General features: G+C 36.8%; 86 protein-coding genes and 2 tRNA genes (2 of these 88 cut by a window edge). 34 read left to right on the forward strand and 54 right to left on the reverse strand.

Annotated elements, in window-relative coordinates:
* A protein-coding gene (locus DCC35_RS12230) for a dipeptidyl-peptidase 3 family protein (protein WP_137091072.1) crosses the window boundary here: on the forward strand, positions 1 to 1,049 show its 3' portion. It extends 601 nt beyond the left edge of the window; the window shows 1,049 of its 1,650 coding nt (coding positions 602–1,650); the start codon falls outside the window, past its left edge; its stop codon occupies positions 1,047 to 1,049.
* Positions 1,050 to 2,474: 1,425 nt separating this feature from the next.
* Here the strand turns inward: DCC35_RS12230 and DCC35_RS12235 are convergent.
* The 7 genes from DCC35_RS12235 to DCC35_RS12260 all read right to left on the reverse strand — a co-directional run bounded on the left by DCC35_RS12235 (position 2,475) and on the right by DCC35_RS12260 (position 9,267).
* Positions 2,475 to 2,876, reverse strand: a complete 402-nt coding sequence (locus DCC35_RS12235; RefSeq protein ID WP_137091073.1) for a hypothetical protein — start codon at positions 2,874 to 2,876, stop codon at positions 2,475 to 2,477.
* Positions 2,876 to 4,051: an RHS repeat domain-containing protein gene (locus DCC35_RS12240; RefSeq protein ID WP_217495827.1), complete on the reverse strand. Its 1,176-nt coding sequence runs from the start codon at positions 4,049 to 4,051 to the stop codon at positions 2,876 to 2,878. The genes DCC35_RS12235 and DCC35_RS12240 overlap by 1 nt, the downstream gene beginning before the upstream one ends.
* A gap of 652 nt (positions 4,052 to 4,703) precedes the next feature.
* A complete protein-coding gene (locus tag DCC35_RS12245) occupies positions 4,704 to 5,204 on the reverse strand; it encodes a hypothetical protein (RefSeq protein ID WP_137091075.1) in 501 nt (166 codons plus the stop codon).
* A 270-nt stretch (positions 5,205 to 5,474) separates the two neighbouring features.
* Positions 5,475 to 6,380 carry an RHS repeat-associated core domain-containing protein gene (locus tag DCC35_RS20940; protein ID WP_217495828.1) on the reverse strand — a complete coding sequence of 302 codons (906 nt, stop codon included), beginning with the start codon at positions 6,378 to 6,380 and terminating at the stop codon, positions 5,475 to 5,477.
* A gap of 135 nt (positions 6,381 to 6,515) precedes the next feature.
* Positions 6,516 to 8,327: an RHS repeat domain-containing protein gene (locus DCC35_RS20945; RefSeq protein ID WP_217495829.1), complete on the reverse strand. Its 1,812-nt coding sequence runs from the start codon at positions 8,325 to 8,327 to the stop codon at positions 6,516 to 6,518.
* Between the two features lie 758 nt (positions 8,328 to 9,085).
* A tRNA-Pro gene (locus DCC35_RS12255) sits at positions 9,086 to 9,160 on the reverse strand.
* 20 nt (positions 9,161 to 9,180) lie between these two features.
* Positions 9,181 to 9,267: transfer RNA gene (locus tag DCC35_RS12260), tRNA-Ser, on the reverse strand.
* A 208-nt stretch (positions 9,268 to 9,475) separates the two neighbouring features.
* Here DCC35_RS12260 and DCC35_RS12265 point away from each other — a divergent pair.
* The 8 genes from DCC35_RS12265 to DCC35_RS12300 all read left to right on the forward strand — a co-directional run bounded on the left by DCC35_RS12265 (position 9,476) and on the right by DCC35_RS12300 (position 17,169).
* A complete protein-coding gene (locus DCC35_RS12265; protein ID WP_137091076.1) occupies positions 9,476 to 10,447 on the forward strand; it encodes a vWA domain-containing protein in 972 nt (323 codons plus the stop codon).
* The gene (locus DCC35_RS12270; protein ID WP_137091077.1) at positions 10,444 to 11,316 is read left to right on the forward strand and encodes a tetratricopeptide repeat protein; all 873 of its coding nucleotides are present in this window, start codon (positions 10,444 to 10,446) and stop codon (positions 11,314 to 11,316) included. Before DCC35_RS12265 ends, DCC35_RS12270 begins: the two co-directional genes overlap by 4 nt.
* A 155-nt stretch (positions 11,317 to 11,471) precedes the next feature.
* Positions 11,472 to 12,650: an acetyl-CoA C-acyltransferase gene (locus DCC35_RS12275; RefSeq protein WP_137091078.1), complete on the forward strand. Its 1,179-nt coding sequence runs from the start codon at positions 11,472 to 11,474 to the stop codon at positions 12,648 to 12,650.
* A 77-nt stretch (positions 12,651 to 12,727) separates the two neighbouring features.
* Positions 12,728 to 14,026 carry a toxin-antitoxin system YwqK family antitoxin gene (locus DCC35_RS12280; RefSeq protein WP_137091079.1) on the forward strand — a complete coding sequence of 433 codons (1,299 nt, stop codon included), beginning with the start codon at positions 12,728 to 12,730 and terminating at the stop codon, positions 14,024 to 14,026.
* Between the two features lie 56 nt (positions 14,027 to 14,082).
* Entirely contained in the window at positions 14,083 to 15,027 is a 945-nt protein-coding gene (locus tag DCC35_RS12285; protein ID WP_137091080.1) for a phosphoribosylaminoimidazolesuccinocarboxamide synthase, read from the forward strand.
* The gene (locus DCC35_RS12290; protein ID WP_137091081.1) at positions 15,024 to 15,410 is read left to right on the forward strand and encodes an STAS domain-containing protein; all 387 of its coding nucleotides are present in this window, start codon (positions 15,024 to 15,026) and stop codon (positions 15,408 to 15,410) included. Before DCC35_RS12285 ends, DCC35_RS12290 begins: the two co-directional genes overlap by 4 nt.
* 38 nt (positions 15,411 to 15,448) lie before the next feature.
* Complete coding sequence (locus DCC35_RS12295; protein ID WP_137091082.1) at positions 15,449 to 16,366, forward strand: ribonuclease Z; 918 nt, start codon at positions 15,449 to 15,451, stop codon at positions 16,364 to 16,366.
* Positions 16,367 to 16,371: 5 nt separating this feature from the next.
* Positions 16,372 to 17,169: a queuosine precursor transporter gene (locus DCC35_RS12300; RefSeq protein ID WP_137091083.1), complete on the forward strand. Its 798-nt coding sequence runs from the start codon at positions 16,372 to 16,374 to the stop codon at positions 17,167 to 17,169.
* 1 nt (position 17,170) lies between these two features.
* Here DCC35_RS12300 and DCC35_RS12305 read toward each other — a convergent pair whose 3' ends face one another.
* Positions 17,171 to 18,235, reverse strand: a complete 1,065-nt coding sequence (locus tag DCC35_RS12305; RefSeq protein WP_137091084.1) for a coiled-coil domain-containing protein — start codon at positions 18,233 to 18,235, stop codon at positions 17,171 to 17,173.
* A gap of 117 nt (positions 18,236 to 18,352) precedes the next feature.
* Here DCC35_RS12305 and DCC35_RS12310 point away from each other — a divergent pair, with 117 nt between their 5' ends.
* From DCC35_RS12310 to DCC35_RS12330, 5 genes are all read left to right on the forward strand, one after another.
* A complete protein-coding gene (locus DCC35_RS12310) occupies positions 18,353 to 19,168 on the forward strand; it encodes an N-formylglutamate amidohydrolase (RefSeq protein WP_137091085.1) in 816 nt (271 codons plus the stop codon).
* Positions 19,169 to 19,179: 11 nt separating this feature from the next.
* Positions 19,180 to 20,544 carry a formimidoylglutamate deiminase gene (hutF, locus tag DCC35_RS12315; RefSeq protein ID WP_137091086.1) on the forward strand — a complete coding sequence of 455 codons (1,365 nt, stop codon included), beginning with the start codon at positions 19,180 to 19,182 and terminating at the stop codon, positions 20,542 to 20,544.
* Between the two features lie 82 nt (positions 20,545 to 20,626).
* Entirely contained in the window at positions 20,627 to 22,492 is a 1,866-nt protein-coding gene (locus tag DCC35_RS12320) for an MASE1 domain-containing protein (protein WP_137091087.1), read from the forward strand.
* A 71-nt stretch (positions 22,493 to 22,563) separates the two neighbouring features.
* Positions 22,564 to 22,953: an IS1 family transposase gene (locus DCC35_RS12325; RefSeq protein WP_137091088.1), complete on the forward strand. Its 390-nt coding sequence runs from the start codon at positions 22,564 to 22,566 to the stop codon at positions 22,951 to 22,953.
* 65 nt (positions 22,954 to 23,018) lie between these two features.
* On the forward strand, positions 23,019 to 24,578 hold the full coding sequence (locus DCC35_RS12330; RefSeq protein WP_137091089.1) for an OmpA family protein: 1,560 nt from the start codon (positions 23,019 to 23,021) through the stop codon (positions 24,576 to 24,578).
* A gap of 92 nt (positions 24,579 to 24,670) precedes the next feature.
* Here DCC35_RS12330 and DCC35_RS12335 read toward each other — a convergent pair whose 3' ends face one another.
* The 3 genes from DCC35_RS12335 to DCC35_RS12345 all read right to left on the reverse strand — a co-directional run bounded on the left by DCC35_RS12335 (position 24,671) and on the right by DCC35_RS12345 (position 27,068).
* Positions 24,671 to 26,050: an OmpA family protein gene (locus DCC35_RS12335; RefSeq protein ID WP_137091090.1), complete on the reverse strand. Its 1,380-nt coding sequence runs from the start codon at positions 26,048 to 26,050 to the stop codon at positions 24,671 to 24,673.
* Positions 26,029 to 26,292: a PD40 domain-containing protein gene (locus DCC35_RS12340; RefSeq protein ID WP_137091091.1), complete on the reverse strand. Its 264-nt coding sequence runs from the start codon at positions 26,290 to 26,292 to the stop codon at positions 26,029 to 26,031. Before DCC35_RS12340 ends, DCC35_RS12335 begins: the two co-directional genes overlap by 22 nt.
* A gap of 182 nt (positions 26,293 to 26,474) precedes the next feature.
* Positions 26,475 to 27,068 carry a DNA-3-methyladenine glycosylase gene (locus DCC35_RS12345; protein WP_137091092.1) on the reverse strand — a complete coding sequence of 198 codons (594 nt, stop codon included), beginning with the start codon at positions 27,066 to 27,068 and terminating at the stop codon, positions 26,475 to 26,477.
* A 66-nt stretch (positions 27,069 to 27,134) separates the two neighbouring features.
* Between DCC35_RS12345 and DCC35_RS12350 the strand changes: the two genes are divergently transcribed.
* On the forward strand, positions 27,135 to 28,013 hold the full coding sequence (locus tag DCC35_RS12350) for a DUF2911 domain-containing protein (protein ID WP_137091093.1): 879 nt from the start codon (positions 27,135 to 27,137) through the stop codon (positions 28,011 to 28,013).
* Positions 28,014 to 28,061: 48 nt separating this feature from the next.
* Here DCC35_RS12350 and DCC35_RS12355 read toward each other — a convergent pair whose 3' ends face one another.
* The 4 genes from DCC35_RS12355 to lhgO form a co-directional block, all read right to left on the reverse strand.
* Positions 28,062 to 29,765 carry a sodium:solute symporter gene (locus DCC35_RS12355; protein ID WP_137091094.1) on the reverse strand — a complete coding sequence of 568 codons (1,704 nt, stop codon included), beginning with the start codon at positions 29,763 to 29,765 and terminating at the stop codon, positions 28,062 to 28,064.
* Positions 29,766 to 30,011: 246 nt separating this feature from the next.
* Positions 30,012 to 31,880 carry a transglutaminase domain-containing protein gene (locus DCC35_RS12360; RefSeq protein WP_137091095.1) on the reverse strand — a complete coding sequence of 623 codons (1,869 nt, stop codon included), beginning with the start codon at positions 31,878 to 31,880 and terminating at the stop codon, positions 30,012 to 30,014.
* A 13-nt stretch (positions 31,881 to 31,893) separates the two neighbouring features.
* Complete coding sequence (locus tag DCC35_RS12365; RefSeq protein WP_137091096.1) at positions 31,894 to 33,852, reverse strand: hypothetical protein; 1,959 nt, start codon at positions 33,850 to 33,852, stop codon at positions 31,894 to 31,896.
* A gap of 210 nt (positions 33,853 to 34,062) precedes the next feature.
* Positions 34,063 to 35,265: an L-2-hydroxyglutarate oxidase gene (gene lhgO / locus DCC35_RS12370; protein WP_137091097.1), complete on the reverse strand. Its 1,203-nt coding sequence runs from the start codon at positions 35,263 to 35,265 to the stop codon at positions 34,063 to 34,065.
* A 96-nt stretch (positions 35,266 to 35,361) separates the two neighbouring features.
* Here lhgO and DCC35_RS12375 point away from each other — a divergent pair, with 96 nt between their 5' ends.
* On the forward strand, positions 35,362 to 35,763 hold the full coding sequence (locus DCC35_RS12375) for a hypothetical protein (protein WP_137091098.1): 402 nt from the start codon (positions 35,362 to 35,364) through the stop codon (positions 35,761 to 35,763).
* On the opposite strand, the gene DCC35_RS12380 is transcribed toward DCC35_RS12375, so the two are convergent.
* On the reverse strand, positions 35,760 to 37,220 hold the full coding sequence (locus tag DCC35_RS12380; RefSeq protein ID WP_137091099.1) for a M20/M25/M40 family metallo-hydrolase: 1,461 nt from the start codon (positions 37,218 to 37,220) through the stop codon (positions 35,760 to 35,762). The two genes, DCC35_RS12375 and DCC35_RS12380, sit on opposite strands and share 4 nt — an antisense overlap.
* Positions 37,221 to 37,295: 75 nt before the next feature.
* On the opposite strand from DCC35_RS12380, the gene DCC35_RS12385 reads away from it, so the two are divergent.
* Positions 37,296 to 39,806: a PIG-L family deacetylase gene (locus DCC35_RS12385; RefSeq protein WP_137091100.1), complete on the forward strand. Its 2,511-nt coding sequence runs from the start codon at positions 37,296 to 37,298 to the stop codon at positions 39,804 to 39,806.
* Between the two features lie 31 nt (positions 39,807 to 39,837).
* On the opposite strand, the gene DCC35_RS12390 is transcribed toward DCC35_RS12385, so the two are convergent.
* Positions 39,838 to 41,199, reverse strand: a complete 1,362-nt coding sequence (locus DCC35_RS12390; RefSeq protein WP_137091101.1) for a GAF domain-containing protein — start codon at positions 41,197 to 41,199, stop codon at positions 39,838 to 39,840.
* A gap of 86 nt (positions 41,200 to 41,285) precedes the next feature.
* On the opposite strand from DCC35_RS12390, the gene DCC35_RS12395 reads away from it, so the two are divergent.
* On the forward strand, positions 41,286 to 42,779 hold the full coding sequence (locus tag DCC35_RS12395; RefSeq protein ID WP_137091102.1) for a sodium-dependent transporter: 1,494 nt from the start codon (positions 41,286 to 41,288) through the stop codon (positions 42,777 to 42,779).
* A gap of 210 nt (positions 42,780 to 42,989) precedes the next feature.
* Here DCC35_RS12395 and DCC35_RS12400 read toward each other — a convergent pair whose 3' ends face one another.
* Together DCC35_RS12400 and DCC35_RS12405 are read right to left on the reverse strand one after the other, a co-directional pair.
* Positions 42,990 to 43,598 carry a 2OG-Fe(II) oxygenase gene (locus tag DCC35_RS12400; RefSeq protein WP_137091103.1) on the reverse strand — a complete coding sequence of 203 codons (609 nt, stop codon included), beginning with the start codon at positions 43,596 to 43,598 and terminating at the stop codon, positions 42,990 to 42,992.
* Between the two features lie 27 nt (positions 43,599 to 43,625).
* Positions 43,626 to 44,009 carry a hypothetical protein gene (locus DCC35_RS12405; protein WP_137091104.1) on the reverse strand — a complete coding sequence of 128 codons (384 nt, stop codon included), beginning with the start codon at positions 44,007 to 44,009 and terminating at the stop codon, positions 43,626 to 43,628.
* A gap of 124 nt (positions 44,010 to 44,133) precedes the next feature.
* Between DCC35_RS12405 and DCC35_RS12410 the strand changes: the two genes are divergently transcribed.
* Both DCC35_RS12410 and DCC35_RS12415 read left to right on the forward strand, forming a co-directional pair.
* The gene (locus tag DCC35_RS12410; RefSeq protein WP_137091105.1) at positions 44,134 to 44,643 is read left to right on the forward strand and encodes a tellurite resistance TerB family protein; all 510 of its coding nucleotides are present in this window, start codon (positions 44,134 to 44,136) and stop codon (positions 44,641 to 44,643) included.
* The gene (locus DCC35_RS12415; RefSeq protein ID WP_175402811.1) at positions 44,640 to 45,395 is read left to right on the forward strand and encodes a sulfite exporter TauE/SafE family protein; all 756 of its coding nucleotides are present in this window, start codon (positions 44,640 to 44,642) and stop codon (positions 45,393 to 45,395) included. Before DCC35_RS12410 ends, DCC35_RS12415 begins: the two co-directional genes overlap by 4 nt.
* Here DCC35_RS12415 and trmB read toward each other — a convergent pair.
* The 9 genes from trmB to DCC35_RS12455 form a co-directional block, all read right to left on the reverse strand.
* Entirely contained in the window at positions 45,392 to 46,051 is a 660-nt protein-coding gene (trmB, locus tag DCC35_RS12420) for a tRNA (guanosine(46)-N7)-methyltransferase TrmB (RefSeq protein ID WP_137092647.1), read from the reverse strand. The genes DCC35_RS12415 and trmB overlap by 4 nt on opposite strands.
* The gene (locus DCC35_RS12425) at positions 46,038 to 47,279 is read right to left on the reverse strand and encodes a bifunctional folylpolyglutamate synthase/dihydrofolate synthase (protein ID WP_137091107.1); all 1,242 of its coding nucleotides are present in this window, start codon (positions 47,277 to 47,279) and stop codon (positions 46,038 to 46,040) included. The genes trmB and DCC35_RS12425 overlap by 14 nt, the downstream gene beginning before the upstream one ends.
* 34 nt (positions 47,280 to 47,313) lie before the next feature.
* Complete coding sequence (locus tag DCC35_RS12430; RefSeq protein ID WP_137091108.1) at positions 47,314 to 48,180, reverse strand: hypothetical protein; 867 nt, start codon at positions 48,178 to 48,180, stop codon at positions 47,314 to 47,316.
* 2 nt (positions 48,181 to 48,182) lie between these two features.
* On the reverse strand, positions 48,183 to 48,578 hold the full coding sequence (locus DCC35_RS12435; protein ID WP_137091109.1) for an ExbD/TolR family protein: 396 nt from the start codon (positions 48,576 to 48,578) through the stop codon (positions 48,183 to 48,185).
* 2 nt (positions 48,579 to 48,580) lie between these two features.
* A complete protein-coding gene (locus tag DCC35_RS12440) occupies positions 48,581 to 49,270 on the reverse strand; it encodes a MotA/TolQ/ExbB proton channel family protein (protein WP_137091110.1) in 690 nt (229 codons plus the stop codon).
* Positions 49,271 to 49,277: 7 nt separating this feature from the next.
* Positions 49,278 to 49,709, reverse strand: a complete 432-nt coding sequence (locus DCC35_RS12445) for an SPOR domain-containing protein (RefSeq protein ID WP_137091111.1) — start codon at positions 49,707 to 49,709, stop codon at positions 49,278 to 49,280.
* Positions 49,710 to 49,765: 56 nt separating this feature from the next.
* Positions 49,766 to 49,933: a hypothetical protein gene (locus DCC35_RS20710; protein WP_175402812.1), complete on the reverse strand. Its 168-nt coding sequence runs from the start codon at positions 49,931 to 49,933 to the stop codon at positions 49,766 to 49,768.
* Between the two features lie 125 nt (positions 49,934 to 50,058).
* Complete coding sequence (locus DCC35_RS12450; RefSeq protein ID WP_137091112.1) at positions 50,059 to 51,738, reverse strand: TonB-dependent receptor; 1,680 nt, start codon at positions 51,736 to 51,738, stop codon at positions 50,059 to 50,061.
* Positions 51,739 to 51,745: 7 nt separating this feature from the next.
* Positions 51,746 to 54,796, reverse strand: a complete 3,051-nt coding sequence (locus DCC35_RS12455; RefSeq protein ID WP_137091113.1) for a tetratricopeptide repeat protein — start codon at positions 54,794 to 54,796, stop codon at positions 51,746 to 51,748.
* A gap of 213 nt (positions 54,797 to 55,009) precedes the next feature.
* On the opposite strand from DCC35_RS12455, the gene DCC35_RS12460 reads away from it, so the two are divergent.
* Both DCC35_RS12460 and DCC35_RS12465 read left to right on the forward strand, forming a co-directional pair.
* Entirely contained in the window at positions 55,010 to 57,049 is a 2,040-nt protein-coding gene (locus DCC35_RS12460) for a PAS domain-containing hybrid sensor histidine kinase/response regulator (protein WP_137091114.1), read from the forward strand.
* Positions 57,049 to 57,396, forward strand: a complete 348-nt coding sequence (locus DCC35_RS12465; RefSeq protein WP_246070243.1) for a response regulator — start codon at positions 57,049 to 57,051, stop codon at positions 57,394 to 57,396. The genes DCC35_RS12460 and DCC35_RS12465 overlap by 1 nt, the downstream gene beginning before the upstream one ends.
* Before the next feature lie 12 nt (positions 57,397 to 57,408).
* Here DCC35_RS12465 and holA read toward each other — a convergent pair whose 3' ends face one another.
* From holA to DCC35_RS12490, 5 genes are all read right to left on the reverse strand, one after another.
* Positions 57,409 to 58,431: a DNA polymerase III subunit delta gene (holA, locus tag DCC35_RS12470; RefSeq protein WP_137091116.1), complete on the reverse strand. Its 1,023-nt coding sequence runs from the start codon at positions 58,429 to 58,431 to the stop codon at positions 57,409 to 57,411.
* Positions 58,391 to 59,113, reverse strand: coding sequence for a SanA/YdcF family protein (locus DCC35_RS12475; protein WP_137091117.1), 723 nt, complete (start codon positions 59,111 to 59,113; stop codon positions 58,391 to 58,393). The genes holA and DCC35_RS12475 overlap by 41 nt, the downstream gene beginning before the upstream one ends.
* Before the next feature lie 668 nt (positions 59,114 to 59,781).
* Positions 59,782 to 60,939, reverse strand: coding sequence for an acyl-CoA dehydrogenase family protein (locus DCC35_RS12480; protein ID WP_137091118.1), 1,158 nt, complete (start codon positions 60,937 to 60,939; stop codon positions 59,782 to 59,784).
* Between the two features lie 60 nt (positions 60,940 to 60,999).
* Positions 61,000 to 62,187 (reverse strand): exonuclease domain-containing protein, encoded by a 1,188-nt coding sequence (locus tag DCC35_RS12485; protein WP_175402813.1) that lies wholly within the window; start codon positions 62,185 to 62,187, stop codon positions 61,000 to 61,002.
* A complete protein-coding gene (locus DCC35_RS12490; protein WP_137091120.1) occupies positions 62,123 to 62,365 on the reverse strand; it encodes a 3'-5' exonuclease in 243 nt (80 codons plus the stop codon). The genes DCC35_RS12485 and DCC35_RS12490 overlap by 65 nt, the downstream gene beginning before the upstream one ends.
* A 128-nt stretch (positions 62,366 to 62,493) precedes the next feature.
* Between DCC35_RS12490 and DCC35_RS12495 the strand changes: the two genes are divergently transcribed.
* The 6 genes from DCC35_RS12495 (at position 62,494) to DCC35_RS12520 (ending at position 69,256) form a co-directional block, all read left to right on the forward strand.
* Entirely contained in the window at positions 62,494 to 64,272 is a 1,779-nt protein-coding gene (locus DCC35_RS12495; protein ID WP_137091121.1) for a fasciclin domain-containing protein, read from the forward strand.
* Positions 64,273 to 64,348: 76 nt separating this feature from the next.
* Entirely contained in the window at positions 64,349 to 65,404 is a 1,056-nt protein-coding gene (locus tag DCC35_RS12500; RefSeq protein WP_137091122.1) for a sensor histidine kinase, read from the forward strand.
* Positions 65,379 to 66,143 carry a LytR/AlgR family response regulator transcription factor gene (locus tag DCC35_RS12505; RefSeq protein WP_137091123.1) on the forward strand — a complete coding sequence of 255 codons (765 nt, stop codon included), beginning with the start codon at positions 65,379 to 65,381 and terminating at the stop codon, positions 66,141 to 66,143. Before DCC35_RS12500 ends, DCC35_RS12505 begins: the two co-directional genes overlap by 26 nt.
* Positions 66,144 to 66,264: 121 nt before the next feature.
* A complete protein-coding gene (locus DCC35_RS12510) occupies positions 66,265 to 66,534 on the forward strand; it encodes a hypothetical protein (RefSeq protein WP_137091124.1) in 270 nt (89 codons plus the stop codon).
* Entirely contained in the window at positions 66,512 to 67,165 is a 654-nt protein-coding gene (gene nth, locus DCC35_RS12515; RefSeq protein WP_137091125.1) for an endonuclease III, read from the forward strand. The genes DCC35_RS12510 and nth overlap by 23 nt, the downstream gene beginning before the upstream one ends.
* A 57-nt stretch (positions 67,166 to 67,222) precedes the next feature.
* Entirely contained in the window at positions 67,223 to 69,256 is a 2,034-nt protein-coding gene (locus DCC35_RS12520) for a sensor histidine kinase (RefSeq protein ID WP_137091126.1), read from the forward strand.
* Positions 69,257 to 69,267: 11 nt separating this feature from the next.
* On the opposite strand, the gene DCC35_RS12525 is transcribed toward DCC35_RS12520, so the two are convergent.
* From DCC35_RS12525 to DCC35_RS12575, 11 genes are all read right to left on the reverse strand, one after another.
* Positions 69,268 to 72,483 carry a sensor histidine kinase gene (locus DCC35_RS12525; protein ID WP_137091127.1) on the reverse strand — a complete coding sequence of 1,072 codons (3,216 nt, stop codon included), beginning with the start codon at positions 72,481 to 72,483 and terminating at the stop codon, positions 69,268 to 69,270.
* A 165-nt stretch (positions 72,484 to 72,648) separates the two neighbouring features.
* Positions 72,649 to 72,855 carry a hypothetical protein gene (locus DCC35_RS12530; protein WP_137091128.1) on the reverse strand — a complete coding sequence of 69 codons (207 nt, stop codon included), beginning with the start codon at positions 72,853 to 72,855 and terminating at the stop codon, positions 72,649 to 72,651.
* Positions 72,856 to 72,859: 4 nt separating this feature from the next.
* A complete protein-coding gene (locus tag DCC35_RS12535) occupies positions 72,860 to 73,573 on the reverse strand; it encodes a hypothetical protein (RefSeq protein WP_137091129.1) in 714 nt (237 codons plus the stop codon).
* The gene (locus DCC35_RS12540; RefSeq protein ID WP_137091130.1) at positions 73,570 to 74,553 is read right to left on the reverse strand and encodes a hypothetical protein; all 984 of its coding nucleotides are present in this window, start codon (positions 74,551 to 74,553) and stop codon (positions 73,570 to 73,572) included. The genes DCC35_RS12535 and DCC35_RS12540 overlap by 4 nt, the downstream gene beginning before the upstream one ends.
* Positions 74,550 to 76,721 carry a DUF4175 family protein gene (locus tag DCC35_RS12545; protein WP_137091131.1) on the reverse strand — a complete coding sequence of 724 codons (2,172 nt, stop codon included), beginning with the start codon at positions 76,719 to 76,721 and terminating at the stop codon, positions 74,550 to 74,552. The genes DCC35_RS12540 and DCC35_RS12545 overlap by 4 nt, the downstream gene beginning before the upstream one ends.
* Positions 76,721 to 77,872, reverse strand: a complete 1,152-nt coding sequence (locus tag DCC35_RS12550) for a BatA domain-containing protein (RefSeq protein WP_137091132.1) — start codon at positions 77,870 to 77,872, stop codon at positions 76,721 to 76,723. Before DCC35_RS12550 ends, DCC35_RS12545 begins: the two co-directional genes overlap by 1 nt.
* Positions 77,869 to 78,735, reverse strand: a complete 867-nt coding sequence (locus tag DCC35_RS12555) for a DUF58 domain-containing protein (protein ID WP_137091133.1) — start codon at positions 78,733 to 78,735, stop codon at positions 77,869 to 77,871. The genes DCC35_RS12550 and DCC35_RS12555 overlap by 4 nt, the downstream gene beginning before the upstream one ends.
* On the reverse strand, positions 78,729 to 79,721 hold the full coding sequence (locus DCC35_RS12560; RefSeq protein WP_137091134.1) for an AAA family ATPase: 993 nt from the start codon (positions 79,719 to 79,721) through the stop codon (positions 78,729 to 78,731). The genes DCC35_RS12555 and DCC35_RS12560 overlap by 7 nt, the downstream gene beginning before the upstream one ends.
* Positions 79,722 to 79,723: 2 nt before the next feature.
* The gene (locus DCC35_RS12565; RefSeq protein ID WP_137091135.1) at positions 79,724 to 80,344 is read right to left on the reverse strand and encodes a DUF4159 domain-containing protein; all 621 of its coding nucleotides are present in this window, start codon (positions 80,342 to 80,344) and stop codon (positions 79,724 to 79,726) included.
* Positions 80,345 to 80,405: 61 nt separating this feature from the next.
* Positions 80,406 to 81,722, reverse strand: coding sequence for a TldD/PmbA family protein (locus tag DCC35_RS12570; protein ID WP_137091136.1), 1,317 nt, complete (start codon positions 81,720 to 81,722; stop codon positions 80,406 to 80,408).
* 17 nt (positions 81,723 to 81,739) lie between these two features.
* Complete coding sequence (locus DCC35_RS12575; RefSeq protein WP_137091137.1) at positions 81,740 to 83,383, reverse strand: TldD/PmbA family protein; 1,644 nt, start codon at positions 83,381 to 83,383, stop codon at positions 81,740 to 81,742.
* Positions 83,384 to 83,482: 99 nt separating this feature from the next.
* Here DCC35_RS12575 and dinB point away from each other — a divergent pair, with 99 nt between their 5' ends.
* Positions 83,483 to 84,580: a DNA polymerase IV gene (gene dinB / locus DCC35_RS12580; RefSeq protein WP_137091138.1), complete on the forward strand. Its 1,098-nt coding sequence runs from the start codon at positions 83,483 to 83,485 to the stop codon at positions 84,578 to 84,580.
* On the opposite strand, the gene DCC35_RS12585 is transcribed toward dinB, so the two are convergent.
* From DCC35_RS12585 to DCC35_RS12620, 7 genes are all read right to left on the reverse strand, one after another.
* Entirely contained in the window at positions 84,577 to 85,488 is a 912-nt protein-coding gene (locus DCC35_RS12585; RefSeq protein WP_137091139.1) for an AEC family transporter, read from the reverse strand. The two genes, dinB and DCC35_RS12585, sit on opposite strands and share 4 nt — an antisense overlap.
* A 54-nt stretch (positions 85,489 to 85,542) precedes the next feature.
* Entirely contained in the window at positions 85,543 to 86,010 is a 468-nt protein-coding gene (locus DCC35_RS12590) for a hypothetical protein (RefSeq protein WP_137091140.1), read from the reverse strand.
* Entirely contained in the window at positions 85,994 to 86,551 is a 558-nt protein-coding gene (locus DCC35_RS12595) for a DinB family protein (RefSeq protein WP_137091141.1), read from the reverse strand. The genes DCC35_RS12590 and DCC35_RS12595 overlap by 17 nt, the downstream gene beginning before the upstream one ends.
* Before the next feature lie 92 nt (positions 86,552 to 86,643).
* Positions 86,644 to 92,991 carry a T9SS type A sorting domain-containing protein gene (locus DCC35_RS12600; RefSeq protein WP_137091142.1) on the reverse strand — a complete coding sequence of 2,116 codons (6,348 nt, stop codon included), beginning with the start codon at positions 92,989 to 92,991 and terminating at the stop codon, positions 86,644 to 86,646.
* 694 nt (positions 92,992 to 93,685) lie between these two features.
* Positions 93,686 to 94,441 (reverse strand): PorP/SprF family type IX secretion system membrane protein, encoded by a 756-nt coding sequence (locus DCC35_RS12610; protein ID WP_137091143.1) that lies wholly within the window; start codon positions 94,439 to 94,441, stop codon positions 93,686 to 93,688.
* Between the two features lie 14 nt (positions 94,442 to 94,455).
* Positions 94,456 to 99,924, reverse strand: coding sequence for a gliding motility-associated C-terminal domain-containing protein (locus DCC35_RS12615; RefSeq protein ID WP_137091144.1), 5,469 nt, complete (start codon positions 99,922 to 99,924; stop codon positions 94,456 to 94,458).
* Complete coding sequence (locus tag DCC35_RS12620; protein WP_137091145.1) at positions 99,915 to 101,888, reverse strand: FG-GAP repeat domain-containing protein; 1,974 nt, start codon at positions 101,886 to 101,888, stop codon at positions 99,915 to 99,917. Before DCC35_RS12620 ends, DCC35_RS12615 begins: the two co-directional genes overlap by 10 nt.
* Positions 101,889 to 101,988: 100 nt before the next feature.
* On the opposite strand from DCC35_RS12620, the gene DCC35_RS12625 reads away from it, so the two are divergent.
* The 5 genes from DCC35_RS12625 to acnA all read left to right on the forward strand — a co-directional run bounded on the left by DCC35_RS12625 (position 101,989) and on the right by acnA (position 110,618).
* Positions 101,989 to 102,762: an outer membrane beta-barrel protein gene (locus tag DCC35_RS12625; RefSeq protein WP_137091146.1), complete on the forward strand. Its 774-nt coding sequence runs from the start codon at positions 101,989 to 101,991 to the stop codon at positions 102,760 to 102,762.
* Positions 102,763 to 102,805: 43 nt separating this feature from the next.
* Entirely contained in the window at positions 102,806 to 103,600 is a 795-nt protein-coding gene (locus tag DCC35_RS12630) for a DUF4382 domain-containing protein (protein ID WP_175402815.1), read from the forward strand.
* 125 nt (positions 103,601 to 103,725) lie between these two features.
* Positions 103,726 to 104,502, forward strand: a complete 777-nt coding sequence (locus tag DCC35_RS12635; RefSeq protein ID WP_137091148.1) for a DUF4382 domain-containing protein — start codon at positions 103,726 to 103,728, stop codon at positions 104,500 to 104,502.
* Between the two features lie 189 nt (positions 104,503 to 104,691).
* Complete coding sequence (locus DCC35_RS12640) at positions 104,692 to 107,721, forward strand: T9SS type A sorting domain-containing protein (protein ID WP_137091149.1); 3,030 nt, start codon at positions 104,692 to 104,694, stop codon at positions 107,719 to 107,721.
* A 119-nt stretch (positions 107,722 to 107,840) separates the two neighbouring features.
* Positions 107,841 to 110,618, forward strand: a complete 2,778-nt coding sequence (gene acnA / locus DCC35_RS12645) for an aconitate hydratase AcnA (RefSeq protein WP_137091150.1) — start codon at positions 107,841 to 107,843, stop codon at positions 110,616 to 110,618.
* 465 nt (positions 110,619 to 111,083) lie between these two features.
* Here acnA and DCC35_RS12650 read toward each other — a convergent pair whose 3' ends face one another.
* The 3 genes from DCC35_RS12650 to DCC35_RS12660 all read right to left on the reverse strand — a co-directional run.
* The gene (locus DCC35_RS12650) at positions 111,084 to 111,611 is read right to left on the reverse strand and encodes an REP-associated tyrosine transposase (RefSeq protein ID WP_137091151.1); all 528 of its coding nucleotides are present in this window, start codon (positions 111,609 to 111,611) and stop codon (positions 111,084 to 111,086) included.
* Between the two features lie 517 nt (positions 111,612 to 112,128).
* The gene (locus DCC35_RS12655; RefSeq protein WP_137091152.1) at positions 112,129 to 114,246 is read right to left on the reverse strand and encodes a glycoside hydrolase family 97 protein; all 2,118 of its coding nucleotides are present in this window, start codon (positions 114,244 to 114,246) and stop codon (positions 112,129 to 112,131) included.
* Between the two features lie 97 nt (positions 114,247 to 114,343).
* Positions 114,344 to 115,343: the 3' end of a S8 family peptidase gene (locus DCC35_RS12660; protein ID WP_246070244.1), read on the reverse strand. Its footprint extends 1,334 nt past the window's final position; 1,000 of the gene's 2,334 nt are visible here — the last part of the coding sequence; its start codon lies beyond the right edge, outside the window; it ends in the stop codon at positions 114,344 to 114,346.

Raw genomic sequence — 115,343 nt, forward strand, 5'->3', positions numbered from 1 at the left:
CATTACGTGCTGAAGCACTTTTAGATGATAATTACCTGGAGTCAGACATGGCCTGGATGGATATGAAGGATAATACAATCGATGTTGTTATCGGTCCTATTGAAAATTATGAAGATAAACTTTACAACTATCGCTCTGCACACGAAGCATACATCTTAATAAAAGATAAAAAGTGGAGTGAAAGATTAGAAAAGTTCGCTTCATTTTTACCTGAATTACAAGAAGGATTACCGGTTGCTGATGAATATAAAAAAGAAATGCCGGGTACCTCATCTCAGCTAAATGCTTATGATGTCATATATTATGCTGGAGATTGTAATGCAGGAAGTAAGACTATTGCGATTAACCTGCCAAATGATGAGCGTGTTCAATTAAAGAAAGGGTCAAGGCGTTTACAGCTTAAAAATGCAATGAAAGCTAAGTTTGATAAGATCTTAGTGCCAATTTCTGAAGAGCTGGTAAGTGAGGATCAGAGAAAACACATTACTTTCGATGCGTTTTTTGCGAATACTATGTTTCATGAAGTTGCACATGGATTAGGCATTAAGAATACCATCGACGGAAAAGGCACAGTGAGAGCAGCACTGAAAGAAAAGGGTTCAGCTATAGAAGAAGGAAAAGCAGATATTCTTGGCTTATACATGGTGACAAAGTTGCATGAAAAGGGAGAGATCGAAGGAGAATTAATGGACTACTATGTTACCTTCATGGCAGGAATATTTCGATCTGTAAGATTCGGTGCATCAAGTGCGCATGGCCAGGCGAATATGATTCGATTTAATTACTTCCAGGAAATGGATGCGTTTAATTACGATGAAGAAACCGGTCAATACTCGGTGAACTTCGAGAATTTCCAGAAAGCAATGAATTCACTTTCAGAAAAGATATTAACTCTTCAGGGTGATGGTGATTATGAAGGAGTCACAGTTCTTTTTGAAGAAAAAGGAAGCATAAGTCCTGAATTACAAGACGCATTGGATAAAGTAACAGAAGCTGGGATACCAGTGGATATCAGATTCAACCAGGGAACAGATGTTCTGGGTATTTAGAGCGTAAAATTATTATTGAAAAGCCAGCATATTCATTTATGCTGGCTTTTTTTATCAAATGCCAAGAATAAAGATGTTCTTGTTCCCATTTATTTTAATTCGGATCACAGATCCTATGATAACTGTTCCACATTACAAATGTCGAATAGCTTCTTTCTCTTATGAAGCTGCTTTAAAAAATGAAAATCACCGATATATAGATGCTCTTCAGAATTTGCAATCCTGAAGCCTTATTGCTGGATTTGCTATACGGTTTTAGGTTATCATATAAAGATAACTTCCGATGCCCTGGTTCGTGTCTCCACGAAACAGATTAAACATTAATAAATTCTGCTCCCTGGTTCAAGCGTCGCGCTTGGACCGTTTATATAAATTGGCAGGATTACCTTCGGTGATCCTGGTTTTTGGGTCGGTGCTAATGAAAACCCATCCCGCTATCGCGATATATTTTTTTTTGCTTGTACTGCCCAATTTCAAGCGAGCTTGACTCATATAATCTTGCATCATCTTTAACCAACTGCCCCTGGTTCAAGCGTCGCCCTTGGACCGTTTATAATGATAAATTAGCAGGATTACCTGGCGGTGATCCTGATTTTTGGGTCGGTGCTAATGAAAACCCACCCCCTATCGGGGGCTAGTTTTGTTGTTTATGCCAGTCAAGATCAAGCAAGCTTGGTATCATATAATATTGATCCATCATAATCTACTGCCCCTGGTTCAAGCGTCGCGCTTGGACCATTTATAATGATAAATTGGCAGGATTACCTAACGGTGATCCTGAGTTTTGGGGCGGTGCTAATGAAAACCTTATCGCTATCGCGATATTTTTTTTTGCTTGTACTTTCCAATTTCAAGCAAGCTTGGCATTTCTCCGATGACGCCCTGGTTCGTGTCTCCACGAAACAGATTAAACATTAATAAATTCTGCTCCCTGGTTCAAGCGTCTCGCTTGGACCGTATTATTGATTTACATGTAGATGATCTTTGGAAAATATAATTTCATTTTGATAAAGTATTCCTATCATCCCTCCATCCTATTAATCCTAGTTCAGACAAATATCAGGATTACCTTCGGTGATCCTGAAATTGGGTCGGTGCTAATGAAAACCCATCCCGCTATCGCGGAATTGTTTTGTTGTTTTAAGCACAAGCTCAAGTAAAACTTGGCTTGATCTTAAAACAACAAAACCCAGCACTTTTGTGCTGGGTTTTCATTGTCGGGGTGGCAGGATTTTAACCCTACCCTTAAACCCGTTTATTTTCAATGACTTACGAACTATTTGAAATATTAACTCACCGAATTACTCACTTATAATTTGATGTTTTTTGATAAAGAAAAGTTAATTGATTTGGAAGAAAGTTAAAAACTTTAAAACAAAATGAATCATTATAAAAGCTTCCAGAATAATCTGGAAGCTTAAAATCTTAATATTGCAAATAATCTGAATCATTAACTTTATCTCCTATGGAATCATTTAAAATTTTATAGTAATACTTGAATTCTGTATATTTTAGAGAAATTGTTTCTATACCTTCATCCGAAAAATAGGTGATTTCTGGTTCTAAAATTAATCCATCATCAATAAACCCTTGAATTATTTCTTCAGCTTTTTTAGACGAATACCCTTTTTTATTTATTAATGAATCTTCATAAGATTTATATCTCCTTGCTAAATTAAATGTAGATTTTGTTCTAATATCATCTGGATAATAAAATAATCTTTCTTTTGAAATGTTATTATTCTTATCCTCGTTTGCATTTGTTTTTTTATTCACGCATCCAATTAAAATCGTAAATATAAATTGTAAGATTAGAATCTTTTTCATCAATAATAGTAGTTTTTTGTTTCTGGTAAAGATAATTCAATTGGAGGTCCATCTAATAAATTAATATTGATTATTCTAGCTTTATTTGAATCCATATCTGAAGATAATTGAATAGATAATCGTTCTAATAATTTAAGATAATCTTTAGATGTACCACCTTTAAAGATATTTTTATAATCACTCATATTTTTCGAATTCCCATATTTTTTAATCATTTCATAATTTGTTAAATCAATTTTTGTTTGATCATCCAAATTAGCATCAAATACACCGGTCGCATCCGCTAGATCTATATTTCCTAATATATTATCAGCCTCTTTCATCCTTGCACCTGCTAAGTCTCTTTCTGCTTGAGCACGGTCTATTTTATAAGCTTCATTTAGTATATCTCCCTTTTCCATACTAATTGGAATATCGATTAATATACTAGTTAATGGGTATGCGGGATGTCTACCTTTACCTATTATTTTATTTACGTTATCTGCTCCTCGTATATATGATGCCCTTTCTAAAAGACTTCCAACACTTGGATGACTTTTTAAAAGCCAATAAGCTTGAATCCCATAATTGTATGTCCCAGATCTCTTATTAGAAAAAGGATGTTTAATTATACCTGTCATAATGGGAATTATATTGGGAGCCGGGCCTACTGCATTACCATCATTATCAACCATATTTATAGGGTTGTTTCCTAGTAAACTATAAGGAGACACATTAGGATATTCATCAGATAATGCATCAACTGAAATCCATATACTTGATTTTGGATTGCTATATCTAGCCCCATAGTAATACAACCCGGTTTCTTCGTCTAACTCTTTGCCGTTAAACAAGTATGGAGTTCTATTTGTATTGCTGTGTTCTTCAACAAAGGTTTCGCCGAAGGCCATATACTCTAAGTGCTGGTATACTTCTCCGCTTGCATCGGTGATGTAGCTAGAGCTACCAAGATGATCCGGGTGATAGTAGTACTGGAATGGTTCTGAGGCGGAACCACCATTTCCTCCTTTGCCATTAAGCTGGCCTGGAGGAATTTTACCGCTTTTACCGGCTGTTAAGATCTCTCCGTTCTCGCCTAAGAATTTCAGGTTCTTACCAGCCCTGCATTCCGGCTCCTCGCTAAAAATGTTCACTGGACATTTTCTAAACGCTCGGACCTCCACATACTTTGCCATTCTTGGCGCCATAGTCTATTTTGTCTCCACCAGCTACACGGTTGTCTATTGCATCATCATAACCACCACCAAGCTTACTTACTATTCGCTGGCTTTCGATATAATAATGCTTGGTATAACTTCCGCTTCTGATATAATAAATAAAGAATATTTGTTTTTACCTGCCCTGCAATCTGGCCCTTCGCTAAATATGTCCACTGGACATATTATTAACGCTTAGTCCTCCATATTTCCGGAGCCACTTCTGTGGCTACCGTCTTTGTAGACTGCCTGTCCCTGGCTTTTGCCTTTTAACCTGGATTATACAATAGAAATCGTGATGAGATTTTAAAACACTAAGAAAGAGACACTTATGTTGATGAGGCATAACACCGCTATGGTGATTCAACAAACTTGTGTTAAGAGGCTCTTTCAAAGAGTTTTATAGTCGGAATAGATTCTCTCTTGAATATTTCAGGTTTAATACTCTTGTCCGGATTGAAAAAAAAGCCTCCAGGATAATCTGAAGGCTTCAATATTATATTTTGATCAGCTTGTTAATCTTTATTAATGTTGTAAATGCTGATTCAGACAATTTAGCCGAAGTTACTTTGCCGAACGCGTTTTGTTGAAAAAACAACGCGCTTGAGTGGAGTCTGAAGTTACGCTATCGTTAACCTCCTGACATTAGCGGTTTTTGATAATTTGTTGGATTATTTTTGATTTGATATGTAGCCCATAAATAGGTTGCTATTTTTGTGAATATTCCTGGAACATTATCCCCAGAATCAAATATAAACTCAATATTTTCATCTGAAATAAGTTTTAAATGAAAATATTTTGCATGAATAAAATTTGATATGTATTTCTTTTTAGAGCTTGAAAAATTAACTTGGTTTAACATGTTCTTTAGGATTAATTTCTCACGATCATCAATATTGTAAATATTACTAGTTGAATCATCAAAATTATATACTCTGAACTCCTTGTCATTTAAATTTATTTCAAACTTTAAATCTTGACATATAGGATCATTTGCACATGAAGAAATTATTAATATGAAGTTTGGGAATTTATTTTGTCTTAAATTATCAATTCTGGTTAATAATAGTGAATGCTTACTCGCTGTACTATCTAATGATTTTAAGAAGAGTGTATCCGAATTAATATTCATTACTTGGTAAACATCTAAAATCACCTCTCCTGTACTATTATAATATGGAGTTTCAATATAAATGGTATCTTCTTTTAATTCCCACTTTGAAAAAGGAAAATACTCTTTATATAAAACTAAGGTGTCATCAAAAACAAAGAAATCTTCTGAAGTATTATCTTGCCAATACCCATTTAATGATTTTTTATTAAAAATTTCTTTATTTGACTTATTTTCATTACACGAAATGAGACAATAAAAATCCCTATTACTAGTAAATATCTTTTCATATTATTTTAAATGGTCTATAATATCTTCTCTATAACTCGCGGTTATAGTATTAAATGTCGGATGGTTTTTCTGCATCATATAAATTTGTTTATGATCTCCAGGTAAATGACTCAATCCCATGCTAGCGTGTCCTTTAAACTCATGAACACCTAAAATACTAATGACGTTTGAAACTGTAATTAAATGTTTTGTTCCGTATTTTTGACTATAATTTGCTGTTACTTTAATAGTTCCATTTGACGCACTACCTGTAAATTCATAAGGTTCTCCGGTTTCTGGATTTATTTGACCTTTATAGAGACCTGAAGCATTTTGACCAAATCTCATTTTAGAACCATCATTATAATTTTCACTTGAAATTGAACGTCCACCGTCAATCGAAACTTGTTGATTATAAAGTTTATCAATATTGTAACCATATTTTTTTAATATTGATGTAAATATTCTAGATGCTGCTTTTGCAGATATACCTGATCCATTAATCCCTACACTTCTTTCATCTAAATCCTTTTGGAGTGCTAAGTTTGTTTGAGTCCTATCATTTAGCGTTTCTTCTCCATGAATAAATTTAATATCATTAAAATCTGATTGTTTTAAAATTCTTATGTTATCAGTTTCTTTATTATCCTCGTACAAGAAGTCTCCATTTTCATTATAATACCTGTCAAATGCTCCATCAGGATCAATTCTTACAACAGGATTATTTTGAACATAATTATATGGTGACAACCATGATCTATGTTCTGCCATCGGATCCACACCCAAAAACATGCCAATCTGCGCATCATAATACCTAGCTCCATAGTAATACAACCCTGTTTCTTCGTCTAGCTCTTTACCATTAAACAAATATGGAGTTCTATTTGTGTTGCTGTGTTCTTCTACAAAGGTTTCGCCGAAGGCCATGTATTGCTCACAGTTGTGTTTATTTTTTTAAGGAGTTCGCGAACCTCGTTCCTCGGTTTCAAAATGCTGGTATACTTCTCCGCTTGCATCGGTGATGTAGCTCCCACCCTACAACCTGGCCCCTCACTAAAATCTTCACAGGAGATTTTCTAAACGTTCGGTCCTCCAATGATCCGGGTGGTAGTAGTACTGGAATGGTTCTGAGGCTGAACCGCTTCCTCCTTTACCGTTAAGCTGTCCTGGAGGTATCTTACCACTTTTACCGGCTGTCAATATTTCTCTGTTCTCGCCTAAGAATTTCAGGTTCTTAACAATGCCGTCCCATACTTTTCCTTTCTTAACACCGTAGTCTACTTTGTCTCCACCAGCAGCTCGGTTGTCTATTGCATCATCATAACCACCTCCCAGCTTACTTACAATACGCTGGCTTTCGATGTAATAGTGCTTTGTATAACTTCCGCTTCTTAACACGATATATGGATTTACATATACCGTAAAGTTACCCATATTACCGGAACCTGATTTGTGGCTACCGTCTTTGTAGACTGCCTGCCCCTGGCTTTTTCCTTTCAATACTCTTGTTCCGGATGCATCATACACGTAGTGATGTATTGCTCCGTTGTCCATAATCGAGCGGATTCTGTTTTCTTCATCCCAAACTATGTTTCTTCGCTGTCCACTGACATCGTGGGTCCAGCCGGTCAGGTTTCCATTTAAATCGTACTGGTATGACTTGTCACCAATGTGTACCGGAGCATTTGGCTGCTCTTTTCCATACTCATAGGTCATATCGTAGGTAGTTCGTTTTTGGGTTACCCAATTATTACCTTCACCACCACTGCGCTCGTGGGTCTGGTTTTTTCTTAAGATTCCACCAACGGTATTGTATTCCATTTCCAGATTATATCGATGCTTTTCATTGCTTCCGGTATAATTACCTTCTGCAGAGACTAAACGATACAGATCATCATATTCGTATGAGTATGTTGATGAACCACCCATCAGGTCACTTGATGGAACTGCTGCCCTGTTTGTCAGGCTAAGGATGTTGTTTACCTTATCGTATTCATACACATTATCCATCATGTCGCGACCCTGGCTGGTCTTGGTATTCATGTTTTTCAGTCTTCTACGATCTTCTTCATAAGAATAGGTAGTCTTAGTTCCGTTACCATATTCTAAGAATACTCGCTGACCAAACTTATCATAGCCTAGTTGCTCCACGTAGTTGAACTTGTACCCTTGCTTCTTCCCTTTCATGCTGCGAAGTAACCCACCAGCATTATAAGTATATTCTACTTTCTCACCGTCAGGGTAAGTCATTGACATTAATCTGTTCCAGGTGTCATACTCCCACTCGGTAACATAGGTTTGCTCGGTGTGTCCTGAAATGACTACGGTACGAATATTCTTGATCACCTCTCCTAGTGGACCGTAGAAGAATTCCTGTGCTCCGGAGGCATCTTCCTGAAGAACTACCCTACCAGCACGGTTATTGTCTGCTCCAGCCTCACCATAGGTATAAGTCACATTGTTTTCCGGATTTTCCGGATAAATGATCTTTTCTAAACGATTGTAATCGTATTCATAAGTTACTGCTCCACCAGATTCTCTCAGGTTAGCAGTTACTGTTTCTCTTAAGTTACTTGCAATGTCATAACTAAAAGTTGTCAGACCGGCATCCGGATGATCACGGCTGATTCGACGACCAAACCAGTCGTATTCGTACAATGTTTTGTTTTCACGATCATCCATTGAGGCGATCTTCTCATTCATCGCATTGTACTCAAAGCTTGTCCAGACACTTCCATCACTTGTTACATTTTTAACTGCCGTGACACGTTCTCTGATATCAGTATATTGAGCAGTTCGAATTCCATTTGGATCAATGGTAATGGTTTCAAACATTTTTCGACCCTGGCGATCTTCACCAAAACCGTATTTCATTTCGGTTTTAGCCCCATCCGGAAGATAGGATCTTAATGCTCTACCTAGTACATCATATTCCGTTGTAGATGGTGTGACTTAGATTAAACATTCTTTTTATTTATGGCAGGATTACCTGACGGTGATCCTGGTATGGGGTCGGTGCTAATGAAAACCCATCCCGCTATCGCGATATTTTTTTTTGCTTGTACTGCCCAATTTCAAGCGAGCTTGACTCATATAATCTTGCATCATCTTTAACCAACTGCCCCTGGTTCAAGCGTCGCCCTTGGACCGTTTATATAAATTGGCAGGATTACCTGCCGGTGATCCTGATTTTTGGGTCGGTGCTAATGAAAACCCATCCCGCTATCGCGGAATTGTTTTGTTGTTTATGCCAGTCAAGCTGAAGCAAGCTTGGCATTTCTCCGATGACGCCCTGGTTCGTGTCTCCACGAAACAGATTAAACATTAATAAATTCTGCTCCCTGGTTCAAGCGTCTCGCTTGGACCGTATTATTGATTTACATGTAGATGATCTTTGGAAAATATAATTTCATTTTGATAAAGTATTCCTATCATCCCTCCATCCTATTAATCCTAGTTCAGACAAATATCAGGATTACCTTCGGTGATCCTAATTTTTGGGTCGGTGCTAATGAAAACCCATCCCGCTATCGCGGGAATGGTTTTGTTGTTTATAGCAACCTAGCTCAAGCGAGCTTTGCTAGTCCGCTATAAACAACAAAACCCAGCACAAAAGTGCTGGGTTTTCATTGTCGGGGTGGCAGGATTCGAACCTGCGACCTCCTCGTCCCAAACGAGGCGCGATAACCGGGCTACGCTACACCCCGTAGTCTTTTACAACTAACAGCGGAGAGAGGGGGATTCGAACCCCCGGTACGGTCTCCCGTACGCATGTTTAGCAAACATGTGGTTTAAGCCACTCACCCACCTCTCCGGGTTTTGTCTTAACTACTTAACCTTCTAAATTACCGGCTTCGTTCAGCCTTTTCGTTTAAAAGTGATGCAAATATAAACGATACTTTTTTACTTCTTCAACCCTCAACCAAAAAAAATAAAAAAAGTTTTTAACACCATTTAACCCCGATCTGGTTTCCCTCTTTCACTCACTTAGTTATATTTGTTTTCTAAATTATTGTGATAACATGAATTGGTACGTCGAACCTGATAATACGGTTTACATTTTTGCCGGACTTTTTATTTTCTTATATCTGCTCTATGTAGTCAGAGTATCAGTCATATCCCGTAAAATGGGTGTCCCCTATTATGGCATTGCATTTAAAGCGATTCTGCGTACTGTCTATTTCGCATTATTTATCGTTGCTCTCCTGGGCCCGTCATTTGGCCAGGCGAAAGATCAGATACAAGCTGTGGGAAAAGATGTCTATTTCTGTGTTGATCTTTCTGAGTCGATGAATGCCAACGACATCGAACCCTCTAGGCTTTCAAAGCTAAAACATGAGCTTATCGATATAGTCGATGCATTTAGTGGCGACAGAATGAGCCTGATCATTTTCTCCGGTGAAGCATTCATCCAGTGCCCGCTTACTTATGACCAGTCCGCTCTGAGTCTTTATATCGAAACACTATCCACCAGCCTCGTGCCTGAAACCGGAACTAATTTTGGTCCGCCCCTTGAAATGGCACTATCCAAAATGGAGGAAAACGAGCAGGTGGCCGGAAAGGAAACTAATAAAATCATAATCCTGATGTCTGACGGTGAAGATTTTGGCGAAAACACGAACGAAGCAGTAAAAAAGATCAAAGATCGCGATATTTCTCTTTATACTTTAGGTATAGGTACCCGACAGGGAAGCAGAATACCTGAAGGAAGATCATATAAAGCAGACAAGCAAGGACAACCGGTGATCACGAAACTTAATCCGGAAGACCTGATCAGCCTGGCTGATGAAACAGGAGGAGAATATTACGAGATCTCAGCTCAGAAGAATGAAACCAATAAGCTGATCAAAGACGTTAAAGAGATAAAAGGTCAGGTTCAGGCAACCAAAGTTATCGATGTGAACCAAAATAAATACTGGATCTTCCTGGCCATAGCAATGGGACTATTCGTACTTGATATGTTAGTACCGGTAAAAACTTTACAACTAAAATGAGAATTTTATTATTTACGATATTATCATTTTTTTCAATCACTTTGATCTCAGCAAATAATATTGCGACGATTAATAAATTGAAAAAAGAGGCAACAGAAGCTTTTAAGAATGAAAACTACGAAGTGGCAATTGAAAAGTTCACCATCCTTAAAGATTCATTCAATGTAAAGGAAGAAAGCCTTTTATTAAACCTGGCTCACTCCTACTGGCAATCAGGTGACACCACCCAGGCACAGGGAGCTTATTCAAACCTGTTAGATGCAAAGGATAAAAAGATTCGTTCGATAGCCTATCAGCAAACCGGCAGCATTTCTTTTCACAAAAAAAACCTCGAATCAGCTATAGCTATGTACAAACAGTCTTTGCTGGCTGATCCGTATAACGAACAGGCCAGGTATGACTTTGAGCTGGCAATGAAGAAAAAGAAAGAAGAGGACGAAAAGAAAAAGCAGCAACAAAAGCAAGATCAGAATAAAGATCAACAAAACAAAGATCAGCAGAAGCAGGATCAACAAGACAAAGATCAAAAAGGCGATAAGAATAAAAACAAAAGCGGCGAAGAAAAAGAAGATAAATCAAAGAAAGAAGAGCAGGAAAAAGCCGAAAATCAAAAAGCTGATCAAAAGAAAGAACAGGAAAACGACGGTAAGGCTGAAAAAGACGACGAAGACCAGGAGCAAAATGACGAGACTGATAAGGAAAAACTCGAGAAGATGAAAAAACTTCGTGAAAAGCTTAAGGAAATGAATATGTCTGAGGAAAAAGCCCAGATGATTCTCCAGGCACTGCAAAATAATGAAGTTCAGTATCTCAAGCAGATGCAAAGAAAGTCCACAAAAGACAAAGACGACGATAAACCAGACTGGTAATACGAAAACCACTTAATTGTGGCTTTTTTTATGATAGTCAACCCTAACATTTGTTCGCCCTGACGTGAATTTGATTTTCAATTTAATTAAGTTGCAACTGAATAAACAAACATTAATCTATTAAGGATAATCCCCTTTTATAAACCATAATATTCATGAAAGAAGTATATATCGTATCCGCTGTCAGAACTCCAATAGGCAGCTTTAACGGAACATTAGCAAACATTCCTGCTACTAAACTTGGCACAATTGCGATTAACGGAGCTCTGGATAAAGCCGGCGTATCTGCGGACAAGGTACAGGAAGTATTTATGGGTAATGTAGTCTCTGCCGGATTAGGTCAGGCTCCTGCAAGACAGGCAGCTCTTGGAGCAGGCATTGGAACTGACGTACCTTGTACTACTGTTAATAAAGTATGTAGTAGCGGACTTAAATCGGTAATGTTTGCTGCTCAAAGCATCATGCTTGGACATAATGATGTAGTAGTTGCCGGTGGTATGGAAAACATGTCTTCAATTCCTTATTACCTGCCAAAAGCCAGATGGGGAATGAAATACGGCCATGGCCAGGTTATCGACGGATTAATGCACGATGGTCTGTGGGAAGTTTACAATGGTTTCCCTATGGGAAATTGCGCTGATAATACGGCAAAAGAAATGGGTATTACCCGCGAACAGCAGGATGAATATGCAATGATGAGTTATAAGCGCTCTGCAGAAAGCACTGAAAAAGGAAACTTCAAAGAAGAGATCGTTCCGGTAGAAATTCCTCAGCGTAAAGGTGATCCGATCATGATGACTGAAGATGAGGAATACAAGAATGTGAAATTTGAAAAGATACCTTCTTTAAGGCCTGTATTCGATAAAGAAGGAACAGTAACTGCTGCTAACGCAAGTACAATTAATGATGGTGCTTCTGCTTTAGTAGTAATGAGCAAAGAAAAAGCCGAAGAATTGGGAGTTAAACCAATTGCTAAAATATTAGGCTTTGGTGATGCTGCTCAGGATCCGATCTGGTTTACTACATCTCCTTCTCTAGCTATCCCTGTTGCATTAGAAAGAGCAGGTGTGAAAATTGAAGATGTTGACTACTTCGAGATCAACGAAGCATTTTCTGCTGTAGCGATTGCAAACAACATGAAACTTGGTCTTAGCGAAGACAAAGTAAATGTGTTTGGAGGAGCTGTTTCATTAGGTCACCCACTTGGAGCTTCAGGAGCGAGAATCCTTACAACACTGACTTCCGTTCTAAAACAAAAAGATGGTAAAATCGGTACTGTCGGTATTTGTAACGGTGGCGGTGGTGCCAGCGCAATGGTAATTGAGAAATTGTAATTTTCCAATAATAAATTTGAGAGCCTTGCGTTATTCGTAAGGCTCTTTTTTTATGATTTATAGTGTATATTTACCCTATGTATAAGCGTATTCTATTACTTTTTGTTATTCTAACTTCTACTGTCGCTACATCGGCACAGGATTCTTATGGTAAAAAAGTCATTACTCGTTATGGTAATGGTGAAATTAAGGAAGAATATTATGTAATCGGTCCTGATCAAAATAAGATGAACGGGCCGTATATCACCTATTATCCCAGTGGACAAATTGCCGGTGAGGGATCGTTTACTGACGGTAAGCGTGACGGGGAATTCACTTCCTATTATGATGATGGAACCAAAATGAGGATCATAAATTACAAAGAAGGACAAAGGCATGGACCTTTTAGCATTTATGATCAGGATGGAGTTAAGATCCAGGAAGGTGAATACGTAATGGGAAATATCGTTGGTAGCGTAGCTGTATATCTTGAAGAAGGAGTGCTTAAAAGTGAAACACAGTTCGAAAATGGCTCTCCCGAAGGCAGTGTAAAACAATACTATGAAAATGGAGCGGTAAGACAAGAAATTATTTATAAAGATGGTAAACAGAACGGTGTATCAAAACAGTTCTATCGCAACGGACAATTAAAAACAGAAGCTAATTACGAAGATGGATATCTCACTGGCTTCTTTAAAACCTATTACCCTAATGGTCAGCTGGAAACCGAAAGTTTTCTGGTTGATGGAAACAGGCATGGAGAGTTCAAGACTTATAACATGCAAGGTGCACTGATCATGAAAGGTGAATTCAAAGATGGATTACTGGATGGTGCGAATTTAGCCTATTATGGTTCTGGTAAATTAAAGCACGAACTTGAATACAAGAAAGGAAGCCGACAGGGATCAGCAAAGTATTATTTTGAGGATGGTTCATTAGAGAGAGAAGTAGTTTATAAAAACAGTGAAGCGTTCCAGGATATTACTGAATACTATGCCAATGGAAATGTCAAACACAAGCAATTTATTCGTGAAGGCGAGAAGAATGGTCTCTGGAAATATTATTATGAAGATGGCACACTTAGCAAGGAGATCCCATACCTTGATGGCAGAGCTCACGGAAAAGTGACTACATATTATACAAATGGTGAAAAAAAATCAGTTGCTAATTATGCTACCGGCTTTCTTCATGGTGAATACACAGCATGGTATCCGAATAAGCAATTAAGAATGAATGTAGGATACCAGCTTGGTAAAAGAAAGGGGGCATTTCTAGAATATTATGAAAATGGTCAGCTTAAAACTAAAGGTCAGTATTACGACGATAAACGAGTTGGTGACTGGAAGTTTTACGATGAAGAAGGCAACCTGCTGGAGGGAGAAAAAGTACTGGACTAATAATATTATTTAGCGGGTATACTTTGAAGCAAAAAACACTTTCTTATTTTTGCATCATGAAGCAACACGCACTGAAAGAAACTAATTATAATTTCAACGGTCAGGATAAATTCTACCGCGGCAAAGTACGGGATGTTTACACTTTTGGTGACAAGCTCGTAATGATTGCATCAGATAGAATTTCAGCCTTTGATGTGGTTTTACCAGAGCCAATCCCTTATAAAGGCCAGGTATTAAATACGATCGCAGCCAAATTCCTTGAGGCGACAAAAGATATTGTACCTAACTGGGTAACAGAAGTCCCTGATCCAAATGTAACCATCGGATATGCCTGTGAAACCTACCCTGTAGAAATGGTGATCAGAGGATATCTTGCCGGTCATGCATGGAGAACTTACAAGTCTGGTAAAAGAGAACTATGTGGAGTTCAGCTTCCTGAGGGATTAAAAGAAAACGATAAATTACCTGAACCGATCATCACTCCTACCACCAAAGCGCACGAAGGTCATGATGAAGACATTAGCAGGGAAGAAATTCTAGAGCAGGGTTTAGTTTCAGAAGAAGAGTATAAATTACTTGAAGAATATACCAGGGCTTTGTTCCAGAGAGGAACCGAAATGGCAGCTAAACAGGGTTTAATCCTTGTAGACACCAAATATGAGTTTGGAAAATTCAACGATAAAATTTACCTTATAGACGAAATTCATACACCTGACTCATCGAGATATTTTTATGCGAAGAGATATGAAGAAAGACAGGCTGCGGGAGAACCTCAAAAGCAATTGTCGAAAGAATTTGTAAGGCAATGGTTGCTTGAAAATGGCTTCGCTGGTAAAGAAGGTCAAAACATGCCTGAAATGACTCCTGAGAAGATCAACGAGATAAGCGACAGGTACATTGAATTATATGAAAAAGTAACAGGGTTACCTTTTAAAAAGGCTGACAATACACAAATGGAAACCCGAATTGAAGAAAACATTAAAAACGCATTGTCTTTATGAAATACGAACTCGAAGAACAAGATAAATATACAATAATCACACTTAAGCAGGAAAAAGTAGATTCATCCATTGCCCCGGATATTAAATCTAAATTAGTAAAAATGCATGCCGAAGGTGTTGGCAATCTCGTCATCGACCTTGCAGATGTTAAATACATGGATTCTTCTGGTTTAAGTGCTTTACTTGTAGGAAACAGACTGTTTACAGAAGATGGAGGAGACTTTATTCTGTGTAATATATCTGATCATGTGATGAAATTAATAAACATTTCCCAGCTGGATAAAGTTCTATCTATAGTACAGAACAAGGAAGAGGCTGTTGATCTGGTTTATATGAACGAACTTGAAAGAGAGTTCAAAAAAGAAAATCCTGATGGGGAATAATACGTTAAGTTGATTTTTATTTTTTAAACTATACACTATTGGCTTTTTATATAACAATACTGGGGTCTAATGCATCGACGCCTGCATACGGGAGAAACCAGACGTCGCAGTATATCAAATTGCATGGTCACAACTTCTTAATGGACTGTGGAGAAGGCACTCAATTGTTATTAAAAAAGAACCGCCTCAAAATTCAACGAATTAATAAAATATTTATAAGTCATTTGCATGGTGATCATTATTTTGGTCTTATAGGCCTGGTATCCACCATGCATTTACTGGGCCGTACTACTCCATTGGAAATATATGGTCCAAAAGGGTTGGGTGAAATTTTAACTATCCAATTCAAATATTCTGACACCAAACTCAGATACGATCTTACCTTTAAGGAACTTGATTACGGAAAAAGCGGGGTTATTTTTGAAGATAAAAAGATTCAGGTCGAGCATTTCCCTTTAAAGCACAGAATCGATTGTCATGGGTACATTTTCAAAGAAAAGCCTAAGCCAATCAGGATCAATCGGGATGCCATTCCGGAAAACCTGGCAGTGGAAGAAGTTTCTATTTTAAGACAGGGCAAGTCTGTTTACAATGAAGATGGAAGTATTAAGTATGATAAAAAAGAATATACACTTCCACCGAGAAAGTCTTTTAGTTATGCTTTTGCCTCCGATACTATTTATGATCCTGAGATTGTAAATTATATTAAAGATGTGGATCTCCTTTATCATGAGTCTACCTTTTTAAAGGATGAAGAAGAACGTGCTGCCCAGACTTTTCACTGCACTACCTACCAGGCTGCAGACATTGCAAAACGTGCTAATGTAGGCAAGCTTCTCCTGGGTCATTATTCAACCAGATACCGTAATCTTGCCCCCTTCGCTGAAGAAGCGAAAGAAATATTCGAAAATTCTGAACTATCTGTTGAAGGCAAGGTTTACGAACTAAAAGATTAGATCACGTGACAATTTCAGGAAGCGAAAAGAAAAGAAATCTATTTTTCATCTTATCAGGTATTTTTTTAACCAACGCCCTACTGGCAGAAATCGTTGGTGTGAAAATTTTCAGCCTGGAAAAAACTTTTGGAGCCAACCCTGTTAATTTCGAACTCTTTTCTGGTGCCAACATGAGTTTTAATTTAACTGCCGGAGTGATTTTATGGCCGGTGGTATTTATCACCACTGATATAATCAATGAATATTTCGGTCGAAAGGGTGTAAAGAAAATCAGTTTTGCTACGGTAGCATTTATTTCCTATATGTTTATCGTTATTTTCATTATCACTAAGCTTGCTCCTGCCGATTTTTGGTTAGAAACTAATAAACAAGGTGCAAATGGTGATAATTTCAATGTTAATTTTGCTTTCAATAAATTATTCCTCCAGAGTGCTGGAATTATTATCGGTTCATTGATAGCTTTCCTCATCGGACAGCTCCTGGACGTAACAGTATTTCACTACCTGAGAAGGTTTACAGGCGCAGATAAGATCTGGTTGAGAGCAACCGGTTCTACTTTAGTTTCTCAATTAATTGATAGCTTTGTGGTATTATATATTGCTTTTATACTTTTTGCTCCTGCAAATAGTAAATGGACATATACCCAGCTATTAAATGTTGGATTAATGAACTACATGTATAAATTTGTTGTGGCGATAGTCCTCACTCCCCTGCTCTATCTTGCCCATTGGCTTATTGATGGATACCTGGGGAAAGAAAAAGCCGATGAATTAATGGAAGAAGCGGCCAGAAGCAGCCGCTAACTTAATTTTTATTAGGATTTTCTATATTTACTTTTTTATTCTGATATAATTCGACAATCGTCTGTTGTCGTCTGATCTCAGCTTTCTTAAGGAAAGTCCTGTTGAGGTTTTCTTTTATTTCATGCTCGAGTTCCATGATCTCCTGCTCATATTCAACAATATCCGAATAAAGATCCTTATTCTTATCCTGTAGCTTATCTTTGCTACGCTCAAGCTTTTTTAGCTCCTTCTTTATGTTTTTTTCAAGATCTCTGTTATCAGCTACTTTTGCATCATACATATCATCTTTATATTTGGCGATCTTCTCACTATTAAGCTCAATAGTCCTTTTGTTTGTTTGGATATCCTGCTGAGCATGCTCAATATCGATTTCGTTATCTTTAACACCCTTACGGAATTTCTCGTGATCTTTCTGTAGATCATCCAGTTCATCTTCAAGATCTTCCAGGATTTCTTCTTCCTTTTCAATCTGTGTATCTACAACATCCTGGTAAACCTCTTTAGCATAAGAACCAACATAAGCTTTAAGCCTGTCAAATGCCCTTTGATCTACTTCACTGGTAAGAACATTCATTGAATCAGCGACATAGGTTTCAACTTTCACACCATCATCGGCTTTATCTATCTTTGCATACAAGCTCAGTTCCCTATCTTCAAAACCATCTATTTTTTGGTTTTCTACATAATGCAAATTCCCTTCGTTAATAACCTTACTTTTAAAAACAGAAAAGATATTCTCAAGGTCTTTCTCCCATATTTTAATTGCCTGTTCAAGCTCTGCCTCAGGTATTACCACAGAAACACCTTCATGTTTACCACGATTAAGATCAACCGTAGTAACCTCAAACACAAATGATTCCGGTTCATCAATGTCTTCCAGGTCTGAATAATCGTTAATGTCTTTAAGTAACATTTTATAGTTCTCAGGAAGCTCTCTTTCCACTTCGACAAATACTGTATCAGTTACAGTACGTACAGTCTCATTCTTATCTTTTGATGTTTCCTGACTCAAAAGATTGATAGTTGAAAAAATTGATAAAAAAGTAAAAAATAATATAGTTCTCATGTTATCTAGTTTCCATTTAGCCTTCATAAATATGAAAAAAATCTCTACAAATCTAATTATTTTAATAAAAAAGAGCTTGCAGTTATTAAATTTGAATACCAAAATAAACAACTGCAAATGGATAACTTGTACCGCTTACATATTCCCGACAAAATAAAATACCCAATTTTGATCAGCGTTCCTCATTCCGGGACATTTATCCCGGATGAAATTTCAGCTAAAATGAATGAAGATCTGATTACCGAACTTGAAGATACTGATTGGTTTGTTGATAGACTATACCAGTTTTGTCATCAGGAAGGAATTCCGATGATAATTGCTAATTACCATCGATGGGTGATTGATCTGAATAGAAATCCGGAAAACAAATCTCTATATAATGATGGCAGAGTAATTACCGAGTTATGTCCTACCAAAACGTTTAATGACGAATCGTTATATCTTGAAGGTAATGAACCGGACAACGATGAGATAGAAAGCAGGAAAAAAAATTTTTACTACCCATACCATGTAAAGGTTAAAGAATTACTCAATGAAATAAAATCAGAATTTGGCCAGGCATTACTTTTTGATGCTCATTCTATCAAAAAGCAGGTTCCGGGAATTCGAAAGGAGCCATTCCCTGATTTTATCCTGGGAGACAATGAGGAAAAATCAGCTTCAAAAGAAATTATAAAAATTGCGTATGAAAACCTCGCATTAAATAACATCGGAGAATTTACTCATAATCAACCCTTTAAAGGCGGGCAGATAACCAGAAGTTTTGGAGACCCTTCAAATAACATTCATTCATTACAACTTGAAATGGCTAAGGTTAACTATATGAGCGATGATGAGACTAAATATGATTGTGACCGGGCTAAAAATGTACAGGAAAAGCTCTTAAAACCATTATTAAACAACCTTGGCAAATATTTATTGAATAATAAGTAAGCATTCTCCACATGAAATACCTTCATATACCACAACTTATCACGGAAAACGGTCCTGAAGAAACATATTTAACTCTTGATGAAAAAGGAATAATCACGGAATCCGGACAGGTTGAAAAAAATAACATTGAGTATTATACAATCAATGGAGTCGTTTTACCGGGAATCCCCAATTCTCATAGTCATGCTTTTCAATATGCAATGGCAGGTCTGGCTGAAGTTCAGCAGCGAAGCGAAAGCGATGACTTCTGGACATGGAGAAACTCTATGTATAAACTTGCTTCTAATATCTCCCCGGAGAATCTGGAAATAATAGCGACTCAATTATATGCTGATATGCTTACTTGTGGATACACTCATGTCGTAGAATTTCATTATCTGCACAGACAACCCGATGGAAAACCCTATTCAGATAATGCAAGAATGGGTAGAAGCCTTATCAAAGCAGCAAAAACTGCAGGAATAGGTATTACATTAATGCCAGTATATTATCGTCTCGGTAATTTTGGCCAGGCACCTGTTGAAGGACAGAAAAGATTTTTATCAAAATCCTTTGACCAATATAAAAAACTCGTCATAGACACAAATGCTATGATCAGAGAGGAAAATCATGGGCAAATTGCCATTGCTGCACATTCATTACGAGCAGTGGATGAAGAAGATCTTTTTAAATTAAGTGAATTGGGGGATGAGTTGAATTGCCCAATCCATATACATATTGCCGAGCAATTAAAAGAGGTAAAAGATTGTTTTGACTACCATAAGAAAAGACCTGTAGAATATTTACTGGACCTCGATATTTGTGATAATAGATGGAACCTTGTCCATGCTACTCACCTGACGGAAGAAGAAACAATAAGAATGGCAGAAGCTGATGTTAACGCAGTTATTTGTCCCAGCACGGAGGGCAATCTTGGAGATGGCTTCTTTAATATGCGATTATATCTGGAAAGTAATGGACGATTTTGCATTGGTTCTGACAGCCATATAGGTTTATCTCCATTTGAAGATATGAGATGGCTGGACTACGGTCAAAGACTTGTAACTCATCAGCGAAATACATTTAACACCTCATTCCGGTCTGAAATGCTTCATGGTGTCGTATTGCAGGGTAGAAGATCAGCCGGATTAAACAGTGCAAGATATTTCAATCAAGGTATACCTTTTAATGCTATCGCAATTGATGATTCACATCCTCTTGTTGGTTCTGCCAGTCCTGAAAACCTTCTGAGTACAATTCTTTATAGTGATTCAACGATTAAAATAAACGACGTCTATCATTCTGGAAAGAAGGTAGTTGAGGATGGAAATCACGTAAAAAGAAAAGAAATAGGAACAAATACCCTCAAAACTTTAAAAAACACCGGACTTAGATAGGGATTATTTTTTATAACTGTTAAAAAATGATATATTAGTATTATTAATCTAAGCTAGATATAGATTTTTTACAGATATAGTGATGCTTATAAATAATTTTAAGGCATACAATTTTTTTAAGAATGCCAATTTTCAGATAGTTTTTCTTTCCCTCATATATATCCTTGCGGCTTTAATGGGTATAAAAACGATGATGCCTGATATTAATGTCACTCCGGTATGGCCTGCAACAGGGATAATATTTGCTTTTGTATTGATAATGGGATATCAATCATGGCCAGGAGTATTTATCGGTTCATTAATATCAAACTTTCTTTTATTTAACTTTTTCGGCTATTCTTTTAATTATGACAGCATATTAGCTGCAATATTTATTTCTGTCGGTCATACTGTTGAAGTACTGGTTGGATTTGTTTTGGTCAAATTCTATATAAAAACCGATAAAATATTTATTAAGACCATCGATACATTTAAATTTTTAGGTGTAAGTATGTTCATGAGTACTATTGGAGCATTTATTACAGTTGGAGCCTATCAGTACTTTGAGCTTATTTCATACCAGGATTATGTATTTAAATTTGTCACCCTTTGGATTGGCTCAATGGTAAGTTTGCTTCTTTTTACTCCATTCATATTATCGTGGAAAACTAAAACAAGATGGACACTTACCAAAAATCACCTCTTTGAATTTATTGCTTTCTTATTAAGTATAAGCATTTTATGGATATTGTGGCAAATTGACTTCTTAAGTATGCCCATAGAAAAATCATTTCCATTATTATCCATACCATTTCTTCTATGGCTTGCATTTAGATTTAATTTACAGGCTTCCATGACAGGAATCCTGATACTTGCTCAGGGCACTATTTTATATACTGTAGATGATTTGGGTCCTTTTGTAGCTAATAATCATCAAAATTCACTTTTACTTCTTCAGATCTACATCGCAGTTGTTTCTGCTATGACCATTATTGTATCAGCTACTGTAACAGAGAGGAATGAGGCTCAACAAAAATTGATCGGTTTTAATGAAAACCTGGAAGCTAAAATTCAGGAACGAACCAGTGAGTTAAAAGAAGAGATATCAAACAGAAAGAAAACCGAAAAAGAATTACTTACAAGCAATAGAGATTTAATCAAAGCCAATGAAGAGCTTGACAACTTTGTTTATAGCGTCAGTCATGACCTCAGGGCTCCTATTGCCTCTGTACTTGGATTGGTAAACCTTGCCCAGCTTGAAACCGATATAAAAAGAGTAAAAATCATCCTTGAAAAAATAGCAAAGAGTGCCGAACAACAGGATGCATTTATAAAAGACATTCTTGATCTTTCGAGAAATGCAAGGCTGGAAGTAGAAAATGAAATAATAGATCTGTCAGGAATGGCTTTGGATATCTGTCAGCAACTGAAATATAGTGGTCACAATAAGCCGGTTGAACCTGAGATCAATATTGAAAAATCAAGTGAATTTGCTTCTGATGCCAAAAGACTAAGAGTTATCCTGAATAACTTACTATCTAATGCGATCAGGTACAGTGATGATGAAAAACCTACTGTAGTAGTTGATGTAAAGATCACTAAAACAAGTGTGCGTTTAAGGATCTCTGATAATGGAATTGGTATAGAAAAAGATCATATGCCAAAGATTTTTGACATGTTCTACAGGGCGACAGATAAAAACTCCGGTAGTGGTCTTGGTCTTTACATTGTTAAAGAAACCTTAAACAAATTAAATGGACAGGTATTCCTTGATTCAACGCCGGGTAAAGGAACAGATGTAGAAATTATACTTCCTAACAATATCAGCTTCCTCCCTCCTGCTAAGAAAAAGAATCCGAAGAAAAAAACAACAAAAAAATCTTCTCCAAAAGTGCAAAAAGACCAGCCAGAAAATGCTAAGGGAATAAATAGTGCTAAAAAAATTGAAAAACCAGAAACCAAGACTTAAAAAAATTTGCCTAATGCTATTGCTAACTTAATATAGATTATATAATTTAGTATAAACTAATTTATATTTCTATGAAATGTCCAAGATGTTTGAGCACTGAAAAGGTAAAAGATGGGTTTGTTAACGACCGCCAAAGATATCAGTGCAAGTCATGCGGATACCACTACTCTACCAGGCAAAAAGGAAAAAAACCATCATATTTAAAGCGTTTAGCTTTATTTCTCCATCTCGAAGGGATGGGGTACCGCCCAATAGAAGATCTCATCGACGTATCTAATGTATCAATTATGAACTGGATGAATAAAATGACTACTCAGCTGAAGCCACTCAAAAGCGACAGACAAAGAGTCAAAACAATAAACAGAGAAAGCGTTCGGGAAATTATTAATCAAGAAAAAGACGGAAAAATGCTTTTAATCAATCTAAAAGACAATAAATCCGAAATTTTTTATATAAAATAATATAAATCACTTGACTTGTTATTTTATCTATATTATATTAGCAATATAACAAAATACCAAAAGCTATGGCATTTTTTAAATACACATTTTTAGCATTTGCGATATTATTATTCTCTACTTGCAACCTGATCGCAAACTCCGACACCTCTTCATCGAGAAGTAACGTTAAAGAAAGAATATTTCAGATCAACCTGGAAGACCCCGGACTTGGCATAAACACAAAATTTCATGAAGTAAAACCAATCATTTCTCCTGACGGACAATCACTCTTTTTTTCAAGAATGTTTTACCCAGGTAATAAGGGAGGTATAACTGACGAGCAGGATGTCTATCACTCAAGAATGATAGACGGAAAATGGTCCCACCCGGTCAATATGGGCTCTCCTATTAATACACGGGGTGCTAATGGCCTTATTTCCATTTCACCTGATGGGCGTCACATACTACTTTTAAATAGTTATAAAGGAACTTCTGCGCCTGTTTCTCAGTCTTTTAAGCAAAAAGATGGTAAATGGTCTCAGCCAGAGGATATAAAAATTTACTCATATTACAACAATAGCATATATGCTGATTTTCATATGGCTCCTAACAATCGTACACTTTTAATGGCTATAGAAAGAAATGACAGCCGTGGCGATCAAGATCTTTATGTATCATTTGTATTGGATAATGGACAATGGTCACCTCCTTTACACATGGGGGATATTATTAATAGCAAAGGAGCTGAGTTTTCACCCTATCTATCATCTGATGGCAAAACGCTATATTTTGCGAGCACAGGCCATAATGGATATGGTGAAAGTGATATTTATTATACCAAAAGACTGGACGATACCTGGACAAAATGGTCTGCTCCTGTAAATATGGGGCCTCAGGTTAATTCTCCCGGCTGGGAAGCTTATTACTCAATATCGAACATTTCTGATTACGCTTATTTCATATCAGGCAAAAGCGCTGATTCAAAAACGAGAAATGTTTACAGACTTCCTTCCTCTCAAATAGATTACACACCTGAGACTACTGTTATGATTGAAGGGAAGGTAGAAGGCCTGAATAAAGAATCTGTAACTGTACGAGTTAAAGACTCTGAAACAGGTGAAGAATTAGCACAGGCTTACACTTCAGCAAATTCGGGTAAATACACCTTAATGATTCCTAAAGTTGCATCAATTGATATTTCTGCAAAAGGTGATAAAATATTTGGATTTAATAAACGAATAGATCTTTCTAAGGTGAATATAAAAACCAGGATTGACCTGAAAGCTGAGCCTTTATCAAAAGGTGGGAACATCAGAATGAACAATCTTCTATTTCAACGGACTACACCTATCCTCCTTAAAGAAAGCTATCCTGACTTAAAAAATATAGCATATATAATGCAGAGAAATCCTAAAATAAAAATAAGAGTAGAAGGACATACAGATAATGTTGGTCATGATAAAGCTAAATTAAAACTGAGCTTTGACCGTGCTAACATGATCAAAAGCCACCTTATCAATTTAGGAGTTAAAGAAAACAGAATTGAAACAATAGGATATGGTGATGAAAAACCTGTTGCTCCAAATGATACAGAAGATAACAAACAGCGAAACAGAAGGGTAGAAATTAAAATCCTATCATTCTGATTTTTTACAACAGTTCCGGAAACGGACTATTTTTTAAATCACAGTGCCAACTAAAAAAAGCTGCATTTAGCAGCTTTTTTTTCTTATTATTCTTAGTTCTTAATAATAGTAAACTCTACCCTTCTGTTTAGTCGCCGTGTGGCTTCAGTAGCATTTGAAGCTATGGGTTGAGAACCGCCATACCCTTTACCATTCATTCTGCTTTTTTGTATTCCTTTTTCGGTCAAATACTCTATTACTCGGTCTACCCTTTCTTCACTTAATTTTAAATTCAACTTTGGATTACCCCTGTTATCTGTATGCCCGGATAATTTGATTTTCATATTTGGGTTCTCCTTTAACATTTGAACGACTAAATCTAATTCGTCATAAGATCCGGTTAACATCGTAGCTGTTCCTCTTTTAAAAAGAACATTATTAAGTTGAATAGTTGACCCGACTTCAAGTGGATTAAGCAACACATCAATACTCTCAGAAAGACTGTCTGAAGTTAAATAAACAGCTTTTTCTTCAGGCATAAATCCCGGACTTACTACGCGAACAAGTACTTTTTGATCTTCGTATTCTTCTTTCAGGGAAACATCAAAGTAACCGGAGTTAGTTTCGATCTTTTTGATAACCTGTTTGTCTTCAGGTAGTGCGATATTCACAACTCCTTCAGTTATGAGAGTTTTATCTTTCTTATTCCTTAGAGACCCTCTGAATGAGATTAGTTTATTTTCTACTACTCGGTGAATAATAGCCGAATCCTTTTTAATTACCTGGGCGACAACCTGACGCGTTACGACTTCAGTTGTTGTATCTTCCGGAATAATATCTTCTGGTTTTACATCTACCTTCTTAATGTCTCCGTAACCATCACTATCATGAGTGGAAACCAGGTAAACAAAATCACCTGAAGGGTCAAAAAACAATGATGTCTCCATTCCCGAAGTATTGATTCCACTACCGAGATTTTCCGGTACACTCCAATTAGTCCATGAATCATCTAACCGTGTACTTACAAAAACATCTTTAGACCCAAACCCATCATGGCCATTTGATGAGAAAAATAAGTTTTTATTGTCCTTTAATAAATATGGAGTCACTTCCTGAAATTCCGTATTTATCACATTTCCAAGATTTTTAGGCTCACTCCAGGAACCATCAATATTCAGGAAACTAACATATAAATCTTCAGCACCTTTTGTATCAAAAGATTGCAGAGCAAGAATCATAATTGTTCCATCGTCTGAAACAAAAATATCCTGATTTTCAGAATAATTTCTAAAATATTTTATGTCTAACTTTTGAGGAAAAGACCACTTACCATTTCTTTTAATTGAAAAAGAAAGTCCCTGCGTTTTAGGGGCTGAGTTATCTTCACTATACAATCCATATAAATAAATGATCGCACCATCAGAAGAAAATCCAAGAACGGAATTTTTTCTTTTATCGTTGAAAGGAGCTCCTACATTTTGGGGAGTTCCCATTGACCGTTGGATCCTTTTTTTGACATCCAGATATCCCCTTTATCCGATTTACCCCCGACATTTCCAGGATGATGAGCTCTGGTAAAATAAAGGGTATTACCATCAGGTGAAACTACCGGAACGCTTTCATCTTCTTTGCTGTTAATCGCATCTCCAATACTCTTTTGCTCATCGCCAAAATCCTGACTATATCCTATGAAGGCTAGAAAAAATAAAAGAATGAATGGTAACTTGTTGGCCATTGTTTAATTGATCTGTTTTAATTTCAAAAATAATTGGATATTTGGTGAAATCAATAATAAAGACAAACTAAAATTTGTCCAATATTACATTGTATCAAATATTGTTTTCATAAATATCCATTTGGCTCTAAAACGTTAAAATACAATATTATTGCATCACGCAAAAACCAAACCAACATTCATTACAATTCAGATAAAAGAAAGTCTTCTTTCAGCTTTTTACTGACATATTTAGATCCTTTAATATAAAAGCGCCATGGATTTAAAGCATCTTCCCCAGCGTAATCAACACCAATTCGTTTGCTCACCATTATTTCTTCATCTGTTAATTCCGGCTTATTAGTTAAAAACAATTCGTCTGAAACCAAACTATGCCCGGTCATATCTACTTTTAACCCAATTGCCTTTGTCCATTTACCCGGTCCGTCAGTTGAAGGATAATCGTAATCAGATTGATTTAAAGGCTCTACAGCTCTTACCAAAATTGCATCAGCTGTACCCTCAACATTGGTCACTATATTAAATAAATGATGAATACCATAACACAGATATATATAGCACCTACCACCTTCCATGAACATCACCCGGGTTCTTTTGGTCATTCCTCCGGATGCATGGCAGGCCTTATCATTAAAGCTTCTATAGGCTTCAGTTTCAACAATTCTTAGCCGGTGTAAAAATCCCCCAGTTTGATAATTAATTACCTTACCTAATAATTGCTTTGCAATGCTAACTACGTTATTTTGTAAATAAAATTCTTTATTTAATTTTTCCATTTAATACTTAAACAGTATAACCACTAATAACGTTACAAGAAAATAATCAACATACTATAAATTACCATGCGTAAACAAACACTATCTATTTTCTCAATTATTGCCCTGACATTAATAATGTTTACGGCAAATGCACAACAAGGAATCCAGCTTCCTCAACCAAGTCCTTCAGCAAAATTATCTCAAGCTGTAGGTTTAAGTACCATTGAAGTTGAATATTCTCGTCCGGGTGCTAAAGGAAGAGAAATATTCGGTTCACTTGTACCTTATGATCAAATCTGGAGAACAGGAGCCAACGCTTCTACTAAGATCACTCTAAGTGATGACTTCACTTTTGAAGGAAAGGAAGTTCCTGCTGGAAAATATGCATTATATACTATTCCAGGAAAAGACAGCTGGGATATTATTATTCACAAAAACCTTGAATTATGGGGAGCAGGCGGGTATGATGAATCTAATGATCTGATAAAATTCTCTGTTAAACCTTCTAAGTCAAAATCATTTTTTGAAACATTCACTATTGAATTTTCAAACCTTGGTTTCACAGATGCGATGATGGACATCAAATGGGGCAACACTGTTGTGAGCTTCAAAGTCTCAACAGAAGTTGACAGTAAAGTTATGTCTCAGATTAATGAAAAAGTTATTAACGCTGAGGGAGATATTGATGCCGGACTTTATGCTGCCGCTGCAAATTATTATTTAATGGCAGACAAAGACATGAACCAGGCGATAGAATGGATCAATAAAGCGCTTGAAGCAAACCCTAAAGCTTTCTGGTTAATGCATAATAAAGCTAAGATGCAAGCAAAAAACGGTGACTATAAAGCAGCTATAGAAACAGCTCAAAAGTCTATGGAGCTTGCTAAAAACAACCCTAATGGTGATTTTGGATATATTAAAAACAACCAGGATGCTATTAAGAAATGGAAAGATATGATGTAGTAATCATATGCAATATTAAAAAGGGAGCTCTGTTAAAGGGTTCCTTTTTTATGATTGATTATTTCTTATCCACTGAATAACCACTGCCACCAGAACAACAGCCAAACACCCAATCAGGTTATACCACAAATATCCGATCTCGAAGATTTCTTTTACATTGAGGATATGGGTTGCTATTACAAGTCCTTCTCCAACTACAGCACCGATAAATACCGCAGTTCCCTTTACGTATTTTATATAAAAAGCGGTTACAAAAATACCTAGAATCGCACCGTAAAATAAAGATCCCAATAAATTAACGAGTTGAATGAGGTTCTCCAGAAGATTTGCATTAAAAGCAAAGGTCATAGCTAAGACACCCCAGAATAGCGTTAGTAATTTACTAGCAGTCAGATAATGCTTATCTGTTGCATCCTTTTTAAAATATCGTTTATAAAAGTCTACTGTTGCGGTAGAACCCAGAGCATTTAATTCTGAAGAAGTACTACTCATAGCAGCACTGAAGATCACTGCAAAAAGTAAGCCTACTATTCCTACTGGTAAATGATCCATAACAAAAGTCATGAATACGTAATCCTTATCATTAGTTTCAACTAATGGCGATTTCTCACTGATATATTCTTTTACCTCAGATCTTAATTGTGCTTCCGCCTCACTCATCTGCATTGCTTTGCTAAGTGCCTGTTCGGAAGCTTGCTCATCGCCTTTTTCTAATGCGGAAAGCATATCTCTGTAAGCATTGGATTTGTTTTGATGTATATTTCCGAAATCTTCATTCACTTCATCAAAAAAAGCACTCCCCTCCTTCTCTGATATTTCTTCTATTGCCACTTCATTAAAAAAAACTGGTGGCTTATTAAACTGATAAAAGACAAACACAAGTATCCCAACAAACAGGATCAGGAATTGCATAGGAACCTTAAGTAAGCCATTCATCATTAATCCGAGTCTACTTTCTCTGATGGAACGACCCGAAATATACCTCTGAACCTGGGACTGATCAGTACCAAAATAGGCCATAAACAAAAAGAAGGCACCAAAAATACCAGACCACATGTTATATCTGTCTTCCAGATCAAAAGAAAAACTTATCGGATTGAGTTTTCCGCTTTTACCGGCAACATATAAAGCATCTTTGAAAGAGATATCTTCAGGCAGTAAAACAAACACCATAATGCCTGCTACGATCATCCCTCCCATCATTACAGCCATTTGCTGTTGCTGTGTTTGTGAAACGGCTTTAGTGCCACCCACAACTGTATAAATGATCACCAGGACACCAATGATAAGAGTGGTTATTGATAATGGAATACTTAACAGTGTGGAAAGAATTATAGCCGGTGCGTAAATTGTTATTCCAGCTGCCAGTCCTCTTTGCAATAAAAATAATAATGCTGCTAATGACCTTGTTTTAGCATCAAAGCGATTTTCAAGGAATTCATAAGCTGTATAAACTTTTAATTTGTAAAAGATTGGTATGAATGTCACTGAGAGAACAATCATTGCGATTGGCAATCCGAAATAGAATTGCACAAACTGCATACCGTCTGCATATGCCTGACCAGGCGTACTTAAAAAGGTAATCGCGCTAGCCTGGGTTGCCATTACAGATAAACCTATCGTCCACCATTTTGAAGTATTTCCTCCCTTTAGATAATCTTCAATATCCTTTGAACCTCGTGTTTTAACAACACCATAGGTTACTATAAAAATCAATGTACCTGCGAGAACCAGCCAGTCAATCCAACTCATATATCAGGAATATATCCTACCCAAAAAGTAAAACAATACGACTTGTAAAAACAACACAAATAAAAGAAGGGCGTACCAGCCCTTCCAGGATTTAAATATCGGTATATTATTTGAGTCTTTTTTATCCATTGGCTGCTAATTTAAATGATTTCTCCTCCTTATCCGCCAATGCCCGTGTTTTTTTCTTTCAGTAGTTACCTTATCTCTATCAATAAATTAGATAATATTGATCCAATTTATCAGTAACTAGCTCTTCTTGTTATTAACAAGTATAAGTGCCTTATTGTCACTTTTATGCACTTTTTCGTAGAATTCATTTACAACATCAACTTCATCAGGTGAGAATACTTTTCCAGAAAATTTTATCTTTCTCGAAATAATCAAGGCACCTTCTTTTAATTCATATTTCAATAAATATGACCCGGCTGAAGATTCAATAGTTGTCTCTCCAGGAAGTTCTGCAACTGTATATTCATCAGGAAGTATCAATTTGATTTTACTGATTTCCTGTTGCCTGGTATTGATATGAAACTTCTTATTGTAATCCTGATCAACTTCAATTCTTTGATTCAACTTACAGATTTCCAATGGTTTTATAACCCGATTATTCCCGGCTGAAGCCATTAAGCCATTACTTTGACCTTTAAGTGTTATTCTGAACGTCGGATTAATTTCATCAAATTGCTCAATTTCAAATTCATTAAGTTTACTGACTTGAAATGGTAATTGCTTTTTGTAACGCTTTTTGAAATCCTGAAATTCTAATTTGTAGTCATTGTGCAATCTTTCGATTAATGCTTTATTACCTCTGACAATCTTATTTACAACGAAAGTTTGTTGATCACCGCTCAAATCATAAACTACATCCAATTCTTCAGAATTATCCTCATAAGTAAAGGAAGGTGTTTTAATCAGCTTTGAACCATCTTCTTCTACAAATAATGCGGTTCTGTTACCTATATGAAAGCCAGTATAATTCATATTAGTATTAGAACTTGTACATTCCAGCCAGACAGTATCTTTCTCCATCGGTACAACCAGAAAAACATGGTTAAAATTATTTTCCGGAGTTTCTTCAAGAAAAGGTTGGTGCATTTTTCCATAAGTTGCTCCTGCCAATACATAGTTGGATTTAATTCCAGCTATATCCAACATGCCTTTCATGTATGTTGATAGTCCTTTACAATCTCCATAACCTTTTGTTGCAACACTTTCTGCAGTCATGGACTGCCAGCCTCCTATCCCAAGCTGTATACTTACGTACCTGGTAGTATTTTGCAGGTAATCATATAATATCGAGATCTTCTCAAGGTCTGTGCCTGCATTTTTTACTAATTCTTTAACCTTAGCTACCTGGTTTTCCGGAAGCTCATCACGTCCTTCATTTAATTTGTAAAACCAATTGCCATAATCTTTCCAGGAACTCATATTCACATCACTTTGTTCGAAGATAAAGTTCTTCGGTTGAGGAATGAAGCCAGGTCCCTGATCGAGACCGGGTACAGCATATTCCTTTTCGGTTTCCGCAACATAATTTTTTAGGGTTATGGCAATCTTTTCAGGTTTCTCTTCTATTTGATATAAACTTTTATCCCCACGATATCTTTTTTCCAATTTAAAATTCTCATTAGTAAATAATTCATAGGAATAATTGCTTACCCTTACCTCTTCAGAATGAGCAGGAGACCAGGCACCAAAAAACTCCAGGAAAAATAATGATGAGCATTCTATCTTATATTCATATCTTACTGTATAAGGATAAATAGGATATGCAGGGCGATAATAAATAATCCGTTCACCTGTAATATTCCCTCCAAAATCAGCTGATACATCCAAAAATTCTCGTGATTTAACTTTATCTACATCACCGTTAGCCTCTATTTCTGCTTTCAGGTTCTTTACCTCGTAGAGATCTCCGTAACGAAAGAAAGCCGTAGCATACTTGACTCCGTTTTTATTTAAAACAGTTGTCTCTTCAACCATTTCAACAACGAATGAACCATCGTCATTAATAATAACTTTTTGAGATATACTTTTTTCTGCATTTATATTTGTCGCTAAAGCATCGACGACAGTTAACAGAAAAAATAAAGAAAAAATTGATACGTATTTCATAATCACAAATAATTTATACCTCACTAACTAACATCACTTGTTTTGATAGTTCCTTTTCTACAGCATCAAAAAACATTTTAATTTCATCGTACTTAGTGTGAAGAAAATAATAGTCTTTTATAAGAATCATTGAAGTATAAATAACCTTATTTCCTACTTTTGAGCTTGTGATTTTAAAGGACATTTTTTGGTCTGAGGTGACAAACACTTTATTTTTAATATCTGATTGTACCGTATACCCTTCCGGCACATTCACTGTTACCATAAAAACTTTTTTCCACGGACTAACAAAATCTATCCCCTGGTATCTCTTCTCATTTTTAAAAGGGTTTTTCTTGAATTTAAAATCCTCAAAAGGACTGATATAAATAGTATTATTAGCGCTTAAAACTGTTTGAGAGATATTCAGATTTTCAATAGCTCCGCTCCCTTCTAAGTTGATTTCATGAGCATTGATCTCAGCATCTGAGAATTCTGATGTATAGCGCTGGTTAAAATCCTCTACGTATTTAGCAGAATCAAGACCTGTAATAAATCTTACCAGATCTATCCCTAATCTTTTTCTATTTATACTTTTTTCAATCTTTTCTTCTTCCGGATCTATAGAAAATTCCACTGAGCTAAGAGTTTCTGCGCTCAGATATGTACTTAAATTCACCCATTGTTCTGTCGCATCATCCCGTACGATAAGTGCTTTACCATTGATACACCTTAAAGGGATTAGACCAAATGGAGCCTGGGGTTCGGTTGCATCTAACAATACACGTTGACCATCAACTTCCAATAAACAAATAACATAATTGAAATTACTGATTAAAGGAACAAATGGATTTACTCTACCGGCATTCCTGGTGTTCAGGAGAACAGGATAAGCATTAAACCCCGCTTTTCTCAAAGCCCCGACTAAGAGGTTATTAATCTCAGCTGCGCTACCATTTCTATCATTTATTAGTTTACGGTATGATTTATTCGGAGTAACCCAGCCATTTTGTTTATTCCAGGCTATGTTTTTACTAACCAGCCTGTAAACTGTATTCGCTCCCGAAATAGAATTATCTATTTTCACATCGCCAATAATATCATTTAGAATATTATTATTTTTTTGGTATTGGACAAAATAAGAATTGTCAAAAAGCCTTTCTTTAATAATAGTTGAATAGTTACTTCCGAGCGGATGATAGACTAAATAAAAATCTCTGTAACCCCTGATCTCAAACCTGTATTTTGTAAATGAATTTGATTTTACTGAAGTATAAATTTCATCAGGAACACCGGGAAGATTTTTTGCAGAATAGACTTTTTTAAAGTATGAATAAGTTTCTGAGAAATCAGTACCGTTTATACTTGATACGCCCTCTCCTTTTTCGATTTTCACAGGATAACTTCCCTGGTAAAAAGCATTAAAATCAAAATATTCAGGGGTGATCGTAGTGTATTCACTAAAGAGAACCGGATTTTCGGATTGGAAAACCCAATCACGCACGTTGGCTATATTTTGAGATAATATCTTTAATTCATATTCAACAATAGTATTTTTCTTTACATTAGGGATGTGCAATATTAAATTATCCCTAAAATCTGTATACTCTGTAAACATTCCATCCCGAGTAGTAAACTTTTCATCCTCAACTTTTCCTGACTCAGCTAATGAATAGGTATAACCTTTAACATAAACATCATCATTATCGCTGAAAACAATATCTAAATTACCATATTGATCAATACCTTTATCATTCAGCACTAATACCTTGATATAATAATTATATTCCAGCATCCAGCCTTTTGTAGTATTGTAATCAATCCGTGATAAACCAATGTTTTCAATTATTACTGCATCACAAACTTCTCTTAAAGAATCCAGCTTTTCAATTTGCCAATCCTTTTTAGATACTTTACCTACTTTATATCTGGTTTGTGAAAAAGACGAAAAGGAAGTAATCGCTAATAATAGCAGTACTGTTAAAAATCTCATAATTATTAAAAAATAGTTGATAAACTCTTAAAGGCTGCAATAAAGCAAAAATTATGGCAAATTCAAAAAAACTTAAACGGTTAATTACATTATAAGTAAATAATGATCACCTGGTTTAGTGAGGAAATATTTGTTAACACGGCCCTATTAGAACAAAACGATTACGAATTAATCACTGGAAAAAATTAAAAATTCTGTAAAATTATTTATCTAGTTTAGGTGTCCTAATACTTTTCCGGATACTACATCGCCAATAGACAATGAGGATGTAGCTGCCGGAGAAGGCGCATTACACACATTTACAACTCCATCAGATTCAAGTATCAGAAAGTCGTCGATTAAACCACCATCTTTGTCACACGCTTGTGCTCTTACTCCTGCTCCACCTGAAATGAGATCATCTTCTTGCAATTCCGGCATTAACTTTTGCAATGCTTTTGTGAAAGCAGATTTACTAAAGGACCGATACATTTCTCCAAATCCGGTTTTCCAGTATTTAGAAGCTACCTTAATAAAACCCGGCCAGGTCAATGATTCTATAAGCTCTGAAACATTTATATCTGACTTAGAATATCCTTCTCGTTGAAAAGCAAGTACAGCATTTGGTCCAGCCTCTATACCTCCATTGATCATCCTGGTAAAATGAACTCCCAGGAAAGGAAAGTTAGGATCTGGAACCGGATAAATGAGGTTTTTAACTAAATGATGCTTTTCAGGTTTTAACTCGTAATATTCCCCCCTGAATGGAATGATCTTAACACTCATCTCCTGCCCGGCCATTTTTGCAACTTTATCGGAATAAAGGCCGGCACAATTAACAATTACATCTGTTTTGAATGTGCCTTTATTTGTTTCCAGAATTCTTTCTCCACTCTTTAAAAGTATATTTTTAACTTTCGTATTCAGGTGTATCTCACCGCCGTTCTTCTTGAATAATTCAGCGTATTTATTTGCCACCTCTGTATAATCAATAATTCCTGTTTGAGGCACATATAATCCTGCTATTCCGGACACATGTGGTTCATATTCTTTTAATTCACTTTCATTAAGCTTTAAAATCCCTTCCAGGCCGTTTTTAGCTCCTCGCTCACGCAATACATCTAATTGAGGTAGTTGAAATTCATCTGTAGCAACTACGACCTTTCCACAAAGCTCATATTTGATTTCATTTTCATTGCAAAAATCGAGAAGCATTTTATACCCTCCCACACAATTATTGGCTTTTAGGCTACCAGGTTTATAATACAGTCCGGAATGAATAACACCACTGTTGTTACCGGTTTGATGGAGTGCAAGCTTTCCTTCCTTTTCAAATAAGGCAATTTTAAGTCCGGGCCTTTTGATACTGACCTGGTAAGCTGTAGCTAAACCAACTATTCCTCCGCCGATAATTATGATGTCGTATTTATCCATTCTCATTATAATTTATTGCGAATATACACTCATTGAGACAGTCTTAAAAAAAGTTGGTATAACTTTTGAACATCTATTTATAAACTATCAATAGATATGAGAAGATTACTTTTTTTAATACCAGTATTTTTATTAGTACTAATATCATCTTGTACTACATACATTGAAGAGCCTTACTATGATCTGGAAGGAACATACAGAGTAGAAGAATACAGTTATTACTATGATGAGTTTTTTGGCTATTCGATTTATGTTGAGCAACCCTATTTATCCGGACCAGATAACATAATCTATATCGAGAATTTTTACAATTCAGGTATTATCGTAGAAGCCTATCTTAATGGTTCGAGAATCTCAATCCCTTATCAGGAAATAGGCCAATTTGATATTGAAGGTTCGGGCTATCTGGATGGAGGTCATATCCACATTGAAGCTACGGTATGGGAACATACCAGTCATGCAGTTATAAGGGACGATATTGAAATAACTGCTTACTAATTGGCCATCAGGTTATAGAAGAAGGTCTTAGCTGAATTAATATTATCAATACTGATCATTTCATTATTTCCATGTATTCTGTCAAGATCCTCATTTTCCAGAATAAATGGAGAAAAGCGGTATACATTTTCAGCTATACCTTCATAGTGGCGGCCATCTGTACCTGCAATAACGAGACCCGGAACAACAACAGAATTTTCAAATGTTCCTGCAATAATGCCGGCTAATTCCTCAAAAGATTCACTTTGATAATCAGAGATCTTACTTGGGTTTTTAGCGAACTTATCAGATTTTCTGATTTTAACATTTGTGTTAAAAGTTGCCTTCTTGAGGTAATTTTCAATATCTTCAATCTTTTCACCAGGAAGAATTCTAAAGTTAATCGAGGCCCGGGCTTTAGCAGGAACTACATTATCTTTGACTCCGGCCTCAAGAATGGTAACGGCCGATGTAGTTCTTACCATTGCGTTGCCTGATGGGATTTCCTCATATGTGGAGATCAAAAGATCATCAAAAAGCCATGTGTTCGCGAATATCATACGCTGAGGAAATGGCATTTCAGGACCTAAATAATTGATGAACGCTCTCAAAGGAGCTGAAATTCTTGCCTTAAACGGCTCTTTTCTGATTTTATCTAATACTTCGGTCAGCTGATTTATAGCGTTGTTTCTCGCTGGCATTGAAGAGTGCCCGGCTTCAGCATCAGCTTCAAGATGATAGGTTACATAGCCCTTTTCGGCAATCCCAACGATGGCTGTATTTTTATCAAGGCCAGGAACGATGCCTTTTGTCACTACCGACCCTTCATCAAGTGCCATTCTCAAGCTTACCCGCTGACTTTTTAAATGCTCAGCTATTTCTTTAGCTCCATCGTTACCTCCAATTTCTTCATCAAAGCCAAAGGCCAGGTAAATCGTTCTTGTCGGTTTATTCCCTTCCGACAACAAACTTTCTGCAGCTTCCAAAATAACAAAGGCCGACCCTTTATCATCCAGTGTACCTCTTCCATAAACAAATTCTTCATCATATTCACCTGCAAATGGAGGATGCTCCCATTGGTTTAGTTGATTTTCTGCCAGTGGTACCACATCAAGATGAGCTGCAAGAAGATCTGGTTTTAAACTATTATCCTGTCCTTCAATCTTAATTAAGATACCCGAATTATTGATCAAATTAATCTCCGATTGTTCATTCACAACAGGATAGTTTTCTTTAATCCATGGTAACAAAAGGTCAAAGTCAGAACTATCAGTTGTATTTCTTCCCTGGTATGAAACTGTTTTCAACTGCAGGAGTTCTGAAAGTTGGGATAGGTCTTTCTCATCAACTATTTTCCTTTCCACAGCCATTGCTGCAGGCTGGTTTGAAGAAAACATAAAAGTTTTAATAAGCAATACCAATAAGGTAAAAACAAAAACTCCTAACAGAACGTAAAAAACCTTGACTCGTTTTCTCATGAATATAGTTTTATAAGAATTCCCAATAATAATCAAGGTTTGGTAAATTACAAACTTCAAACTCAACAGAAAGAAATGAAAAAACTGTTTTTACTTTTTTTATTTACCTCATTCGTATTTTCTAATTTATCAGCTCAGGAAGAACATATAATATCGCCACCTGCTTCATCTGTTATTGCAGATGAGATAAAAGGACTGAAATCATTTATAAAGGTATTGTATGTTGCTGCCCATCCGGATGATGAAAACACCAGGCTAATAACATATTTTGCCCGATACAAACATTTCGAGACAGGTTATTTATCTATGACTCGTGGGGATGGAGGTCAGAATCTAATTGGATCAGAAATCAGGGATGGCCTTGGATTAATCAGAACTCAGGAGTTGATTGCTGCAAGAAAAATCGATGGTGGAAATCAATTTTTCACCACGGCCAATGATTTTGGATATTCAAAAAACCCTACAGAAACTTTTAATAAATGGAATAGAGAAAAAGTTCTTGGTGACGCTGTTTACGTTATCAGGAAATTTCGTCCGGACATAATTATTACGCGGTTTCCTGAAATCCCGGGTATAACCCATGGCCATCATACTGCCAGTGCTATTATTGCCAGGGAAGCCTTTGATCTGGCCAATGACCCTTCAGCTTACCCTGAACAACTTGATCATGTAAAGACATGGCAACCTAAAAAAATATACTGGAATACCTCTCCATGGTTTTACAGAGGTAGAGATGAATCATTTGATACGACTAACCTGGTAAAACTTAATGTCGGCCACTACCTGCCTTCAATGGGAGAATCGATTGAGGAAGTAGCAGGAAGAAGCCGCAGTATGCATAAATCACAGGGTTTTGGATCTTCCGGGTCCAGGGGCGAATCATTTGAATGGCTCGTGCCAGTTAAAGCAGTCAAAGGTTCCGAGAAAGATTTTTACTCAGGTATTAAAACATCCTGGGCTCAAATGGGAGCTCCGAATATTGAAAAAAACATAAATAAGATCATTAACAGTTTTAATCCTTTAAGACCTGAGAATTCAATTGAAGATCTTGTTCAACTTAAGAATGAGATCAGAAAAACAGATCTGAAAAATGAAAAGGTTGAAAGTAAACTGAGTCAAATAGACGAACTCATTGTAAAATGCCTTGGATTATATGCAGGCCTTCATTCAGACCGGCCATATTATTCTCCCGGTGATACAGTAGAAATTAATTTTGAGGCAATAAACAGATCTGACATTGGTGTAAAAATTTCTAAGATCAACATCCCTGGCACTGATATAGATAAAAAAGGTAATTTAAATCCTAATAAAACATTTGAGTTTAGCACTAAACTGGTATTACCATCTGATATAGCATTTACAGACCCTTATTGGTTAAATGGTAATCAGACTGATGCTAACTTTGATGTATCAAGTTTTTCATTAATAGGTAATGCTGAAAATCATCCCGTATATCATGCAGAAATAATTCTGGATGTTTATAATGAATTAATAAAAATAGAATTACCTCTAACCTATCATACAACTGACAGAGTAAAAGGAAAGGTTATCCAGCCAATGCATATTATGCCTGAGATCAGCGTTGAGCCACTTCAAAAAGTTCTTGTTCTTCCGGTAAACAAAGAAAAAAGCATCATTGTAACACTGACTTCAGATTCACCTTTACCTTCAGGAGAATTAACCATAGATCTTCCTGCAGGGATCAAATGTGAAAAAGAGGTAATAAAATATGAAGCAGATGGTGTTGAAAGGGTTAGAAGCTTTGAGTTTCATATTTCTGCTGAAAAAGCTACAAAATTTGAAGAAAACAATGTTTCATTTGAATTTAACACCAAACAAAATGAGAAATTTGACCAGTATACCGTCTTTATCGAATATGATCACATACCAAACCAAATCGATGTCAGAGCTTCAGAAATGACTGTTTCTGCAGTCGACATTGATGTACCTGACGTTAAAGTCGGATATATCATGGGTGCTGGCGATGATGTTCCGAATTTGTTAACAGACGTTGGTATGTATGTCGATCAGATCGGTGTAGAGGACTTAAATGGCGGGAAAAATATTGATTACGATGTCATCATATTGGGTATAAGAGCATTAAATACAAACTCTGAATTAGCAAGATCCATGGATAAATTATACAATTTTGTCTATGATGGCGGAACTGTAATTGTACAGTATAATACTTCTTATGGCTTAAATGTAGAAAATCCCGGACCTTATCCAATTAGTATCTCCAGAGGCAGAGTGACAGATGAAAATTCTGAGGTCAGAATATTGAATAAAGATCACATTGCTTTTAATCAGCCAAATAAAATTACAGAAGATGATTTTAAAAACTGGGTGCAAGAGCGTGGTTTGTATTTCCCTGGTACATGGGACGATAACTATACACCTCTTTTGAGCATCAGTGATACTGACGAGGTTCCACTTAAAGGCAGTCTTTTGGTAGCAGAATATGGAGAAGGTTATTATGTTTATACAGGATTATCTTTTTTCAGGGAACTACCTGCCGGGGTGCCCGGAGCCTATCGATTACTCATAAACCTGATTAGCCTGAGTCATTCATCAGAAAAGCCTTAAAAAATAAAGGGGAGTTCTTTAGCTCCCCTTTTTAATTCTCTACTTGTATTTGTCTTTTCAAGTTATCTATTTCCTCTAAATAACGTTTTTCTTTTCTAAGCATCTCTTCCTGAGTAGCTGCAAGCTCTTCCATATTCTGCCTCATTTCTTCTTCCTGGGCTCTCATTTCTTCTTCCTGCTGTCTGGCTTGTTCAAGTAACTCTTTATTAGACTCGTTAATCTTTATATCTTTTAAACTTGAAGCGATAGACTCACCTAGTTTTTTAACAAAACTGATCTGATGTTCATCAAACTCTTTAAAAGAAGCTATTTCTAAAATACCCTCAACTTGTTCATTAAAGATCATCGGTACAATCAACAAACTATTTGGAGTTGCCTCACCTAATCCGGAAGTTATCTTGACATAATTTTGTGGGATTTCTTTTAAATGTATTACCTCTTTTTCAATATAAGCCTGGCCAATTAATCCCTGGCCCGGATGGATTTGTTTCTCCTCAAACTTTTTCCTGTTGTAAGCATAAGTTGCATAAAGATTTAAAACAAAACCTTCATTATCAATCAGGTACATACTTCCCTGATTTGCTTCCATATATTCTACCAAAAAAGCCATAATGTTATCACATAGACTTTTTAAGCTATCATAGCCTCTAAGTAACTCTGTCACTTCAGCTAGTCCCTGGACTGCCCATTGTTGCTTTTTTTCATTTTGCCTGACAAGCTCAACCTCTTTCAAATTTTCCTTTGCCTGTTTCTCAGATTCCTCCATTTTCCTGGCGATATCCTTACTTTCCTGAATATAATGTGAAGATATTTCTTCAGATCTCTTATTTTCTAAAAGTAGAACCATAATTATACCAACAGCAAAAACTACAGATATAAAAATAGCAACTCTTGTTAGATTACCCTTTTTCAATTCAGACCTGTCTAAATCTATTTCAAGCCATTCATTAATGAAATCAAAACCAAGGATCATCAATATTGCTATTCCTGCACAAGTGAATAAATATCCCTTTTCTCTGATATCAAAAACTATAAACGGTATAAACAGAAAAGCCAGAGATAGCATGGACATACCGACCATAGGAGGATTCCCGGCTTCAACAATGAAAGCGGCTTCCGAAGTAGCTAATGAAACAGGAACCAAGGAAACAATAATCCGACTTACATAAATCAATCCAAACCTATTTAAAACCATTGCTAACAAGGAAAGGATGAAACCGGCAATTGGAATCCCAATGGTTGGTTTTAATGTGTTTTGAGAAATTAGAATAAATGGCAATGAAACAAAAAAAGCCAGTATTAGTGCAGTAATATTAGACTGATAAATTTTTCTTTTTAAAAACCTGGGCTGATCAGGCTTAATTCCCCACTTTAGTACGTCCTTAAATTTCATTTTATTCAAAAAATTATAATCTTAGCAATCTTATAAAAATATATTTTACCAATATATAAATAAAGATCATTTAAACCATATTTTTTATGTCTCAAAAAGAGGAATTCAGTAATCGGTGGGGAATTATATTAGCTGCGCTGGCTATGGCGGTAGGCGCAGGAAACTTATGGAGATTCCCAAGATTAGCCGGAGAATACGGCGGGGCCTTCATCATTTTGTGGATGGTATTTTTGTTTATCTGGTCAATCCCTATTCTACTTACAGAATTTAGCATAGGAAAAAAATTCAAACGATCAGTAATCGGATCTTATAGTGAATTTGCCGGTTCTAAATATGCATGGATGGGATATTTCATAACCCTGTGTACCCTGGGAATTGCTTTTTATTATTCGGTAGTAACTGCCTGGAGCTTACAGTACCTTGGTTTTTCCATAGAATATACTCTTAAGTATTTTGAAGGAGCGGATCTTGCCAGCATCGGAACCCAGGAACAACTCACAAATTATTGGGACAATATCGCTAATGGTAACTTTAAAACAGTAGGGCTTCATATTTTAGCCCTGGGATTTGCTGTATTTGTTTTAACTAAAGGCGTAAAAAACGGACTTGAAAAAGCAAATAAAATTTTGATCCCCACTCTATTCATCTTACTCATTGTAATTTCTATTATTGCTTTAAATATTGAAGGAGGTGAAATCGGTCTTCAATATATGTTTGGAGTCGAAGTCAAACACTTTTCTAATCCAAAGGTATGGATCGAAGCATTATCTCAAAGTGCCTGGTCAACCGGCGCAGGTTGGGGACTAATTATGACTCTTTCTGCTTATTCAAGAAAAAAAGAAGATGTGACTCTCAATATTATTATGAGCTCGATAGGTAATAACATTGCTTCAATATTGGCAGGCATAGCAATTATACCATCTGTCTTTGCTTTGAGTGCTTCTGAAGCCAATGCACTAGAATATCTCCAAAGTGGAAACCAGGCTTTAACATTCACTATAATACCAAAGTTATTCTTTTCTATACCCGGTGGTCCGGTATTATGTGTGATTTTCTTTGGAGCATTTTTCCTTGCTGCATTTAGTAGCCTCCTGCCCATGATCGAATTATTTATTAAAACATTAACAGATCTCGGGTTGTTCAGAAAAAAAGCGGTAATAATCGCTGCGGTATGCTGTGCAATATTTGGATTTCCGAGTGCCTGGTCATTAGATGTTTTTAATAATCAGGACTGGGTCTGGGGAGTTGGATTAGTTGTTAGTGGTTTATTTATAATCTTTCCTGCATTACGAATTGGAGTAAAGAAAATAAAAGATGAGATGATTGATCCGGATTCTGATGTACGACTACCAGATCTTTATTATGCAATTTCAATGTATATAAATATTGCCTTTGGAATAGTTCTTATTTGGTGGTGGTTATCGAGAGGATACAGCCCTGAACCATGGTTTACTGAAGAAGGTGTTTGGAATGTATTTGATGTTTATAGTAATGCTTCGGTAATTACCCAGTGGCTACTTGTATTAATAAGTGGTTTGCTCTTAAATAATTATATTAATAAAAAATTCAAAACTATATAAATAAAAAAGGCCCTTTAATCTGGGCCTTTAATTTTTTGATATAAAAAAAGCCCGAATGAGCTCCGGGCATCTTTTCAACCAGCTATGGAAAGAAAGATATACTTGATTCTACTTGCATTTCAAATATATCAGATATAATTATATTTATAAACCCTATTTAGACGAACGGCAATATTCACACGATGAGTGTGCTAATTATTTATACGAAGCTTAAAGCGGTGTGTGTTTATGCTTTAACCATCCGGTAATTGAAAGTCTTGTTTTATTTGTTATCAAGACTTCATGAGGAAGTTCATCGCTTTTAAACAAAACCAACCTTCCCGGTTGAGGAAGTATTCTTAATGGTCCTGATTCAGGATAAATCATTAATTCTCCTCCGTAACTTTCATCCCAGAATTCATTTAAATAACAGATCACAGTCAATAAACGCGCATCATTTGTTTTAAACTGATCAACGTGTTTCTTGTAGAATGCCCCAGGAGGATAAACCGCAAAATGAAATTCACAATCGTTAATACTTAAAAAGCAATATCGATTTAGTATCGAAACGAGTCGATCAATCTCACTGTAAAAATTCACAAGTTCTGAAAATAAACCTCTGCTGAGCCAAAGAATTTCATCTTTTCTTATACTATTAACTTTGGTTTGGTTGAACCTGTCTCCTATTTCAGCATCCTTAAACTCACCTTCGTGATAATGCTCTTTTATGAGATGTCTGAGTTTAGCAAGGTAATCTGGAGATATAAAATCATCACATACTGCAAAACCATTTTCGACAACCGTGTCGATCAATGGCAAAAAGTCTACTTTTGTTTTCACCTATCAAAATAATGCCGGCGAAAGTAATTAAATAATAGATGATTTTTCTACAATTCGCTGATTTTTTACAAGGATCAAATTGTTACCACCAATATCGATATAGCCTTGATCATACACGAATGTATAGTTGTTTCCATTCTTAGCTTTATAAAAACTTGTTACATAAGAGAAATCAAATCCATATGCTATCAGGGTCTCACGAGTGACTTTGGTTTTCCCATTCGGATTGAGTTGATTTAGAATTCTACGGTTCTTTTGCAATCGATAATTTACTCTTCTAATTAAATTATTTTCCCCGGAAGAAATCCGGTTGTTAAAAGTACTCCTGCAGTGATCAGAACAAAAAATTTTATCTGACCTGCTACCGGAATTAATAGAATTCCCGCATAGTTTGCAAGCTCTGGTCTTCATAATAAAAAAGTGTTGTTTTGGTTGATAATGTCCGAAAATAACACTTCTATCGAAAAAAGTAAACTATTTAAAGAAAAGATATAAGATTTTTGTCACCTTATTCATCAAAAAGGTATTAACGGATATGGATATATTATTTTTTAAGAACATCAGAAAAAAGGTCATCGAAAAGCAGAATAAAAAGCATTTGATAAACCTATGCGCATTGGCTATTGCAGATGGAACTTTCGATGAATCGGAAAAGAAATACATCATGGCTATTGGCAAAAAAATGGAGATATCAGAAAATGACATCGCTAACATAATAAAATATAGCAGGGAAAATGCTGTAGTGATAAAAACACGCCGAAATCTTTTCAGCCGGAAAAAACTATCGGAATATTATGCTTTGGTCCTATCTGATGGAGTAATACATCCAAATGAAGCTCGATTGATCAATCATATTGGATTAAAATGGGGGTTTAATGAAAGCCAGACAGCTAAAATAATAGGGAAATGTAAAAAGTACATCGGCCCGGGTAACATTAAGGCTAACATATCAAAAAGGCTTGAGTTTTTATTGACCGACTTTTATGAAATCTTTGATAAAATAAGTTCCACAATAAATAAACAGGTTCATATATTTGCAGTGTGAGTTTACCTGTAATAGACTATTTTTTATTATTTGGCGTCGGCATTGTAGCCGGTTTCATCAACGTTATAGCCGGTGGTGGCAGTTTTTTTGTTTTACCATTAATGATGTTCATTGGCATTCCTCCGGCAGTGGCAAATGCCACGAATCGAGTTGCAGTATTATTACAGAGTATCTCAGGAGTCGCAGGGTTCAAAAGCAAGGGTGTAAACATCAGTCGCTTCAGCATTTATCTTTCAATCTCTGCTTTGATAGGTGCAGTTATAGGAACCCAGCTAGCGATAGAGATCGACCAAAACCTCTTTAAAAAATCTATATCCGTTTTCATGCTTATTCTGGTGTTTTTCACGGTTTTATTTACCAAACACCACTATAAACCTGAAGAAGCCTTACTCAAAGGGAAAAACCTGATTTTCTCCATTATCATATTCTTTTTTATTGGTATATACGGTGGTTATATACAGGCAGGCGTCGGTTTTTTGATAATGGCTGCATTAACAGGGATTAATAAGTTAGACCTGGTTAGAACCAACAGTATCAAAATGTTTGTCAATGTGGTTTATACAGCAATCGCATTGATCATCTTTGCCTATCAAATAAAGATCGAATGGACCGCTGGCCTTTGGCTTGCAGCAGGTAACATGCTGGGAGCCTGGATCTCCAGTCGCTGGTCTGTGAATACTGAAAGTAAAACTTTAAAGTATGTAACGCTTGGCGTTTTTGTTATCCTGGCTGTTGCTTTATGGTTTTATTAATTCCATTGAAATTTAAGATACTTTATTGAAAAGCCCTTTTCGTAAAACATCTTTTCAAACCTTGTTTTAATTCCGTGGTGCTCATCTATATATTCAGAATGATACAGGTCTCTCGTTATGCAAAGATTCTTTATATCATCCCTATCGGATAATACTTCGAGTGTATAATCAAATAAACCGGGATTGTCTGTTTTAAAATATACCCATCCCTCCTTTTGCATTACTTTCTTATACATATCAAGAAATCGCGGGGATGTTAGTCTCCTTTTAATATCTCTTTTTTTAGGCCTGGGATCAGGGAAGGTTATCCAGATGTCGTGAACCTCCCCATCAACAAAGAATTTCTCGAGCAATTGTATTTGGGTTCTTAAAAATGCAACATTTGATAAATTCTCATCTATTGCATCCTTACTACCCCACCAAATACGGTCACCCTTTATATCAACTCCGATAAAATTTCTTTCAGGATAATGCCTTGCCAGACCTGTCGTATATTCCCCTTTTCCACAGGCTAATTCCAGGGTAATATGGTTATCATTTTCAAAATATTTGTCGTGCCAATTTCCTTTGATCTCTTCATAACCAGGCTTTTCAGGTTCAAAAATATTTGGTCTTTCTCTGTTTTCTGCAAAGCGCTTTTGCTTATTCCTCATAATTAAGTTCATTCAATTCAGCCACAACAAATGTGCTACCACCAATATATAACGCATCAGATTCCTTCATATCATGGCGGGCATCATTTACCGCATCATTTACACTATTATAATATCCTGCCACAGTGATATCTGAAGAAACCCTCGGCTTCAGATCAACCACTTTTAACCCCCGTGGCACATTAGGGGTGCAAAAGTAATAAACCGCATTCTTAGGAACTACTTCCAACACTTCTTCTACCGCTTTATCAGAAACAAAACCCATAACAAAACGATATTGAGAGGCATCGCGGGCTAAAAATTGTCTTAAGGTCTCTCCCAGTCCTTCTACATTATGGGCAGTATCACAGACTACAAAAGGCTTTTCGGATAAAACCTGCCATCTCCCTTGCAAGCCTGTGTTGGTTATTACTTTAGAAAGCCCTGCGTTTATATTTGGGAGATCAAACCCTTTTTCTTTTAAATTTTCTATTATAGCTAATACTCCGGATAAATTCCTGAGTTGATATTCACCCTTAAGATCCAGTGAATACTTTTTTAGTTCGGTAAGAGTATATTTATCAGAAGCAAATATTATGTCACTATTATTTTCCCTGGCTTTAGATTTAAAAACATCGGCTATTTCGGGCTGCGTTTCACTGATCACCACGTCAATTCCTGGCTTTATAATACCAGCTTTTTCACCTGCAATTTGCTGAAGGGTATCACCGAGCATATTCTTATGGTCAAGTCCAATATTAGTGATCAATGATACTAGTGGAGTAATAATATTAGTCGAATCAAGCCTGCCTCCTAATCCGACTTCAATTATAGCAATATCAACCTTATGATCAGCAAAATATTTGAAGGCAAGTCCGACAGTCCATTCAAAAAATGACAACTGCAGATTCTCTGCATGTTCTTTATACTTTTCAACAAAATCAACGATATATTGCTTGAGAATGAGTAATCCATTGATCTTAACCCTTTCCCTGAATGATTTTAGGTGAGGAGAAGTGTATAGACCGGTCTTGTAGCCATTTTCCTGTAAAACAGAAGCAATCATATGGGATGAACTTCCCTTTCCGTTGGTGCCGGCAATATGAACAGACTTAAATTGATCCTGGGGATTACCGAGGATTTTGCAAAATTCCTCAATATTACCTAGACCAGTCTTAAAAGCGACTTTTCCCATGCGTTGATACATAGGCAACTGCTCAAAAAGATATTCTTCTATTTGTTCGTAGGTCATCACCGAAAATTAAAACGGTGACAAAGATAGTAAGTTATTGGCTTTTAATAATGAAAGTTACTGTACCTTTTGTTCTGGGTTTTGGAGGTAAACTTCCAGTTTGACTAAAAGTAGTTTCTTCTAATTGGTTCTGATAAAATTTGAGGACATCCGGACTAACTGTAGATTCAATTGGAGTAACATTCACTACATAACCATCATCATCAATTTCAAATGAAAACTTAATTCTGCCGCTTTGAGCAGATTGATCCTTTTTATCAGGAACACGATCCCACGTCCATCCGGTTATGTCCAGTTGTGGTCCACCACCGCCACCTCCGGATGTCCCTTTATAAATGAAGCGTTCATCTACACTTTCAGGGTCTCCTTTATCTCCTTGCTGATCGGTATCATCACCATCACTTTTTTTGCTGGCACCACTACCCTCACCTTTCTCTGTACCCGGATATATCGGTGCCGTTACTGTTTCTTCTTTTGATTCAGTTTTATTTTCAGTCTTGGTCGTAGTTTTCTTAGGTTCAGGCTCAACAGGAACAGCATCTGTGTTTTCAGAAACCTCATCTACAGGATCGACAGGATCATCGGTTTCCACTGCTTCTGTTGGTTCTGAGGTTTCTTCCACTGGTTGTTCACTAGGATCCTCAACTGCTTCTTCGACAGGAGAAGGTTCATCCTCAGCCTCAGATTCGGGAGCCTCGATATTATCCTGATCATCTCCACTTCCAACATTATCCATTCCCATATCAATCTCTATACCATATTGTGGTAAGGGAGGATTAGGTTCTTTCCACGCTAAAAGAAACGCGAACAAGACCAGAAGGACTCCATGGATTGCAATTGTAATTACCATCGATTTCTGTTTATCCTTCTTCCTGGCTATTTCGTCCTCGCGTTTTATCATTCTTAATTGTCTGGAGTGGTTGCTATTGAAACTTTCGCTTTTAATGAAGTAGCAATACCGGCAATCTCAACAAAATGTTCGGTCGGCACAGACTTATCAATATATAACGAAACTGTCGGAGTTTCGGTTTTACCGATCTCATTTCTTAACATTGGCTCAATCACTTTTCTACTAACCTTATCTCCATTAAAGAAATATTGCAGGTCATCAGTAATTGCAACTTTAATAACCGGGTTACTGTAGGTGTTACTTTTTGATTTCGGTAAGTTGACTGGTAAAGCCATCGGATCAACTACAGTAGAAGTCAGCATAAAAAAGATCAGCAACAAAAATATGACATCAGTCATCGATGACATATTAAAAGTTGGATCGACTTTGTGTTTTGACTTTAGTGCCATAATTATTTGTTTGGCTCTTGTAATAAATCAATGAATTCAACAGAAGTATATTCCATTCTGTGAACTACCTTAAGTACTCTTGCTACCAGGTAATTATATCCAAGATAGGCCAAAATACCAATAAAAAGTCCACAGGCAGTAGTGATCAATGCTTCGTAAATACCTGCAGACAATTGCTGGGGAGTTAACGCACCTTCAATTTTCGTAATATCCATAAAAGCAGTGATCATACCGGTAACAGTACCGAGGAATCCAAGCATTGGTGCAGCTCCGGCAATTGTTGCGAGTAGATTCAAATTTTTCTCTAATCTATAGATCTCGATTTTACCGACATTCTCGATACTTACTTCAATATTTTTAAGAGAAGAGCCAATTCTGTCTATACCCTTCTCGATCATCCTGGCGATCGGAGTATTTTCAGACTGACATATACTTTTAGCCCCCGATATATCTCCGGAAGTCACAGTATGTCTGACACGTTCCATCAGATCAGCAGAATCTTCGTCTGCCCTTCTGATGGTGAAAATTCGTTCGAAGAAAATATAAACTGCGGCGAGTTGTAATAAACCAAGTGGCACTAACCACCATCCGCCTTTTTGTAATAGTTCTAAAAATGTTAGTGATTGTTCAGACGACATAGACTGCATAGCCAGCGAATCTGACGTCTGAGTCAGTTGCAAAAGTAAGCTCATAAATTTTTTAATATTTCAACACCCATACATCGGATCCGTATTCATCCTTATACCCTTCAGCCTGCTGAACTCCTTCCTGGTAACTGTCAAAAGATTCAACAGCCACTCTATAGAATCTTGTCTTTCCATAAGGCTCTATAATATAAGATGTTAGTCCGTCACCTTTTCTTTCATTGGCAAAATCCATAGCCTGATCTTTGTCAAAGAAACTGCCAACTACAACATATGAACGACCTGTTCTGCTTTTTAGTACATTGATAGTACCTTCCACAGACATATTTTCCTGAGCGGCCCTTGCTGAGTCCAAAGCTCTTTGCCTTTCAGCTTCTAATTCAGCTTGTCTGGCCTGTTCTTCTTTTAACCTTTGGTCTTCTAATTCCTGTTGTTTTTGTCTTTCTTCTTCAGCTAATCGATCTGCTTCCTGGTTTGGTTTTATCACAAAAAACCAGATAGCAAAACCGGCTGCTATTAAAAGAACGATAACAACCGCGGCAATTAATCCGGTATTAGAATCGTTATTTTTTTATTATATGAACTTGTTTGTTTTCTTTGAGATTTCTGCTGGCCTTCAGCTTTTGCTGGTTTATCTCTATCTATTGGATCGAATGACTGATTTTCCGGCAACCCATAATCAGAATCTTTAGACCTGTACTTTTGCTCCATGATTTAAATTTGCTGACAGTTTTAAAAAAAATTAAAGTTTCGAGTGTAAACTTAATTTAAATAAATTATACCTCAAAAACCTAAAGTAAACACTTTTTTAACCCAAATCAAGTATTTAGGCTTAATTAAAAGCTATAAGTCAGACCTGCAAGGAATTGCACTTTCTTGTTACGATAATTTAAATAACGCTGATAATCATTATTTAATAAATTGTATCCCTCAATAAAAATGCTAAACCTTGGAGAAAACAGATAAGAAACCTGTGCATTCAGATCCAGAATATTATCAAGTTTAACTATATCGTCCTGCGCAGGATTTAAGGCTTCAATCTGGCCCATATAGTATGCTCCAAAACCCACATGAAGCTTATCATAAAAATTATATTGTGCTACCAGGTCAAATTTATAAGTAGGCTTATGCCATGCACCCAGCAACTCATCTAAACCGTAATTAAAAACATCCATCGATAACTGGATATTTCCATTTTCATTGAATTGATACCTTCCGTTAGCATAGAAGTTAAAAACAGCCACTGCATCATTGTTATATACAATCTCAAATTTTGATGTATCTGCAGCACTGTTATTAAAGAATCCCATATTTAAATAGCTACCAGCTCTGAATCCGACACTATATGCATAGTTCTTATTTTGTCCCCTGATACCTCCATCCAATTCAAACGTTTTAATCTCCTGTCTTATATCCAGACTAGAACCAAGATATGGGTTAGCAGCTACATATCCTTTATAGGTTTGTTTATTAATACCTCCTGAAATACCCGCATAAACACTGATCATATCCTGCAGATCATATTCTGCAAATACCTGAGGGAAAAACCTGAGGTCTTTCTGATTATCATTAAGTGTATCATCCTCGTAAGCTACAGTTACTCCGGCCCTGATCCTGAAGTCATTCCAGTGAAAATAATAAGATGGAGTGAATTGAAACAGATTTCTTTTATCTGTGCGTGTAGTATCCTTTAAATTACTATGCCATAACTCAAGATCGATCTGTAAATTTTGCTCATCATTGATATGCCAGTCTGCATGTCCTTCGAGACCGATCTGGGTTTCAGAATCTTCATAGTCGGACCAGAATCTATTCGCGCTGGTGGTCAAATTATAATTAAAATCTTTCTTTTCCTGATAGGTTCCAAAGTCAATTTCCAGCCCAACATTCCTGTATAACTGGCGAATATCTTCCTTATCTACCTCCAGAGATGGATCATATCCGTAATAGTGGTATTTATCAAGGCTACCAATCAATTTTCCTCCAACCTGAACACCATTATCCATATATTTCCCATTCAGTTCAATTTCAGTATTGCCAAATGCCGCATTCTCATCATATGGTTCCGGTCCTCTTCCCGAGCTATTGTGAAACACCCTTGCTCCAAGAATCATGTTTTCACTCCGCTTATTATTTACCAGTACTTTTAAATATGGAGTAGCATAATTTCCAAATCCGGCTTTCACAAAATTCCCATATAGTTTTTCAATCGGTTCTGTATTTATCCGCAATGGTCTTATAGGAATTAAAGCCGGTAGTTGTTTTATCTCCAATTTTGGAATAGTGTAATTCACCTTTAAATCCTTCTTATCAGCTTCAGATTCTTCAGCAGTAACAAAAATCTTTGATGCTTTTGGAACAGTCAGTTCCTTATTTTTCTCAATTACAATATTTGTCGGATCAATACTATCCGCTTTTTCTTTAGGTTTATCTTTTTGTTTATCCTCATCCTGAGCTGTTATTGAAGCTGAGGTAAAAAGTAAAATAATATATATCGAAATGAATTTAATATTCATAAAAAGTCTATTTTATACTGTCTGTATCAATATAATTTTTCTCAACAATTTGTTTTTCTATGCCTTTTAGCTCAGCGAGTTTTTCCTTTGCCAATTCTATGATTTCTTCATTGGTCGCATTATCCATCACTGATTTTAAAGTAGCTTCAGCCTGTAACATTTCATCCAGAGCTATGAAGTTATCAGATATAAGGATAAAGCTTCTTCCCAGCCAGTAATCATAAGCACCAAACTTGTTTATAAATTCATATAAAACCTCATTACTTTCTTTGTATTCCTTTTGTTCATGAAGGATCTCCCCTTTTCTATACATTGACTCCGCAGCATATTCATCGGAAGCGTTAGTAATTACATCATTTAAAATCTGTAAGGCTGCAGTGGTATCTCCCTTACCTAGCAGAGCTTTCCCTTTATAAGTAGCTGCCATCGTTGCTGATGACGGTTTAGGTGAGCCGATCTCCATCGTTTTTTGAGCATACTCAATAGCTCTTTCATACTTTCCTGAGTTGTAATAAGCAATCATAAGGCCCTCGACAGCATCATATTTCTGGCGCTTATTAACAGCATCTTGTTCAAGTTTTGTATAAGCGACAATTGCCTCTTCCCAATTACCTTCGCTTTGTTGAAGATCGCCAATCTTTTGCCTGGCTCTGTTAACCTTATTCGTTTGGTTTTGCTCAATAACTTTCCGATAGGCCCTGATCGCATCGGTTGAATTACCATTATACCTTAAAGCTTCAGCTTTTAAATATTGAGATTCGTAGGCTTCTGTAGTTCCTTCGTATTCGTTAATAATCTCATTGAATGATTTTATCGCTTCATCGTATTTGCCGGCATATAATAATGACTTAGCACTTTCAAAGCGGACTATAAGTATTTCCTTATTTTCCGGATTTGTATCTCTGTAAATCTCTAAATATTTATTAAACTCTTCAGAGCGATCTGTCCGGGCCAGAAGATCCTGCAATCCAAGTAATGCATTATAAGCACTTGGATAAGTAGAGTAGTTTTCTATGGCGGTTTTATAATCCTTTATAGCCATATCATAGTTCTGCAGGTTAGTTGCCGCGAGTGCTCTTTTAACATAAGCTTCCACTATCAATTCCTTTTTTGTGGCTCCGGACAAAAACCTTGTGAATGCATCAATTGATTCTTTGTATTTCCCCCCTTCAAATAAAATTGTCCCTATCTGGAAAGCGGCATCTTCGCGATATACGCTATTTGGATAATTCCTCACCAACCTGGTAAGAGACTGAACTGCAGCCTGATCTTTTCCTGAAAGCCATTGTGCAGCAGCTAACTGGAAGGTGGCATAATCTGCATTTATAGTAGACTGCGATAGATATTTTTGATAGGAATTCTCAGCTTGTGAATACTGTTTGGTAACATAATAGGAATCTCCTAATCTTAGCGTAGCATCAGCTATTTTTCTTTTTTCAGCTTCAGTTTCACCACTTAAGTTTGAGTAAATTCTAAAGTGAGGGATTGCCTTCTGAAATTCTTTATTATTGAAATATGCGTATCCGATACCATATCGAGAATTAAGGAAAAGTTCCGAATTTTCGTTTTTCAGTCTGAATACCCTGGCATATGAATTTACAGCCTCAGGATATTGTTCATTTAGTACCTGAATTTCCCCTTTTAAATATGATGCTCTGGCTGTAAGATCTTCAACAGCATTTACATCTAGTGATTCATTAAGATATCCAACAGCCTTATCAACCTCTTTTTTGTTAAAAGTTTCAGCTCCCAGATTATATGTTACTCTTTGAAACACCTCTTTTAATTGATAAGTATTAAGGTTTGTATTTTTTAAATGCCTGTAGGCCGCCTGGTAGTTATTATTGTATAAATATGCCTGACTTAACCAGTCATTCACTTTATTTTGATTCGCATCTTCAGGATACAATTCTTTATATGATTCCAGGCCGGATATTGCATCATTAAAGTTGCCTAATTCAAGACTTAATTTTGAGTAAAGTAATAGTGACTCCTTTTTAATTTTATCATCAAAATCCATCTCCGAGGCCTTTTTTAAAGGAGCCGGAGCATATGGCTTATTACCGGATTCCAGATAACACAATCCTAAAAAGAAGGAAGCTCTCTGTCCTACCTCACCTTCTGTTAAAGCAAGTGGGCGAAGTCTGTTAACAGCTGTTTCGAAATTTCCGGCTTCATAATTCGAAATTCCGATTCTTAAGGCGATTCTTTCATCAACCTTTCCCCTGTTGGTAGAAATAAATTTATCGTAATAAACTAGGGCTTCTTCTTTTCGATCCGTGAAAAAATAAGCTTCAGCCATAGAGAGATAAAAATCAGATGCATTTCGAATCCTTCTTCCGGATCGATTGATTTTTTCGCCATATTCTATTAATTCATCATATCTTTCAGTCTCATAATATGAAAGAGCAATTAAAGATGGCACAATTTCTTTGTATGACTCACCTGCTTCTGCCTGCCTGAATTCATTTAAAGCCTCATTATAATTTTTATTTCGGTAATGAATATATCCGCTATAATAATGAGCAGCATACGTATAGGGGTTTGATGAATTTTTAAGAAACCCAAATTGACTCAGTGCCTCATTAAATCTTTGCTCATTGAAATAAGAATATGCTAATCTAAACCTCGTTTCGATTGCAGTCGATCTGCTTAATTTGGAAAGATCTGCCCTCTTAAAATATTCAACTGCTTTATTATAGGTACCGGAGCGATAATAATAATCTCCCAACTCTATAAAGGCCTGGTTTGCCAAAGGGTGCCCCGGATATCGGTTGGTGAACTGCCTCAATAAGTATTCCCCATCATCATGGTAAAGTTTAATAGCACTCATCGCCAGGTAATACTTGGCTTCCATCAGATTATTATCTTCAGGAGAGGTTTCAAGGTAGTTCTCAAGAGTACTCCTGCTGGCATTGTATTTTCCACTATTAAATAAAGAAATTGCCTGAAGTAGTGGCCCATTGTCATCAGTAAAAAACAATGTTTGCTGAGAGAAAATGGAGAAATTAATCGCAAAAAAAATCAGAAGTCCGGTAAAGACTTTTATTCTATGCATACGGAGCTATTAGTTTTATTTTTATAACAGTTAAAATTCTGAATTATTTTGTTGGGATAAAACAAAATGAATAAAGAATATTTTCGACATTCTAAAAATTCAATTAAATCTGGTTTTATGTAAGATTGAACATTAATCAATAATATTTAGTCTGTAAACTATAAATTATTATTTCTATTATTGTATATAAGCAATTTTGTAAATCCTTATTAATTGTTAAAGCGTTTAAAGAAAATATTCGGAAACAAAAAGGACTCAGACAATAACCCTTCCTTTGGAGATGAGCAAATCAGTCGATTTGTAAGTTATCTCGTTTATAATGTTGAAGATATTGATTCTGATTCTCTTTTGAAGGAAAAGGTCAGAGAAATAAACAAACTGGATCCTGAGGATAAAAAGAATTTCTTACCCGGTCTATATTTACTCTTTGAACGAAATATTTTAAGTGGTCCGAAATACACCACTCAAACTGATAAAGATAATTTCAAAATAGATTTTTGCCAGCGATTTCCTAATATCAGCAGTACCCCCGAGATGAACCTGCTGTTTGAAGAAAAGCTTATTCAGGAAAAACTTTTGTGTATTCTTTTTCTTGAGAAAATCATCACAAATGGTTATTCCCTGGTGGATTCAAAGGGTAGAAACCAGATCAAAAAGGCGACTGATTTCATTGAGAGTTTAAAGAATGAAAAGAAGGCACTCAAGGCAGATAGATCTAAAAAAATAATAGGAACCCTTAAATCTTTTACCGAAAATATTTATTCCGAGTTAAAAAAATCTGCAGGAGAAAAAACAGCTTCGGAGATTTTTCAGGGAGTCTATAATTATATGGCAGATAACTATCGCCTATTAGATACATTCCAGGAGGTAGTAGTTATAATTCCTCAGCAGGCTCTTAACGAGCAACAATTAGGTATGCTGAGTAAAAAGCATATACAAAATTTACTGATTGAAAAGGTAGGTAATCTGGAGGCTGTAAATAAAAGGTTGAATGAAGAGATCACTGAGCGTAAAAAGGCAGAATCAGCATTAAAAGACAGTGAACAACGGTTGGCACAGATCATCGGATCTGCGATGGATGCCGTAGTAATTTTCAACGGATCTGGTGTAATTATGGAATGGAATAAACAGGCTGAAATACTCCTGGGTTATTCTAAAGAAGAAATTTTAGATAAGCAGGTAAACGAAACCATTTTGCCTGATATTGAAATTACTGAAAAAAGCACCGGAGAACCCCAGGTTAAAATAATGGATCAATATCCTATCAATTCTCATAACCTGAGGATAGAAATGAAATCTGTTCATAAATCCGGCTATAAAATTGAAACAGAATTATCTATTTCACCGGTAAACTATTATGGTGAATTTATTTTCAGTGTATTTATTAGAGATATAACTCAGAGAAAGGAATACGAAAGAGAAATCCTTGAAGCAAAAGATAAAGCAGAACAGGCTTCTATTTCGAAAGCTCAATTTCTTTCAACTATGAGTCATGAGATAAGAACACCACTAAATGCTGTGATCGGTATTTCTAACCTGCTTCTGAATGCTAATCCAAGCAAAGAACAAATCGAAGATTTAAAAATATTAAAATTTAGTGGAGAAAATCTCCTTGCTATAATCAATGACATACTAGACTTCAATAAGATCGACGCTGGAAAGATCGAACTCGAAAAAGCACCATTTAATATTAAAACGGTTATTAATGGAGTAAAAAGTTCGCTAACCACTAAGGCTTTCCAAAAAGACCTGCCTCTTATATTATATATTCAGGATAATATTCCGGATGTAGTAGTGGGAGACAGTACACGACTAACTCAAATATTAACTAACCTGATTAGTAATGCCATTAAATTTACTCAGGCAGGATCTGTTACTATTTCAGTGGTGATAAATGAAGATACTGATGACAATATTAAATTACATTTTTCTGTAAAGGATACTGGAATCGGCATTTCTGAGGACGAGCAGGAAAGAATCTTTGAAAATTTCGGCCAGGCTTCAAGTTCTACGACGCGAAAATATGGTGGTACCGGACTTGGTCTTTCGATATGTAAAAAACTATTGGAGCTTCAGGGAAGTGAATTAAAACTGGAAAGCGAGAAAGGTAAGGGAGCAGATTTCCATTTTACACTTGAATTTGGCAAGTCAGATATAGAGTTAGCTCCGGAAGGACTTAACATAAATGATGACAAAAAGACCTTAGAAAAGCCAAAATCCTGGTTGCCGAGGATAACAAAGTCAATTTATTAATAGCTGTAAAATACCTTAATCGCTGGAACGCTTTAGTTGATACTGCTGAGGATGGAAATGAAGTATTGGCTAAATGTAAAAATAATGACTATGACCTTATTTTGATGGACTTACAAATGCCTGACATGGATGGTATTGAAGCAACAAAGGTGATCAGGGGAATGAATAACAAAAAATATCAAAGTTTGCCTATCATCGCTTTGACCGCATCTGCCATGACGGAAGTAAAAAGACAGGTTCTTGAAGCAGGTATGAATGACTTTGCTGCCAAACCTTTAAATCCTGAACTATTATACAAAAAGATATACAATCAAATCTATGAGAATAAAGAAAGTATTTCCTTTTAATAAAAAGGCTAATTAGTGCATTAATTTATAGATCAACTCTTTCCATAATTCCTTTTCTTCAATACTCGCCCCTACTCCTTTCGATGCAAGATCTGCACTATATAGATGACCAAGATTTTCAATCACCTTTTGAGGCGGATAATTTTTTGCCGCGGCAAGATATTCTTTCTGAACATATGGATTGAAAATTTTTATTACACCACCAACCGCTTTTTCATTATAAGCCTGTTTATGATGAATCTGAAGCAATTTAGTATAGTATCCTGTTAATACTGCCAGTGCAGGAATAATCGGATGGCTTTTAGAATTAGCTGCAAAGTATTGAACAATTCGGTTTGCCTTAACTACGTTTCGGGTAGACAAAGCTTTTTGTAATTCGAAAATATTAAAGTCTTTGCTGATACCTACATTCTTTTGAACATGATCTTCATCAATGGTATCACCGTCTTTGAAGTTTATTAGAATTTTATCTATTTCGTTACTAAGCCTGCTCAGATCATTTCCAATAAAATCAGCAAGCATGATCATTGCTTTTTGGTTGATTTTATAACCTTTGCCCGATACATACTTTTCAATCCAGTCCGGAACCTGGTTATCATATAATTTTTTTACACTTACCAGGGTAGCATATTTATCCAGACTTTTGGCAAGAGATTTTCTACCATCAAGTGTTTTGTGTTTATGAGCAAATACGAGAATTGTACTAGGTTGAGGGTTTTTGATGTAATTCTCCATCAATTTAATTCCCTGTTCTTTTTGTAAATCCGGTACGTCCTGTGCTTCTTTTACGATTACAACCTGCCTGTCAGACATCATAGGAAAACGACCTGCATTGGTAATGATTGTATTAACATCCACATCCTTACCATAAAACACCATTTGATTAAATCCTTTCTGAGATTCTTCAAGGGCATTGTTTTCAATATATTCTGTGATCAAGTCAATATAAAAAGGTTCATCCCCCTGTAAAAAATAAACCGGGTGGTAAGTTCCTTTATTTAGTTCTTCTATTATTTTTTCCGGTGCTACGGCCATTTCTTCTATTTAGTCGATTTGTATAACTATATCCGATTACAAAAGATGTTGCCAAAATTGATAATAAATTGACAAAAACAACAACAACGAACAGATTATAATCTCTTTTATTCTGATTCATATTTAAATCAGGCCCAGAGAAAGTACCACTATATATTGGCTTTGTATTAAATATATACAGGTCCAGATGAACTTTAAACCGGGCTATAAGTTCCCTCAGAAACATTCTTACCGTCATTCCTCCCTTCGCTTTTAATCCAACAGCGTTAAAACCATGGTATTCTGCAATTGGAATAGCTCTTCTCAAATGGAATTGTTGAGAAATAATAATTATATCCTCAATATTATGGTCTTTAAGCCTGACAACAGAACCTAATGTATTTCTTCCGGCATAATCGAGTTCAATTTTGCTTGCCGGGACACCTCGTTGGATTAATGATTGTCTCATTAAAGCCGGTTCGTTATAGCTTTTAGAAGAATTATCTCCGGAAAGTATGAAGAAACTGGATTTTCCAGATCTATACAGATTAGCAGCCATATCCATTCTGTTCTCATAATAAGCATTTTTAGACACCCCATCCCTGAGATATTTATTGGTTCCTAATACCAATACCGGGGCATTCATTTCTATATCAGTAGGAGAGTTTTCCAGGTTGCCAGTCGATTGTACAACAATCAGCAAATTGCTTACCAGGATACATAATGTTAAAAACCCAATAGGAAAACCAAAACCTTCAACCAGTAATAAACAGGGGAACGATAAGATAATCCCACTTCCTTTTCAACTTTTTTTTCTTTTGCAGATTTACCTTTTTTAGATCTTTTTTTCTTTTCTTTTTACTAATAATTCCGGATAGATATGAGATTACCGGAAGTTCAATAATTAGTATCCAAAATAAATTGTGCACCATAAACAGCACTTGCCCGTATAAAAAGTTTTTAACACGGTACTCACTTAGATCCAGTTCAATATTTCTTAAAACAGAGGATAGATTCAGTCCGTCAAAAATTCCTTAAGAGAATTATAACTGCCTAAAAAGTGAATAGCCGGATACTTTTGATTGAGAAATTGAAAAGCAGAAATAACCTTGTGTTTTTCTAGTAAAAACAAAGGAACCAGGGTCTGGAAAAAGACAATCCCGACAGCAAAAAATAAAAAATAAAAATTCCGATCAGTGCACGTTGCATTTAATTTCGCATAGCTGTTAAGCTGGCAAATAAACAATTTTTGATAAAAGAAAAAAGAAGACCAGCACCCCATGTAAGTTAAAAATAAAAAGAGCCCGGGCGAGGGCTCTTTTAAATGGGCAATCGGAAATAAACGATTAATTTTTGTATTAAAACAAGATATTAACCGAGTATTTTTCTTGAAATAATTTCCTTCATGATCTCATTTGTTCCGGCATATATTCTTTGTACTCTTGCATCCGCCCATGCTCGTGCAACGGGATATTCCCACATATAACCGTAACCACCATGAAGTTGTACACATTCATCAGCTATTTCACACTGAAGGTCGGTTAGTTTATATTTAGCCATTGAAGCTGTTGCTGTATCGAGCTTACCTTCATTATGCATCATCAGACACTTATCGGCAAAAGCACGGGCCATAGTTAAGGAAGAGGCCATTTCAGCAAGTTTAAACTTGATCGTTTGTAACTTGCTTATTGATCCTCCAAAGGCTTCACGTTGTTTTGTATATTCAACTGTCTGCTCGTAAATCGCTTCCGCAGCAGCTACAGCACTTAAACCAACAACAAGTCTTTCCTGTGGCAATTCAGTCATCAGGTATTGAAAACCTTTACCTTCATCACCAATCAGATTTTCTTTTGGCACTTTAACATCTTCAAAAAACAATTCACAAGTATCCTGGGCATGAAGACCAACTTTCTGAAAAGGAACTCCTTTTTTAAACCCTTCCATTCCTTCTTCTACAAGAATAAGGCTGATTCCTTTGGCTCCTTGCTCAGGAGTAGTTTTAACAGCAACCACCACGTAGTCAGCCAGATAACCATTAGTAATGAAAGTTTTACTTCCATTCACCAAATAATGATCTCCTTTATCAACTGCAGTAGTACGCATAGATTTAAGATCACTTCCGGCGCCGGGTTCCGTCATTGCAATTGCATTAATTTTTTCCCCGGTTAGCATTTCCGGTAAGACCCTCTTTTTTAATTCTTCAGATCCGTTGTGAATGATATAAGGTAGAACTATATCAGAATGAAGAGGATAACCGATAGCCGGCCCTGCGCAACCCGATCTTGAAAGTTCTTCTATTAAAATGGCGTTATAACGGAAATCGTCAAGCCCCAGACCTCCATACTCTTCAGGTACCTGGATTCCAAGAAAACCATTTTCACCAAATTTTTTCCACGATTCACGAGAGACCATTTTATTCTTCTCCCACTCCTCATTATAAGGGACAACTTCCCTGTTAATAAAATCTTTTACTGAATCTCTGAAAAGCGCATGCTCTTCGTTAAAAATATCTCTCGGTAGTAATTCCATGCCTAACAAGTGTTAGTTAATAAGGGCAAAGATAAGCGATTAGTCCATATTATCAAGGAACTAAATCGGAAGAAAATCATACTCACTCGAATTGTGATTGATAAATTGATTTAATATTCTCTGTACGTCTGCGTCATGAATTCCCGGATGAATATATTCTTCCCATTGGTCTATTATACTTACCTCAGTGGGTGCGAAACCATATCCTTTGAAGAGGTTTTTACGAACAACTACAAATCCTACTTCCGTCTTATCTCTTCCTTCTCCGACAATTAAAAAGTCACTATTATTTGAATTGATTGAAGAATGCCACTCTTCTACCCTTTTGTTATATTCATCATATGGTTCTTCCCCTATACAGGCGCCGTTACATTCTCCTGCATCTACCCATGAACATTTACTCTTGACTTTTTGCAAGCCAAGTAATTTTGGGCATAAAGAATATTCTTTAGCGATGGCGAACAGGTAATTTCTTGACTCCATCAAAGAATTAAAGGTCATAAGCAGGTTTGGTTTTCTACCTGGTGCTACACCATGCCTGAGATAAGAGCTACCATCTTTATAACTTACTAAACTAAATACCCTGGAATTAAATTTTTGTGCCCGGTTAAAAGGTGGCCAATGTTTTTTGATCATCTCATTTTCATGGATCAAAGAAATAAGCTCATTACCACAAAGATCATAAGCAAGGTGATGGATTTGATTCAAAAAGGAAAGCTCAGGTTTTCCGGATCTTGTTGAAAAGTGAGATTTAACTCTCTTTTTTATATTCTTAGCTTTACCAATATATAAAGTTTTCCCTTTACCATCGTGGAAATAATAAACACCGGGCAATTCAGGCAAGTTCCTGAATTCATTTTCATCGAGATTAGGTGGAATATAACCATGAACACTGCCATGACTAATCAATTTTTCCATTACTCCCAGATTATCTCTGGAAATCATCAAGTGCAAAATTTCAGCAGTAACAGATGCATCTCCGTAGGCACGGTGCCTTGCTTTATTAGTATATCCAAGATGTGCACTTAACTTACCAAGACCGTAAGACTTTAATCCGGGAAAAATCTTTCTGGCATATCTAACCGTGCACAGTTTTTTGGAATCCCATTGATAACCTGATGTTTTTAATTCCTGACGTACAAAATGGTAATCAAAGTTAACATTGTGAGCGACAAATATGCTATCATTTAATATTGAAATAACTTCGTCTGAAATATCTGAAAAGCTGGGGCCCCAGGATAGTTTCATTATCAATACCAGTAATAGAGGTAATATAATCTGGAATAGGAACTCCCGGATCAACAAGAGAATGAAACGAATCGATAATCCGGGCTCCATCACTCAGATAAATAGCTATTTCAGTTATTTTGTTATCTATCGAAGATCCACCAGTTGTTTCAACATCCACTATGGCATATTTCCTCATATGGTATTCTGCTTTGAAAAATAATCTATTGCAATTTACTCAGACTATTTGACAGTTCACGACCAAAATACTACAACTCACGGAATCCTTGTAATCAAAAACCAATAGCAACAGTTGTTTAGACAAGTTTGAAATTAAATAGCAAAAACTATGAAGACCTTAAAATCACTAAAACTCACAAAATGACCCTGGCATTGCTCAGTGTCTTTTTATTCACGCTTGGAGCGTGCGATGATGACGATGATGACATTAATTTTCTTCCGCCTACTACCGAAGATAGAAACATTGCTGAAGTAGCTGCGGATGAAGGATTTACATCACTTATAGCAGCTGCTGAAGAAGCAGGGCTTGCGGGTGCTTTAACCGATGAAAGCAGCGAATTAACTGTATTTGCTCCTACCAATGATGCTTTTGCCGCTTTTTTAAGTGCTAATGGCTGGGCGGATGTTACAGAAATTCCTGATGCAGCATTAGAATCAGTACTGCAGTATCATATTTTAGCAGGCACTAAAACATCTGGAGAATTAATGGCTTCTGAAGAAACTCTTCAGGGAAGTTCAATCTTCTTAAATACAACTGCCCTTACTGTTAATGGTAATACTAGTATAGATGCAGTTGATGTAGATGCTTCTAATGGAGTAATTCATGTTATCGACATGGTATTAACTCCACCAACTGAAAATATAGTAGATATAGCAGTTGCAGATGAAAACTTTTCAACATTAGTTTCATTATTACAAAGAGTTGATCTCGTCGATGCAGTAAGAGATGGAGAATTTACTGTATTTGCACCAACTAATGCTGCATTTGAAAATGCTGGTATTACTGCGGAGGTTGCAGCAGAACTTTCAGATGCTGAAGTAGCAGATATCTTAACTTATCACGTATTAAGTGGTTACGCATTTAGCTCAGACCTTGTTAATGGAGATATAAACATGTTAAATGGTGAACCATTAACTGTTGATGCTGATAATGGAACATTACAAGGAGCAAACAATGAAAACCCTGTAGATATAGCTTCAACAGATATTCTTGGTACTAATGGAGTGATCCACGTAATTGATGGTGTTGTACTACCACCAAAAACAATTGTTGACCAGGCTGTTTACAATGGCTTTGACAGCCTTGTAGTTGCAGTAGAAACTGCAGGATTAGCTGAAGATTTAAGTGGTGGAGAACTTACAGTTTTCGCACCTACTAATGAGGCTTTTAGAAACCTTTTAAGTGCACTAAGTTATTCTCAAATTTCTGACATTCCATCTGATCTTCTTACCGCGGTATTAACTTACCACGTAGTAGACGGAGCAGTATCTTCTGATATGTTAAGCAGCGGATTTGTACCAACTTTAAATGGTCAGGCAATTAGTGTTGATGCTAATAATCTGATTTTAAATGATAACAGTAATATTATAGCAGTAGATGTTATGGCGGATAACGGAATAGTTCACGCAATTGATGCAGTACTAGTTCCTGAGACTAAAACTATCGCTGAAATAGCTACAGATGCTGGACTTAACAGACTTGTTGAAGCTCTTACTGAAGCTGGTTTAGCAGAAACTTTCACAATGGAAGGTGATTATACTGTATTCGCACCATCAAATGCTGCATTTGATGCTCTATATAATGCTTTAGGAGTATCTGGACCTGCAGACATCGATGATGCTACACTGGAAGCTGTTTTAACTTACCATGTCCTTGGTAGCCGAGTATATAGTTCTGACCTATCAGACGGAATTGAACCAGAAACTCTTCAAGGTGGTACTTTTACAGTAAATATCGGATCAAATGTAACCATTACAGATAATGATCCTGATAACGCAGACGCAACAGTAACTGCAACTGATATACAAGCTACAAACGGCGTAGTTCATACAATAGATGAAATTATACTTCCAGTAGATATTTAATATATTGCCTGCTGAAAATGAGGAGAAAAGAGAATGAGTTCTCATTCTCATTCTCCTCTATTTTTAAATTAAATCAATGTTATTTAACAATAAATATCGGTGGGGTATCATAGCATTGATATCTATCTATTCTTTCTTAAATATTAAATTCACTGTTGGAGAAGAAATTTTTGATTTTAAATCTCCTTCTCTGTTTTTGTTTATCATTTTAACAATGCAGGTAATTTTTGTCTGGGAAGGGAATAGATACTTATTAAAGATATTCAATAACAACCGGTCAAATACTGTAAAACAACTGGTTTTAAATTTCTTAATTTCCCTTCCATTAGTTGTTGTTATATCGTTGATTGCCACTTATTTAAGCACACTAATTTTAGAGATTTCCGGCACGCGATTTTGGAATAATCTCAAGTTAGATTTAGCCTTCGTATTCAGAGTTAACCTTTTTCTACACACTGTTAATGCAATTGTAATTTATGCTCAGAAAGCTTCGAAAATGAAAGAAGAAAAAAACAAGCTGGAAAAAGAAATGCTTGAAGTGCAATTTGATGCTCTTCGTAATCAATTAAACCCTCATTTTCTATTTAATAATCTTAATGCATTAAGCAGCCTGATATCTATATCACCTAGCCGTGCAGAATCGTTTGTTAGAAAACTATCTTTAATATTTAGATACCTCCTGCAACACAATAGTAAAGAGCTTGTAACGATAAAAGAAGAAGTTGATTTTATAAAAAACTATCTTGATCTATATAAATACAGGTATGGTGATGCCCTGAATTATGAAATTAATATTAATGAAGATATTAATGATCAATTAATAGTTCCTTCAGTAACACAATTAATTTGTGAGAATATTTTCAAGTATAATAGCTTTACCCGGCAAAATCCTATCGAAATTAAAATCACAGTAGATAAAGATAATAATTACATTAATATCTGGAATACGAGAAACCCAAAAGTGATTTCCCAATCAGAAAGTAACGGACTGGGATTCAAGAACATAATTACTCGTTATAAATCTTTTTCAAATAAAAAAATTGAAAGCTTAAACAATGATTCATCTTTTTCTGTTATGTTACCAATAATCCCAACAAACAGCGGCAATGAATTACTTAATAATAGAGGATGAAGAGATAGCAGCAGAAAAGCTCAAAACTCAAATAAAGAAACTTGATAATGATGCGGAATTTTCTGGTTATTGTCAAAGTGTTTCCGAAACTATCGATTTTTTAAATAATGATCACGATCATGTAGATCTTGTTTTCATGGATATTCAGCTGACAGACGGAATATCTTTTGAAATTTTTAAAAATACCCACCTGGATTATCCCGTTATCTTTATTACTGCATATGATGAATATGCACTTGAAGCATTCAAAGTAAATAGCGTACATTATTTATTAAAACCAGTTTCTGATACAGATCTTCGCCAAGCAGTTGAAAAGTTCAAGTCATTAAACAATCTCCATAGCTTTCAAAGTTTATTATCTTTGGAAACTAAATTATTAAATAAGGATAAATTTAAAGATCGATTCATCAGCCAAATCGGATCGAAGTTTTATATTATTAAAACTGAAGAAATATCAGGTTTTTATGCCGATGGAAAGACTGTTTATTGCATAAAAAACAACGATAATACTAAATATATAATTGAATATTCGCTGGATCACCTTGAAAGCGAACTACTGGACCCAAATAAATTTTTCAGGATTAACCGGAAAATGATTATACATATTGATAAAATTTCCGAAATTAGAAATTATGTTAATAGCAGACTCCTTCTTATGTTACCAGAGTTAAAATTGCCTTTTGAAGCAATCGTTAGCAGGGAGAGAGTCTCAAGTTTTAAATCCTGGTTAAATCAATAAGTATGAAAAAAATCTTTTCCTCATCCCCTCTTTATTTTTTATTTTTTTTATAAATCATTCACTTCAAGCTCAAGGTCCTGTTTCTATTGATACCACCGGAACTGCAGCTAAAATCCAAATGATGGAAAAACGATTATCCTATCTGGAAGATAATCTTGCCAGAATGGATAAGCAATTCAAAACTGGTGCAGTAATGGCTGCAGCTGGATATACTGTAACCATCATAGGCGGATTAATGCTGGGACGCGAAAATGACGACCTGGGACAGGGTTTGCTTATTGCAGGTGGCACTATCGGACTAAGCGGAACTATTGTATTAGTAGATGCTTTTAAATATCTTGGCCGCTCTAAAAACGTAGAGATCAAAAATGACGAGGAAAGAGAAAGCTAGAGAAATTTTAAGCATATTAAATAATATTTACCCGGAACCACCAGTTCCACTTGATCATAAAGACCCCTATACACTTTTGATAGCGGTATTATTATCTGCACAATGTACCGATGAAAGAGTAAACAAGGTTACTCCTGAGCTTTTTGAATTAGCAGATAATCCATTTAAAATGGCTGAAAAAGATGTTGAAGAAATCAAAGCTATTATCAGGCCGTGTGGTTTATCTCCAAGAAAATCCAAAGCTATCAGTGATTTAAGTAAGATACTTGTAGAAAAATATAGTGGCGAGGTCCCTGCCGACATGAAAAAACTTGAGGAATTACCTGGCGTTGGTCATAAAACTGCTTCGGTGGTGATGTCTCAGGCATTCGATGAGCCGGCATTTCCTGTTGATACACACATACACAGACTTGCCTGGAGATGGGGTCTCTCTACTGGAAAATCAGTAGAAAAAACGGAGGAAGACTTAAAAAAACTATTCCCGAAAGAAACCTGGAACAAGGTTCATTTGCAAATAATCTTCTATGCCAGGGAATATTCACCTGCACGAGGATACAAGTTCGAAAAAGATATTATATCTCAGCAATATGGTCGAAAATCATTTATCAAAGATTATGTTGACAAAAAGTGACATTAACAGGTTACTATTTGCTTTGATATTGAATAAAGAATAAACAAGGCTACCTTAATGATTTCATTTTTTAGGTTGATACATATCTCCCTGGTTGTACTTTTAATTACAACAAAATCACTTGCCTCTGATAATACCTTAATATTAACAGCTGATTCCCCTGATATAATTCACCTAACAGGCGTTTGGACATTAGAATCACCTGGAAATGCTGATAAAAAGGTTTTTATAAAAGATGGACCTGTAAATAAATCTAAAAATTCATATGGCACTTACCATAAAAACATATTTGTTGAGGGTGATTCGGCATTAGATCTTTCTATTTACCTACCTCTGGTCAGAACCTCTTTTATTTTAAAGATCAATAATGTACGCGTAGCCGAACAAGGGAAGGTATCTCAAAATAGAAAAATGTATAATCCGGGAATGAAAGTGAGACCTTATGATATCAGATTAAACCCCGGTAACAATACCATATCAATTACTTATGCAAATTTTGCCCACGCAAAGTCAGGCCTAATCACTCCACCTGTTATAGGAACCCACGACGATATATTATGGCATATCAGAAAAAGTGATATAATTCTTACTGCGATTTATGGAAGTATCATTCTGCTGGGAGTTTTCTTTATTTTATTTTTTATTTCCTGGAAAAAAGATCATGAGATATTATATTTTGGCTTATATGCTATTATGTGGGCCCTACGTTGTATAACAACTGCATCTAAACATATCAGTTTTTTATATAACCATTTTGAATGGGAAACTCTGATCCGTCTGGATTATTTTGGATTTTACAGTAGCATACTATTTGGATTTCTGTTTTTTAATAAACTATTTAAAAAATATTCTAAACCTAATTTTTCAAAAATAGTTATTGCAGGTACTTCATTAATGATTTTAAGTACTATTATCACTCCTGTCAGAGTTTTTACAGAAGCTACTGTTTTTGTCCATTTCATTCTTTCACCAGTAATAATTTACGTTATTTACCTGTCATATCAGTCATATATAAATAATGACGACATCTCTAAAATAGGACTTGCAGCAGCAATATCCGCAATGGCTATTTTTGGATTGGAATGGTTATTATTTTTTCAAACTTTCTCTATTCCGGATTTTAGCATAGATCTGGGATACCTTTTAATTTTTCTTTTAAATGCAAGTACGTTATCAAGAAGATTTGCTAAAAGATTCAACCAGCTAGAAACCCTACAGCGGGAGACCACTATTCAGAATAAAAAAATTGAAGATCAGCATAATAAGATACAGGAGTCTCATAATACAATTTTAATTCAAAGAAACGAACTAGAAAAAAAGCACGAAGAAATTTCGGCTATTAACAGAAGCCTTGAAGAAAAAGTTTTTGAAAGAACAAAGGATCTGGAAAGAGCCAACAATGAATTGGACACATTTCTTTACAGGGCATCACATGACCTGAGGAGACCTCTGACATCCATCCAGGGTTTATGCAGTATAGCACTTGGAAATTTAAGTTCAGAAGAGCTGCATCAGCTACTTAAAATGATGAGAGAGACTGCAGGGACAATGGATAATATGCTAAAAAAGCTGATTAGCATTAGTGAAATCTATCACTATAATGATCAAAAAGATATAGTCAACCTGAATAATCTCAGAGTAGAAATTTTTTCGGAATTCAAAGCAAAGCTTTGCAGCTCAGGTGTAAATTTAGATTTTGATTATGATACTGAAGATATCCATATAAATAAACGATTAATATTTCTCATATTATTTCACCTGGTCGACAACAGTATTCAGTATCGTAAAAAGGACATAAATAACTCAGAAAGTAAAGTTGAAATTAAAATTAAGCAAGAGTGTAAGCAAGTCGTGATTTCAGTTTATGATAATGGAATGGGGATTGAAAAATCACAGCTGGAAAATGTTTGTAAAATGTTTTACAAAGCAACAGACCGATCTACAGGTAACGGATTGGGATTATATCTGTGTAAGGCTGCTGTAAATAAGCTTGGTGGTGAGATATCCATCTTAAGCAGAGAACATTCATATACTGAGGTCATTTTCAATATTCCTGCAGAACCAATCAATACTAATTACCATTTAAATTAAAGTTTTATATTTTATTGCTCCTTTTTTAGAGAAACCTGGAAAACAGTCTTGCCTTTTTTAGATTCAACTAGCTTAATTTTTCCACCTAGTCTGTCCATTGCCACTTTAGATATATAAAGTCCTAAACCGGATCCTTTAGACTTTTCTGACCCCTTATAAAACATTTCAAATATTCTGGTAGCTGAATCTCTATTAATACCATCTCCGTTATCACTGACCATAAAATTGACAAATTCACCATTTGGTAAAATATCAACATTCACTTCAGATTGCGTTTTGGATTGTTTGTACAACAAGCTGTTTGAAAATAAATTAACAAACACCCTTTTTAATAACTCCGGGTCTGTGGCTATTTTCTTCTTATATTCGTTATTTATTTTAAAGTTAATAGAGTCGCCTACCCTGGTATTAACTTCCTTAAAGGCATTTGATATCAACTTTTCATAATCTGTATCCTTAATAGAAGGTTCATTTTCACGAATAGAAATTATATCAATAAGCCTTTTTAAAATGATATACATCTCATCTGCAGAGTTGGCCAGTAGCGACATGTATTTCACCGCAATCTCTTCTTTGACTTCGAGTTTACCCAAATGGCATAAGCCTTTTAATCTTGCCAAAGGCCCCAGTAGATCATGGCTTGCTTTATACAAAAAGGTATCTAGTTCTTTATTCAAAAATGCCAGTTCTTTATTGGCATCTTCCAGGCTAGCTGTTCTTTCCCGAACTTTTAATTTAAGATTCTCATTAAAGTCGCTTAATTGAAAATTTTTATCTTCAAGCTGAAGATTTTTATCATGAATGGTATTATTGGCATTCTTGAGTTGTTCATTAAGGGTTTCTAATTCTTCTTTCTTTTCCTCAATTTCATTCTTTTGCTGTTGTATTTCTTTAGTTCTCTCATCGATTCTTTCTTCTAGTTTACGATTGTAACTTCTTAGACTGGAAATACTAATTTTCACAATCAAAAAGATAAATAATAGAGCAAGTATCCCGGCCAGCAATAAGAACCAGGGAGATTCATACCATGGAGGGAGAATTTTAAAATTAATCGAAATTGGTTCAATCGATTGAGTTCCATTTACATTAGAAGCTTTGAATTCCAATGTGTAATTACCGGGTTTTAAGTTGCTAAAGGAAACGATCTTTTGCTTAGAAGTCGGTGACCAGTATTTTTCAACCGGGAGTAATCTGTATCTGTAAACCCAATCAGTTTTGCCTGTTAAATCAATACAATCGAAATAAAATGATAAAGTTGTGACATCATTATTAATAGCTATTTCATCGACTGAATTAACAAATTGACTGACATTTTTATCCAAATCAATATCTAGATCACCGTAATTGGCAGTGATGTCATTAACTAACAATTGAGCAGAGGATGATCCAAGGATATCAGGAGCTCTGTTGAGAAGAGTAACTCCATTGTCTGTCCCTATCCACAAATGATTTTTTGAATATGAAAGAGCATGAGAGTATCTGGATATACCATAAAACCCATCTTTTTCGTTAAATAGCCGGGTTTTCTCCACATCCCCTTCCTTATCCAGATAAAGACACTCCAAACCATTGTCTGTACTAAACCAGATCTTTCTGTTTGTTTCTATAAAAATATTAAACGCATTTACTGAACTTAAGCTATCTGATTTGTCATACTTAACTATTTTACCATTTCGAATCCTGATAATACCAGATCCCAGAGTAGACAACCAATAATCCTGGTCTTTGCTTTTACTTATTTGAGTCACCTTACCGGTTAATGGAACATCAAATTTAACCGGGTTGATCTTATTGTCTTCCAGTTTAAATAATCCATTATCCGTTGCAATTAATAAATTATTAAATTCATCTGAGTAAATATCATTGATATTTGAGGTGCCAAGCCCATCATTTTCATCATAATGCCTTATTACCTTGTTATTGAACAATAAGAGACCATTATTAGTAGCAACCCACACTCCTCTGACTGATCGGGACAAGGCATTTACATTACCACTAGTATAAGGCCTGAGGCCATAAGTATCAATGAAACCGTTTTTATATTTTATTAATCTTCCATCACTCGTACCAAACCAAAGAGCCTCTCCTCCATAGCTCACACTAGTAAATAGTTCATTTTCAAGCCATTTCTCACCAGCTAACTCCGCTAAACTTACCGTGTCAGATGATGAAACTCTATATGCTCCATTACCTAAGGTAGTAACCCAATGAACATTTCTTTTTGAAACAGGTGAATAGATCTGAGTGATGATTCCCAGTTTATTATTGTCAACGGCTAAATACGAAAACTGATCACCCTTATAATTGAAAATACCTGCATTACCTGCAGCCAACCATAAAATTCCATCTTTATCCAGATAAAGATCATAGACTTCATTGGCAGGAAGACCATTTTTTGAGTCATACTTTATTATATCTTTCTTATCAACTGAAAAAAGACCTTTATACGAGGAAATCCAAATGTTATTTTTACCATCCCTAGTAATATCATTCACACCTGCCCGATACAAGCCAGGATAATTTTTACTGAAGTTCTCTATTTTCCCGTTATTGTAAGTATAAATAACATCATTGGAAATAATAGCTAACTCATCATCACTTAATCTTTTTATGAGATTTATTGGACCGCGAGATACCTGAATTGCCTTATAATCGCCAATATCTTTATTAATTAATAGCCTTCCTTTTGATGTGCCTGCAAATAACTGACCATTGAGATAATTGAGAAAGGTTACTTTTTCATTTTTATATAGTTCAGGAATATCAAACTGGAATACTTTCTTATTTTGTACTAAACTAATATTCCCTTCAGAAACAAGGTAAAGGCTATCCCCTGCCCCCGGTACAATATTATCAACCCTTTTCTGAAAAACAGAGTCCTGATATTGTTTTACTTTTTCACCATCAATTATTATTGTACCATTTAATGTACTGACCCAAACTTCTCCTCTTCTTGATACTTCTATATCTAAAATAAAATCAGATGGCAGCCCCTTTTCTCTATTAAACTGGATGAATTCTGAACCGTTGTATCGAAAAACACCACTTCCTTTAGTGCCTATCCAAAGGTAACCACTAACATCTTGAGTTACAGATGAAACGGTGATTTCATTGTAAGTATTACCTACTCTTATCTGACTAAATTCGTATTGAATATTTTGACCATTAACACCTCCCCCAGGCATTAAAATGGCCACTATACAAATTAATTGAATTAAGTATCTCACTTCTTATCTATACAGCTGTCACGAATTGATTTCTAATATACAATAGCATAACGTAGAAATTCAATAAAACTGCAATTTAATATTAAAAAATACTGATGTACTATACACCTTTAAAAAATCTTAACAAGATAATGATTTTTTAATGACATTCAGAAAAAACTATACTTAATCTACTTTATTAGTTGAATCACTAACGTTTAAGGAATCTTTGGACTTTTCATTGTCCTCAAAGATTCTTTCTTTAAGTTGTGGTTTACTACCTGGAAATGTTGTCCTTCTTGCAATATCAATACATACAATTCCAATAATTAGTATAAAGATTGCTGAAAAGACCAAAAAATATTTTTTCGATTTAGAATTTTGTTTTGCCATTTAATTAAACCTTTGGTCCTGCCCACATTAATGTTAGTCCAGCAAGTACAAGACTTACCGATAGCCAGCCCGGATCCATTTTATTTGATACTAATATATCATCCTTTTTTAATCTTCTATTATGAGCCTGAATGGTTCTATTAGTTTCAATCAAATTATTTAAGTATTCAAATTCAGGCCACTCTCCATCATAAATAAATAAATCTGGAATTAATTTCGTCCCATCTACTGATGGTCCCCAACCCTTTCCATCAAAATCATTATCTATGATTGATAAATAAGGCAAATAGGACAATTCAGTTATATTTGATTTCCCTTTAACCTTATCATCCTGAACAATAATAAATAGTTCTTCCTTATTACCAGTACTAATATAAGGATATTTAAGAAATTCCGGGTACTTCGCTTCTTCATAGGATACTTTATTTATTAATGTGTACCATATTAAATCGTAAATAGGTTGCTCGTTTTTTAATATGAGGTCGTAAGTCTTTTCAAAAGGTAATACGGTCATTCGCCCGGCACCAGCAATAAAATATGGCCAGCTAATTCCTCTCAGATCAGAATCTTCGAAAACAGGAAAATCAATTGACGTAGAACTAAGTGACCTTAATTCAGATTTTTCAATTAAAGCCTGATTGTTTCCGGCTGTTAAATCAAATGGATTTCTTTCACCTTCCTGCCAAAAAGCAGAAATTTCACCTCCAAGGTAATTCAAGGGATATTTATACCTCTCTTATTATCTCCGGTAATAATCAATCCCTTACCCTTTTTGGTTATTATATCGGTCAACATTGACCACTGATAAGTATTGAAAGCATCAGAGGATATTATGAACAGGTCAAATTGATCCAGCCACTCATCATTAAACAAATAAGAATCAATGCTCCCTGCCTTTTTATTGATAAATCTATCCTTAGATATTTCTGTACGGTAAAAATATTCAAAACCTTTATCTTTCAGCCATCTGAGCAATGTGTTAAATTCACTATTCGGGTATCTGGTGAACAACGCTATTTTACCACGTTTAACAGGTTTAACATTCAATGAAATTTTTGATTCTCTATTTAAATCCCCCTGATTATATAGTTTAAAATTTAACTCTACAGGTCCTGGTGAAGTGAATTTATGATCAATCAGAATTTCAGAATCTACGGAATTTAAACTGGAATTAAATATTACTTTCTCATCATAATTCACAGATATACTATCAAAACCGTTATAAAACGATTCTGTAAGTTGAATACTCCAATCATTATTCTGAATTGGATAAAAGTTGGTGACAAAAGGTGGTTCTGAATAAATACTATTGATAATTGCAACCGGTTGATTTCCAATCAGAAAAGATCTTAATTTATATTGATTATTCCATGGAGTCACAATCCTGATGTTAAGATGCTGATTATTTTCGGATTCCTGATTGCCGGAAACTGAATCTTCATAAACTACTTCCACATCAGCATCAAATAGACTAATGGAATCCGGTAATGCACCTCCGGACCCAACCAGGTAAAGATTTTTCGGTTCAGTATCTTCTAAAGTGTGAATCGGGTAAAAAATAAAAAAAACTCCGATAGCGAGAACTATCAGCCCGATTGACTGAATGATCACAGTGATTTTACTTGATTTAAAAAGCAGTATTAACGATATGATTATCATTAATACAACTAATCCGATATTTACCCAGTAATGAATCATTGATTATTCATTGTTTTAAACCAATAAACCAAACTATCCTGCTTTATCTTATCCTGTCCTGAATGCATATCCAGCTCCTCAAAAGCAAAATTAACTGCATTTAATAATGTAGATTTTTCAGTTGAATTCAACTTATTCTCTCCATTTAATCTCTTAAGATAGGACAATGGCTTAATCAACCCGGCGTTATTATCATTTACTATTTGTTCTGAAAAATAAGTACCGATAATTTGTAAATCATTCTTACTAATATCAATTTCTATTCCCACAAGAACTCTTTTAAGACTTACTAACGCCTCAAATAAAATCAGATTTTCATCATTTTGCTCATACCTCAATTTTTTATCTCCGATTTCATTTAATTCTCCCTTATATCTTCTTTCAGAAATATTAATTGGCGGAGGCTCAAACCCCACTCTTTCTACATAAATACGAGACCGTTGTTGAATTTCCTTAATAAATAAAAGAGCTCTTTCTTCGTAGGGCAACGCTTTAGTTGGTTTATTTAACCTTAAATTTAGCTCTGCCTGCCACATTTCATTTAAAGCCGCTCTTAATAATGACTTAATCGACTTATCAAAAAATGTAGCTTCGGACTGAACATCATGGGTATGAACAAAATCATCGAGCCCGATTAGCTCCTGTTTTCCTGCAGGTGCATCCGAAGCCTCTTCCTCGTGGTGGTCATGATCTTCGTGATCTTCCCCTTCATGAGTATCTTCATCTGCTTCAACAGCTCCTTCCGGAACTGAAATTCCTAATCCACCGGTCTCAAACTCTTCACCCATAAACTTACTGTAGCGAATCCTTAATAATTTCTGCTCATATCCTAGTTCATTACTTCTTTGTCTAAATTTATCTGCTGTAATATTGCTACTATCCTTAATAAGCTTTTTTGTATCAATAATAATTTGTCTTTGAGACCTGAAGTATTCAGGCATTATATCCACTGCCATTCCACCGGAAAACGTATTCTTATCTGCATCAGGATTCAGATATCGAATGAATCGTGTCTGGCTCTTTTTGACATTCGGATTTGGCTTTTTATTATCAATGGCTTCAAAATGAAAATATATCTCATCTCCGGGTTCAAGTGATAAGGAGTTAACAGACAATTTTGCACCATATACATTATTCCCCTCACTGGAAAGATCAAATGTTTCATCTCGAAACTTAACACTTTCACCTGAACCCCTACTTACTGTTGCTATTAGTTTTGTATCAACCAGACCATAATCATCGCTGATTTTTGCCTTAATTTGAAATTTATCGTTTTCATTAAAATCTCTAACCTGGTATTCTTCTTCAGGAACTAAAAAAGAAATTTGAGGATATTCATCAGGTATTATGTTTATAGAAAAATTAGCTACAGACACATATTGCTCTTTTTCTTCAATTCCAATTTCCAACACCTTATCTTTCAAAGTACCACTTCTCCAAAAATATTCTCCGGGTTCATTTTCATTTAATGAAATTGTATCTTCAAGATTATTAATAAGTAATAGCTTTCGCCCTGGTTTAGATATTATCCTTAAGACCATGGATGATCCTTCAGGAACTGAAACAGATTCCAGGTCCTTATTAAAAGGAGAAAGACCTGTGTAAGAAGGTGGTATAATACGTAAACCGGCTTCGTCAATATCAAATGAAATTTTTAGTCGCTCATTGACATCCAGAATAGTATCACTAATGACCTTTCCACTTTTCATTGACAGAATACTCTCTTTTTGCTGGTTAGCCTCCTGGGATAAAAACCAGGCAATCACTGTGAATAATGCGAATAGAAATGTGTTAAAAAGATTTATCGGAGGCTTTAATTTCTTCAGAGCTTTGTGAAAATCAGGTTTTACTCTTTCTAATTGAATCTTCTCGATAACAGAAAGATCTTTCTTTTGAATCAACGATGCACTGGATTGTAATTGATTATAATTTTTATTCAGGTAATCAAGTACATTCTGATGACCCAGAGAAAAAAACTGGAAAGCCATCAAAAAACCTCCAAGGGTGATAACAAACAATCCATAGGCCCAGTAATACACATCGCTATAACCATCTCCAAGAAGGATCAGTATTAGTGAAAGTCCAAAAGAGTAAAAAATGGATTGCAAAAGTATTTTTACTTTCCACTTTATCAAAAACCAGTTTATTTTGCCTTTGATCTCCTTCATCACAATCCTACCTTTTTAGAGTAAAACCTTTCGATAATTAAAATAACCAGGAATGCGGTTAGTATCCAGGGCCTGAATTTTCTACTGTACTTAGATTCAATTATTCGGTTTCCCTCTCTTAATTTATTGTCTGCCCGACCAAATTCATAAAAGTCAACTTTCTTATTTTCCATAAGTGTATCCGGTCGCAAGACAGGTAAACTAAGGTAATATGGAAATAACAATCCTTTTTCGGTATTAAACCCTTCGGGACTAAAATATAAATTAAAGGTGTTTAAACCGGTTTTTATCACACTAAAATCAGCTCCTTTTTTTACCAAAACCTGCGTTTGATTTGTTTCTGGACCAGAAATAACTTTACTATAAAATACCAGATCAGCGACCTTATCATTTGCAATTTCTAAAAATTTCACTCCTGTCACTTTTGATATGGCACTGATTGAATTTTTAATCTTATTATCCAGTTGTAGAGAGGAATCGATATTGATAAAATAAAGAAGAGTATCGACTGATAATTCATCTTGATTTTCAAAATAGATAGTATCCCGATCAACATTATATTCATAAACCCAATTACCGGAAACACTATCCCTGGATGCTGAAAATATATTGTATTTCTGCTTATCCAGGGCATCTACAAACGGATTAGCTAAATACGAATTAAAATCTAGTTTTAAATTTGCCCTGGCAATATCCTTTTTTTGCCAGTCAGCAAGAAAAATCACACTTTCCGGCAGTGTGTCTGAATTGTTCCAGCCAATCATTTTTTTTATTAAATGATCCTTTAAGTTTTGTTCATCAAAGGTTATTTTGTTTTTTACTGTGTCTGAAGGGTTATTCTTTAACCATTCAGCGATTGCTAAAGAGTCACCGGCAATCCATTCGGCAGGTTTAAAATTGATTTTTTTAATTCCTTTTACTGCAGGGTCTACAAAATAAAACACGATGAGAATTATAAGTAACATCCTTATCAACATCAGAATGACTTCATGAAGCTTAATTGATCTTGCTTTTTGAACTTCTTTACCTTCTAAAAAACGAAGGGATCCTATTTTTAATATCTTCCCCTGTCTTCTATTAATCAGGTGAATTATTAATGGGATAATTAATGCAAAAAATGCCAGGCCATATGGAAACCAATCAATTTTCATATTCGGTCTTTACCGGTTAAGAATTCAAATAATAATTTCACTGGATCATCATTTAATTTTAACTGGCGATAATTAGCTCCATTTGAATAACACAGGTCTTTCCATCCACTAACAAACTCATCCATGTTTTTTAAATATACCTGTCTGGCTTTGCTGGTAGAAGTTGTTAATATTTTACCGGTCTCGAGGTCTTCAAAGCTTTCGTAATTGTAATCTAAATCTAACTCTTCCGGGCTAAGAACATGTAAAAACGTGATGTGCTTTTTTTGAGTAGAATATTTCTGGACAAACTTTTTAAAACGGTCATCATACCCATCAGTTAATATCACCACCTCTTCTTCAGCATCCGGCAGCATATTTTTCCATGAAATTTCTTTCTCACCAGAAGAATCATTGCCTGATGGATTAGTAGAAAAGACTTTCACAGCAAGATTTTGCCAGTGACTTATATCGAGTCTCCTTATTTCCTGTTCATCCGTCCCACCTACCCATTGTAAATCAAGTCTGTCACCACTTTTATGAGCAACATAGATAAACCCTGCTAAAAATTTTTGAAGATAGGCCCACTTTGTGGAGTCACCCACTGGCTGGAGCATCGAAGAAGTCGCATCTACAATCAATTTTATTCTTAAATTGGTCTCTACTTCAGACATTTTCACATAAAACTTACCTGTCCTGGCATACATCTTCCAGTCGAGCGTCCTCAGGTCATCTCCAGGCATATATTGACGGTAATGACTAAATGTGATACCTATTCCGGTTTTCAGGCCTTCGTGGCGTCCTTGTAAAAAGGCTTCTGCCTTCCTTAGTACTTCAAAAATTAATTGGTCAAGTTCCCTATATGAATAATCCGGTTTCACCATCCAATCTCCTTAACAGATTTCTCTATTAATTCTTCAATGTTGACATTTTCGGCTTCAGCTTTATAAGATAATAACAAGCGATGTCGTAAAACAGCCGGGGTCATCGCTTTAAGGTCTTCGGGAGTTACAGCCAGTCTTCCGGATTTAAATGCCCTGGCCTTTGCTGTCATTATCAAAGCCTGGCCAGCTCTTGGCCCTGCCCCAAACCTGAGATATTTCGATGTTTCAGAATTATTATTTTTATCCGGCCTGGTAGATCTTATGAGTTTATTCACTTCTGTGATAAGTGTATCATCGATAAACACTTCTTTTACATTGTTTTGGGCTGTTAAAAACTCTTCTGCCGTACAAACAGGACTAATCTTATCGGCATGTGTTCCCGTAGTCATTTTAAGCACTTGTTCCTCTTCTAATTCGGTAGGATAATCGATATTTACCTTCACTAGAAATCTATCTAACTGGGCTTCGGGTAAAGGAAATGTACCAGCCTGTTCGATCGGATTTTGAGTAGCTAAAATAAAAAAGGGTCTGTCAAACACATGATCTTTACCTGCATAAGTAATCATTTTTTCCTGCATTGCTTCCAGTAAAGCAGCCTGTGTTTTTGGAGGAGTACGGTTTATTTCATCTGCTAAAATTATATTGGCAAATATGGGTCCCGGTAAAAATTTAAATATCTTTTTACCTGTCTCCTGATCTTCATCAAGAACCTCAGTTCCTATTATATCAGAAGGCATTAGATCTGGTGTAAATTGAATCCTCTTAAATTTCAGATCCATTGCCTGGGCAATTGAATTAATGAGCAAGGTTTTTGCTAATCCGGGAACTCCTTCAATTAATGCATGACCACCGGCAAGCATGGAAGTGAGTAATTCATCGAGAACTTTTTGTTGCCCGATTATCTGTTTCCGGACTTCACTTTCTACACTTTTCAGCTTATCCTGCAGAGATATTAATTCTTCTTCTTTAGTTTTTAGTTCACTCATATTTATACAGTAAGGGCATACATTACAATGTTGACACCAAAACGGGTATTATCACGGGCCAGCCAGCGTTTATTTCTGTAATCATAATCCCATTCACACCCATAATCTTTGTTACTATACAATACAGCTATTCTATTGTTTATTATGATTGCTTTTAGATAATCATGAACCAGGTCATCTCCCCATCCATTCAATTCCTGGGAAGTTGTTGGCGGTCCGTCTTCAAATGTAAAAAAGCAATTATACAAATAGTGGGTATTGGGTATTTTCTTTAACTCACCAGGACCGAAAAGCTCGGTCATTTGCCTTTCGAACGACTTAGCAAATAAACCATCGATATCATGGTTACAGTCATCGACAAAAACAAACCCTCCTTGTTCAACATATTGCTTGAAATTGCTGGCTTCTTTTTCTGAAAACTCAACAAGTTTGTGACCGGAAAGATAGCAGAACGGACTTTCGAAAATTTTTTTACTACTTAATGGAATCACTCTTTCGGCAGTATCAATTTCCAGGGAAGTATATTCAGCCAGTGAATTTAATAAATTACTGGGCATCCTCTGATCTACATTCCAATCTCCGGAATTATATTGTATTCGCGTAAAGAAAAACGGATAGTTCATCTATAATAAATAAACTCAGGTGCATACTATTATACACCTGAGCGTATTTAATGTTTCAAAATTAAACTGCGTCTGAAAGAGAAGTAAACGTAAAGTCCCTTATTTTCATTGAAGGAACTAAATTACCATTTATTCTCTGTTGTTTTCCTAGTTCCTCCAGGTTGTTTAGCATGATAACCGGGCTTTCATTAAACCTGAAGTTTTTAACCGGATACTTGATTTCACCATTCTCAATGTAGAAAGTTCCATCCCTGGTAAGACCTGTATATAATAATGTCTGTGGATCTACAGTTCTGATATACCATAACCTGGTAACGAGTATTCCTTTATCAGTACTTTTAATCAGTTCATCCAAAGACTTGTCACCACCAACCATTATACCGTTGCTTGGTCCGGGTAATGGTTCTACGCCTTTTTCCTGTGCCCAATAACGGCTGTAGAACATATTCTTTACTACGCCATTTTCAACCCACATAGTTTTCTTAAGTGGCTGGCCGTCTCCATTCCATGTAGCTGAAGGCACAAGTTCATGAGTCGGATCAGAATAAATAGTCACTCGTTCATCAAATAACATTTCACCGACTTTGTTTCCCCCTCCTTTCTTTGACAGAAAGCTTCGTCCTTCATCGGCAGATCTTGCATTCATACTACCGATCATATTTTGAAGGAGACCGATCGCCGCAGCAGGTTCAAGAATTACAGTGTATTTACCCGGCTCAATTGCCTTTGGATTTTGTGACATTGTTGCTTTCTTCAAAGCGACCATTGAAGCTTCTTCGGCATCAAACCTGTCAACATCATTATAATCTCTGGAGACCCAGCCAGAACCTGTTCCGTCATTTGATCTCATAGTTACTGTGAAATCAACATTGGAATTCTTATTGTAGGCAAAAAGACCTTTCGAATTCATCATGGCTGAAAAACCCGCTGAATCCTGTAAGAATCCGGCTGCAGTAACATCCTTAGATTTAGCCGGATTAATTGATTTCGCTGCAACTTCCGCTCTGTATTCAGGGGATATATTTTCAGTGCTCTCGTAAAAAGACTTTGATTCCAGGTAAGTCTGAGGCCCTAAAGGCTCCATAAACTCAGGATTTTCCGGAGAAAGCTTTGCTAACTCTTCCGACCTGGAAACGACTTTCTTCAGAGAGTCTTCATCAAATTCATTGATCGTTGCAGTTCCCACTTGTTTACCAAAGTTAGACTGAACAACTAATGAAGTATTACTTTCAGCACCTGCAGTTGATACTGTATTTCGGGCATATCGGATATTACCTCCGGTATTACCACTAAGGTTTGCTTCAATCGCATCTGCTTTACTGAGACTAATTACCTTCTCAAGGATCTGTTTAGCCTCTTCTTTTGATAATATTGCCATTGGTTAATTTCTTTAGGTTAAATTTTACGTTCAGTATTAATCACATTCACCCCATTAAATCTCGTCGTTGAGCTTCCATGAGATACAGAACTAATCTGCGAAGGCTGGCCTTTACCATCAAAGAAAGAACCAAACAACCTGTAATCATCTTTATCACATATCTTCACGCAAGAATTCCAGAACTCCTGGGTATTAGACTGATATGCAACATCATTTACAGGACCTTTTATTTCACCATTCTCTATTTCGAAGAATGTCGTACCTCCAAACTGGAAGTTATATCTTTGCTGGTCGATAGAATAAGATCCTCTACCAGCTATGTAAATACCTTTTTCAACATCTTTAACCATGTCATTAGCACTGTACTTGTCTTTGCCAGGCTCAAGAGATACATTTGGCATTCTCTGGAATTGAACACTGTTCCAGCTATCAGCGTAGCAACATCCATGAGATTCATTCTGATCTATAATATCAACCTGATCCCGGATCGCCTGGTAATTAACCAGCACACCATCTTTGACCAGATGCCATTTCTTTGTCTTAACACCTTCATCATCCCAACCCACATTTCCTAATGAATTTGGCTGAGTTTTATCTGCTACCAGGTTAACTATCGGGCTGCCATATTTAAAGTCACCAGATTTCCATTTATCCAGAGTAGCGAAACTCGTTCCGGCATAGTTTGCTTCATATCCAAGTACCCTGTCTAGTTCAAGCGGGTGACCAACAGATTCATGAATAGTCAAACCAAGGTGATTTGGCTCCAATACAAGATCATATTTACCCGGCATTATTGACGGTGCGGACAACATTTGTTTTGCCTGTTCTGCGCCAATTAATGCATCTTCTACCAGGTCATAATTATTTCTGTAAAGATTAAATCCGGCAGGGCTTACAATTTTCTCACTGTCTTTTGGAGTCATATATTCATACCCCATACCCATTGGAGCAGAAAGCGCATTTCTCGATTTAAATTTACCGGTTTTAGGATCAATTGCTGTGACAGTGAAGGTTGGCCAGATTCTGTGAATATCCTGATCTATGTAACTTCCTTCAGTTGATGCAAAATATTTTTGTTCATTAACAAGAAAGAGAAGGTTATTAATATAATTAGCGCCATTCTCCATTGCTTTTGCATTTGCAGATAGTAGCAGATCTACTTTATCCGCAACAGGAACCTCAAAGGCATTTTTCTCAATAGGAGTTTTCCATGAAACCTCACCATATGATTCTACAGGCGCCAGTTCGACGGGTTCTGTTTGAAATCTACTATTCGCTTTGGCAATTGCCACTGCCTTTTGAGCTGTTTTAGCAATGCTATCCTGGCTCACTTCATTCGTTGATGCAAAACCCCAGGTGCCATTCGCAATTACCCGAATACCAATACCATAAGATTCGGTATTTACGATATTCTGAACTTTATCTTCCCGGGTAATGACGTATTGATTGAGGTATCTGCCCAATCTGAAATCGGCATACGAAGCTCCGGCTTTTTTAGCGGCATTTAATGCAGCATCAGCCAGTGCTTTCTTTGCTGCTACATCCAGCGGACTTTCTAAAAACCTGCTCGGGTCGACACTTTTTCCAAAAATCGGAATTGATGAAAGTGCCATAGCACCGAGGCCAAGCCCTGACATTTGTATAAAATCTCTTCTTTTCAAGGTTCCTCCTTTTTTAGTTTAACCTGATTATCTTTGAAACAAAAATAAATTCTGATTTCAGTACAGAATTATAATTTATAATAATACTGGCATTTTTTTATGAATGCAAACCACTTATCATCTCAGGTAACCAAAAAAATAATTCACGTCGACATGGACGCATTTTATGCATCCGTGGAACAGCGTGATGATCCTAAATTGAGAAATAAACCTGTTGCTGTAGGTGGTGGCAGCGATCGGGGTGTTGTAGCTGCAGCCAGTTATGAAGCTCGAAAATACGGAGTTAAATCTGCTATGCCCGGTGTAATTGCCAAAAGGAAATGTCCTTCCCTGATATTTGTTAAACCTCGATTTGAAATATATAAGCAGGTGTCCCATGAAATCAGAGAGATATTTTATGAGTATACTGATCTGGTTGAACCTCTATCACTGGATGAAGCCTTTCTTGATGTAACTCAAAATAAATTAGGCATTTTATCTGCAACCAAAATAGCAAAGGAAATTAAAAGAAAGGTCAAAGAAACTACGGGCCTTACTGCTTCAGCGGGTATTTCCGTCAATAAATTTCTGGCTAAAACTGCTACTGACATTCACAAACCTGATGGCCTAACACTTATCCCACCTGAAAATGTCACTTCATTTATTGAAAAGTTACCTATAGAAAAGTTTTTTGGTGTAGGAAAGTCTACTTCCGAAAAAATGCATCGAATGGGCATATTATATGGAAAAGATCTAAAGCAGCTAAGCCTTGAAAGACTAAAAAGCAATTTTGGCAAACAAGGACAGTATTTCTATAATATAGCCAGGGGAATTGATGAACGTCCCGTGGTAGCAGACCGGATCAGAAAATCAGTTAGTGCCGAAAGGACATTTGAAAAAGATCACAGGCAGGAATCGTATCTACAGGATTTCCTGACCGGATTGATTGATAAGATTTTTGAATGGAGTAAAAAGAACGAAAATTTCGGAAGGACCGTTACGGTTAAAATAAAAGATAATCAATTCCGGATCTATTCTAAAAGCCATTCTTCTACCCTTCCGTTTAAAGAAAAAGAACTTATTCATAAAGTCGCCTCCCAATTATTAAATGATCTGCTTTATGAGAAAAAATATCCGGCTGTCAGATTATTGGGATTTGGTATTTCAACGTTGACTAAAGCTAATGAAGGTGATCTTCAGCTGACGATTGATTTTTAAAAAATAATTTCCAGGAAAAAATACCATAGAGGCAATAAAGCCACAGAAGCAAGAAGCCCTACACCTACCATTGTATTCGCCAATTCTTTCTTCAGATTGTAGTTCACCGCAAGAATGGATGCTGTAATCATTGAAGGCATGGCAGCTTCCATTACACTTACTTTACCCGTTATTCCACCGGCACCAAAAAAATAATATATACCAAGAATGATCATGGGGAATACCAATAATTTGGCAATTGACCCCATTACTAAATATGGCATGTATACAGTTCTTTTTTTAATCTTCCATTGCAGACCGACAGAGACCAGGGCAACAGGTACCAGGGTACGACCAAGATTTTTAAAAACAAGATTGAGATCAGTATGAACTGTCGTATCTGAAACATTAAGGATCAAAGCTATTATAAAGGCAATGAATGGTGGGAATGATATTAACCTTTTTAAAATGCCTCGTTTAGATTGATTATTACGGGAATATTTTTCTGCAATAAACAATCCGAGTGTTGAAAGTGCCATAAAAGATCCTACCTGATCAACAATTATTGCTTTGGACAAACCTTCTTCTCCATAAAAAGCCTCGATTACAGGAAAACCTAAAAAAGAAGTATTGGCAAATCCTGTTGTCAATATGAGACACCCGATTAGTTTATCCGGCCAATTATATATTTTACCTAAGACAGCAAAAGTTATCCAGGAAAGGAATGCCAGAATCCATGCAACAAAAACAGGAAATAGCAACTCAGTGCTAAATTCCAGCGAGCTGATAAAATAGAGTGACAAAGCAGGTAATGCAATATTGATCACATATGAGTTTAATCCCGCATATGCATTTTTTGGAGCTATTCCAAAATAGCGGAGTAATACACCTCCAAAAAGGCAAATAATGATCAATAAAATATTCTCCATAAAAAATAAAGCTGCTTACCGGACGATAAGCAGCTTAAATAAATGTATATTCTTTTAATATTTTGATGGATCATCGATCATCGGAAGATCAACTACTTTTGATTCATCATAATTAATTCTGAACCATCCCAGGAAACCACCATTGGCTTTAGCAATCTTGGTGGAAAAGTCTTGCATGGCATCGTAAAACTGAATAGCAAATTTACTGTCGAGCTTTGGAAGAATTTCATTTAATTTTGTCAAATGACTCATTACTAATTCTCCTGCTTTTTGTTCATCTTCTGGTAATGCATTAACTGCTTTATTAAGGTCCTCTTTGAACGTTTGATCCACTTCGTGATAATATTCTCTAAGTACAAATCTACCTGTTGTTTCTCTCAGGTGGATCATCTCCAAAGCTTCATCGAGTTCTTCTTTATCAATTTTATGATCGGCACTGGCGATTAGAATAGTGATCCATACCGGTGCTTCCAACATGGTTTTTGCTTCTTCAGGCTTTAAAGATTTAAGTGCTTCTACCATTTTGTAATTGGTTAAATTTTCTTTTTAGTTTGTTTATTTGAATACTGTGGTGCCGTGAATGGTTAGTTAAAAATTCAACTGTTTGTAAAATATTTAACTTACCGGCCAACGGATGCTTAAATATAAAAAAGTCTAATTTGTCTTCCGGAAATTGCTCAATGAATTTTTCGAATTTACTCGTAAAATCATCATAAAAAGAGATCATTGACTCAATATCAGGCTTTTCTTCCGGATAAATAGACTCAACCGGGACTTTTGCTTTCAGGCTTGATTTTAAAAAATAATTTAGCATCAAACTATTCAGCTTATTTCTCAATCCCATCTTTTCCTTTTTCCTGTTAAAATCGAATTGAGTAATAAAATCGTAAGTGTTTTTATCCACTTTGGTCAGATGATTTATCACTTGTGCAGCACTCCATTTATCTTCATTAGGCTGAAAAAAAAGAAATTCTTTAGATTCATCCTGAAGCATCTCTTTATAAGTATGATGAAGCGCTTTTAAATTATTCCATCTTTTGAGCAACTGTGGTTTTGACGACATAGATAATCTTAATGCTATTAATTTTGTGAAAGTAAAAAAAAGCGACTCCCCATAAAAGGAAGCCGCTATATTTTGTTTTAAGTTTTAAATATTTATTCTGATTTCACAATCTTACCCGTTCTCAGACCATTATCTGATTCGATACGGTAGATAAACATCTGATCACCATACAGCGTTCCGTTAAATTCAAGTTCATAAACATGACCTGCCACAGCATCCTGATCAAATAATATATCAAGTTCACGTCCTGACATATCGAAAAGGGTAACTGTAGTTCTTGAAGTTTTCTCAACGGAGAATTCAATGGTTACAAAATCCTTAAATGGATTAGGATAAGTTCTGATGATATATGGCTCAGTTAATTCATCAAATGAATCATCGGTAATTAACTCAGTCTGAGTATTTCCATTAGTGTCACAAAGCTCATTGTTATTATAGGCATCTAGTATAGCTGCAAGCTCTAAAGCATATGAGGCAAGATCTGAATTATTGTTTTTATTTTTACCTTTGGTTTTAAGTCCGGAGTCTCCCGTACCATCAAAACCAATATCACATAATAACGTTCTTGCCTGCATCAAAGCATCCCTGGCCTGTTGACATTGACTTGCGCCAGCACCAAAGTTCAACTCTGCAGCTAATGCATGCATCGCTAAAGTGTAAGCCGGATCACTTGCTCTTTTCTTACCTGAAACAATGTCTCGTTGATCCAGAATAGACACAGCGTCTTCACAAGTGCTGAAAGTGATGTTACACCATTCTACTCCAGGATCATTTAGTATATCATCCAGTATTACATAACCAGCAGCGCGACCACCATTATTTGCTGCAGTTTCCGCTTGACCACCACCGGAACAGGTGTTCCAGTTTTTCCAATAACCAGGAGTTCTTGCTTCACCACCAGGGAAGGAGTTATCCACACTAATACTAAGAGTTTGCGGATCATTGACTCCATAAGTAGCTGTTGGTAGTGGATAGCTGGTTCCAGCTCCAATTTCGATACATCTGTTACCAAAGTCTTCTGGTGGATTGTCAAACTGGTTAGGGTTATAAGGAATTACTATATTTCCTCCAATTTCCCATGTAGTTGACCAGCCAGCAGGAACATTGAGTTCACAGACTGTATAGGTATTATAGGAACTCAGGATCACACCGTCGAATAAAGTGGTTCCGGCCGCAGTAGTTTCAGATGCAATTGGTGAAGATCCAAAACCATTAGGTCCGTTGTACAATTCGAAAGTCCATACATCAGTGTAAGTAGTACTCTGATTAGTGGTTTTAAGAATATTGATCTCACTACAAGGCACTACTGTGATCACAATTGGTTCGTAAGAGAAGCAACCAGTAGTCGCATTGTAGCTAACAACGTAGTATGTATCAGTTGCATTTGGACTTACTGTAGAACTAATCGTATTCGCACTTCTTGCACTTGCTTCAGACTCACTGTCATAATAACTGGCAGTACCTCCATCAAGATCAGTAACAAGAGTAGCCAGATCGATAGATTCTGCTTCACAGATTGTTGCATTGGTGGCTACAATGTCTGGGTTGTCATACACATCGATTGTAAAGCTGGCGATGCTGTAACATCCTTCATCGCTGTCAGAATCATTGTCGCTGCGTGCCCACAAGGTGGTGGTGCCGATATTGGCACTGTATGGTGTGGATACCGCATTGGCTGCGTTATTCGCATCGGTCTCATTCGCATAGAAGCTTATGGTGCCTCCGTCTGCATCAGTGACTGCGCCATTCAAATCAAAGCTGGCTGCTCCGCTGGTGCCCTCTTCGCAAGACTCCAGGTTCTGGACAGTCAGATCAGGATTGTCATACACATCGATGGTGAAGCTGGCGATGCTGTAACATCCTTCATCGCTGTCTGCATCATTATCACTACGTGCCCACAAGGTTGTGGTTCCAATATTGGCACTGTATGGGGTAGTGACTGCATTGGCTGCGTTATTCGCATCGGTCTCATTCGCATAGAAGCTTATGGTGCCTCCGTCTGCATCAGTGACTGCGCCATTCAAATCAAAGCTGGCTGCTCCGCTGGTGCCCTCTTCGCAAGACTCCAGGTTCTGAACAGTCAGATCAGGATTGTCATACACATCGATTGTAAAGCTGGCGATGCTGTAACATCCTTCATCGCTGTCTGCATCATTATCACTACGTGCCCACAAGGTTGTGGTTCCAATATTGGCACTGTATGGGGTAGTGACTGCATTGGCTGCGTTATTCGCATCGGTCTCATTCGCATAGAAGCTTATGGTGCCTCCGTCTGCATCAGTGACTGAGCCATTCAAATTAAAGCTGGCTGCTCCGCTGGTGCCCTCTTCGCAAGACTCAAGGTTCTGAACAGTCAGATCAGGATTGTCATACACATCGATTGTAAAGCTGGCGATGCTGTAGCATCCTTCATCGCTGTCTGCATCATTATCGCTGCGTGCCCACAAGGTTGTGGTTCCAATATTGGCACTGTATGGTGTGGATACCGCATTGGCTGCGTTATTCGCATCGGTCTCATTCGCATAGAAGCTTATGGTGCCTCCGTCTGCATCAGTGACTGCGCCATTCAAATCAAAGCTGGCTGCCCCGCTGGTGCCCTCTTCGCAAGACTCCAGGTTCTGAACAGTCAGATCAGGATTGTCATACACATCGATTGTAAAGCTGGCGATGCTATAACATCCTTCATCGCTGTCTGCATCATTATCGCTGCGTGCCCACAAGGTTGTGGTTCCAATATTGGCACTGTATGGTGTGGATACCGCATTGGCTGCGTTATTCGCATCGGTCTCATTCGCATAGAAGCTTATGGTGCCTCCGTCTGCATCAGTGACTGCGCCATTCAAATCAAAGCTGGCTGCCCCGCTGGTGCCCTCTTCGCAAGACTCCAGGTTCTGTACAGTCAGATCAGGATTGTCATACACATCGATTGTAAAGCTGGCGATGCTGTAGCATCCTTCATCGCTGTCTGCATCATTATCGCTGCGTGCCCACAAGGTTGTGGTTCCAATATTGGCACTGTATGGTGTGGATACCGCATTGGCTGCGTTATTCGCATCGGTCTCATTCGCATAGAAGCTTATGGTGCCTCCGTCTGCATCAGTGACTGCGCCATTCAAATCAAAGCTGGCTGCTCCGCTGGTGCCCTCTTCGCAAGACTCCAGGTTCTGAACAGTCAGATCAGGATTGTCATACACATCGATGGTGAAGCTGGCGATGCTGTAACATCCTTCATCGCTGTCTGCATCATTATCACTACGTGCCCACAAGGTTGTGGTTCCAATATTGGCACTGTATGGGGTAGTGACTGCATTGGCTGCGTTATTCGCATCGGTCTCATTCGCATAGAAGCTTATGGTGCCTCCGTCTGCATCAGTGACTGCGCCATTCAAATCAAAGCTGGCTGCTCCGCTGGTGCCCTCTTCGCAAGACTCCAGGTTCTGAACAGTCAGATCAGGATTGTCATACACATCGATTGTAAAGCTGGCGATGCTGTAACATCCTTCATCGCTGTCTGCATCATTATCACTACGTGCCCACAAGGTTGTGGTTCCAATATTGGCACTGTATGGGGTAGTGACTGCATTGGCTGCGTTATTCGCATCGGTCTCATTCGCATAGAAGCTTATGGTGCCTCCGTCTGCATCAGTGACTGAGCCATTCAAATTAAAGCTGGCTGCTCCGCTGGTGCCCTCTTCGCAAGACTCAAGGTTCTGAACAGTCAGATCAGGATTGTCATACACATCGATTGTAAAGCTGGCGATGCTGTAGCATCCTTCATCGCTGTCTGCATCATTATCGCTGCGTGCCCACAAGGTTGTGGTTCCAATATTGGCACTGTATGGTGTGGATACCGCATTGGCTGCGTTATTCGCATCGGTCTCATTCGCATAGAAGCTTATGGTGCCTCCGTCTGCATCAGTGACTGCGCCATTCAAATCAAAGCTGGCTGCCCCGCTGGTGCCCTCTTCGCAAGACTCCAGGTTCTGAACAGTCAGATCAGGATTGTCATACACATCGATTGTAAAGCTGGCGATGCTATAACATCCTTCATCGCTGTCTGCATCATTATCACTGCGTGCCCACAAGGTTGTGGTTCCAATATTGGCACTGTATGGGGTAGTGACTGCATTGGCTGCGTTATTCGCATCGGTCTCATTCGCATAGAAGCTTATGGTGCCTCCGTCTGCATCAGTGACTGCGCCATTCAAATCAAAGCTGGCTGCTCCGCTGGTGCCCTCTTCGCAAGACTCAAGGTTCTGAACAGTCAGATCAGGATTGTCATACACATCGATTGTAAAGCTGGCGATGCTGTAACATCCTTCATCGCTGTCTGCATCATTATCACTGCGTGCCCACAAGGTTGTGGTTCCAATATTGGCACTGTATGGGGTAGTGACTGCATTGGCTGCGTTATTCGCATCGGTCTCATTCGCATAGAAGCTTATGGTGCCTCCGTCTGCATCAGTGACTGCGCCATTCAAATCAAAGCTGGCTGCTCCGCTGGTGCCCTCTTCGCAAGACTCAAGGTTCTGAACAGTCAGATCAGGATTGTCATACACATCGATGGTGAAGCTTCCGGTACCATAGCATCCTTCTGCTGTTTCGCTTCTTACCCAGATAGTTTCCTGTCCAATATTTACATTATAAGTTTCAGGAGTTGTTAAGGTAGGAGTACCGGCCTGAGCATCTGTTAAGCTGGCATGGAAAGTAACTGTTCCCCCGCCATCATCGGTAACACCATTATTCAGGTTAAATGTGGCTAACCCAGAAGTTCCTACCTCACAATCTTCAAGATTCGTGGTTTGAACATCCGGAGTAGCTATCACAGTAACCGGATAAGTACAAATAGTTGATCCGAACTCTGAATTTATCGTTACTTTAACCGTATAGCTTCCACCGCTGGTACCCGCATTAACTGTTGCCATATCATCATTTACACCAGGTGTAGGATCGAAGCTAGCATTTGAGGTATTGTCAATTAATTCCCAAACGTAAGTAGGGTTTATTGCCCCAATTGGTGTTACAGTATAAACATTAGTTGATCCTTCGCATACAGAGGCTGGTCCATCCAGATCACATTCAGGTGGTGGTACTACTGCAGCAGCTTTAAGTGACCTGTCCTGATTACCTAAATTATTCAGTGTCCAGTCCTTTAATCTCATATGGTATGGAGAACCGTTAATTCCTCCAGCAGATTTAGGAACTCCATTTTCATCGTAACCCCAATCCAGTCTGCTAGCAATATGTCCTCCAAAAGATATTACTACATTCTCTGAAGGATTATTTCCAACTGTAAATGTGATACTGATTTGTTGCTCTGATGTAGGACCATTTAAATTAGCCTGGTTTGGATAAGTAATATTAGTAATATCACCATTCCATATAGCCATATTGGCCGCTCCTGCGCCGCTGACAATATTGAAACTATTCTGCTGAATTGCAACCAAAGGATCAAGGTTACTACCCGGTGGCATGGGAATAGGATGTAGATCATCGGGAACTTCATCCAAAGGCCAAAGGTCAAATTCTACAAAATCTTTAGTTGGATCAATTTCCTCTCTATCATGAAGAAACGCTAATAAGTGTGGCTCAAGTCTGTCGTAATCTGTAAGATAATCAATAGCATAAGTACCACTCTCTATCACATCATAACCTAAAGTTAAGGTGACAGTTTCTCCGGCTGGCATATTGATCATTTTTACTCTGTAAGCAATAGACATTCCTTCGGCAAAGTGTGCATTTTCTGCACCGGCATTACCATTTACCCAGGCAGCCGTATCTACAGGTGCATCAAAGGCTCCATTTCTTATCTGATCTAAATCTGCTGCAGGTTGGGTGCCATTATCAGTGAAGGTTGTATTAGCAGTTATACCGCTGGATTGGCCTGTAGCTGTAAGTGTAAATGTAACACCTAAATCGTGTTGCTCAATTAAATATTCATCATTTATGAATTCCCCATATGAATCGGCTACTGCATAATATGTATAAGGAGCATGAAAATTTTGATCCTCTTCAAAAAGCAAGGAAACTGTCTCTCCTGGCGAGAAACCACCACCGCGTACTGTAACATACTCACCAGGGACATAATCTGGTTTATTGGTACTTACCCAGGGCTCAAACAAGTTTTTAACAATGTCGGCACTCGATAAAGTGGATACTTGTTGGTTTGATTTATCAGATAAATCCTTAGAAGTATTTTTAACATATTCCAGATAAATATTCGCATCGACATTCAATAATCGAAGTGTATTTAAATCTGCTCCGATTTCTCTTGAATAGTCATCTGTAAACAGCATAGAAGTACTATTTGTAGAATAGGAATAACCTGGAAATGATAAAAATACAAACGCAATTAATGACAAACAGCATGCCATCAGCCTGTTTTTAAAGAATAATTCTAAATCAGGACTTTTACTTTCTCGGTCTGTAAAACTATCCATAAATATTATAGGTTAATTTTTTGGAAAACTTTTAATCAATAAGGGGTTACAGACAATGGAATATCACTCCATTTCTGTCAACAGGAATGGCATAAAATAAAACTTGAAGCAAAATTCAATTTACACAGTTTAGTGCCTGTGGTTATGGCGAATTGTCAGATGACGATAATATCATACACATTGAATGGTGGGTTATAATTTGGAAATTAATATTGTGGTAAACGGAATACAGACAGGAATTTAAAACCATATCTGTCAATAGTTAATCTGGCTCACTTATATCTATCGGATATATTAATAACTATTCTTAATATAAAGATTATTTTTATATTATAGAAATAATATACTGTATTTTTCCAAGAATATATACGTAAATCACAATATATTCTTCGACAAACACTAACAAAAACAAGATGAAACTAACAAGGGTGAGATTAAAGACAAGGATATTATGGATAAAAAAAACCGGAAAAATTCCGGTTTTTTCTTTATTTGTTTAAACGTAATTTTACATTTATCTAAACAGGTTTTAATTATTCATAACTAAAGAATGAAGGACATTCAATATTTTTATGAACATCCCGTAGCCTAAATCTAAAATTTAACAAAAATTCATGGCTACCACCTGAATCAACAGAAAGGTTTGAAGTAACAAAATCATATGAGTAACCGATATGAAGGTTTTCTACGATCGTTAATTCAAACAAACCACTAACAGAATCCCCGGAACGCCAGCCGGCACCCACAGCAACCTTATCATAAAGACGAACGAACCGGATAGATTAACTGTTGCTGGTTGATTTTCCTGAAGGCGTAATAAAAATGAGGGTTTAAAAATTACGTTGCCGGCTAAATGAAAGTTTTTTCCTCCATTAACAAAGTAATATCGTTGCTCTTTTCCTTCACTTTCATCCTGATCCAGAATTTTATTTTTTAGTAAATAGGGTACTGACAGACCTACATAAAAATCTTTGATCTTATAAAGAAAACCGACCCCTGCATTAGGCCTGAATGCTACATTTCTGGAATTAATGAGAGGATCCATTGGGTCTAAAGGACTTGTTTTCCCATAATCAGAAACCAAATTATTAAATCCGGCCTGCAATCCCATGCTAAGCGTACCATTTTGTAACTTCAGCTTATATGCATAAGCTGCATACACTGCAAGATCACTATGCACTCCAATCTGATCATATTCAATTTTTAATCCTACACCGATACGATCCTGGGCCAGTCCCATATGCCCATTGAGCATTTGAGTAGTCGGTGCTCCATCAAAATTCACCCACTGATCGCGATGGTGTACCGTAATGGAGCCAATGTTGTCCGATCCGGCATAGGCCGGATTAAAGACAAACATATCATACATGTACTGTGTAAGTACGGTTCGTTGCTGTGCATAGCTGCTCAGCCCGACTGCAAAAAATATTATTATAAGTAGTTTCTTCATCACTTTCCAATCAATTATCTCAATAGCTCAAGGTATCCTGTTAATGGTTTAGATCCGTCCATCAGATCAATTACGTAGAAATAAGTACCATCAGGAAGCGTATTACCCATGGCACTGACTCCACTATTTGATACCCCATTAAATCGTCTGTTTGGATTATCATTATCGTAACCATTCATTTCAAATACAAGCATACCTGCACGGTTAAAGATCTTAACTTCATTATCAGGGAAACTTGCTATACAGCCAATATGGAAATACTCATTAAGGTTGTCTCCGTTTGAAGTCACCGCATTAAAATCTTTAATATCCAATCCAACTTCAAATTCATAGGTATCCATACAACCATTGTAACCAGTAGCTGTTACACTATACATCCCTTCGTAAAGTCCATCAACATAGCCACCTGTAATTAATTGCCCATCAATGTTCCAGGTTACTTCTTTAAGAATTATGTCGTTATTATCCAGGTTAAGGATTGCACTTCCTGATCCTGTTCCACCTTCACTGCTAGAACAGACATCGTTTTCAACCAATACCCTAATATTTGGGTATTCATTGATTTCAGCTACAGATACGGTATCACTTCCAATATAACATCCGGTTTCAATATCTACTGCATCCACTCTGAGTTTAGAATATGATAACCCATCAACTATATCTTGTAAAGAAACCTGGTTATCAGTATAAACCCCACTACTGTCTTCAAGCAGGTACCATGTAAAGCTATACCCAACGGTAAGATCTTCTACGGTGACTCCTACTTTACCATTATCTTCTTCACAACTCTCATCGTTATCGATCAGAAATGCTTCCGGCGTAGGGAATGAAGGCAGATCCTGTCTAACATCTGCTGATGTAGAAGCATCACACTGTGTGAAATTATTAGTTACGACAACTACATAATTACCAGCAGCTGCCTGTAAATATGTATTGTTATTTAATCTTTCCACTTGTGGTCCTCCATCAGCTGGTGTGTAAACCCAGTCAAAAGTAAATCCAGCAACTTCATTGCCGTTGGCATAAGCACTTAACTGACCGTTACCGACATCATAACAATTGGTTACCGGTGCATCTTCAACTATTCTTACTGTAGGACTTGTTAATGATTCTGCAACTTCAACTGATACAATTTCAGAAGTACACTGGTTACCATTAGTCTGGGTTGCCTGTACATAATAAGTACCCTCAGGTAAATCCATGATTGTTTGTGTAGAACCAAGAACATCAGTTCCTGCTGCATCATTATACCATAAATAAGTGAACGTTGGATCTTCAGTAGCTCTTGGATCATCTACGCTTCCAATTGCGGTCACCGTACCATTAGCATCATCACCACAAATAATATCAGCGGTGGAAGAAGCAGTTACTGTTGGTTCTACTAATGAAGTTACCATTGACTGCCCCAAAGTAGATTCACAAAGATTGTTTACCACTGTGACAGAATAAGATCCTTCACCCAGACCGGTAACAGTCTCTGTAGATGATAAAACAGTATTCGGATCAGCATCATCAACCCACTCATATGTATAGGTTGCAGCCGGATCTTCATTTAGAATCACAACCGATAATTCACCATTTGGATCTGTATCAACACAAGATTGCTGGGGTGCTACTTCAATAATATCCAGCTCTGGATTAGGTCTGTCATCGTTAATTCTGATTTGAGCAGGGGCTGATTGACAGCCTGTCAGATTATCTTCAGCAATGATATAATATGTTGCAACCTGAAGATCGGTTCTAAAAAAGTCAGGTCCTGTTTGTTCTACTGTATTTTCATCGGGAGTATACCATGTATAAGTAAAATCTGTCAGTGGTTGACTTGTTCCGTCTTGTAAAACTTCTACAACACCACCTTCTCCTCCGACATCGCATGACTGAGGATCTGTTTTACTAACCTGTGTAATTATCGGTTCCTGAGTCAGGCTTCTGTCTTCTATAGTGAAGTTTCTGAAATTAATACACTGTGTATTTTCATTTAATACTTCTATCGAATATTCACCAGGAGCTAAATTTAAATTGCTATCAGAAGTACTACCTGTTGTAGTTCTAAAGGATGTTCCGGTTCCTGTTGATGCTTCAAATGCGTCATACCAGGTAAACGTATAAGTGTCTGACCCTGCATTCGATAAGGTAATATAGGCTTCACCAAGTGGCGGAGCTTCACAACTTATATCTCCAACGGTCCGAACATTTATGGCCGGATCAACTGAAAGATCACTGATAGTCTCATTTAATGTTCTGCTTTGACAACCGGTTCCATCACCGTTAACTTTAACAGCTTCGACATAATATACTACGCCGGTTCGGATACCCGGATAATTAGTTTCGTTTAAGTCAGTTCCATTTACTCCTGCAATGGCATTTCCTGTAGTCAGGTTAGATGCTCCCTCGTACCAGAAAAATTCGAAATCTGCAGGGTTTTCAGTTGGAAATGAAACTGAAATTGACCCTTCATCAATACAATCAGTTTTGTCAACTTTAGCTATTTGCATATCAAAAGCAGGAACCGGATCAGAACCTACGGTAAATGATCTACTTAATTCACAACCCGAAACAGTTCCACGGAAAGTTGCTGTGTAAGTACCAGGTTCCAGATCTGTAAACTGATAAGAATCTCCGCTTGCTATCGTAATTCCAGCTTCCGGTTGGGTAGAAGTAGATGATGCATCCCATACTACCTCCCAGTCTGTTGATACAGGATCTGATGGATCAGTTTGTAATCCGATTTCGATAATACCATTATAATCCGTACAATTTCTATTATTTGTAATTGTCGGTGTTACTATCGGATCTCTTGCCTGAATACTAAGTGTTACTGTTTCAATGTTCGATTCACATTGCTCAGCACCTCTGTCTTCAATGGCTACAATTGTATATGATCCAGCAGCTAAATCACTGTAATTATAAGTTTGATTTGTATTCACATCCAGATCAGATCCGGTCTCCGTCCCTCCTACATTTGTTCCTTCATAAACAAATATGTCATAAGAATAAGTGTTATCAGAGGAAACAAAACTCACATCCAGTTCACCGTTGTCATTAATACAACCTGTCAAGTCTGTCGGAGAAACAGTAATTTCAGGAGCAGTTGTTGCTCTAAGTGATTGAGAAGCATACTGCACACAATTGGTGGTTGTATTGGTCACCACTACTGTATACACACCAGCAGCAAGATCTGGATTTGTGGTATTTCCGGTAAATATAGAACCTGATCCGAATGAAAGTGGATCAGTCGTTATTGGTGATCCCTCGTACCACTCATAAGTATATGACCCGGCTTCTAAAACTGTCGCACTTAATTGACCATTAGGACTTGAAGGATCACAACTTGTGGGATCAGTCGGAGTAATATCGATTGTAAAAGGTACGACTACATTATTAATAGTTTCTGTGATCAGGTTGGAAACACAACCAGTGAGATTATTTGTTGCTCTAACTGAATAAGTTCCTTCAGGATACCCGGTGATGATCGGACCGTTTTCTCCGGAAATGATATTAGCCGGATCAGCGAAATTACCTGTATACCATTCGAAAGTATAATCCGAATTATTAGCAGTTGCAGGAACCGTTACATCAACTTCGATCGATCCGTTTGGCGCACCACACTGATCAACATCAGATACATTTACCGTTGCTATTTCAGGAATTACAATTGCATCCTGAACATCGTATGTTTCGACAGATTCGCAGGCATTTGAGTCATCAATCACCTGAACTGTATAAGTTCCAATATCAACATTTCTTATAATGTTACCTGCAGGCCCCTGTACATTCCCCGAGTTAACCGGTGTTCCGGCTATATTACTTCCATTGAACCAATTCCAGGTATAACCATTTGTTTCTGTTGCAGACCCACCACTTAGGGATTCATCCACAACAGTCTCAATTTCTCCATTTGGCGAAAGACATGAAGTAACATCTGTTATTATCTCAGCCACAATCGGGAATGTTCTCAGATCGTCGACCGTAATTGTTGCCGGTTCTGATGCACATCCGGTTACATTATCAACTGCCTGTACTGTATAATCTCCGTCATAAAGATCAGTATATGATAACCCGGTATTGTCAGTAGTATTTTCAACTGAAGAACTATTATACCAGTTTACAATAACATTTGCCGGATTTGAATGAATCACTGAAGCTTCTAATTCTCCGTCAGGGAAATCACATCGTGTATAATCGTTTATCTTATTAAGGTTAACTGAAGGATACTCCAGGTTTTCCGGCAGGAATATTTGATTTGTACCGGTACAGCCTGTAGTATTATTAGTAACAACAACAGTATAGGTATTACTTGAAAGTCCGGTTTGAGACATCCCTGTACCGATAAAGCTCGATGGCAGGGTATTCAATCCTCTATACCATTCAAATGTATATCCGTCTGCTTCTCCCAGGCCGGTAAGTGTTCCTTCTGAAGCCACTACCGAAAGTTCTCCATTAGGTGCAGAAGATACACAACTTGTTTGCTGGCTTATTATATTAATTTCAGGAGTCGGATAAGTTCTTATATCCGTAATATCCAGATTTATTGTATCAGAACAGCCTGTCACATCATCAACAGCCACAACAGTATATGGGCTTTCCGGAAGAGCATCCTGAGCAGCTCCGGTAAAATCAGGCACAGTTGAAGTTGTCGTGCCGGTATACCAGTTAAATGTAAAACCAGAAGTTACACCAGATACACTTACATTTGCTGTTCCAACCGGATTATCACAAGACGTTATGTCGGTTTTTGCGTCTAACGTCAAAACAGGAGTATTAATATTAACAGGTAATGTAATTGATTCATCCTTCGGACATCCTGTAACATTACTCGTTATTCGAACTCCATAAGTCACCCCTCCTTCTAGTCCTGAAAGAGTTTGTCCGGTACCAAGGAGTTGCGTATCATCTAAAATTCCAAATTCATCAGATGGATACCATTCAAATGTATAATTGGCATCATCATCATCTGCAACAAAGGCATATAGTTCACCATTCGGAGGAACACAGAAAGTTTGTTCCTGAATCAGCTGAACCTGATCATCAAAATCAAGGAATCCGGGATTAATCAACACTGTATCTGCGATCCCCGAACACCCCTTAGCATCATTTGTTGCTATTACAAAATATTCCCCTTCCGGAACCGCGGTTAAATAAGGTCCGGTGCTGATTATACTTCCATCACCACCTACTTCATACCAGTCAAAGGTATAACCGGCTGTTACAGTATCTGTTCCATCTAATTTATAGGCTCGTGCCGCACCTACATCAGGATAAGTATCATCACATTTAATATTATCCTGTACTTTTAACGCTTCAACAGGGAAAGGTAAAGGCTCAACAAATTGATTAGTTATATTATTTTCATAATTACATTCAAAAACAGTTCCATCTAATGGGAATTGTAAGGGAAGAGAGTTGTTCCCATCATCATCCAACACGATAAATAATTCAAAAGGCGTCCCATCACCCAGAACCGGCAAATTCTCTACAGACAAAGTATCCCCGGGGCCAGAGAAATCATCCTGTCAATTGTCAATAACTTTTGAGCTGTTGCATCAGTTCTTGGATCGCCGGCATACAGCGTCATCAATAAATTATCTGCAACGGCAATATCTCCGGTGTTTTTCACTACATAATCAATAGTAAACTGTTCATTGGGACAGGTTGGTGGATTAACAGTAATAAAGTTTGCCGTACCATCATCATTAATTATCGGATCAAATTCCAGCTCTGCTCTCGGTAAATCCGGACATCCATTTGCATCCAGAGAAGGAGTCTGAACCATGAAATTATTTAGCGGATTGATTGTTTGTCCATCGCCAAAGCAATTCCCTGGAAATTCTCTGGTAGAATTATAATGAAAAGCCGGGATTACAAGGTTATCATTAACATTCGTGACATGATATCCATGTTGATTCCATACATCCCGGGTAGGTACCCAATATTGCTGTCCTGCAGCTTCATAAATCCTGAGGTTACCATTTCCTTGTTGTTGCAATCCGTCACCAATTTTAAATGCCGAGGAGTTATCAGAAAAGTTACAAGGCACCACAATATTTGTATTACCATCACCATTAGCATCTACAATTAATGGATATTCCATGAACGTATGCGACTGGCAAATTTCCTGGTGAATAGTCGAACCATCTTCACCCGATGCTATAGTAAGGAAAGTAGCATCCCTATATACAATTTCTTTTATTCCATCATTATCGAAATCATAAGCAGTAACTCCTATTATCCCGGATAAACTATCTTCAATTTGCTTAGTCCATTCTACCGTATAAGAAAGGTCAGAATTGATTTCTAAATTATAAAGTGTACTTCCCGAAACAAAAACGGCATTCATCAAACCGTCATTATCTATATCTGATAAAGTAACCCGGCCTGTACCCCACAACCAGTTGTCTGGAGTTTCATACACCTGGTGAACATCATTATGTGGGTCCCAGATAAATACTGCAGTATTTCCATCATTACTACCTGTTGCACCTGTCATGACCACATCCAGTAAGCCATCACCATTTACATCGGCTACCGAGGTAGTGCTATAAGTAGCATAGCCCATATCTTTAGTAAAATATTCAGGCAGCTCTTTCCAAACTGTCATCGTACCTGAATTAATATTCACATTATATATAGTACCACCGACAATGAGCTCCATTCCAGGGCTATTTGGATTAATATCCATCGCTACCGGACCATGATTTACTTCCGAATCCCAGTCTCCCATATTACCATCGGCAATCAAAGCACCCGTCTTAGCATCCCTGATTTGATCTTTAAAATAAATTTCGACATTTCCGTCTCCATTGAAGTCAGCAAGACCGATAATACCGGGATTATCAGGACCAATATTGACTCGATATATTTCATTTAGCTGGCAATCATACATCACCAAAAAGAAGTCACCATTAAATTCATTACCCTTAGCGTCACCCTTTGAGCGTTCTATAGAAAAAACTTCACCACAATCGTCATTGTCAAGGTTGGCTATGGCAACCTCCAGTTCCGGGCGGAATTTGTCATTTCCAATGACAGTTGTAGAAGATTGATACTCTGTATCTCCGGCATCAGGACCTGTACTGTAAAGAATCCTAAGTTCCTGGTCCCATTTATGAGGCGTGACAACTTCCGGAATACCATCATTATTTAAGTCACCGATTACAATTCTTGCCTGGGTATGAACGTTTCTGTTGGACGATCCCGCTGTGTTTACCATCTCAAAATCGACAGGAGGAATCGGAATATCACATGAACCCGAAGTCGGATCTAGAAAAAATCCATCACAAACTGCATCAGCTGCACAGCTTTCATCGTAACAATCTATTACACCATCCCCGTCATCATCAATTCCATTGCGGCATAAATCACCAGTCTCTTCTGTAACAGATTGTGAAAAAATTGTAAAAATTGAAGATATGCTTAAGAAAGCAATTAAAAAAAGTTTATTTCCCATAGCGCTAAAAAGTAATTGAATGCAATAAATACAATTATCTTACATAATTCAACAGGAAATCAAATCATTTCTTACATTTGAAAAAATACTTTTTGCCGGCATGAATAAATATTTAATAATTATCATTTTTTCAATATTCTATTATGCAGCTGACGCCCAGTTATATATTGGGCCCAATGTAGGGATAGATTACAATTCGATAAAGTTTGGAGAAAAAGAATATTCCGACATTATTGATCGTAATCCGTCAATCGGTTACCACGCTGGTATATCAGCCCTGTTTGAGTTTAACAAAACTGTCAGTGTAACAGCTAAATTGCTATACGCCAATAAAAGCAGGGATGTTAAATTATCAGCTACCGGACTAAGAATTGAAGAAAGATATGGTTTTATTGAATTTCCTCTTGTTTTGAGGTACGCGATATACAGAAACCCGGCCTGGTATTACATTGGCGCCGGTGGACATATCAGTTATTGGTTGAATGGAAGTGGTACATTTTCAGAAGGTGAACTGGAAGATAACGGGCCGGTAGATTTCAACACTCAATTTGATGCACTGGGGAATGAATTTGGGGTAATGTATTATCCTGAGCCTAACCGACTTTTTGCCGGTGTTACTTTTGTTGCCGGCTCTATGTTTCATACTTTTTATGGTCAGCGAATAATGATCGAAGCTCAGTTAAGCCTGACCCAGACTTTCTTTTCAAATGAAAGTGAAGGCAATGATACTAAACTATTGACGTTTTACGATCGTACGAGGGTGTCTCCCCTTGCTGCCGGTATTTCTATTAGCTATCTTTTCGATGCTAAATTTGGTAAGGCTAAAAAAGGAAAGTCTACTAAAAAGGAATCAAACCGCCGAAAAAGAAGATAAAATTATTTTTATTATATTAGGATTAAACCAAAGAAAGATAGATATGTTATTCGAAAGATTGATTAACACAACACTTGCACTTTTATTACTTGTATCATTCGTATCATGTTCGGATGATGAACCAGCTACACAATTAGTAACAGTGAAATTAACTGACGCCCCGGCAGATTACGAAGAAGTAAATGTCGATATCAGGGAAATTCACGTCAACCTTGGTGATGAAGGAGATGATTTGGGATGGTATGAACTTTCTGGTGTAAACCAGGGAATTTATGACCTGATCCAATTATCCAATGGTATCAATACTACGTTAGTAACGGAAAGAATTCCTGCCGGAGAAATCTCACAAGTCAGACTGATTCTCGGTAATGAAAATTCGGTTCAGATTGATGGAATTGAGTACGCTTTATCTACTCCAAGCGGACAACAGTCTGGTATTAAGATCAATTTGAATGAAACTTTTGATGAGGGTATTCCTTATATTATCGTTCTTGATTTTGATGCAGCCAGGTCTGTTGTAGAAGCTGGAAATTCTGGCAAGTATAATCTAAAACCTGTCATCAGAGCTACTGCTGAAGCTTCGGGAGGCGCAATAGCAGGTAATGTACAACCAGCTGAATCGAATTCTGTAGTTTATGCAATCATGGGAGAAGATACAGTAACTTCAACCCCCTCAAGTGATTCGGGAGATTATTTACTACCTTATTTACCAGCAGGAAATTATACAGTTGGAATCGAACCAAATGCTGAATTTGAGTCTGCAAGCATTTCTAGCATAAGTGTAACAGAAGGAAATCTGACTGAAGCAGATACAGTATTTTTAACTCCTACAGAATAAAATAATTCTAAATAAATTCAGGTCCTGGTTTTCGCCAGGGCCTTTTTAATTATCTGTAGAAAATTTATAAACATTTCGAGGTTACTTTTGATCTATTTAATATATTAAGAGTTAAAGAGATTAAAATGAACCTTATAAAACACCTATATCTATCTGTTTTTCTAATACTTTTGTTTGCTTCCGGATGTAAAAATGAATCAACGGAAACAAATATTAAAGCCGGAAATATCGTGTTGAGAATTTCTGATTCTCCTGCTGATTATGATAGATTAATCTTAGATATTGAAGGTGCTATCCTTGAAGAAAATTCAAAACAAGTTCATCTCCGCACTACTTTCACCGGTCAATTGGATATTCTCGATTATAACAATGGGAAGTCATATGTTCTGGCAGATGAGAAATATGAAAATATTACTCCAAATAATATTATTTTGTTATTAGGTGAAGATAATTTTATTACAATCGAAAATCAAAATTATAATATAGAATTACCTGATAACTTTAAATCAGGCATCAGGATACCTATACCGGAATCTATGGTCGATAAAAATAAAATAGACATTAATTTAGATTTCAACGCAGCAAAGTCAGTCATAGAAAAAGAAGGGAAATTCAGTTTAATACCAGTAATTAATCCCCGTGAGGAAAATACCGGTGGTGGTGTTGAAGGAACAATTAAACCGGTCGTCCCTGCTGTCGCCCACCTTATATTAGATTCAGATACTATTTCATCTACCTATTGTGATGAATATGGTTTCTTTTATATAAATAATGTAAAAGAAAATAAGTATTCTCTGATAATAGAGCCAACAGATGGATACGAATATGGTGAAAGAAAAAATGTTAAGATATCCGATAGCCGTATCACTAATGTTGGTAAAATTGTGATCAATAAAAAATAATTCACCAACGGTTTATTGCTCATATTATTTTACCAATAATCCAGAACCTTCAATGCTAAATTCACTTATTTCTTGGATAAACATGATAAATCCTTAGACTAATCGAAGATTTTTATCGATTAACACCATTTTGAGGTTATCTTTTCGAATTGTGTTGTATACATTTATAGAAATGTAAAAAACACAGCTATGGGAAGAAAGATTTACAATTATCTGACAATTGTTCTTTTTCTGATCACCACTACACACTTCACTTCATTAGGATCAGTAATTGATTCCGATTGCGGGGACTCCTGCTTTGGAGGAGAATTAATTAGTGTTACAGAAGAAGGAAATTGCACTACTTACGAAATGAAAATTTATACCGATGGCGTATGCAGCCATGGGTTATCACATGTAACAGTTGACGTTCCATGCGGAACTGTTACTTCAGCAAGTTCTACTACCAATTTTCCTCTGGTTTTAAATGAAAAAGACCCTAAAACCGGATATAGCGGCATAAAAGTCGACGAAATCCGGGACTTTGGAGAAGAGGATATTCCTCAATCATTTATACTTACTTTCACAGTATGTGAAGCAACCTGTGAGGAAGCCACTGAATGCTGGTCTCCTAAACTTGCATTTAAAGCAGGCCAATGTATTTATGAGGAAGTTGCAGAGCAAGTTTGTACAGAGCCTTTAACAGGTAGTATAGAATCATCAGATGTTGAATGTTTCAATACTGCTACAGGAACTGCATCTGTCAATATAGAAGGCGGCATCTCTCCTTATTCCTTTACCTGGTCAGATGGAAAAGCAGGACAAACCAGATCTGATCTTGCTGCAGGAGAATATTCTGTAACAGTTACTGATTCAGGAGGAGAAGAATTAACCTTGTCAACTGTAATAAATTCACCAGATGACATTATAGTATCAGGGCAAGTACAACAACCAGGATGTTCTGCTTCAAACGCTGGTTCCATCGATCTTTCGGTATCAGGAGGTGTTTCTCCTTACAGTTTTGAATGGTCTACCGGAGAAACATCAGCCAATATTTCAGGATTATCTTCGGGAAATTATAGCGTACTGATCACTGATGCAAACCAATGCTCTGTTGAAAAAACTTTCACTATTGAAGAATCTACCTCTACCCTGCTAATCACTGGTACATCCACTGATGCTTCCTGTGATAGGTCGACTTTAGGAACGATTGATATAACAGTATCAGGTGGTTCCGGTGACTACAACTTTAATTGGAACAATGGGGAGACTACTGAAGACCTAAGTGGTCTTGATAAAGGATATTATACCGTTAATGTAACAGATGCTTCAGGATGTACTGCAGAAGCAACGTTTGCAGTAAGAGATAATAACACTATTTCATTATATGTTGAAAGAGAGGCTCCTTCATGTACCGGAGAACCTACAGGAAGACTATCTGCTATAGTTTCCGGAGGAACAGAACCTTATTTATATGAATGGAGCAATGGAGCTACCACCCGGGAAATATCCGGGTTGGCGCAGGGATCTTACAGCGTTACTGTTACTGATGCTGCCGGATGTAGCAAATCGTTCTCCACTTATCTTAGACAGGATTTTTTAAGAGTATCAGCGGATATAACTACTGCAGGATGTGACGGTTCTTCAACCGGAAGTATTTCATTAACGCCGACTAATGGAACAGCACCTTTTGAATACAGTTGGTCTGATGGCTCTACCGGATCAACACGATCCGGACTGGCTGCAGGTGAATATGTTGCTACAATAACTGATGCTTCGGGATGTGCAACATCAATAAAATTAAATGTTCCTACACAAAGTGGGCCTACTGTTTCATTATCACTTGAAAAAGGGTCATGTGATTTAGCTGAGGCTACAATCACTGCTTATACTTCTTCTACAGATAATTTGACTTATGAATGGTCTGATGGAAGTACCGGAGAATCAATTACCATTACAGAAAGTGGTATATATTCAGTAACAGTAACTAATTCCAGTGGATGTTCAACTACTCAAAGCATTAATGCAGAATCAGTGGTTAATGACTACAATTACTTATGTGATGAAATTCAGGGCGGCCAATGCCTGGTAAATGATTTTACTTATTCATTATCTACTGACATTTCTTCAATTTCTATAACAGAAGAAACTTCGGGTACCGGCTGGACATTTGTAAACAACGGAAGTGATATTGTTATTACCCCGGGAGATTCAGGAACTACAGCCACATATACGTTTACAATAACGACTAATGACGGCTGTGTCGTTTCCTGTACAAAAACTTATTCTTCGTGTGTAAGATCTGATTCTACAGATGATGGCACAGATGAAGGTACTGGTGATGGTACAGATGATGGAACCGATGGAGGAACCGACGATGGATCAGACGGAGGAACCGACGATGGATCAGACGGAGGAACTGATAATGGATCAGACGGAGGTTCCGACGATGGTTCAGATGGAGGAACCGATGATGGATCAGACGGAGGAACTGACGATGGTTCAGATGAAGGATCCGACGGAGGTACTGATGATGGTACAGACGGAGGTACAGATAGTCCTGACGATGGAGATAATAATGATGATCCAAATACGGAATGCACTAGTGATTTTGAAACAATTATCACAGGTATTTCATCTGAAAACGGATGTTATGTGATTGATTTTGAAATAATTGCTGATCCGGATACTAAATACGGTCTTTCTCACATCACAATTGATATTCCTTGTGCTGAAAATGCGAAAATTGAATTTGTAGGCAATAAAGGAACAGTTGAGTATGTATCGACAGACCCAACTACTGGTGCTACCGGAATCAAGATAGAAAACTTCGGTGATTTTAAATCGGGAAGTTATACATTCTCTGTAACCTACTGTGAAACTGAATCTTGCCCGGAAATAGGAGAAGGAACTTTCGAACAAATCACATATACGTATAAGGCCGGACAGTGCGTAACAAGTTCTAATGGATTACTAGAAATCCCTGAAATTGAAAATTCAGCCTCAATATATCCTAATCCTTCAACAAACGGACAATTTAATATTGCTCTTAATGAAGATTACGGAGATGAAGTTCAGATAAATATATATACGATCACAGGTGATCTGTTATTATCAAAACAAATGATAACAACAGGGAAAGAATTGCTTGATATCAACATTCCTGACAAACCAGGCCAGTATATGATCCAGATCATCGGAACTGAAATATCCGATAGTCAAATCATAATTATAGAATAAATTTTGTTATTAGGTTAGAATGAGTGGAAAAAGGCTGCAGTACTGCAGCCTTTTTTTTATATTATGGTAATATAACCAACTAGAACATCTTAAAGATTATAAACAAAAACCAATCGAAAATGACACACCCGTATAATGTAGAACAAAAACTCAAAACAGAATCGGGCGAGTATAAATACTTCAGCCTTGAAGATCTGGAGAAAGAAGGGTATAATATCTCAAAACTTCCTTTTTCGATCAGAGTTCTTCTCGAAAATGCATTGCGTAATTTTGACGATTTCGCAATAACAAAAGAGCATATCGACACCATTCTTAACTGGGAACCAAAAGCATCTGATAAGGACATCCCATACAAACCAGCCCGTGTTTTGATGCAGGATTTCACAGGAGTTCCTGCCGTCGTAGATATTGCTTCCCTACGGGCAGAAATGGAAAGAAAAGGTAAGGATCCCGAAAAGATCAATCCTTTGATTCCTGTAGACCTGGTTATAGACCATTCTGTTCAGGTTGATTACTTCGGAACAAACTACTCCTATCAGAAAAACGTTGAGGTCGAATATGAAAGAAACGGAGAACGATACCAATTCCTTAAATGGGCTCAAAAAGCTTTTAAAAACTTTAGCGTTGTACCTCCGGGCATGGGTATTTGCCACCAGGTAAACCTGGAAAATCTTGCCAAAGGAGCAATAACCAGGGACGGAATGATCTTCCCTGATACCCTTGTAGGAACTGACAGTCATACACCGATGGTGAACGGAATCGGTGTAGTTGGATGGGGTGTTGGTGGAATCGAAGCAGAAGCTGCTCTGTTAGGGCAACCGATATATTTTATCATGCCTCAGGTGATAGGCTTAAAATTAACCGGAGAAATGCCTCTGGGAACGACTGCTACCGACCTTGTCCTTACTATCACCCATTTATTACGATCATATGGTGTGGTAGGTAAATTTGTAGAAGTATTTGGGCCCGGACTCGATAACCTTTCTGTTCCGGATCGAGCCACAATAAGTAATATGTCGCCCGAATTTGGATGTACAATTTCTTATTTCCCTATCGATGATCAGACCTTAGATTATATGGGTAAAACCAACAGAGACCCTGATCATATTAAAACAGTTGAGAAATATTGTAAAGCCAATATGCTCTGGAGGGAAAATGAAGATAAAATTACCTATTCGGATGTATTAGATCTTGACCTCAGCTCCATAAAGCCTACAGTTTCAGGCCCGAAAAGACCTCAGGATAAGATCCTTGTTGAAAACCTTAAGCCCAAATTTGAAGAATTATTAAAAGAAGGATTTGAAAGAGATTACGTTCCTCTCTCGCAAAGGGATGTTTTAAGATGGAAATCAGAAGGCGGCGGACAAAAAACTGCCAAAGCAATGAAATCTGATTCACCCCAGGATATTGAAGTCGAAGAAGTTGATGGGAATTTAAAAACTGTCAGCATAAAGATTGGAAATGAAAAATTCGAAATCAGTGATGGCTCTATAGCTATAGCAGCAATAACATCCTGTACAAACACTTCCAATCCGAGTGTTATGCTTGGAGCTGGATTAGTTGCCAGGAAGGCTGTAGAACTTGGCCTGGACGTCAAACCATGGGTAAAGACCAGTCTTGCCCCCGGATCGAAAGTTGTGACTGATTACCTGCAAAAATCAGGGTTACTCGAAGATCTTGAAGCATTGAGATTTCATACTGTTGGATATGGCTGTACATCCTGTATAGGTAATTCAGGACCATTGCCAGGCCCGATTACCAAGGCAGTGGAAGAATTCGACTTGGTCGTTTGTTCAGCTTTATCAGGAAACAGAAACTTTGAAGCCAGGGTTCATCCATTGGTTAAAATGAACTTCCTGATGTCTCCAATGCTTGTTGTTGCCTTTGCACTTGCCGGAAGGATCGATATCGATCTGGAGGAAGAACCTGTCGGGTATGATCCGAATATGGAACCAGTATACCTGAAAGATATCTGGCCAACTAATGAGGAGATCTTTGAGCAGATGAAGAAGGTTTTAACTCCAAAAGATTACGAGAAAAACTATAACGAGATTTTTGATGGCAATGAAATATGGAGAGAGCTTCAGGCTCCGGAAGGCAAGCTTTACGATTGGTCTGATGACTCTACCTATATTAAAGAAGCTCCTTTCTTTAAAGACATCAGTGAAGAGCCTAAAAAACTTACTGATATTGAAGGAGCTCGAGTTTTATTAAAGTTAGGAGATAGTATAACAACAGACCATATCTCTCCGGCAGGATCATTTAAAAAGGAGTCTCCGGCAGGAAAATATCTGACTGACAAAGGTGTACATCCGGAAGACTTTAATTCATATGGATCACGGCGAGGAAACGACGAAGTGATGGTCAGAGGAACCTTTGGTAATGTCAGGATTAAAAATGAGCTGGCTTCCCGGGAAGGTGGTTATACAACACATATTCCAAGTGGAGAGGAAATGTCTGTATTTGATGCTTCGCAGAAATACAGAGATAACGATACACCGCTTATTGTCATTGGAGGAAAGGAATATGGAAGTGGATCTTCCAGAGACTGGGCTGCGAAAGGAACTGATCTCTTAGGTATCAAAGCGGTTATTGCGGAAAGCTACGAACGTATACACAGAAGTAACCTGGTTGGAATGGGTGTATTACCGCTTCAGTTTAAGGATGGAGATACTCCGGAAAGCCTGGGCCTTGATGGAAAAGAGACTTATGATATTACTGGAATAAGTGATGACCTTACTCCATTGGAGGAATTAAGTGTTATTGCTAAAAAAGATGACGGTTCAACTGTTGATTTTAAAGTTATTTGTCGATTGGATTCGCAGATCGAAGTGGCTTATTATCAAAATGACGGAATCTTACAATATGTACTAAGACAATTCCTGAAAGATTCTTGATATAATTGCATTAAAACCTAAAGCCTGTAGTTGACTGCAGGCTTTTTTTATGCCTGATATTTTTTCATAAAGCTCCTGTTCGATATGTTCCGCAGGGCATGTCGAACCGGAAATAGTCGAGATTTTAAATCCCGTTTATTAAAGCTTCCAGATACGCAAAACTAACATCTGGAAGAGCTGAGGGACAACTTTCACAAACGCGTTACGCAATCGCTAAATGCGCTCGATCGGGTGCACCAGTTTTAAATGCAACCACATTATAGGTAGCCACAATAAAAAAGCAGCTGTTCGATATGTTCCGCAGGGCATGTCGAACCGGGAATAGTCGGGATTTTAAATCCCGTTTATTAAAGCTTCCAGATACGCAAAACTAACATCTGGAAGAGCTGAGGGACAACTTTCACAAACGCGTTACGCAATCGCTAAATGCGCTCGATCGGGGGCAGTTTAATATATTAACACACTTTAATACTCACTCAATTCTAAAACACTTTCTCCCATTCCATAAATTTTTGCGCAACTGCTATTAGAATAGTATTCTTCACATTCTACAATCCCTGCTTTTACTGGATTGAAGTGAATATAGTCTATTTTTTGTTCCATAAATTCCTTACTCATAATCTCTTTGGCATGATACCCTTTTGTCCACAATTTATTTTTATCTCCATCTTTTAAAAGCCATAATAACCATTTCTTCCTACTTTCTTTATCATTATCTTCAATAGCCTGAATTATTTTACTAGAGGTATATTTTTTAAAATCTCTTAAGATTCCACTTAAATCTCCTTTATCACTACTAACAACTAAATGTAAATGATTTGTCATAATCACCCATGAATAGATTTTTAATCCTTTATTTTTTTGGCAATATTTTAGACTTTCAATTAGTATGTCTGAATAGCAATTACGGGTAAATACATCTACCCATTGATTCACAGTTATAGTAATAAAATGAACCGCAAACTGGTCCTTTATTCTATATTCAAACCCCATAAATGAAACTAAGTTTTGGTTGATAGTTAATTATATATAAAACTAATAAAAGATTAGATTATAATGAAAATTTGGTGTGTTTAATTCGGGATTTTAAATCCCGTTTATTAAAGCTTCCAGATGCGCAAAGCTAACATCTGGAAGAGCAGCAGTTTTAAATTGCAACCACATTATAGGTAGCCACAATAAAAAAAGCAGCTGTTCGATATGTTCCACAGGGCATGTCGAACCGGGAATAGTCGGGATTTTAAATCCCGTTTATTAAAGCTTCCAGATACGCAAAGCTAACATCTGGAAGAGCTGAGGGACAACTTTCACAAACGCGTTACGCTATCGCTAAACGCGCTCGATCGGGTGCACCAGTTTTAAATGCAACCACATTATAGGTAGCCACAATAAAAAAAGCAGCTGTTCGATATGTTCCGCAGGGCATGTCGAACCGGGAATAGTCGGGATTTCAAATCCCGTTTATACCACATTCCAGATGCGCAAAGCTAACATCTGGAATAACAATATGTTAATTAGTTGGCTTGACACTGATCGCTAAACCACCGCCGGGAGCAAGCCTGAAAGTTTTCTGATCTCCTTTTTCCACTACCATATTATTAATAGATATTGATTCCGGGTTTTCATCCCAATGTGCATCATCAGCATCCCTGTAAATTATTGCTTCGTATGTTTTATCCTCGTCCAGAAAATCAAACTGAACAGTTATCTCTCTTTCATTTTCGTCAGTTATACTACCGACAAACCAATTATCCGTACCTTTTTCTTTTCTGGCTATTGTAACGAAATCTCCTACTTCTCCATTCAGAACAATAGTTTGATCCCAATCTACAGCTACATCACGAATGAACTGGAAAGCCGGTTGTCCTTCATAGCTTTCCGGAAGATCAGCTGCCATTTGAATGGGACTATAAATCACCACATATAAAGCCAACTGATGGGCAATGGTTGTATTTACCTGGTTCCCTTCCTTATGAGGATCTAATTTTATATTGAATATACCTGGTGTAAAATCGATTGGACCGGATAGCATCCTGGTAAATACCACAATTGACAGGTGTTCCGGCGGATTGCCTCCATCTGAGGCCCATGCATTGAACTCCTGTCCTCTCAAGCCCTCTCTGGATATCATATTTGGATATGTTCTCCGTAACCCTGTTGCTTTTATTGGTTCATGTGCATTTACGGCTACTTCATATTCAGCTGCTTTGATCATCGCCTTGTTATAATGATTTACCATCCACTGCCCATGATGATATTCACCTTTGGGAATGATTGGGCCTACATAACCTGATTTCACAGCGTGAATACCTAATGATTCCATTAATGAATAAGCAGTATCCATCTGTTGTTCATAAGTTCTTGGTGCTGCCGAAGTTTCATGATGCATAATAATATCTACTCCCTTTTCCTTTCCATATCTTACCACCTCTTTAAGATCGTAATCAGGATATGGAGTTACAAAATCAAAAACCCCTTCCCTGTCTTCAAAGCCTATCCAGTGTTCCCAACCTGTATTCCAGCCTTCAACCAAAACACCTCCAATATTATTTTTCGCAGCAAAATCAATATATCGTTTAGCATTTTCAGTAGTTGCCCCATGTTTTGTAGAAGATGCCTGATCCTTCGTCCAGGTTGACATATCCTGAGTGGCTCCAATATCCCAAGTGGATATTCCAAGGTGCATCTCCCACCAGATACCAACATATTTCATTGGTTTAAACCACTTCACCTCCCCAAGTTTATTTGGTTCATTCAGATTGAGAATCATTTTCGATTCGATAAGACCTCCTGCATTCTCACTTATTTGAATTGTTCGCCAAGGTGTACTGAATGGTAATTCTCTTAAAACCTTATACCCTAAACGATCTGAACCAACAAGTTCACTAGTCAGTTTGAGATTTTCTTTATCTATTTTCAGGGTCATACCGGCATAATCAATTAAAGCTGCTTCGTGAAAACTTAAGTGAAGACCTGAATCGGTTCTCATTGTGACCGGTGTATTCACAGCATTTTCTGGAATATAGCTGGCAGCTAAATCCTTATTTGTTTTAGCTACCTCTAAAGCGTTGATGTCGGTAATTTTTGTGGTATTGTATAACCACTCATAACTATCCCAGTCACCAGGTATCCACCATGCAGTATGGTCTCCTGTTAATTTAAACTCAGTATTTTCATCCATGATTATGAGGGTATCCACCCCCTCTTGTTCCGGAAAGTGGTATCTAAATCCTATGCCGTCATCATAGGCTCTGAGAATTACTTTTAGCTTTCTTTGAGTTTCACTCTCTTCCTGCAGATCTACAGCTATTTCCCGATATTTATTGTTAACCGTTTTTTGCTCACCCCAAACCATATCCCATGATTGATTAAAGGCTGTTTCTTCAATACTGGTTAATTTAAAATTATCTTCAAAAGGCGGATGGTTTTTAAATTCAAATCCGAGATAAGATGTATCAATAACTACTTTTTCCTTGAAGAAAACTGTATAATAAGGCTTTCCCCGATCATCGACACCAAAACTAATTTGCACATCTTCATCCGGAGATTTAACAACAGCCTCTGTTTTGACTTTTTCCGGTGAATTACAAGAAATTGAAATAATAAAAAGGAATGAAGCTATAACTATTGAGCTTTTTTAATCATGGTGGATAGGTTAAGGTAGATTTTAAATATAAGAAAATTACAGCTAAATGTTTTAAATGACAGGCAGACAAAATACCTTGTCAATAAATGATAAGCTTACCGGTCATATTAAATTCTGAACCTGTGACCCTGTATAAATAAATTCCCTGTGGTACCGAATTAATTCTAAGAAAGTCTCGTTCGGGAAACAGTTCCCTTTCAAAAAGTATTTTACCAGAAGTAGAAATTAAAGAAAAAATATGCTTTTCTGAGAAAGCCCTGGTAAAGATTTTCACTTCATCCCCCTCAGTTGCCGGATTCGGAAAAACCATCACCGGCTTCTCATTTATATAATACTCTGAGGCAATTTCCGAATCGATCACCTGACCATTGTCAAATAATATTCGTGCATAATAATTGTTAATCCCCTCAACCGGGTCCAAATCATTAATAGTCAATATTCTGGATAATAGTTGTTCTTTTCCCAATTCATTGATTAATTCATCTTCTGCACCAATTCTGAAAAACCGGATCTTGTTTATACTATAAACTGATCCAAGAAACACAGTCAAATCAATACCATTTAAATCATTATTTCTTGTAGCAAAAAATGAATTCAGGAAACATGAGGAAATTTGAGATTGAGTATTAATTGCCTGCCCTGAAATGCCAGTATAGTTATTAAATCTTGGAAAAACTCTAAATATATTATTATCATCATTACTTTGTATAACTGCAAAAGTATCCGCTGTAATAGTTGTTGATCGGTATTTATGCAGTAAAGGATCGAATGTCAGCACCTCATAATTATCAGAACCAGGTACTGGTTTCCATTCAATAAGAAGTGAGTCATTACAATTAACTGAGACTATTGGTCGCAGAGGAGAAGAAATAACGAAATTATCAGAAGGATAATCTATACCATTGATTCTCACAACAGCCATAACCGAAGCTAACGTATCAGGGGGTACCCATCTGTAATAACCTTTTTTAATATCCAGATCATTTTCAATAAGGGTTTCCGTACCATCATTCCATTTAACAATTAGTTGTCCCTGACTATCATCGAGAGTGGAATTCCACCTGAAATACGAAGCAGAC

The organism is Mangrovivirga cuniculi (assembly GCF_005166025.1).
In the GTDB taxonomy this organism is placed as follows: Bacteria; Bacteroidota; Bacteroidia; order Cytophagales; family Cyclobacteriaceae; genus Mangrovivirga; species Mangrovivirga cuniculi.

Coding starts and splice junctions, on each gene's coding strand:
- DCC35_RS12350 (WP_137091093.1), top strand. CDS start 27,135: ATGCGTAAACAAACACTATCTATTTTCTCAATTATTGCCCTGACATTA.
- DCC35_RS12595 (WP_137091141.1), bottom strand. CDS start 86,551: ATGTCGTCAAAACCACAGTTGCTCAAAAGATGGAATAATTTAAAAGCG.
- lhgO (WP_137091097.1), bottom strand. CDS start 35,265: ATGGATAAATACGACATCATAATTATCGGCGGAGGAATAGTTGGTTTA.
- DCC35_RS12570 (WP_137091136.1), bottom strand. CDS start 81,722: ATGGCAATATTATCAAAAGAAGAGGCTAAACAGATCCTTGAGAAGGTA.
- DCC35_RS12265 (WP_137091076.1), top strand. CDS start 9,476: ATGAATTGGTACGTCGAACCTGATAATACGGTTTACATTTTTGCCGGA.
- DCC35_RS12375 (WP_137091098.1), top strand. CDS start 35,362: ATGAGAAGATTACTTTTTTTAATACCAGTATTTTTATTAGTACTAATA.
- DCC35_RS12630 (WP_175402815.1), top strand. CDS start 102,806: ATGTTATTCGAAAGATTGATTAACACAACACTTGCACTTTTATTACTT.
- DCC35_RS12365 (WP_137091096.1), bottom strand. CDS start 33,852: ATGAGATTTTTAACAGTACTGCTATTATTAGCGATTACTTCCTTTTCG.
- acnA (WP_137091150.1), top strand. CDS start 107,841: ATGACACACCCGTATAATGTAGAACAAAAACTCAAAACAGAATCGGGC.
- DCC35_RS12545 (WP_137091131.1), bottom strand. CDS start 76,721: ATGAAGGAGATCAAAGGCAAAATAAACTGGTTTTTGATAAAGTGGAAA.
- DCC35_RS12480 (WP_137091118.1), bottom strand. CDS start 60,939: ATGGAATTACTACCGAGAGATATTTTTAACGAAGAGCATGCGCTTTTC.
- DCC35_RS12235 (WP_137091073.1), bottom strand. CDS start 2,876: ATGAAAAAGATTCTAATCTTACAATTTATATTTACGATTTTAATTGGA.
- DCC35_RS12590 (WP_137091140.1), bottom strand. CDS start 86,010: ATGGTAGAAGCACTTAAATCTTTAAAGCCTGAAGAAGCAAAAACCATG.
- DCC35_RS12325 (WP_137091088.1), top strand. CDS start 22,564: ATGAAATGTCCAAGATGTTTGAGCACTGAAAAGGTAAAAGATGGGTTT.
- DCC35_RS12270 (WP_137091077.1), top strand. CDS start 10,444: ATGAGAATTTTATTATTTACGATATTATCATTTTTTTCAATCACTTTG.
- DCC35_RS12275 (WP_137091078.1), top strand. CDS start 11,472: ATGAAAGAAGTATATATCGTATCCGCTGTCAGAACTCCAATAGGCAGC.
- DCC35_RS20945 (WP_217495829.1), bottom strand. CDS start 8,327: ATGAAATACGGTTTTGGTGAAGATCGCCAGGGTCGAAAAATGTTTGAA.
- DCC35_RS12320 (WP_137091087.1), top strand. CDS start 20,627: ATGCTTATAAATAATTTTAAGGCATACAATTTTTTTAAGAATGCCAAT.
- DCC35_RS12555 (WP_137091133.1), bottom strand. CDS start 78,735: ATGGTGAAACCGGATTATTCATATAGGGAACTTGACCAATTAATTTTT.
- DCC35_RS12550 (WP_137091132.1), bottom strand. CDS start 77,872: ATGAAAATTGATTGGTTTCCATATGGCCTGGCATTTTTTGCATTAATT.
- DCC35_RS12345 (WP_137091092.1), bottom strand. CDS start 27,068: ATGGAAAAATTAAATAAAGAATTTTATTTACAAAATAACGTAGTTAGC.
- DCC35_RS12520 (WP_137091126.1), top strand. CDS start 67,223: ATGATTTCATTTTTTAGGTTGATACATATCTCCCTGGTTGTACTTTTA.
- DCC35_RS12360 (WP_137091095.1), bottom strand. CDS start 31,880: ATGAAATACGTATCAATTTTTTCTTTATTTTTTCTGTTAACTGTCGTC.
- DCC35_RS12440 (WP_137091110.1), bottom strand. CDS start 49,270: ATGAGCTTACTTTTGCAACTGACTCAGACGTCAGATTCGCTGGCTATG.
- DCC35_RS12245 (WP_137091075.1), bottom strand. CDS start 5,204: ATGAATATTAATTCGGATACACTCTTCTTAAAATCATTAGATAGTACA.
- holA (WP_137091116.1), bottom strand. CDS start 58,431: ATGGCCGTAGCACCGGAAAAAATAATAGAAGAACTAAATAAAGGAACT.
- DCC35_RS12565 (WP_137091135.1), bottom strand. CDS start 80,344: ATGAACTATCCGTTTTTCTTTACGCGAATACAATATAATTCCGGAGAT.
- DCC35_RS12540 (WP_137091130.1), bottom strand. CDS start 74,553: ATGATTCATTACTGGGTAAATATCGGATTAGTTGTATTAATGATAATC.
- DCC35_RS12505 (WP_137091123.1), top strand. CDS start 65,379: ATGAATTACTTAATAATAGAGGATGAAGAGATAGCAGCAGAAAAGCTC.
- DCC35_RS12425 (WP_137091107.1), bottom strand. CDS start 47,279: ATGACCTACGAACAAATAGAAGAATATCTTTTTGAGCAGTTGCCTATG.
- DCC35_RS12485 (WP_175402813.1), bottom strand. CDS start 62,187: ATGAAACTATCCTGGGGCCCCAGCTTTTCAGATATTTCAGACGAAGTT.
- DCC35_RS12340 (WP_137091091.1), bottom strand. CDS start 26,292: ATGGCCAACAAGTTACCATTCATTCTTTTATTTTTTCTAGCCTTCATA.
- DCC35_RS12600 (WP_137091142.1), bottom strand. CDS start 92,991: ATGGATAGTTTTACAGACCGAGAAAGTAAAAGTCCTGATTTAGAATTA.
- DCC35_RS12305 (WP_137091084.1), bottom strand. CDS start 18,235: ATGAGAACTATATTATTTTTTACTTTTTTATCAATTTTTTCAACTATC.
- DCC35_RS12650 (WP_137091151.1), bottom strand. CDS start 111,611: ATGGGGTTTGAATATAGAATAAAGGACCAGTTTGCGGTTCATTTTATT.
- DCC35_RS12430 (WP_137091108.1), bottom strand. CDS start 48,180: ATGATAAAACGCGAGGACGAAATAGCCAGGAAGAAGGATAAACAGAAA.
- DCC35_RS12530 (WP_137091128.1), bottom strand. CDS start 72,855: ATGGCAAAACAAAATTCTAAATCGAAAAAATATTTTTTGGTCTTTTCA.
- DCC35_RS12455 (WP_137091113.1), bottom strand. CDS start 54,796: ATGCATAGAATAAAAGTCTTTACCGGACTTCTGATTTTTTTTGCGATT.
- DCC35_RS12335 (WP_137091090.1), bottom strand. CDS start 26,050: ATGGGAACTCCCCAAAATGTAGGAGCTCCTTTCAACGATAAAAGAAAA.
- nth (WP_137091125.1), top strand. CDS start 66,512: ATGACGAGGAAAGAGAAAGCTAGAGAAATTTTAAGCATATTAAATAAT.
- DCC35_RS12560 (WP_137091134.1), bottom strand. CDS start 79,721: ATGAGTGAACTAAAAACTAAAGAAGAAGAATTAATATCTCTGCAGGAT.
- dinB (WP_137091138.1), top strand. CDS start 83,483: ATGAATGCAAACCACTTATCATCTCAGGTAACCAAAAAAATAATTCAC.
- DCC35_RS12240 (WP_217495827.1), bottom strand. CDS start 4,051: ATGGCAAAGTATGTGGAGGTCCGAGCGTTTAGAAAATGTCCAGTGAAC.
- DCC35_RS12310 (WP_137091085.1), top strand. CDS start 18,353: ATGGATAACTTGTACCGCTTACATATTCCCGACAAAATAAAATACCCA.
- DCC35_RS12450 (WP_137091112.1), bottom strand. CDS start 51,738: ATGAATATTAAATTCATTTCGATATATATTATTTTACTTTTTACCTCA.
- DCC35_RS12410 (WP_137091105.1), top strand. CDS start 44,134: ATGGATATATTATTTTTTAAGAACATCAGAAAAAAGGTCATCGAAAAG.
- DCC35_RS12385 (WP_137091100.1), top strand. CDS start 37,296: ATGAAAAAACTGTTTTTACTTTTTTTATTTACCTCATTCGTATTTTCT.
- DCC35_RS12500 (WP_137091122.1), top strand. CDS start 64,349: ATGTTATTTAACAATAAATATCGGTGGGGTATCATAGCATTGATATCT.
- DCC35_RS12290 (WP_137091081.1), top strand. CDS start 15,024: ATGAAATACGAACTCGAAGAACAAGATAAATATACAATAATCACACTT.
- DCC35_RS12285 (WP_137091080.1), top strand. CDS start 14,083: ATGAAGCAACACGCACTGAAAGAAACTAATTATAATTTCAACGGTCAG.
- DCC35_RS12380 (WP_137091099.1), bottom strand. CDS start 37,220: ATGAGAAAACGAGTCAAGGTTTTTTACGTTCTGTTAGGAGTTTTTGTT.
- DCC35_RS12640 (WP_137091149.1), top strand. CDS start 104,692: ATGGGAAGAAAGATTTACAATTATCTGACAATTGTTCTTTTTCTGATC.
- DCC35_RS12490 (WP_137091120.1), bottom strand. CDS start 62,365: ATGAGGAAATATGCCATAGTGGATGTTGAAACAACTGGTGGATCTTCG.
- DCC35_RS12405 (WP_137091104.1), bottom strand. CDS start 44,009: ATGAAGACCAGAGCTTGCAAACTATGCGGGAATTCTATTAATTCCGGT.
- DCC35_RS20710 (WP_175402812.1), bottom strand. CDS start 49,933: ATGGAGCAAAAGTACAGGTCTAAAGATTCTGATTATGGGTTGCCGGAA.
- DCC35_RS12625 (WP_137091146.1), top strand. CDS start 101,989: ATGAATAAATATTTAATAATTATCATTTTTTCAATATTCTATTATGCA.
- DCC35_RS12330 (WP_137091089.1), top strand. CDS start 23,019: ATGGCATTTTTTAAATACACATTTTTAGCATTTGCGATATTATTATTC.
- DCC35_RS12585 (WP_137091139.1), bottom strand. CDS start 85,488: ATGGAGAATATTTTATTGATCATTATTTGCCTTTTTGGAGGTGTATTA.
- DCC35_RS12635 (WP_137091148.1), top strand. CDS start 103,726: ATGAACCTTATAAAACACCTATATCTATCTGTTTTTCTAATACTTTTG.
- DCC35_RS12435 (WP_137091109.1), bottom strand. CDS start 48,578: ATGGCACTAAAGTCAAAACACAAAGTCGATCCAACTTTTAATATGTCA.
- DCC35_RS12355 (WP_137091094.1), bottom strand. CDS start 29,765: ATGAGTTGGATTGACTGGCTGGTTCTCGCAGGTACATTGATTTTTATA.
- DCC35_RS12510 (WP_137091124.1), top strand. CDS start 66,265: ATGGAAAAACGATTATCCTATCTGGAAGATAATCTTGCCAGAATGGAT.
- DCC35_RS20940 (WP_217495828.1), bottom strand. CDS start 6,380: ATGGCCTTCGGCGAAACCTTTGTAGAAGAACACAGCAACACAAATAGA.
- DCC35_RS12280 (WP_137091079.1), top strand. CDS start 12,728: ATGTATAAGCGTATTCTATTACTTTTTGTTATTCTAACTTCTACTGTC.
- DCC35_RS12610 (WP_137091143.1), bottom strand. CDS start 94,441: ATGAAGAAACTACTTATAATAATATTTTTTGCAGTCGGGCTGAGCAGC.
- DCC35_RS12390 (WP_137091101.1), bottom strand. CDS start 41,199: ATGAAATTTAAGGACGTACTAAAGTGGGGAATTAAGCCTGATCAGCCC.
- hutF (WP_137091086.1), top strand. CDS start 19,180: ATGAAATACCTTCATATACCACAACTTATCACGGAAAACGGTCCTGAA.
- DCC35_RS12620 (WP_137091145.1), bottom strand. CDS start 101,888: ATGGGAAATAAACTTTTTTTAATTGCTTTCTTAAGCATATCTTCAATT.
- DCC35_RS12395 (WP_137091102.1), top strand. CDS start 41,286: ATGTCTCAAAAAGAGGAATTCAGTAATCGGTGGGGAATTATATTAGCT.